A 115343-nucleotide genomic window follows, 5' to 3' on the forward strand; every position below is an offset into this window, starting at 1 on the left:
TTAGTTTTAACTTTTGGCATGAGTATATAAATTATGAAACAAATTACTTTTTAACAGGGGCTGCAACCTTTGGAGCAAGCATCAGGAACATTCTCTTTCCTTCCAGCTTTGGTAACTGCTCCACTTTAGCTACATCTTCCAGCGCTTGTGCAAACTTAAGCAAAAGAATCTCACCACGCTCTTTAAACACAATTGTTCTACCCACGAAGTGTACATAAGACTTAATCTTAAATCCACTTTCCAGGAAAGATTTTGCGTGCTTTAGCTTAAACTCGAAGTCGTGATCATCTGTGTTAGGACCGAAACGGATCTCCTTCACAACCACCTTCTGAGCCTTGGCCTTCATCTCACGGGTTTTCTTCTTCTGCTCGTACTTAAATTTCGAGTAATCGATAATACGGCATACCGGTGGGTTAGCAGTTGGCGATATCTCAACCAGGTCAAGATTTTGCTCATTTGCTATTCTCTGAGCATCCCTTGTCTGGAATACTCCCTGCTCTACATTGTCTCCAACCAATCTTACCTCGCGGGCAGTTATCTTATCATTGACTTTGTATGGCTCCTCCACCTTTCCTCGTGGGATGTAGCGCTTGTTTGGCGTAGCTATGGTTTTACCTCCTTAAATCTTTTAAATTCTACAATCAGGGTGCGAATATCGCAATTAATCTATCAAAAAAGAAAATTCTTTCCTTATTTGTTCAACATTTCGGCTATTTTACTCTGAAACAGGTCGATAAATGCATCAACCGGCATCGAGCCAAGGTCGCCTTCACCGTGTCTGCGAACCGAAACAGCATTTTCTTCCTGCTCCTTCTCGCCTACTATCAGCATGTATGGCACTTTACGAACTTCCGCATCGCGTATCTTACGACCGATCTTTTCATCACGGTTATCTACAAAGCCGCGGATGTCCATCTCCGCTAAACGGTCATACACCTGCTGGGCAAAGTCCTGGTACTTCTCAGAAATAGGAAGTATTGCAAACTGCTCAGGGCTTAACCAAAGCGGGAAATTACCGGCGCAATGCTCGATTAGTACAGCCACAAAACGCTCTAAAGAGCCAAATGGCGCACGGTGGATCATAACCGGGCGATGCTTGGCATTGTCAGCACCAATGTATTCCAGCTGGAACCTTTCTGGTAAGTTATAATCTACCTGAATAGTTCCCAGCTGCCACTTGCGGCCCAGCGCATCGCGTACCATAAAGTCCAGCTTAGGTCCGTAAAACGCAGCCTCACCCAATTCGGTTACAGTCGGCAGACCTTTCTCGGTAGCAGCTTCTATAATCGCATTCTCCGCTTTCTCCCAGGCTTCGTCGCTACCGATATACTTGGCCTTGTTCTCCGGGTCACGAAGCGATATCTGAGCAGTATAGTCTTCAAAACCAAGTGCCTGAAATACATAAAGTACCAGGTCGATAACCTTAATAAATTCTTCTTTTACCTGGTCCGGACGGCAGAAGATGTGGGCATCATCCTGGGTAAAGCCACGCACCCTGGTAAGGCCGTGCAGCTCACCACTTTGCTCGTAACGATAAACGGTACCAAACTCAGCCAAACGCACCGGTAGCTCCTTGTAAGAGCGCGGACGCGTCTTATAGATCTCGCAGTGGTGCGGGCAGTTCATCGGTTTGAGGAAGAACTCTTCCCCTTCGTTTGGCGTCCTGATCGGCTGGAACGAATCTGCTCCATACTTCTCATAATGGCCAGACGTAACATATAGCTCTTTACTGGCAATATGCGGCGTAACAACCGGCTGATAACCGGCACGCATCTGCGCCTTACGCATGAATTGCTCCAGGCGCTCGCGTAGCAAGGTACCTTTCGGTAACCAAAGCGGCAGGCCCATTCCTACTTTCTCAGAGAAAGCAAATAGCTCTAACTCTTTGCCCAGCTTACGGTGGTCACGTTTCTTGGCTTCTTCCAGGCGCTCCAGGTACTCGGTCAGTTCCTTTTGTTTCGGGAAGGTAATGCCATAGATACGGGTCAGCTGTTTTTTGCTTTCGTCGCCGCGCCAGTAAGCACCGGCCACATTCATTAACTTGGCAGCTTTTATAAAACCTGTGTTCGGGATATGTGGTCCACGGCAAAGGTCTGTGAAATTACCCTGCTCATAGAACGTTATTGTACCATCCTCCAGGTCCTTTATCAGGTCAAGCTTATACTCGTCGCCTTTTTGAGTAAAGTATGCCGTAGCTTCGGCTTTAGATACCTCACGGCGCTTGAATTCTTCTTTATTGCGTGCCAGTTCCAGCATTTTCTGCTCTACTTTGGCAAACTCATCCTGCGAGAAGGCACGGTCACCTAAATCTACATCATAGTAAAAACCGTTCTCTACCGGAGGGCCGATACCAAACTTCACGCCCGGGTATAGTTCTTCCAGCGCCTCTGCCAACAAGTGGGCTGAGGAGTGCCAGAAAGCATTCTTACCAAGGTCATCGTTCCAGGTCAGCAATTGCACCGTAGCGTCTTCCGTTATCGGGCGATTCGAATCCCATACGGTATCGTTTACTTTTGCCGCTAATACGTTTCTGGCAAGGCCTTCGCTAATGCTCGATGCAATCTCATGGCTTGTCACCCCTTTCGGATACTGGCGAACAGAGCCATCTGGTAATGTGATGTTGATCATGTATAGTTTTATTGACTCGTGATGTTATTATTTATTCCAATGTATCGGCGCTAACAGGTTCTGCCACATAAGTTGACACAGGCCGCATAAGCTTCGCTTTTAATCGAGCTATGCTATAGTTTGCTGCCGTATAACCAGGCTGTACTTCCAACAACCGCTGATACTGTTCCAATGCTTTAATATTCTCGCCGGTACGCTCGTAAGCGGAAGCCAGTGTTGCAATGTATTTTATGTTGTTACCATACTGCTTACCAGCTTTCTCTAAATGTGAGATTGCTCCGGTATAGTCATTTCGTGCAAATAAAAGCTGCCCCACCTGGTAATGTGTCTGTTGCAAGCTATCTGCAAAGGTAATTGCTTTATTGTAGCTCCAGATCGCACTATCTGCTTTTTGTACAGACTCGTACAGTTCACCCCTGTAATGCCACAGCAAACCATCCTTTGGGACTAACTTTAACGCTTTGTCCAGTTGTTGCCTTGCTTCCTCGTACTTTCTCTGACTGATCAGCGTTCCGGTAAGCTCCCGTCTTGCTTCTGCAAATTCCGGGGCCTCTTTTATAGCCAGTTTATAGTTCGCTGCAGCCTTTGCCGTATCGCCGGTTACTTCTGCTACCCGCCCGTTATAGTATAAAGCAAATTCGTTTTTCGGAGCAAGCGCCAGAGCTTTCTTTGTATAGATAGCTGCATTACCGGGCTGCTTTAACTGCAGATACAGGTCGCTGAGCAACACATACAAAGCTACACTCTGAAACGAATTACGCTCTGCCTTTAAGGCCAGCGGCAGCGCCCGGGCAATATCCCCTTTGGCACGCAGCACCTGCGCTTTCAGAAACAGGTTGGCCATGTCTGCTTTATTAAGCTTAATAGCCTCATCGATATCTGCGAGTGCCTTATCCAATTCTCCTTTTTTGAGGAAGATCTTGGCCCTGCGTTTGTAAAGGCTGCCATCCTGCTTATTCCGGCTAATGGCTTTATTTAAATTAGCCAGGTGTTCTTCCGGGTCGTCGGTTACTTTTTCGAGGTTAACCATCTGCTCACCTGTACCCTGGTTTAGATTGCAGCCAGCTATAGTTGCCAGTATAGTAACCAGCAAAACAGGAACTGTCTTTTTCCTAAGGTGTAATATATGTGTAACCAGGCCACGCATCAGAACGCTAAATTAGGTAATATTTATGTAATTATTGACCGTGACAACTATAGCTATAAAAGAAAAGCCTGCTACGTCAGGCAGCAGGCTTCTATAGTTTATAGTTAAGGATTTATTTTGAGTACTCCTGTAACATGATCTTACAGCGCCGGGCTAATTCCAGTTCATCCTTGGTTGTAACATCTAAAGCTATGGCCTGTTTCAGCGTTTCCGTGCAGGATTCCTTACTTTTCAGTTCTTTGTAAACCATAGCCAGATCGTAATAATACTGGATGTTTATGGGATTATACTTTATAGCGGTTTGTATCGCATTGGCGGCTTCTTCGTTTGTTGCTTCGCCACACACGCCACCAAAAAACATTTTAGAAGCTGCTGCTTCAGCAAAATTCAGATTCGCCATTTTAAAGTACCACCTGCCCAGCAAGTGCCATGCACCGGCATGCTCTTTATTACTTGCAAGCGCTGCATCCAGGAAAGACTTCATTTGGGTAATACCTGCCAAACGTTGTTTAGGTCCGGAAACCATGGCCATTGCGCCTAATGATACTGCCATCGCATAATTTGATTCTGCATCTTTAGGGTTAAGTTCATACGCACGGCTGGCATATTCTTTTCCTTTCAGATAAAAAGCGACCTTGGTTCCTTCATCGGTAACACGCTCACCTATTCTGCAATTCAGGTAGCTGGCTTTGCAAAGAGCTGTATAGTTATCCGGAGCAGCCTGGAGCACTTCCTCGTACATCGCAAGGGCTTCGCTGTCCCGGTAATTACCCATCAATTCTTCCGCCTTCTTCAGTAGCTGTTCTGTACTACCCTTACCTGCAACTGCAGCCATAGGCGCAGCCGCTAGTCCGAGCATCAAAAAGAACATCCACACCTGAAGTTTTCGCTTCATAAAAAGTTAAAAAGGAATTCATGAAACAAGAGGCACTAGCAATTGCACAAAGTTTAGAACAGATTTAATTGTTTCTTTTCTTTAAGCGCCTTTTTTGTACTATTCTCTTGTATAGTATCTTCTACGTCTACAATCGCATCTGGTTGAGTTCCGCTTACGCGGGCTGCCTCTTCTGCAAGTTCCTTAAGCTCAGTTGGTAATGTTACCGGCTCACGTTTTGCAGCTTTTTTAGCTTTAGGCTTATCATCTTCATACTCCACTACTTCCTGTTTCGGAACCGACACATCGAAGATCTTGAAGTAATTAAGCTTGTTACCCATGGCTTTCCAGCCCTTAATATCTATAAATTCGCTAAGCAGAATTTTTTCTGATTCCTTTTCGCCACGCAGGCTGCGCTTGAATTTGATATCTGCCAAAGGTTCCGGATGCGTTGATACCGCCTCGAGCCTTGAGTTCTTGCTTTCCGAAATGAAGGTGAATTTTTTACCAACTGTAGAAGTTTCAATCTTGAAACGCTTCACATAGTAGGTTTTATTGTCCCCTTCGTAATAAATCGTTGAAACAACCAGCTCCGGATCGAACTTCTGCAGCACCTTGATCTTCTCTACTGTATAGTGGTTACTTAGATCAAACGTAGTCTGCTCATAGGTTCCGTCTTCGTAAATCACCAGTATCGTGTCTTCAGTATTGAAAGAACCCAGGTAACGGCCACGAGCTTCCGTATTCAGACGACCAATCACTTCATCGTAGAAGATCTCACGTCCACCCAGTGTTGAATCGCCCAGGCTCTTCTGCACTACCTTCTTGATCGGGTACTTGGTTACAATGTTACCATTCGAGCCTTTACCTTTGATCATCAGATCAGCAAAATCAAAGTCAAACTGCTTGATACGGGCTGTGGACTGAGGTGCCAACGTGATATTTACCACTTCTGATTCCGAGTTCGGGTTAGCTGTCAGGTAATGTACCTTAGAGTTCTTCTCTCCTTTCGTCAGGTCGTATTCCTTATCTCTGGTAATAGACTTCACAGCAAAACGTTTTGCGAATGATATACCGGACTTGCCATCCACGTAGATCATGTTATACACCATGTGCTCGTCATTCTTGTTGTAAACGCCCGCCATGATGATGTCTTTCCCCACGAAGGTCTTATCTGCCACTTTGGTAACGGTGAACTTACCGTCCTTACGGAACACAATGATATCGTCCATATCAGAGCAGTCGCACACAAACTCGTCTTTGCGCAGTGTAGTACCTATGAAGCCGTCTTTGGCGTTCATGTACAGCTTCTGGTTTGCAATGGCAACTTTCTGAGCTGTAATTACATCAAACGTTTTAAGCTGCGTTTTACGATCACGACCCTGACCATACTTCTTCAGTAATCCCTCAAAGTACGCAATTGCATAACGGATCAGGTTTGCCAGGTTATCATCCACCTCAGCCATTTCCTCTTCCAGCTTGTTGATGTATTCATCTGCTTTGAAAGAGTCGAATTTAGAAATACGCTTGATCTTGATCTCTGTCAGACGAATGATATCTTCTTCTGTTACCTCGCGGCGCAGGAGTTTCTTGTAAGGGTCTAAGCCTTTATCAATTGCCTGTAGTACTGCTTCCCAGGTCTCGCACTCTTCAATATCGCGGTAAATGCGGTTCTCGATGAAGATCTTCTCCAGTGAAGAGTAGTGCCACTTGTCTTCCAGTTCGCCTTTGCGGATCTCTAGTTCACGCTTGAGTAGATCAACTGTTTTAAAAGTAGAGATACGCAGCAATTCATCCACACTCAGGAAGTGCGGTTTATCGTCAATGATCACACAGTTGTTCGGAGAGATAGACACTTCACAGTCCGTAAAGGCGTAAAGCGCATCCATCGTTAAGTCCGGGGAAACGCCAGGAGGTAACTGAACCTGTATCTCTACATTAGCAGCCGTGTTATCAATTACCTTTTTGATCTTGATCTTGTTGTTCTCGCTCGCTTTCACGATCGATTCCATCAGACCGGTAGTCGTAATACCATAAGGGACATCACGGATAATGAGCATGGTCTTATCCACCTTTTCTATAGTTGCTCGCACACGTAGTTTACCACCACGCATTCCGGAGTTATAGTTGGTCACGTCTACCATACCACCGTTCGGGAAGTCTGGAAGAAGCGTCGTGCTACGGCCTTTCAGCACATCAATAGAACCTTTGATCAGCTCCTTAAAGTTGTGCGGCATTATCTTGGTAGACAAACCTACCGCAATACCTTCAACGCCCTGCGCCAGCAACAGCGGGAATTTTACCGGCAATGTTACCGGCTCATTTTTACGGCCATCGTAACTCAGTTGCCATACAGTTGTCTGCGGATTGAATACTACATCTAACGCAAACTTGGAAAGACGCGCCTCAATATAACGTGGTGCTGCTGCACTGTCGCCGGTACGTACATCACCCCAGTTACCCTGTGTTTCTATTAAAAGATCTTTTTGGCCGAGGTTTACCATGGCATCGCCGATAGAAGCATCACCGTGCGGGTGATACTGCATCGTCTGACCGATCACGTTAGCCACTTTGTTAAAGCGACCATCGTCCATCTCTTTCATGGCGTGCATGATGCGGCGCTGTACTGGCTTCAGACCGTCCTCAATAGCAGGTACGGCACGCTCCAGAATTACATAAGAAGCATAATCGAGAAACCAGTTTTCATATAATCCGGAGACAGGCGTTATATTATGGATGACTTCTTCTTCGCCATCTGTAAACGCTACTTCCTGTTCTTCCTCTTCGTGTTGGTGCAATTCTTCGTTTATATCGTCGTTATGCATAAATCTCTTCAACTATATCTTTCTCAAACTTCAAATTTTCGATGATGAACTGCTGACGTTCCGGCGTGTTTTTGCCCATGTAGTAGCTCAGCATTTTCTGGATCGTGGTATCCTTCTGCAAGATCACCGGCTTCAGCTTAATGTTATCGCCAATAAACTTGCCAAACTCATCCGGTGAAATCTCGCCCAGACCTTTGAATCGCGTGATTTCAGGGCGCTTGCCCAGTTTCTGAATAGCTTCCTGCTTCTCAGATTCGTTGTAACAATAGATCGTTTCTTTTTTGTTTCGCACCCTAAAGAGCGGTGTTTCTAAGATGAAAACGTGTCCGTTACGCACCAGGTCCGGGAAGAACTGCAAGAAGAAGGTTAGCAGCAACAAGCGAATGTGCATACCATCCACGTCGGCATCGGTAGCAATAACTACGCGGTTGTAACGTAACCCTTCCAGGCCTTCTTCAATATTAAGTGCGTGCTGCAGCAGGTTAAACTCCTCGTTTTCGTACACTACTTTCTTTTTCAGGCCATAGCAGTTCAGCGGCTTACCACGCAAACTGAAAACCGCTTCTGTATCTACGTTCCTCGATTTTGTGATAGAACCACTTGCCGAGTCACCCTCTGTTATGAAGAGTGTAGAGTTAAGGGAATTCTCGTGCTTGTCTTCGTTAAAGTGCAGACGGCAGTCGCGCAGCTTACGATTGTGCAGGTTTGCTTTTTTAGCACGCTGGTTTGCCAGTTTCTTAACGCCGGCCATGTCCTTGCGCTCACGCTCACTCTGCTCAATTCGCTTCTTCAGGGCTTCAAAGGTTTCACTATTCTTTCTAAGATAGTTATCCAGGTGCTCTTTTATGAAGTCGTTGATGTAAGCGTTTACTGTTGGGCCATCAGGTCCCATATCTATAGAACCCAGCTTAGTTTTGGTCTGCGACTCAAACACAGGCTCTTGTACACGCAACGATATGGCACCTATAATAGAAGCACGAATATCAGCAGCATCGTAATCCTTTTTATAAACTTCTCGGATAGTCTTAACTATAGCTGTTCTGAACGCAGCCAGGTGTGTACCGCCCATAGTGGTGTACTGACCGTTCACGAAACTATAGTATTCTTCGCCATAGTCGTTGCCATGCGACAGCGCCATTTCAATATCCGGCCCTTTCAGGTGGATGATCGGGTAACGCATGCTTTCTTCATCGGACTTATTGCGAAGCAGGTCCAGGAGACCGTTTTCAGAATAAAACCTTTTGCCGTTGAAGTTTATAGTTAAGCCGGCATTCAGGTATACATAGTTCCAGATCTGGTTCTCTAAGTATTCCGGGTTAAACTGGTAGTTCTTAAAGATAGTATCGTCCGGCGTAAAAATGGTAAGCGTACCATTGCGCTGCGACGAATCCTGTATCTCTATATCTTCTGTTATGACGCCGCGCTCAAACTCGGCCGCTTTCACCTTACCATCGCGCACCGACTGAATACGGAAGTAGCTGGAAAGGGCGTTCACCGCTTTGGTACCTACCCCGTTCAGACCAACCGATTTCTGAAAAGCTTTGCTGTCGTATTTACCACCGGTATTGATCTTGCTAACGCAGTCGATCACTTTACCCAGCGGAATACCACGGCCATAGTCGCGCACCTGTACCTTGTGGTCTGAAATTTTGATGTCGATGGTCTTACCATAACCCATCACGTGTTCGTCAATGGAGTTATCGATTACCTCTTTCACCAGAATATAAATACCGTCATCGGCCGAAGAACCGTCTCCCAACTTGCCGATGTACATACCAGGTCGTAACCTGATGTGCTCGCGCGGCTCCAGCGAGCGAATGCTGTCTTCGTTATAATTGTGCTCTAACTCTGCCATTCTGTAAGCGTAAGTGTATTTGTTTCGATGGAATTACTCGGAAATATAGGAAATATAAGAGACAAGATGCAATATTAGTTCCTGCAATTGCCGATCCGCAAATTAATGAAAATAATTACTAAAATTTTTAGTTTTTACTTATTAGCATAAGTAGCTACTGCTTATACTATAGAATATACAACTATAAATCGGTGCTTACAGTTCATAAAAACAGAGGTTTTTAAAAGAATAATTTAACTAATATTTTTAGCATAAATATATACTAAAATTTGTATATTGGTAGCCTGCAAGAATACTAAATATGCTTGAGGCGTACTAGCTTTATAATCTGCTCCATGGAAATAAAATTACCTGACTATCTAAAGTATACCATCATCATCCTTGGTATCATCCTGCTCATCTGGCTTATGCAAATGTTTAAGTCGGTGCTGGTGCCTTTCGCGTTTGCGATGTTATTTGCCATGCTTTTGCTGCCACTAGTGCATGATCTGGAGAAAAAAGTAAAGATCCCACGCCCGCTCGCCATACTATTGAGTCTTGTGCTGGTAGTAGCAGTACTCGGTATGGTGGTCTGGTTTATTTCGGTGCAGGTGTTAAGCCTCACTTCCGAGCTTGACACAATAGGCAATAATGTCGGCGATCTGGTAGATAAGGTGCAGCTCTTTCTGTTCAATAAGTTTGGTATAGTACCCTCGAACAGAAGTGACCTGGTGCGTAATGCCATTGGTAGCCTGCAGGATATTGCCACTTCCTTTCTGGGAAATACCATTTCCATGACCACAGGCGCAATCGCAGCCTTTACTATTGTGCCAATCTTCGTTTTCTGCCTGCTTTACTACCGCGACCACCTGCAGCAGTTCATGTTCCAGTTTGTGGCAAAAGACCGCCGTAGCAGCGTTATTCAGACAGTAACCAATATACAGCAAGTGGTGCAAAGCTACATTTCAGGGTTGATGATCGTAATCGTGATCGTTTCGTTGCTGAACTCAGCCGGCCTGCTTTTTCTGGGTGTAAAATATGCTATCTTCTTCGGCATTTTCGCCTCCATCCTGACGATCATTCCTTATATCGGTATCCTGATCGGAGCTTTGTTGCCGGCACTATTTACACTGGCTGCTACAGGCCATCTTATCGATGCAGTGCTGGTGGTGTTTGTCTTTATGTTCGTTCAGTTCCTGGAAGGTAACTTCATAACCCCTCTTATAGTTGGCTCTAAAGTGAGCATTAACCCGTTTGCGGCTATAGTTGCTTTGCTTGTTGGCGGTGAGATCTGGGGTGCTGCCGGCATGATTCTGTCTATCCCGTTAATTGCGATACTGAAAGTTATGTTTGATGCCTATGAGCCTCTAAAGCCTTTCGGATTTCTGTTGGCGGATATTGACGATGTGGCTCCTAAAAAGCATGCAAAAGTCACCAACTGGTTTATGGAGATCTGGAACGGGTTAGGGCGTGGCAAACGCAAAGATGACGAAGACCAGAACAAGGCCGCTTAAGCAACTATAGTTGCGCCCTGTGCTAACCAAATTTGCAGACTTTATAGTTAGAAATACAATTTGAAACGGATTACTAAAAATATTGGTTTAAGAGAAGAGCTGCCTGCACCTGCCGGCACCACCAACGAAACAGACCTAAATCCGAGTCATTTGTACGCGATAATTGACATTGAGACAACAGGCGGACAGCCTGCTCAGGACAAGATAACAGAGATTGCAATTTTTATACATGACGGGCAGAAGGTCGTGGATAAATATAATACCCTAATAAATCCGCAGCGGCCTATCCCCTATTTTATAACCCAGCTTACCGGCATTTCGGACGAGATGGTGCAGGATGCGCCTAAGTTTTATGAAGTAGCCAAAGAGATTGTGGAGTTTACGGAAGGTAAAGTGTTTGTGGCGCATAACGTGCGTTTTGACTACTCCTTCATTAAAAAAGAATTTGCCGATCTGGGTTATACCTTTCAGCGCAAAACGCTTTGCACCGTGCGCCTGAGTCGTGCCCTGATTCCGGGCCTGCCATCCTATAGTTTGGGTAAACTCTGCAAAAGTATAGACATAGACCTGAAACAACGCCACCGTGCCATCGGAGATGCCGAAGCAACTGCAGTGCTTTTTGATAAGCTGATCAAGATCAACCGCCCGGTGGTGGATGGCAATATGCACATGGCTGCTGAAAACACGTCGCAGTTGCTGAAACAGGAAATAAAAACATCGTTGCTGCCACCTAACATCAGTAAAGAGCAGGTTGATAATCTGCCTATGGTTCCGGGGGTATATTATTTCCATAATGAGGCCGGCGAAGTGATCTATGTTGGCAAAAGCATCAATATCAAAAAGCGCATTATCCAGCACTTTAACATCGATTATAAGAGCCGCAAATCGTTAGATTTTAAGAACAACATTGCAGACATTACTTATGAGCTAATGGGTAATGAACTGGTGGCTTTGCTGTTTGAATCGGCGGAGATAAAGCGCATGAAACCTTTTTACAACCGTCAGCAACGCCGCAGTGTGTTTAATACCGGCATATTCGTTTACGAAGACGAAAAAGGCTACAAGCGACTGACATATGGCAGCATCAATAAGGCAGATAATATTAGCATGACGCCCCTTATTGCGTTATCAAACCATTATAAAGCAAAGGGTTTTCTGTACCATAAAGTGAGCAAATTTAACCTGTGCCAGAAACTTTGCGACCTTTATAAGACCACTGGCGCGTGCTTCGACTACCAGGTGCACCAATGCAACGGTGCTTGTATTGGCAAGGAAAAACCCGAAACCTATAACGTGCGCGTAAATGCAGCTATAGACTCCATCACCTACGAGCACAACAGCTTTGTAATTACAAGCAAAGGCCGTGAGCCTGGCGAGCGAACTATAGTCGTAGTAGAACACGGCACTTACCTGGGTTTCGGCTTTGTAGATGATACCTTCTCAGCCAGCTCCCTCGAAGATTTTAAAAGTGCCATTACCCGCTATAACGATAATAAAGATGTGCAGCAGATCATCCGCAACCACATGCGCACCAAACACAAAGACAAAGTGATAGTCTTTGATTAGTTTAAGAGTTTGGGAGTTAAAGAGTTAATGAAGTCCAATTCAAACGAATAAAAGGAAAAGCCTGTAACTATAAGCTTACAGGCTTTTCCTTTTAAACACAGCTTTATAAATCACCAGACTTTCTAACCTTCTAATTTTTTAACTTTCTAACTTCTCAACCTTCTAACTTTCTAACTCCTAAACTCTATAACTCGCAAACTCTCTAACTTCCTTGTTTGTTTCTTGCCTTTAATTTTCTTATTCTCGTTGATTAATGATTCAGAGTAAAAAATCCCTTTTAAATACTTAAAATTCATGGAAAAAAGATTCAGACCAGGTGTTTTGTTTGGCGATGAAGTGAACGAACTGTTCCGTTATGCCAACGAAAATAAGTTTGCCTTGCCGGCAGTTAACGTGATCGGTACAAATTCTGTAAACGCGGTACTGGAAACGGCCAAGGCAGTAAACTCGCCGGTTATTATACAATTCTCGCACGGTGGTGCCCAGTTCTTTGCCGGCAAAGGGTTAGATAACGAGAACCAGAAAGCCGCTATAGCTGGTGCTGTTTCGGGAGCGCAACACGTGCATCTGATGGCCGAAGCCTACGGTGTGCCGGTTATTTTACACACCGACCATGCCGCTAAAAAGCTACTTCCCTGGATAGACGGACTACTGGATGCAGGCGAAAAGTTTTATAAGCAGAATGGCAAGCCACTTTATAGTTCGCACATGCTCGATTTATCGGAAGAAGAGATAAAAGAGAACATCGAAACCTGCGCCAGCTACCTGCAGCGTATGGATAAAATAGGCATGACCGTAGAAATTGAGTTAGGCGTAACAGGTGGCGAAGAAGATGGCGTGGATAACACCGGCGTTGACAGCTCCCGTTTATACACCCAGCCCGAAGAAGTAGCCTATGCTTACGAAGAACTGAAAAAGATCAGCGAACGCTTTACGATAGCTGCTGCGTTTGGTAACGTGCATGGGGTTTACAAACCTGGTAACGTTGAGCTTCGCCCGGAGATCCTGAAAAACTCACAGGATTATATCCAGAAGAAATACAGCACAGGCGTTAACCCGGTAAACTTTGTTTTCCATGGTGGCTCCGGTTCCGAGAAAGCTAAGATTACGGAAGCTATTGGCTATGGCGCTATTAAAATGAACATCGATACAGATATGCAGTGGGCTTTCTGGGATGGGGTTAAAAATTACTACGAAGGCAAGAGAGACTATCTGCAGGCTCAGCTCGGTAACCCGGAAGGTGCAGACTCACCGAACAAGAAATATTACGACCCAAGAGTTTGGCTACGCAAAGGCGAAGAGAACTTTATTGCCCGTCTGAAAGAAGCGTTTGAAGACCTGAATTGCATGAACAGAAATGCATAACAACTATAAACTATAGTTACAGAAAAAGGTGAAGCTTCGGCTTCACCTTTTTTATTTGGACGGGAGTACCGCAACTATAAACTATAGTTGAGCTTCCCGATTACTTTTTGCTAAGTATGTCAGTTGCTGTAGAAAAGCCTTTACGTCTTCCACATCTTTTAAACTATAGCTGGCAGCAGTTTTATCATCGTGAGCTCCAACCAGTACTCCTACTCCCATTTCCTGCAGCGAGGCAAAAGCATCTTCGTCGGTAATATCGTCCCCGATGTAGATCGGTACCACGTCAGGTTTGTTCAGTTCCAATGCATCTAACAGCCATAAAACCGCCTTACCTTTATGCCAGTCCAGGTTGGGTTTTAATTCATATATCTTTTTGCCAAGCCCCTTTTTTAACTGCGGGAACCGGCTTAAAACGCTATCGACGGCCTTCTCAACTATAGCTACTTTTTCCTCGGCCACATTTCTGTAATGCACGGCTATGGCGTACCTTTTTCGCTCTACTATAGCACCCTGTATGTCTTTAAGTTCATCCTGGAGCAGCTTATCTACTTCATCCAGAATGGGTAAAGCTTCTGCTGCTCCTCCGGGTTCTGTGTGCATACCATCCGGACCTGAAATATCGAACCCATGAGACCCGGCATAATACAGGTTATCGAGTTGTACCAGTTGCTGCACATTTTGCCGGTCGCGCCCACTAACTATAGCAACCGGGCAAACCGCGGCCAGTTCTGCTAAAACGTCACGCATCTCAGGACTCAGCACAGCCATTTCAGGTTGCTTAACGATGGGCGTCAGGCAGCCGTCGTAATCCAGGAAAACGGCAGGTGTTTTATTTTCCAGTAGCTTGTTCAGATGGTTACTTACAGATGGCAGTTCAGATGCTTCGCGTTTCTGTATTTCGGTGCGGGAAAGATTTGTCATAATTTTTTCAGATGGAATAACCCGGATGATAAGGTCAGAACCTTGTAGTTTAAATACTTTGGTTTTAGTAGTCAAACTATAGTTAGGTCCAGCGCCAATTAAAGTGAAAGGTTCTCACATACTACCGTTTATTTTCCGGGCGGTTGCAGAATAGTTTTGGATTTATAGTTTCAGGTTTATCTTTCGTAGCGACTACTGTTGCCAAGTGGCCATAAAGATAAACCTGAAACTATAACTCCGGCTTCTCTTATGATCTGGTGCAAACTAGTGTTTAGTAAAATTTATTCTCTTAACTATAGTAAACTGCAAGAGCCACTGCACCTCAAGTTAAACTATAGTTTAGGGAATGCCTTCTGTGCGCTCATGTGGCGGAATATCAGGACCTTGCTCAGGTCTTGTATTACGATGGGCACCTCCAACGCCATGTGCTTTTGGTTGTGGCGGCAGGCGTTTCCCATCATCTTCCCGAAGGATCTGCTTCTTTCCAGCATTACTGGTCTTATCGTTTTTCTCGTCTTGTTTCATAGCTTTTCGGTTACTTGTTCTTAGTTTTATGCACTCACATTACTTGTCATATCTATTCTCATACGGTACTTTGCAACATCGGTAAACTATACGGCCTTGTTCTGTAAATTAAACCTTAGCTTTAATCGTAACTAATAATATCAAAACAGAGTAGTTGAGCCAAGTGTTTAACAGCTCACAAACACCTCATTTTCTATGCTTAAAAATATATCACCCGTTACTACAAATGCCTGGCAAAAACTGCAGGCGCACTACAGCCATATTAAACCTCAAACCCTGCGCGACCTGTTTGCAAACGATCCGGAACGTTACCAGAAATTATCGCTGCAGTTCGAGGACTTTTTGTTTGACCTTTCTAAAAACAGGATAACAGACGAAACGCTGGACCTACTGGTAAACCTGGCAGAAGAAATGGAGTTATCAGCTGCCATTGAGAGCATGTACCGAGGAGATAAGATAAACGTGACCGAAGACCGCGCGGTGCTGCATACAGCTTTACGAAACTTCAGTGATGCTGAGCTTCTGCTGGACGGTGAAAATATTCTGGAGGATGTGCGCCAGGTGCAGCAGCAAATGAAGACTTTCTGCAACAATATCCATAATGGTACACTGAAAGGCTTTACCGGCAAAAGATTCAGGCATATTGTGAACATTGGTATTGGCGGTTCGCACCTGGGACCTCAGATGGTTTGCGAAGCCCTAAAAAGCTACCAGCAGCCTGACCTGGAAGTACATTTTATTTCGAATGTAGATGGCACCGATGCAGCCGAAGTACTGAAAAGACTGGACCCGGAAACCACGCTTTTCATTATCGCCTCTAAGACATTTACCACCAAAGAAACTATAACCAACGCCCACACAGCCCGCAACTGGTTCCTGGAACATGCCAAAGACCAGGCACACGTGAGCAAGCACTTTGTGGCACTTTCTACCAACACGGCAGAGGTCGAAAAATTCGGGATCGCACCTGAAAACATTTTCCGTTTCTGGGATTGGGTAGGCGGACGGTTCTCGTTGTGGTCTGCCATTGGGTTATCTATTGCCTGTGCTGTTGGGTATAACCGTTTCGAGGAATTGCTGCGTGGTGCCGAAGCCATGGACAAACATTTCAGACAGGCTCCTTTACGACAGAATGTGCCTGTGTTGATGGCCATGCTGAGCATCTGGTATACTAACTTCTTTAATTGCCAGACACATGCCATTCTACCTTATGACCAGTACATGCGCCTGCTACCGGAGTTTTTGCAACAGCTTTTAATGGAAAGTAACGGCAAAAGCACTGACCGAAATGGCGAACAAGTAACTTATCAAACGCAGCCTGTCATATGGGGAGCAGCAGGTACCAATAGCCAGCATTCTTTCTTCCAGCTCATACACCAGGGAACCATACTTTTACCGTGTGATTTTATTGCAGCGGCGGTGAGCAACAACCCGGTTGGCGAGCATCAGGCATTACTCATGTCAAATTATTTTGCCCAGACAGAAGCGCTAATGCGCGGCAAAAACCAGAAAGAAGTAAGAGCAGAACTGGAGCAGAAAAATATGAATTCAGAAGACCAGGAGAACCTGTTGCCGCACAAACTTTTCGAGGGGAATAAACCAACGACAAGCATCATGCTACGCCAGTTAACACCGTATAACCTGGGAGCTTTATTAGCGATGTACGAGCATAAAACCTTTGTGCAGGGCGTTATCTGGAACATCTATAGCTTTGATCAGTGGGGTGTGGAACTGGGTAAACAACTGGCCACCAGCATAGAGAAAGAACTGCTCAGCGATAAGCAGGCAGAACACGACGCATCAACCACAAACCTGATACAATACTACAAACAGTACAGTAACTAAGCAGCAGGCATGCACCTCCGGATTAAGCAGCTGGCAAGTATAGTTTCGCTTGGTTTTTTACTGAGCGGATGCGCCGATGATGACTTTTTCCAGGAGGATGCACGCATTGCCAGGGATGCTCCTGCTGACAGTGTTTGGGTAACCGCAGGGCGGCATTATAAGCGTAGCTGGCTGCACCGTTTTTTCTGGGGCGACCATTACCGCGAACTTTGGTCGGAGCCAGTAAAAGTGCCTGTTTTTGATATGAAACAAATACAGGGCGGACTTACCTTTTCAGAGAAAGGTGGTGGCTACCAGAGTCTTAGTTTTGAGCTGGTAGATTCGCTGGGCAGGAAGTACGCGCTGCGCTCGATCGATAAAGATCCCGTGGAGGTGCTCTACGATTTCTGGAAATCGACTTTTGTCACCAACATACTCCGCGACCAGACTTCTGCTGCCAACCCGTATGGTGCCCTGATCATTCCTAAACTTGCCGAAGCAGCAGGTGTTTACCACACAAATCCTAAGCTATACTATGTAGCTAAAAACGACTCCAGTTTTGGGCAATACAGCCGCATGGCACAGGGCAAGCTTTTCCTGCTGGAAGAAAAATACAAATCAGTTGCAGACAGAAAACCACACATGCAACATGTGGCTGGGTTTGATGATTCGGAAGATGTACTAAAACTTCGCTTTAACACCAACACACACCACTTTAAACAGGAAGCTTTTGCACGCGCCCGCCTGCTGGATCTGTTAGTTGGTGACTGGGACCGGCACAAAGGACAATGGGACTGGGCTATAGTTAAGCAGGGACCTGAGATCTTTTTCGAGCCTATTCCGAAAGACCGTGACCAGGTTTTCCTGAAGATGGATGACGGTGTAGTACCCTTTATAGCGACCAGTAAATTTTTAGCCCGCAAATTGCAAACGTTCAACCATAAATTTACGGATGTAAAAGCGCTGACTATAAATGCCACATTTATAGACGAACGGCTTCTGAACGAACTTACTGCTGACGACTGGCAACGCATCGCCGGAGAAGTGCAACAGGATGTAACCGATAAAGTAATCGAAGATGCTGTGAAAGATCTGCCCCAACCTATCTACAAACTTATAGGAAAAGAAATAACTGATAAGCTGAAAAACCGGCGGGATATGCTACCTGAGGCAGCTCAGGAAATGTATGAAATTCTGGCCAGGGAAGTAACTATAGCCGGCTCTGATATGGAAGAAGAATTTATAGTAAAACGGCTGGATGATACCAGTACCGAAGTAACTATAAACCGGCCTCAGTCAACTATAGCACCGGCACGCCAACTGTACCAACGCGTATTCTATACCTCAGAAACTAAGCTCATCACATTACACGGACTTGCCGGTGAAGATACATTTATAGTGGAAGGCAATGTAAACGATGCGATTCCGGTAAAAATTTACGGCGGCCTTGGGGAAGATGAGATCACGGACAGATCTACTGTAAAAGGCAGAAAAAAAATGACAGAGATCTATGATACTGAACGCGGCAATGAAATAGATTTCGGAACGGAAGCCAAAGACCGCACCACCCGCGACGTACGGGTTCATGCCTACGACCGGGAAGGAAACTGATGCTGCGGAGCAGCAAGGTTGGAAGTTTAGGAGTTAGAGAGTTGATTTTCGCCCTCGCTCGCGTCCCGCGAGTGTGAGCTTTTAAGCGGACTCTGGCCGCGCCACCTTAAAGTTATAGTTCAGAAACAACGAACAGTTTTCACCGGTTGCTCTTTCGTACTTCTTAGTCCGAAAGCACTCTGCCGGGGATTTCCTAATCCCCATATTACGGGCAACGCGGATTAAGAAATCCGCTTCAGGTATAGTTCCGGACAAAGATGTCCTGAACAGCGAAAAAGAGCAAATGAAGAGAGCCTTTACCAAACTATAGGCTCTGTTCTTTTAAGCAAAGCCAGTTGCAAACTGGCCGCCAATCCTAACCACAAGTTACGCTAAAGCTAAACCTGCGGCATGAAACGTCAACTATAGCTTAACGCGGCCGGAGTCCGCATGATAACGCACACTCGCGGGACGCGAGCGAGGGCATTGGTTAGATATCAAAAAAATAAATTATAATTCCCTACTTCGCCTTCTGCAACATTTTAAGCACTAATTCTTCTGTACCAGACAAGTATTCATTTTTGGATTTGCTGGCATCGTGAGTACGCAGGTAGTTCAGTAATTTATCTTCTCTGAACAGGTTTACTACTTCGGGATGGATGTAATATTTGCTGCACACGCTGGGTGTGTTTCCCAAGCCTTTGGCTACATCTTTTACAGCTTCCTTTATAGCTTTTTCCTTTTCTAATTCCGGGTTTACTTCCAGCACGTTCTCCAGGCATTTAACCATGCTCACCGAGCCGCCCCAGGTACGAATGTCTTTGGCTGTAAATGGTTGGGCAGTGGCTTCACGCAGGTACTCATTCACGTCTCCGGATTCCAAAACCTGTCGTTCGCCATTCTCGTCGTAATACTGGAACAGATCATACCCAGGAATATCCTTGCACTTTTTTACAAGCTGTGCCAGCCGGCGGTCTTTCAGGTCAATGTCGTGCTCCACTCCTTTCTTGCCCCTGAATGTAAATTTCACCTGGCTTCCGTTTATCTTCACATGGCGGTCGCGCATCGTGGTAAGCCCATACGAGTCGTTAGATTTAGCGTACTGCCTGTTCCCTATCCGGATCATAGCGTTGTCCATAATAGCCAAAACCAGGGCCGTTACTTTTCTGCGATCCAGGTGTTTGGATTGTATATCTTTTTTGATTTGTTCGCGCAGTTTGGGCAACGCCTTTCCGAACGAAAGCATTCTGCCAAACTTGGTGTTGTTACGGGCTTTTTGCCACTCCGGGTGGTAGAGGTATTGTTTGCGCTTTTTGGCATCGCGGCCGGTCGCCTGCAAATGTCCTTTAGCCTGCGGGCAGATCCAGACATCGGTCCAGGCCGGTGGTATTACGAGTTTGTTAATACGCTCCAGTACCTTTTCATCGGTAATGCGCTCGCCTTTGGCGTTCAGGTACTGGTATCCTTTGCCTGTTTTTTTTCGGGTTATGCCCGATTTTTCATCGCTTGTATATCGCAATCCTGCTTTTTCTGCCGACTTGGCCGGGTCACCGTGCAGCTCGTGTATCTCGTTCTTCTTTGCCATCAATCGTTCATTACCTGCACTTCATACTACAGTTAAACCTAAAAGTTGTAGCAGATAACTATAGTTTATGCTATACTTTGCGCTACACCTGTTAATTTGCAGACGCTAACTATAATCTTTACCAACCATGCATAAAAATATATCTTACCTGTATGCTTTTTACGGTGCTTTCCTGATCGGGTGTGGTGCAGTAGCCGTTGACATTGCCGGGGAGCAAGCTAATACAGCGCTCATAACAGGGGGCATAGGCGGATTTATAGCCCTCACGGCGGGCCATTTTTTAAAGCGCGGCAAACGCTGGGCCTTTATAGTTGGTGCCTCCGAAGCTGGTTTACTGACCTTACTGCTGGGCTGGCGCGCAGGCACTTACTTTATCCGGTTACTGAATATGGTGCAGGAAAGCGGAAACGCAACTACCACAGAAACAGCAGGTATGGCCTTTTTGCTGACAACCGCCATGCTTATCATCTCACTTTTAACCCTCACGGTTTCCGTGATGTTTGCCAAACAGGTATTGGTCGATACAAAGTAGGCATTGGTCTAGTTTGCTGTAGCAGATTAAACCTGAAATACCTATATTAGTCAAAGCTAATAATCACAAATTAAACTAACTATATGCTACAGAAAATTGGCTTGAGCATTGTTCTGACAGCCAGCGTTATAGGCGCTGCCGATGCACAAACTAAGCTCGTAGAGAAAGTAACCAAAAAAGGCGACGAGCTGGTTATTCCTTACGAGAAGTATAAACTATCCAACGGTCTTACCCTGATCGTGCACGAAGACCACTCCGACCCTGTGGTACACGTGGATGTTACCTACCACGTTGGCTCGGCCCGCGAAGAAGTTGGCAAGTCTGGTTTCGCGCACTTTTTTGAGCATATGATGTTCCAGGGTTCCGATAACGTAGCCGATGAAGAACACTTCAAGATCGTTTCGGATGCAGGTGGTACGTTGAACGGTACAACCAACCGCGACAGAACAAACTATTTCGAAACAGTACCAAGCAACCAGTTAGAGACAGCGCTTTGGCTGGAAGCGGACCGTATGGGCTTTCTGCTGGATGCTGTTACACAAAAGAAATTTGAAGTACAGCGCGAAACTGTAAAGAACGAGCGTGGCCAGAACTACGATAACCGCCCGTACGGTTTAGTATACGAACTGACTTCTAAAAACCTTTACGATTACGGTCACCCTTATTCCTGGACAACGATAGGTTACCTGGAAGATCTGAACCGTGTAAACGTAAACGACCTAAAGAACTTCTTCCTTAGATGGTATGGCCCGAACAACGCAACTATAACTGTTGGTGGCGATGTAAAACCTGCCGATGTAGTAAAGCTGGTTGAGAAATATTTTGGTTCTATTCCTGCCGGCCCTGCAGTTGAGGACATGAAGCCAATGGTAGCTAAGCTGGAGAAAGACCGTTACATTTCTTACGAAGATAACGTGCGTTTCCCAATGCTGCGCATGACGTTCCCGACGCCTGAGTCAGGTCACAAAGATGAGGCTGCGCTAGATGTTTTAGCTGAGATCATCGGACAGGGCAAAAACTCTATCTTCTATAAAAACATGGTAAAAGAGCAGAAAGCGTTACAGGCCTCTGCTTCTAATTCTACCTCTGAGTTAGCCGGCGAGTTTGGTATTACCGTAATGGCATTCCCGAACAATAACCTGGCAGCTTCTGAAGCACTTGTTCGCAAGTCAATCGGTGAGTTCGAAACCCGTGGCGTTACAGAAGATGATCTGCAGCGTTACAAAGCCTCAGCAGAATCAAACCTCATCAACAGACTGGCAAGTGTGAGCGGAAAAGTTTCGCAGCTGGCGTCTTTCGAAACGTTTGAGAATAACCCGAACTATATCCAGGAAGCCCTGCGCCGCATACAGGCTGTTACCAAAGAAGATGTAAATCGTGTTTACAACCAATACATTAAAGGTAAGCCAGCTGTAATTCTAAGCGTAGTGCCTAAAGGCAAGTCTGACCTTATCGCAAAAGCTGACAACTATACTGTTGATACCAAAAAATCGGTAGCAATGGCCCAGGAGTACGGTAACCTGAAGTATACAAAAGCGGTTGACTCTTTCGACAGAAGCAAGCGCCCTACTGCAGGCCAGGCAACTGCCGTTACGGTTCCTAACTACTATACTACCAAGTTCAAGAACGGCCTGGAGATTATCGGTACTAAATCTGATGAGATTCCAACGGTAACGCTACAGTTAACGATACAGGGCGGTCACAGACTATCTGCTGCCAACCCTGGTAAAGCTGGTATCGCGTCGCTTACAGCTTCCATGCTGAACGAGGACACTGAGAACTATACCTCAGAAGAATTCAGCAGCGGACTGGACAAACTGGGTAGCTCTATCCGTATAGGTTCAGGTTCTGAAGATACTTACGTTATTGTTCAGTCCCTGAAGAAAAACCTGGATAAGACACTTGCGCTGTTAGAAGAGCGTATGTTCCGTCCGAAGTTTGCGCAGGATGATTTCGATCGTCTAAAGAAGCAGCAATTGGAAGGTATAGCTAACCAGTCTACACAGCCAACAGCAATTGCTAACAATGTATACTATAAACTGCTTTACGGCGAAGGTCACATCGAGGCTATCTCTACTTCTGGTACTGCTGAAACAGTAAACAGCATCACGCTGGACGATGTGAAGCAGTTCTACAAAGCAAGCTTCTCTCCTTCTGTTTCTAATTTGGTTGTGGTGGGCGATATATCAGAAAAAGATATACTTGGCAAACTTGACTTCCTTAAAAAGTGGGAAAAGAAAAAGGTAACTATGCCTGCTGATGTAAAAGCACCTGCTATTGCTAAAACAAGGTTATACTTTGTAGATAAGCCAGGCGCAGCACAATCTGAGATCCGTATTGGTTACGTAGCTATGCCTTACGATGCAACCGGCGAATACTATAAAACAAACCTGATGAACTTTGCTTTGGGTGGTGCATTTAACAGCCGCATCAACCTTAACCTGCGCGAAGATAAAGGGTATACGTATGGTGCTCGTTCAAATTATGCAGGCACCAAATATGCAGGTCCGTTCACTGCAATGGCAGGGGTGCGTGCCGACGCAACTGCCGCTTCAGTTGTTGAATTCATGAAGGAGATCAACGATTTCAGAACTAAAGGAATTACAGAAGCGGAGCTACAGTTCATGAAGAACTCTATCGGCCAGTCTGATGCCCGTAAGTATGAAACACCAGGTCAGAAAGCCGGCTTCCTAGGTCGTATCATTGAATATGATCTGAAGAAGGATTACGTGAACAAGCAGACTTCTATCCTGAACAATATTACCAAGAAAGAGATAGATGCTTTAGCATCAAAGCACCTGCCTGCCGACAATATGCACATTGTAGTTGTTGGTGACAAAAAAACAGTAATGGCAGAACTTCAGAAACTGAATTACGAAATAGTTGAGCTTGATGCCAATGGTAACCCGGTAGGGACATCATCCGTAAAATAAGCCATACTACACACTGGAAAGCCCCTGATAACCTCAGGGGCTTTTTTTGCACTATAGTTTAGGTGCCCTACTATATTTTTTTGCAACCTCTTACACCAGCGTATGCGTAAAGGGGCTACGTCTGCGTTTTTAAGGCACAGACTTTGTAGTGCGTTTGCACTATATACAACAAACATATTATACATGAAGCTTAAAAAATCTTTACTTACCCTTGGCCTGGCTATTGCCAGTACCTTTACCCTTTATAGTTGCGGCGACGATGGTGTTGTGCTGTTCTCGATTGAAGACGATGTGAACCTGGGTAACCAGGTGGCCCACCAGGTAGATTCTACTTACAAAGCGCAAGGAAAATTACTTGAACGCAATGCTGCTAACCAGCAGGCATATACCTACATGGACCGCATCGTGAACCGTGTGCTTAATTCCGGTGAAGTGCAGTACCGCCAGGAATTTACATGGGACGTGAAAATCATTAAAGATGATGAGCAACTAAACGCTTTTGCCACTCCGGGCGGACATATCTATGTATTTACAGGCCTGATAAAATACCTGAGCGAAGAAGACCATTTTGCCGGTGTAATCGCCCATGAAATTGCCCACGCTGATCATCGCCATAGCGTTAAGCAACTGCAGCGCCAGTATGGCATAAACCTGTTACTTTCAATCGCTCTTGGTAACAACCCTAGTGCTTTAAAAGAGATTGCAGGTCAGCTTTCGGGTACGCTGGCAGGCTTAAAATTTAGCCGCGATGCCGAAACAGAAGCAGATAATTATTCTGTAGAATACCTGGGTGGCACCAAGTATTATGCCTGCGACGGAGCAGCCGGCTTCTTTATAAAGATGAACGAAGAAGCAGCGCAGGGCACACCTCCGGAATTCCTAAGCACACACCCGAACCCAGAAAACCGCGTAGAGAACATTCAGCAGAAAGCAAAAGATGAAGGCTGCAGCGTAACTTCTGGTCCTGATAACGATTTTACAGCATTAAAAAATGCGCTGAGATAATAACCCGAAAGCCTGCAGACATCTGCAGGCTTTTTTATACTCCTGACTATGAAGAATCTGAAACAAACTGGCGCCAAAGCCATTCTGAAAGCAGAAGAAAAAGTTGATATGCTTACGTTTAAGCTGAAACGTAAGCTGAACATGATGCAGGAGCTGCAGATAGTACCTTACCGCAGCTACGGCACTCCAACCAGGCTGTATGTAAAAGGCCGCGTACTGAAAGATAAAGGAATCCGGCACTCCGAAGAGAATGATACGCTCTGGGAAAACCTGCTGAACATGTACCGCCGGTTCGAAACCGATGAAGTACCCAATGCACGCGTGCAGCTTTGCCTGAACAACCAGTTTCATGAGATTACCACGGATGCGGAAGGTTACTTTGTACTGAACCTGGAACCCAAAACACCACTCGAATTACAGGACATCTGGCACACCATAGAACTAAAGCTAATTGATGCACCTGTTGAACTGACAGAAGAAGTAAAAGCTACGGCGCATGTGCTGGTGCCTCCGCCTGATGCCGAATACGGTGTAATTTCTGATATAGACGATACGATCATGCGTACAGGCGCGACCAGCCTGCTCGAAAGCGGCCGAAATGTACTGTTGAATAATGCCCATACCCGCATTCCATTTCATGGGGTCTCGCAGTTCTACAAATCGTTGCAGTTAGGCCGGAATGGCAAGCGCAACAATCCGTTCTTTTATGTAAGCAGCAGCCCTTGGAACAATTACGATCTGCTGTACCATTTCCTGGAACTGAACGAAATACCCCAAGGCCCACTCCTGCTGCGCGACTTCGGGTTTGACGAAGATAAACTTGGTCACTCCGACCACATGAGCCATAAGTACAAGGAAATCGAGAACATCCTCATCACTTACCCAGAACTTGACTTTATACTTATTGGCGATAGCGGACAGCAGGATGCAGCCATTTACAGCGAAGTGGTGAAGAACCACCCGGGCCGTATCATGGCTATTTACATTCGTGACGTGAACATTGAGAAACACACCCGTAAGGTTGTAGGCATTGCTGATGAGCTTAAAAAAGGCGGTGGAGACGTTGAAATGCTATTGGTAAAAGAAACCGCTGAAGCTGCTAAACACGCTGCAGGCAAAGGCTTTATCTTTGTGGAAGAAGTAAAAGAAGTAGAGAAAGAAGTGAAAGTAGACGCTGCTGGAGATAAATAATTTTATTGTCTAAGCTTATAATGGGAAGCCGTGAAATTATAAAACTATAGTTTCACGGCTTTTGCTATAGTTAGCCTTCTTCCTAAATTTACAAGCAGGTATTTTAAAAAATATTGCAGGGAGTTTCGGACGCAAAAGTTCGACATTACTAAACTATAGTTGCGTTTGTACTCGCTACTTCTGCAGATCTCTCGCAAATACAGCATGCAATTGCCACAGCGTAACTATAGTTAGTGTGCTTTTGTTAGGTAACTGTACGCTGCCGTTTAGCATTATGGATACAGATCAGGAAATAGAAGTTCAGTTAAAATCAAGCGCCGATTTTCAGCAGCCTTACCAGACACCATTTTACCAGATCCTGTTGTTTAAAGGGAAAGGTAGTTTTATAGTTGACTTTACAGAGTACACATTTTCCGGCAACACCATTTTATTTCTTACGCCCTATCAGTGCTTTCAATGGAATAGCCCGGCAACTATAGAAATGGAATGCCTCCGGTTTCATGGGGACTTTTACTGCATTGAATACCATAAAAAAGAGGTGGCCTGCAACGGGCTGCTGTTTAATAATATCTATTTAGCCCCGCATATTACGATCAGCGATAGCATTTACAGCGAAATATCAGCTCTGCTCCTGAAAATCGAGGATGAAAAACAGGTTGGCAGTAATTTCTCTTCCGCTATCCTGAAAGCGTATCTGCAACTGATCCTGGCTTTATGCAGCAAAGAGAAAAGCATTTACCTGAACAATGGCGCCTTGAATGGCTCTTCTTTACCTGAGCTGGTTCATTTTCAGGAACTGCTGGAGCAAAATTTTATTCAGGAAAGAAGTCCTGCCTTTTACGCTTCTAAAACACACTTGACGCCGAATGCTTTCGGGAAGAACATCAAAAAGCAATTCGGGAAAACGCCAACCCAGCTCATACAGGAACGAGTAATTCTGGAAGCTAAAAAACTGCTGCACCTGACGCATAAATCAGTCAAAGAAATAGCAGCTGAACTCAACTTTGAAGACGAATTTTATTTCAGCCGTTATTTCAAAAAGAGCGTTGGACTATCTCCACTACATTACCGGGAAGATGTGGGAATATCTATAGTGGCGAAATAATCTATGGATAAACCTTTTCTGTCCATTTCTACCACCTGTGCTATAGTCTAAGTTTGTAGTAAAAAAACTGCAAATGGAAAAGCTCTTAAAGTTGCTGGTTGTAAATCAATCAAACTTCATACATTTCATCCGGATCTCCATCTTTATTGTAATGGCCTGGATTGGTGGTCTGAAAGCATTTCAGTACGAAGCTGATGGCATTGTTCCATTCGTAGCTAACAGCCCTTTCATGTCTTTCTTTTACAGCAAAGATGCGCCGGAGTACCAGGATTATAAAAACCCAGAAGGCAAAACTGTACAGAAAAACGTGGACTGGCATAAAGCAAATAACACCTACATTTTCTCTTATGCGTTAGGTACGGTAATCATAGTGATAGGAACCTTAACACTACTTGGAATCTGGTTTTCTAAAATTGGGGTGCTCGGTGGCCTCTTAACCTTCGGCATGTCACTGGTAACGCTATCATTTCTAGTCACTACGCCCGAAGTGTATGTGCCAAACCTTGTCGGCGATTTCCCGACACCACAATTCGGATTTCCTTACTTATCAGGTGCCGGGCGGTTGGTTTTGAAGGATATTATTATGATGGCAGCCGGACTTATAGTTGCGTCTGATTGTGCAGCAAGAATTTTAGCCAAACAGAAGAGTCCTGTTGAAGCGAGAGTTTTGGTATAGCGGTTGCAATTAAAGTAACAGAGAAGGCAAAAGACTGCCCTTATAAGGGTTACTTTATTACTAGTAATACAAACCAAAAGCCGGTAAACTATAGACTATAGTTTACCGGCTTTTGGTTTGTATATAGGTTTAGTTAAATTTAAATTTCATGCATTACATTCACTACCTGCAATAAACTTTTACTTTAGGAAATGCGCTACCTAGAAACCTCTCTAATTCTGTCTTTAATTCTCCTGGCTACAGTTACTTCTAATGCACAGGAAATAACCAGAAAGAGTACCAACAATTTAAATATTAGTGAGAAGTACTTTGTATTAAAAGCCGATAAACAAACCAAACATGGGCAATATCTCTCTTATTATAGTGATTACTTATTTGAAGACTATATAATTGAGTTTGGAGACTATGAAAACAATTTAAAAACAGGAAGATGGTTTTCTTTTTATCACAGAGATCCAAGCAACTTTCTGAAAGCAGCTGGTGAATATGTAGAAGGTAATAAGGAAGGCGCCTGGAGCTATTATTATATGGATGATTCCGTAACTCTTTTCACTTCTTTCGGAACACAAAAGACTACACGGATTATAAAACCCAAGAAGGCATCAGAAAGGTATCAATTTGAAATATCTCCGGAGAAATACAAAATGTCTTCAGCCGGAAAGTACAGTGAGAATGCTAAAATAGGTATTTGGGAATATTATTCATTATCAGGCAAACTAATGCATGTATATGACCATACTGCAAACAAGCTTCTTGAGAATAACCACAAACAGCCCGATTCGACAATGATATTTTTAGGCGGATTAGATCGTTTTTATAACTATTACCGTTCTGCGCAACATGATACGAAACTACAGAAGCCAATTGACATAACAGAGCCCACACAGGCTATTTATGAAATTGGTGAAGATGGAAATTACAAATTAGTTACTGGGTATGGAAATAAGGAGTTCTTGGAGCATGCAGACAAAATTATGCGAGCCGTTCCTCAGGAATGGATAAATCAGGATGGGGTAGCAAAAATGAATGTACAAATCACATACACAGCCAATTACCCGAAAAACGAAAAGAAAGCACCTTTTTATATCAACTTAAAGTTCGTTGAAATACGAAAGAAGTAAATTCCGCTATCTGCAAGATTTATGAATTAAGATTATTTAAGCGCTAACTCGAATGATCAGCTATAATTTTCCAGCCATTTGCAAAGCGCTGAAAGATAACCGAAAAATGGCCTTCTAAATTACCTTTGGCGGCTTCGCGTTGCAGGTGCCACTTGCCTACTACCAGTATATTATCTGCAGAAAGAGGGCGTACTTCCTTCAGGTCAAAAGTAAGCTTGCCCATTGCTGAAACATCCGGGTAGCCGCGTTTATAGTTGTCCAGCGTTTGTTGCCAGCCATAGGTCAAGCCGCTCTTGCCAACAAATAGTAACGAATCCGATTTCCAGTAGCCCTGCATATAGCCTTCCAGGTCACCGGCACTCCAATTCCCGGCTTGTTCGGCTAATACCTGTTTTACCTGCGCAATGGCTTGTTCTAGAACTATAGTTTGCTGCTGCGTTTCAGCAACTGGTTTTGCAGGCTGGCAACCTGCAACTATAAGTTGTAAACCAACTACAGTTAGTACTAAAAGGCTATTTTGTTTCTTCATATCCCGGAAGTATAGTTTTGATATATGTAGTACCACCTAACCGGCCCATAGCACGGGCAATTCGACCACGTTTTCGCAACACAAAGCCGCTCGGGTTTTTAGCACTGTATTTTATGGGGTTAGGCAATACCGCGGCCAGCAATGCTGCCTGTTGGCGGCCAATGTCTTTGGCGGATTTTTTAAAATATAGTTGGCTGGCAGCTTCTACTCCAAACACACCATCGCCCATTTCGGCAATGTTCAGGTACACTTCCATAATCCTTTCTTTGCCCCAGATCAGCTCAATTAAAACTGTAAAGTAAGCTTCCACGGCTTTACGAAGATAGCTGCGCCCGTGCCACAGAAAAACGTTTTTGGCTACCTGCTGGCTAATTGTACTCCCCCCACGTATGTTGCCGCCCTTCTGGTTGCGCTTAAAGGCATCCATAATAGCATCCATATCAAAACCGCTGTGTTGCAGAAACAACTGGTCTTCGGAAGCAACAACAGCAAGCGGTAACTGGTCAGACATCTCATCCAGCGAAACGGAGGTTTGCTTTATAGTTGGCTCGTTCTTGTCTGCCTTTCCGGCTTCGGCGCGGCGCTTAACCATGTGCAGCGTAGCAGGCGGGTCCACCCACTTATACAACAAAACCCAGGCAACACTCAGCAAAAAAAGGCTAAGTACCAACTTCACAAACAACAACTTTAGCTGGCGCAGGCCAATACGCTTTTTACTCATACAAGTACTTCCGGTTAAGGGCGCAAAGGTATAGTTTTCAGCGCATTTTTTTCAGCCAATTTTTGCACTGTATTTAACTGATTTATAGTTGCCGTACGTATGTTTTAATTTAAACGTGCTTAAGTTCTTTCGATAAAACAGATCAGCCGCTAATTATGTCAGAATACTTGCCCTTATTCCCGCTGAATATTGTAGTATACCCCGGCGAAAAGCTGAACCTGCACATTTTCGAGCCGAGGTACAAACAACTTGTCCTAGACTGTATCATGAACGAAAAGAACTTCGGTATCCCGACTTATATTCAAAATGGCGTAGGGCAATATGGCACTGAAGTAGAAATACTGGGGATAGAGAAGAAATACGAAAACGGAGAAATGGATATCCGCAGTAAAGGTATCCGGGTATTTAAAGTTATTAAATTTGAGCGTACGGCGCCGGGCAGGTTGTATGCCGGAGGCAAGGTAGAAGAGGTAGTTTACAAGAACGATGAGGATATCATTACCAAAACTAAGATAAGAGCATGTATGCAGCAACTATACGATGCGCTTGGTCTCAAAAGCCTTTCGTTAGACCTTAAAGAGGATTTTACAAGCTTCGAAATTGCACACCAACTGGGTTTGAATCTGGAACAGGAATATGCCTTGCTGCAAATGCAACGCGAAAGCGACCGGCAGGAGGCTATCTTGCAACACCTGGAAAACATACTTCCGATAGTTTTGGAAACCGAACGCCTGAAAGAACGCGTAAAGCTTAACGGCCATTTTAAATCGCTCACGCCACCCGAGTTTTAAGAATGGATAATCAGTAATGATTAATTATTCACTTTCTAACTTCAAAACTTTCTAACTTACCTAACTCCTAAACTTTATAAATGCTGCTTTACTTCCTGATCATAATACCAACCCTTTTTGCAATATTTCTGCTATTCAGTTACTGGCAGGAATGGAAGTATCGCCGCAAACCATACTATAAACTGGCAGACGTTGGCTGGAGAAAAACTTCACTCCCACCTGATGCTGAAAAAAGCTATTCGCTGGCTATGCTTGGAGATATAGGCGCTGTGGCCACTGATGGGTCAGACCCGGTATTAAAGATCTTTGAACGATGGCAGCAGGCTAATGCAGCAGCATGTACGGCCGTATTCCTGGGAGATAACCTATACCCTGTTGGTCTGCCGCCTGAGGGCCACCGCCACCGAGCCATGGCTGAAAACAGGCTGAAAACTATACTACAGCAATTACAGCACTATAAAACGCAGCCCATTTTCCTGAGCGGCAACCACGACTGGAACAAAGGACGTCCGGATGGCTACCAATACATGCTGCGCCAGCAAGCTTACATAACAGAAGCTTTACAGAATAAGGACACATACCTGCCGCAAAATGGCTGTCCGGGGCCTGTAGCCCTGCAACTGGCGGATGGCTTACTGCTGGTAGTGATTAATACGCAATGGTGGGTGCAGCGCGGCGAAAAACCGTTAGGCAGCAACTATAGTTGCCCCTATTCTGACATCGAAGAATTCTATATTGCGCTCAACAATTTACTCCGCAGGAACAGGCATCAGCAGATTATAGTTGCTGCTCATCACCCGTTATACAGCAATGCCCTACATGGTGGCAAATTTACTATAAAACAGCACCTGTTTCCGCTTACTGCTGCTCATAAACGCTTCCTGATACCGTTACCTATACTTGGGTCACTGTACCCATTCTACCGTAAGTATTTTGGCGCTTCAGAAGACATGTCGCATAAAAAGTACAAGCGCATGCGCAAAAGGCTGCTACAGATATTTAACCGATACCAGAATATTATCTACGTAGCCGGCCACGACCATAACCTACAGCATTTTGAGAAGCGTGGTAACCATTACCTGGTCAGTGGCTCAGGTAGCAAAACATCGTTCGTAAAAAAAGGGGGTAATGCAACATTTACCCTGGAGCAGCACGGCTTTGTAGTACTGAATTATTACCAGAACAGGGAAGTCTGGCTCGAAGTGCACGTAGCCCCTGTTACTGCTACAGATAATACTACCGACCTGGTTGTATTCCGTAAAAAGCTGGAAAGTATAGTTGTGCCGCAACAACAGCCGGTATAACCACTACGCAGATTCAGGAACCGGAAGAATTACTTTCAGGCTCTTTGGTTTTATAGTTACTCTAACCTCTTCGCCAAAGTTTACCGGCTCCCCATCAATATGCATTACTTCATGATTGGTGTTATGGATCACGGCTTTTCTACAGCTCAGTTTACGGGTATAAACAGATTCGTCAATGCTGTTCGTGTATAATTTGTAGAGTATGCCCAGGGCAGCCGCTTTCGGGAAGCGCTCGATCAGGCAAATCTCAAACCGCCCATCGTTTAAAATACCTGTGGGGTTAATGTTGGCATTGCTTCCGAAAGCATTTGCATTAGCTATAGTTACCATAAAAGCCTCCCCTTCAAAACGCTCATTGTCTGTTTCAATGGTGTAAAATTTGGGCTCATAACTCAGGAATTCCTGCATCGCAATCCAGGCATAAGCCCCAGGGCCACGCGTTTCTCCATCGCTGAAACGTTTTACAACCAACGCATTAAATCCCAGATCAGATAAATGAATGGAAGGCTGTCCGTTAATATCCAGGGTATCGATGTTTCGGATAACATGACGGTGAATCAGCTCCAGCGCTTCTTCCGTATCCTGCGGTATGTTCAGGTCTTTGGACAGGCCATTGCCTGAACCGAGTGGAATAATGCCCAGCGGTGTGTTCGTACCGATCAACAGGGCTCCTACATGGCTTACAGTCCCATCGCCTCCAACTGCAAATACAGCGTCGGGTTTGTTCTTTTCGATCAGGCTTTTAATTGCTTCGTCGTCCTTATCTCCCGTTGTTTTATAGAAAGTGTAGTTAATCCCGTGCTCCTCACAAATCACCGTTATCTCTTCTTCCAGGTCGGTTTTGTCTATATCGCCGGCAATAGGGTTTATGACAAAAAGGAGCTTTCCGGGTACTTCGTTTTCCTGCATAGAGCTAGCAATTGTTATTTTGCAATACCAATAATACGGTTTATAGTTAATTTAGTGAAGCACAAAAAAAACTAACCCGCAAACAGGTTAGCTTTTTCTGTAGGGCATGTTACAGCCCTCATTGGCAAAACTTATCTTCCAGACTTTGATCCTGAAGATCCTGAACCGGAAGAACCAGATCCTGAAGATCCAGAAGAACCGGATGATCCTGATTTAGAGGATGAGCCTGAAGTAGAAGATCCTGATGCGCCGCCTGAGCTTTTTGAAGTGGTAGACTTGTTTGCACCAGTTTTAGATGAACTTGACGAAGAAGATCCAGACTTAGAAGATCCCTTCGAGTTGTCGTTTTTAGTAGCCATTGTAATTTTAGCTTTCAGTTTAAGTTTGTTTTTGTAGCAGTTATTCCCATGGTTTGAGCCATGTAGCGAGAGTTAAAATGCAGAAATCTGCAATACATATATACAGCATGTTTTATGTAAGGTTGTACTTACAGCCAATTTCTTACTGTTTTTTATGGAGATATGCCAGCTAACAAGCCCAAAGGACCTCTTACTATATCGCCTCCAGTCTAAGTTGGCCCTGTAATTCAAGCGTAAAATCCGGATCCACACGCATGCCGCCGTGCCGTTCCCTACCGGAAAAATCGTTTTACTATATGTTACATCTATTCGAATCCCTCGATACTGTCGAGCTACGTTCGCTATTTATAAATCTAATTTCTTCTGACTGGTATTCGGTTCAAAATCCTATCTACTAAACGGTCATAGACCTAGGGTTATAGGCATAACTTTCTGTGAAATGCTTATTCGTAAGGTTGAAATTTGTTCAAAAACAGCTGTTATAGTTGGATAATCCTATTTTCAGGAAAAACTGCTATACTTAATTATAGAGTTATCGTATTACCATTTACAAAAGCAGCTACTGAAGCTGCTTACAGACTAAAAAAAGAATGTTATGAATATGAAAAGGACGTTTGGTGCCTTGTTAACTATATTAGGTATCATAGGCATCATTTGGGGAGCATACGCTTTCCTGATGGGTGGTGATGGTGTGGCAGTGGGCAAATTTTCTGCTGCTGTTCCGTTCGTTATCGGCTTGATCTTCTTCTTTTCAGGAATCAGCCTTGTGAAAACCACTAAAGACCAGACCTAGGTGTAACTTACTACAAAAAGAAAAGCCCCTGCTTTACTGGCAGGGGCTTTTCTTTTTGTAAACTATAGATAGCCGTAACTTTCTATAACACTAAATATTTTTCGCATAAACAGACAGATCAGAAGCAAAACTCTCTACTGCCAGAGCGGTATCCAAGTAGCTCGACTTGTAAGAGGCATCATTGCTGTGCACATAAAGTACCGTCTCATTCTTAATCGTTTCAATTACTTCTTTAGATATCTCCGTTGGAAGTGCAGGACAACCAAGACTGCGGCCCAGGCGGCCATATTGCTTCACAAAATCGGCAGTGGCGTAGTCGGCACCATGTATAACTATAGCACGCTCCCTGGCATTGGTATTAAAGCCCTCGTCCATCCCTTCCAGTTTTAAAGAAAGACCATGCTTGCCGTAATAAGTTTGATCTGTAATATAAAAGCCAAGGCTGCTCATGTAAGAGTTCGGCTTATTCGAGAATTTAACAGCTTTGTCATTGCCAGTATTACGGCCATGCGCTACCAGTGTATTAAACAACACCTTTTTAGCTTCCAGGTCTATTACCCACATACGTTTCTCGCGACTCGACTTTGTAAAATCAACTATAGTTAAAATTTCCTGTGCCGGAGAGATAGATGCGCGTTGCTTCAGATTAAGAAAACCGATAAAAGCTTGTTTAAATACAGGAAAAGATAAGCCCTTGTTTTTAAGGTTTGCCTCCTGGTATACCTGCTCCAGGTGCTGCGAAAAAGCCATTTGTTTCTCTTCGTAAGACATACCACCGGTGGTTGTGGTGGCAGTTTCTGTTGTTGCTGGAATAGCGGTTTCACCCATCGGGTTTGCTTCCGGAGAACTGAAAGATACAAGGCTTAATGCTAGTAGGAGGATAGCTGGTTTCAACATAGGTTTTTAAGGTTCTTAAGTACGGGATTCGTTTTGTAACAGGTAAAACCGTAAAAATTGTTCCATACGGGCAGAAAGAGCCTGGCAAATATCTTCTGAAAGTTAAAACCGGATCTGTTTATAGTTCAACGCTCAGCATGAAAGTAAAAGTATATTCTTCAGGATTAAAATTATAGTCAGGCTTTTATACAGTTAATTTAATCGTTTAACAGCCATTATGAGTTTATATATTTTATTTTTGTGCCATGAAGAAGATCAACTCCCTCCTTTATCTGTCTGTCATTGTTCTGGCTGTAGCCTGTGGCTCACCGGAAAGTATGAAAGACTTTGACAGCACTACCTGGAAAGCCGATAAAAATGCCTGCAAAGGCGACCGCGCAAAGCTCGCTCCTGAATTTGAAAAGATCAGGAAAGATATGGTCGGCAAAAAAGAATATATAGTTCGTAACGTATTGGGTAAACCTGATAAAGAAGAATTACTGGAGCGCAGCCAGCGCATCTACTATTATTACCTCGAATCGGGCGAACAATGCCAGAATACCAGCACATTATCAGAGGCAAGCCGCCTGGAAGTAAGAATTAACTCGTTGGGCAAAGTTTCGGAAGTAAACTATAATCAACCCCAAAAACTAAAGAAGCCCGAGTAATACCCGGGCTTATTTAGTTTTTCGATTTACCTAGTGGTTATCCAGTTCACTTAAGTGTTGTGCATGCTGCCTGCCTTCCAGCTCCAGGAAACGGCGAAGCTGCTCCGATGAAAGCACTTTTGTAAGTGCCTTATCATTTTGCAGGTGCACTTTCTGTATCATTTGATCGCTGCTAACGGCTGTCGCTGTTTTTTCAGTTTCCAGTAATTGCTGGTAGCGTAATTCGTTTAGCTGCTTTACTTCCTGCTGTTGCTGGGCTGTAAGCTGTAGTTCACGCTCCATTTCCAGGGTTAACAAGGCAGGTCCTGTAACCTGTACCTCCAAAACTTTCTTATCAAGGCCATCATCGCCTTTGGTAATGCGCTGTGTAAAACCAGCTGTTGTAATAAGGCCAAGCGCCAGTGTAAGTATATATGTCTTCATGAGTATCTGATTTAATGCCTGTAAACTACAGGATGTGTTACTAGCTACTTCAACGGAAAATCTCAGATCAGGTTATCCTGTTTTAGTATATTTTTAATAATGCTACACGAAGCAGATTTATACTGTTACAAACCTAAAATATTGTTTTTCCAACTTACACCAATATTGTATTAAGATTATGATCTGTAAAACGTGATAATGGTAACATAGCCTGCGCAAAATGGTATATAGGCTTATACTATACAATTTAGTATTTTAACAAGCAGTAATTATACCCCGCACCAGGCAGGTGACTTGATCCGAACATATGAGAACGCTACACTATAACCCCAGCACACTGGAAGTTGATTTTGCAAAAGCATTTCATGAGCTAAGCCCACAATTAGAAAATAAAATTGACAAGGCGCAGGTAATTGACATTAAAGCAGAACATAACATTGATAACCCACAACTTACTTTCCGGTTAAAAGACAAGGAAGGCGACATGCACGAAATAGTAGTACAAATAATTCAGCGACCTGATCACATGGTAAAATGAATTGTGTCGAAATCTACTATAACATAAAGGCCTCAGGAATTTTACTCCTGAGGCCTTTATGTTATAGTTCAGCTATAGTTGCTTAAGGGCTGTTGGGTACCGTGTGGTCCGGGCGTTTAAAGAATTGCATGGCTATAAAACCGATCATAGCGCCAGAAATAACACCTTCCAGCATCAGAACCATAAAAATGACCAGACCCGGCGTGCTGGAGACCCGCTCTCCTACCATGCTGTTATGTGATAGCACAGTAAGCAGAGAATCATCAAACGTTTTAATGTAGATGAGCATAAAGGCCGAAAAGATGATAGTAGCCACTACAGAAGTTAAAAAAGCAGCGCCTAAACCACTTAAATAACCAAAATGCTCTTTTTTTGCTCGTTTTAATCCCCGCAATGTCATCACAATCCCGATAGTGAGAATTACGGAGTTCAGGAAACGTAACTCCACAATATGCGACAGCCCTATTGCCTTCATGACAAAGAAATAGCCTATCAGGCCAATAGCCGTGAGCAAGCCATACTTCAGGGCAATCTTTTCCATAATGCAGGGGATAGCAGGGTTACAGGTTGATTATATTAAACACGTTCCGGCATAGAATGGTCTGCCCGCTTAAACCATTGCATAGCTATAAAAGCTATAAAAAAGCCAGGTATGGTGCCGTAAAATATAGTCAGTACAAATAGCCAGACCAGCGAGATACTTTCCGGGAAGAGCGAACTGGCCTGCAGATTTTCGAGATAAGTGGCACGGTAAAGCGAAATATACAACACCAGGAAGATAGCCAGCAGAACCGATGAAACCACGCCAACCGTAGCGCCTATTCCAAGTCCGCTGAAATACTCTACCATGTTGTTCATTCTTTTATACTTAGAGATGGCAACGATGATACCAATGACAAGGAATATACCACTTAAGAAGGAAAGTTCTACAACATCCTGTAGCCCGAATATACCCATGATCAGGAAGTAAATGATGTGCGCAACCCCTACCAGAATACCATATTTAATTGCTATCTTCTGGTAAGACACTTTTTCAATTGCCATGTTACGTAGGTTAATTAATATACAATACTTCTCTTATAATGAACAGTTTAGCTCTAAAAATGGTTACTACAGAACGCCGGAGGGCAATTCTAGCAATACCTTAGTACCGCTAACTGAATATTATTTAAACAATATACTATAGAAGTAAGGGTGGCGTTGTGATTTGATGCAAAAATTTTGTCCTGCTATGCCGAACTGTTTGTTTAAAAAACAGTTACCAAAAGCTGAATAAGAGCTTTTAGAAAAAGCCGGAACATACTTATTCATCAATCACGACATTTATTTCGTAGTTTTGCAACCGGAATCCATTTTAATTCTCTAACAGAAACACATGATCAGTACTAACAATGTAAGCTTGAGATATGGCAAGCGCACATTATTTGAAGATGTAACTATAAAATTTATACCTGGCAACTGCTATGGTTTGATCGGGGCCAACGGGGCAGGTAAATCTACTTTCCTGAAGATCCTTTCGGGTGAGATAGAAGCCAATACCGGTTCGGTAGAAATACCAGCCAAAGCCAGACTTGCCGTATTAAAGCAGAACCACTTTGCTTACGATGAGTACCCTGTATTGCAAACGGTGATAATGGGCCACAAGCGCCTGTTTGACATAATGCAGGAAAAAGACGCTATTTATGCCAAAGCTGACTTTACAGATGCAGATGGTGAGCGCGCAGCTGAACTGGAAGGCGAATTTGCCGATATGGAAGGCTGGAACGCAGAATATGAAGCTGCTGAATTACTGAGCGGCCTAGGCATTACCGAAAACCTGCACTACTCGTTAATGAAAGACCTGAGTGGTAGTGAAAAAGTACGTGTTTTATTAGCACAAGCGCTTTTCGGTAACCCGGATATCCTGTTACTCGATGAGCCTACCAACAACCTGGATGCCGAATCGATCATGTGGCTGGAGAACTTCCTGGGCAATTTTCAGAACACGGTTATAGTTGTATCACACGACCGCCACTTCCTGGATGCGGTTTGTACGCACGTAGCCGATATCGATTTTGGCAAAATAAAGATGTATGCCGGTAACTATAGTTTCTGGTACGAGTCGAGCCAGCTTGCCCTTAAGCAGCGCTCCGATTCAAATAAGAAAACAGAAGATAAGCGCAAGGAACTGGAAGAATTCATTCGTCGTTTCAGCGCCAATGCTTCCAAATCAAAGCAGGCTACTTCCCGTGCTAAATTACTGGAGAAACTTACTGTAGATGATATTCAGCCATCATCGCGCAAGTACCCATACATTGCCTTTAAACCGGAACGCGAAGCTGGTAACCAGTTACTGCAGGTAGAGAATCTGAGCAAATCTATTGAAGGTCAGCCGATCTTTACGGATGTAAGCTTTATGGTTGATAAAGGTGATAAGATCGCTATACTTGGCCGTAACGACGTTGCTGCTACTGTATTTTTTAAGATACTGGCAGGCGAAGTAAAGCCGGATACAGGTGATTTTAAGTGGGGTACAACTATAAATGCAGCGTTTTTTCCGAAAGACAATGCTGAGTTCTTCAATACTGACCTTAACTTGGTAGACTGGCTGCGCCAATACTCTGTAGAGAAAGACGAAAGCTTTATCCGTGGTTTCCTGGGCCGTATGCTGTTCTCTGGCGAAGAGTCTTTGAAGAAAGCTAACGTATTATCGGGTGGTGAGAAAGTGCGCTGTATGTTCTCTAAAATGATGCTGCAGTCTGGAAACTTCCTAGTAATGGACGATCCTACCAACCACCTGGACCTGGAGTCTATCACGGCGCTAAACAACTCGCTGAAAGAATTTGATGGCACTGTATTATTTGCGTCTCACGACTTACAGTTCGTAGATACAATCGCCAATCGTATTATCGAGCTAACACCAAACGGCATGATCGATAAGCGCATGACCTACGAAGAATACCTGCAGGACGATAACATCCGCGAACTGCGCAAAAAAATGTATCAAACAGCAACGGTATAACCTCAGTATGTCTGCAAAACTGAACACATATTATGCAAGGTGCCTGCTGGCACTTTGCATTTTTGCTTTTACAGGCCTTACAGCCATGGCACAGGTAGAGCCGGATACAGTAAAACGCAAACCAACTTTGCCAACAGGACGTCCAGGTACTGAACAACCGGTCTATACTCCTAAACCACAGCCGCAACCTCAACCTAAGGTACAGCAGCAGCCACCGGTAGTGCAGGAAGAGCCCGAAGAAGCAGAGAAGGAGAAACAGGAATTTATAGACAAGCTTTACTTTGGAGGTAGCTTCGGGTTACAATTCGGTTCTTATACCAACATTACCCTGTTGCCCATTATCGGTTACAAGGTTACAGATAAGTTCAGTGTAGGTACGGGGGTGGTCTATCATTTTATAAGCGACGGCGGCATATCGCTGAACAATTTTGGCGGCCGCGGCTTTACTCAAATGGAAGTGTTTGATATTATGGATGGCGCCTTGCTGGCACATGCTGAAGTAGAAGTACTGAGCCGCGAGTACCTGATGCTCGATAATTCAAATAGACCACTCTATAAATTACGGAAAACCATGACACTGCCTATGATAGGGATTGGTTACCGGCAACGCATCGGCGAAAAAGCGTCTTTGGACCTGTTGTTACTGTACAATGCCAACGACGATATTGTGAATCCTTATAGTAACCCAGTTATTCGGGCAGGTATAAATATCCCTTTCAGGAAATAAGTATACCAACTATAAAAACAAAAGGACTGCCTTACAGGGCAGTCCTTTTGTTTTTAAATATGATCAGTAGTGCTAACCTCGTATGAGTCGTAACAGCACCATGATAACGGCGATAACTAATAAAATGTGGATCAGTCCACCTACGGCATCAGGGAATCCCAGGAAGCCGATAAGCCAGAAGATCACAAGGATAACTGCTATAATATACAATAAATTTCCCATAGTTTTAATTGTTTAATGAAGTTGTACGTTGCTTGTTTAATTTCTATTAACGTGTAAACTAACTTGAGGTTAAACTCCCCGGATCAGGCGCAGCAGTACGGCAATTACAGCCAGTACAAGCAACACGTGAATAATACCACCAACGGCATCCGGAAATCCTAAGAAGCCGATCAGCCAGAAAATTATCAGCACAACGGCTATGATATACAATAAATTTCCCATAGTTAAGAGTCTTTAGTTTTATGACAACTACCTTTTTATATTCGGCTACACACCGGTAGAGAGAGTAGTTGTACTTTTTTGTTTAAGCTTTTACGCATATATATTACAAAGGATTTATTAAGATGCTCTTTTTTATGAAATAATCTGATGTTGCAACCTTTATTGCCATTGATCCCCCTGCCCTATTACCCGCTTTAACTGCTTTAGTAACAGGTAAGTTATAGTTGCCCTAACATGAGACACAGGTATACTGCTGCTTTATCTTTATTTTTTTTACAGTCATCGCTAAACAAACTATAAAAATAGCATCTGAAAAGGTTAAAAGTTGAAGTCTGCCAAGATGCCACTGATTACAACTATAGAATAAAAGATTTTCTTTTAGCTTTGCAGGCAATACCAAACTATATGTTTATAGAACCTATGAAAAAAGTAGCAGTTATTGGCTCAGGCACAATGGGCAACGGCATAGCCCACGTTTTTGCACAAAATGGTTTCCAGGTAGCACTGGTTGATATATCAGAGGAGGCATTAAATAAAGCACTGGGAACAATTACCAAAAACCTGGACCGCATAATAGCTAAAGGCAACCTTACCGAAGAGCAGAAAGAGCAGACGTTAGCTAACATCACTACTTACACTAATATGCAGGAAGGTGTGAAAGAAGCTGACCTGGTTGTGGAGGCTGCTACTGAAAACGTAGACCTGAAACTGAAAATCTTCCGTGACCTGAGCAGCTTTGCGAAGCCAGAAGCAATTCTTGCCAGCAACACCTCTTCTATTTCTATTACTAAAATTGCATCCGTTACCGATCGTCCGGATAAAGTAATTGGCATGCACTTCATGAACCCGGTTCCGGTAATGAAGCTGGTAGAGATCATCCGCGGTTATTCTACGTCTGATGAGGTGACAAAACAGGTAATGACCATGTCATTGCAGCTGGGTAAAGTACCTACCGAGTGTAACGATTACCCTGGCTTTGTCGCAAACCGCATCCTGATGCCCATGATCAACGAGGCGATCTATAGTTTATACGAAGGCGTAGCCGGCGTGGAAGAGATCGACACGATCATGAAACTTGGCATGGCACACCCGATGGGCCCGCTGCAACTGGCAGATTTCATTGGTTTGGATGTTTGCTTATCTATCCTGAACGTACTGTACGATGGCTTTGGCAACCCGAAATATGCTCCTTGCCCGTTATTGGTCAATATGGTGCAGGCAGGCCACAAAGGTGCCAAGTCAGGCCAGGGCTTTTATAACTGGACACACGGCACCAAAGAGCTTATAGTTTCAGACCGTTTTAAAAAGAAGTAATTGCTGATTGTTAAATGGTTGGATGGTTTAATTGTTGAATGTTAAACTAGCAACTACATAATCCTTTTCTATAGAATACTGAAGCCGCTGCTGGTACTACCTGCAGCGGCTTTTTGTTTGTCTGAATCAGGATTTAAGGATTGGCAGGATGATGTTTATTGACCTTTATTATAATCTCTTTAAACCAACTATAAAACAAAAGAGCCTTTACCTGAGTGGTAAAGGCTCTTTTGTTTTATAGTTGATTACGATTTCAGGTCAACAATTTAACCATTCAACAATCAAACAGTTTAAACTAAACCGCTACCGCATTATCACGCAGCGCGTCATTCAACGAAGTTTTCAGGTCAGTACTTTCTTTACGCTGACCGATGATCAGGGCGCAAGGCACCTGGAAATCGCCGGCAGGGAATTTCTTGGTATACGAACCCGGGATAACTACAGCACGAGGCGGCACATAGCCTTTGTATTCTTTCGGCTCGCTTCCTGTAACGTCTATGATCTTAGAGCTTCCAGTTATAGTTACACCAGCACCAATTACAGCTTCCTTACCAATACGGCAACCTTCTACCAGAATACTTCTTGATCCTATAAAGGCACCGTCTTCAATAATTACCGGAGCAGCCTGAACCGGCTCCAGCACACCACCAAGGCCAACCCCTCCGCTTAAGTGCACATTTTTACCAACCTGTGCGCAGCTACCAACAGTTGCCCAGGTATCCACCATCGTTCCTTCGCCTACCCATGCACCAATATTTACATAAGATGGCATCATGATCACTCCTTTCGAAAGGAAAGATCCATAACGCGCAATCGCATGAGGTACAACACGAACGCCCTGAGCTGCATAGTTTGTTTTCAGCGCAATCTTATCATGAAACTCAAAAGGCCCTACTTCAATCGTTTTCATGGCCTGAATTGGGAAATACATCAGCACAGCTTTCTTTACCCATTCGTTTACCTGCCAGTCGTCGCCTACCGGCTCTGCTACGCGTATTTTACCCTTGTCTAAATCTTCTATTACAGCACGTACCGCATCTACAGTAGCCTGTTCCTTCAAAAGGTCACGGTTTTCCCAGGCCTGCTCTATAATTGTCTGAAGCGTCATCTAAAATATAGTTGATATTGAATAATGCGTAAAAGTATTAAATTTAACCGATGTCTGAAAAGAGAATTCTACTTGCCTCGCTGCTAAAACCCGTAAACGATACCCGTATGTACGGCAAACTCGGGCTTTCGCTGTGTAAGCTGCCGAACACCCGGGTGCATATCGCCGGTTTTACAGCTCCTGCTCCTGCTGCATTACCAATAAACATGCAGCTGCATCCTATTTTCTCTTTTAAAAGACTAAGTTTGGGCAGACTTACTGCACAACAGAAATTCTGGAAACTACTGCAAACTATAAAACCAGACCTGCTTATAGTTTGCACCCATGAGCTTCTACTGCCTGCCTGTCTTTATGCCCGCAACTATAAATGCAGCGTAATTTATGATATCAGGGAGAACTATAGTTTAAACCTCACTGCCCAGGATGCCTATAACCCGATTCTGAAAAGAGTATTGGCTGCGGGTGTAAGAAATATCGAGAAACTGACTGCACCAACTATAGAGCACTTTTTTTTGGCTGAGCAGAGTTACGCGCAGGAGCTTACTTTTATAAGTAACCGCTACACTATTTTAGAGAACAAGTATAAACCTGCTGCAAACTATAGTTTACCAGCTACGCCAGTCAGGTTAAACCCTGAGAGATTAAAACTCCTTTACTCCGGTACCATTGCAGGTATTTACGGTGTATTTGAAGCAGTTGAGCTAGCAGAGCAGTTCCATCAGTTTAACCCGCAGGTAACCCTAAATATAATCGGCTACTGCGCCCATACTCCTACTTTGCAAAAGCTAAAACAAACTATAGCTGACAAACCATATATCACGTTAACAGGCGGAGAACAACTGGTACCACACCCGGAAATACTTCAGGCCATTGCTACGCATGATGTCGGGTTACTGCCCTATCAGCCAAACCCAAGTACGTTCCGTTGCATCCCTACAAAGCTATACGAGTATATGGGGTATGGTCTGCCGATACTCATGCAGCAAAACCCTATTTGGGATAACTTGTTAAATAAGGCAGAGGCAGGCTTAACAATTAACTTTAACAACTACAGCTTAAAAAGCTTATTACAAACCCTTTACCAATCATACTTCTATAAAACCGGGATACCCTCTGATATTTTCTGGCAATCTGAAGAAGAGAAGCTTTTACAGGTTGTGGGCAGTATTTTATAGACTAATAAAACAGAGAGATAAATAAATTTATTTTTAGACGAATCTAAATTTAAAAAATAACTGTATATTTAACAACGATAACAACTATAACTATGCGCAATTCAAAAATAGCTGGCGTTGGCCATTATGTACCTGAAACTATAGTTACCAACAAGGACCTGGAGAATATTATGGAGACCTCGGATGAGTGGATCCGTGAGCGAACCGGCATTGTTGAACGACGCTATTTTAAGGAAGGTACCGATACCACTGCCAACATGGGTGCCAATGCTGCCCGCATGGCGCTTAAAAATGCCGGACTCGAAGCTACTGATCTGGATATGATCGTGTTTGCTACACTTAGTCCTGACTATACCTTCCCGGGTTCTGGTGTGTTGTTGCAGCGCGAACTAGGTTTAAAGGAAATTCCGGCCCTGGATGTTCGCAACCAGTGCTCCGGCTTTATCTATGCCCTGTCTGTAGCTGATCAGTTCATTAAAACAGGCATGTACAACAAAGTGTTGGTGGTTGGCTCTGAGATTCACTCCAGCGGCCTGGATTTCTCAACCCGCGGTCGTGGTATTTCGGTAATCTTTGGAGATGGTGCCGGAGCTGTTGTACTGACCCCTTCTGAAAGTACAGACAAAGGTATACTAAGCACGCATCTGCATGCAGACGGCGAATTTGCTGAAGAACTGGCTGTGCTTGCTCCGGACTCAAATAAGAAAGAACGCCTGACGCATGAAATGATAGACAACGGCTCTATCTACCCTTACATGAACGGCAACATGGTGTTCAAGCATGCAGTTACACGCTTCCCGGAAGTAATTGAAGAAGCACTTAACAAGAACGGCTATAAAGCATCTGATATAGACATGCTTGTGCCGCACCAGGCTAACCTGAGAATCACTTCTTACATACAGCAGAAGATGGGCTTGCCTGCCGAAAAAGTAATGAGCAACATCCATAAATACGGTAATACAACCGCCGCCTCTGTGCCAATTGCGCTGAGCGAAGCCGTACAGGAACACCGCATCAAAGAAGGCGACCTGGTTTGCCTTGCAGCCTTCGGAAGCGGCTTCACGTGGGCATCGGCGCTTATCCGTTGGTAGTTTACAATTTTGAATAATTGAATAACTGATTGTGTGAATAAAGGGAAATCTATAGTTCTGAAATTCACCTTTAAAATTCAGTTATTCAATTATTCACTCATTCAAAATCAAAAATGAGCCACAGCTTTACAGAAGAGAACTATATAAAAGCGATCTATAAGCTATCTGATGGCAGAGATGGCGTTAACACCAATGCCATTGCTGATGCGTTGGATACCAAGGCTGCTTCAGTAACCGATATGCTGCGTAAACTCAGCGCCAAAGGCCTGGTAGATTATGTGAAGTATAAAGGCGTGTCATTGACGGAGGCAGGCGAACGTGTGGCATTGAGTGTGATCCGTAAGCACAGGCTTTGGGAGGTTTTTCTGGTTGATAAGCTTAAATTTAACTGGGACGAAGTGCACGAGGTAGCTGAAGAGCTAGAGCACATCAGTTCTGAGTTACTTACCAAACGGCTGGATGAGTTCCTTGGCCACCCGCAATTCGACCCGCACGGCGACCCGATACCATCTGAGAATGGCGAACTAAAAGTAAAGCCGCAGAAGCTGCTAGCTGAAATGGAAATACAGGATAATGGTATAGTTGTGGGTGTAAATGATTCGCAACCCCTGTTCCTGCAGTACCTAGATAAGATGGGGATTTTTCTGGGAGCTAAAATTAAAGTACTGGATAAGATACCCTACGATAGTTCCCTGGAGATCAACATAGAAAACAAAAAGAATCTCGTGGTTTCCAGTGAAGTGGCGCGCAATATTTTTCTGTCCGCTTAAACCTATGCAACACTATCGTGCTCCTCTCCTGCTGCTTGTATTGTGCCTTTTCTCCTGGGGTTGTAAGCAAACTATAGACAAAGGCCCCATGCCTGAAGGCAGGAAAATGTATGTAGTTACAACAACGGGTATTCTGGCTGATGCGGTAAAGAATATAGTTGGCGATGCTGCTACAGTAGAGGCTATCATGGGCAGTGGCGTAGACCCACACCTTTACAAAGCCACCCAGGGCGACCTGCAAAAGTTAACCGATGCAGATCTTATAATTTACAACGGCCTGCACCTGGAAGGTAAAATGGGGGAAGTACTTTCTAAGCTCAACCGCTTTAAATCTGTAGTGGCAGCAGCAGAGAACTTGCACGAAGACCAGTTAATACAATCAAACCAGTTTGCCAGCAGCCACGACCCCCATGTATGGTTTGACGTGTCGTTATGGCAAAAAGTAGTAGGGCATATAGCAGAGGTCTTGCAACAAAAAGACCCGAAGAATGCTGAACTATACAAACGCAATGCTGAAGCCTACCTCCAGCAACTAACTCAGCTGCACAACTATACCAGGCAGGCTATCGCATCCATACCCGAGCAACAACGCATCTTAATAACTGCCCATGACGCTTTTGGCTATTTTGGAAGAGCCTATGGTATCAAGGTACGTGGGTTGCAGGGCATTTCAACAGTTTCGGAATTTGGTTTGCAGGATGTGTCAGTGCTGGTAAACTTTATAGTTGATAACCGCATTAAAGCCGTGTTTGTAGAGTCATCGGTTTCCCCGAAAGCCATTGAGGCAGTAGTAATAGGAAGCAGGAAAAAAGGGCATAAAGTACAGATCGGCGGCACACTGTTTTCGGATGCCTTGGGTAAGGCAGGCACACCGGAAGGAACTTATATCGGCATGGTTCGGCACAATGTAGATCAAATAGTAAAGGCTTTAAAATAAACAGTTTATACCATGATACTTCATGTAGATAATCCGGTGGTGGAAGTGCACGACTTAACGGTAAGTTATGATCGTAAACCCGTGCTCTGGGGTGTGGATCTGACGTTGCCAGCCGGTTCGTTGGTGGGTGTGATCGGCCCGAACGGTGCCGGTAAATCTACGCTCATAAAAGCCATCATGGATCTGTTGCCGGCAAGCAGCGGCTATGTGCGCATTTTTGATGAACCGATAAAGCAGGTGCGCAACCGCATCTCGTATGTGCCGCAGCGCGAGTCTGTAGACTGGGATTTCCCGGCTTCGGTTTTTGATGTGGTACTGATGGGCAGGTATGGTAACCTGGGCTTATTTAACCGGCCACGCAAAGCAGATAAAGATGCTGCCATGCAGGCCCTCGAAAAAGTAGGGATGCAAAGTTTTGCCAACCGCCAGATCTCCCAGCTATCCGGCGGGCAGCAGCAACGCGTGTTTTTAGCAAGAGCCTTAGCCCAGAATGCTGACATCTACTTTATGGACGAACCTTTTGCTGGAGTAGATATCGCCACTGAAACTGCCATTATAGAACTACTCCGAACCATGCGCGCCCAAGGCAAAACGGTTATAGTTGTGCACCACGACCTGCAATCGGCCGGAGAGTATTTTGACTGGACCGTGTTACTGAACATGCGCCTGGTAGCTTCGGGGCCTACAGAACAGGTACTGACACAGGAATTGTTGGAACAAACCTACGGTGGTAAACTGACAGTGCTCAGCAAAGTAGGCGACCTGCTACGCAAACAGGAATTCCCGACAAGAGAGAGGAAAAGTTAGAGAGTTAATGAAGTTAGAAGTTGGGAAGTATATAACTCGGGAAGTGTAGAGATGCAATACCTTGTGCCTTGTTTGAGAAGGAACTATAGTTCAACTACAACGCAATGTAGGATTTTCAAAACACTTAACAATTTAACCTATAGCCATTTAACCACTAACAATCCAACAATTAACCAAGCAGCCATTTAACAATTAAAATGAAGGAGTTTTTAGAGTTCTTTTCGTTTGCCGATGCCAACATACGTTATGTGACAATTGGCTCGGTGCTGCTGGCCAGTAGTTCGGCGGTGGTGGGCTGCTTTACGCTGCTTCGTAAAAGAGCATTGGTTGGTGATGCGGTGGCCCATTCTGTATTACCGGGTGTTTGTCTTGCCTTTATAGTTTCAGGCACAAAAAATCCGCTTATCTTACTTTTTGGCGCATTTGTTACCGGCTGGCTTTCCCTGATTCTGATAGATTATATCACTTCCCGGTCCCGCATAAAAGAAGATACTGCCATTGGCCTGGTGCTTTCTGTTTTCTTCGGAATAGGTATTTTATTGCTTACATCCATTCAACATTCCGGCAACGCAGCACAAAGCGGGCTCGACAAATTTTTGTTCGGGAAGGCGGCATCACTTGTAGGCGAAGACCTTATTGTTTTTGGAGCGGTGGCCGTGCTCCTGCTCATCACCACTATTCTTTTTTATAAAGAACTGAAGCTGCTTTGTTTTGATGTGACCTTTGCCAAAAGTATTGGTTTCCCGGTGCGGTCGCTGGAGTTGCTGCTGACTACCCTTACTGTTTTTGCGGTGGTAGTGGGTATACAGGCTGTTGGTGTGGTGCTAATGGCGGCCATGCTGATTACGCCTGCTGCTGCTGCCCGCTTCTGGACCGAAAGGCTGGGTGTAATGCTTGCACTTGCTGCTGTGATAGGTGCTTTCTCCGGTATTTCAGGTGCTTTTGTATCGTACACTGCTCCGGCCATGCCAACCGGCCCCTGGATCGTGCTTATCGTTTCGATGGTAGCGATCCTGTCGTTTGCATTTGCCCCTAAACGCGGATGGGTTGCCCGCATGTTGCGCCGTCGTCACAACAAGATTCAGATACTGGAAGAAAACCTGTTGAAGTTATTTTACCAGCTTGGCGAACAGCACGAAGACTATTTCAGCAACAGAACACTTGATAACATACTTACCCGTCGCAATATACCTAAGACGCAGGCATTAAACGGACTGTCCAAACTTAAACGGCAAGGCTATATACAACGCCACCCCGATGGCTGGGCCTTAACCCGGGAAGGTGAAATAAGAGGTAAGCGCGTAGTTCGCCTGCACCGCCTCTGGGAACTATACCTAACCCAGTATTTACAACTAGCTTCCGACCACGTGCACGAAGATGCCGAAACAATAGAACACATTATTACCCCGGAACTGGAGCAGAAACTGATGGAAGAACTCAACTACCCTGCCCTGGACCCGCATCACACGAAGATACCTTAGGAAGTTTGGGAGTTTGGGAGTTTAGGAGTTAGAAAGTGAAGGAAATGTAGAATTGAAATGCTTCGCATCTTTTCAGCTACGGAGCTATAGTTTTAATACTGCATTTCAGGACTAAGATTAGTGTTAAACTTTTAACAATTTAGCCTTCATCAATAAACAATTAAAAATAAAAGCGTGAACGCATTCTGGATAATACTTACCGGATCTTTGGTAGCTACCTGCTGTAGTTTGCTGGGGTGCTACCTCATACTCAGAAGGATGGCTATGGTTGGCGATGCTATCTCGCATGCCGTATTGCCAGGTATAGTTATCGCATTCCTGTTCACAGGTTCACGGGATTCTATTCCGATGATCATAGGGGCAGGTTTACTGGGTGTTTTAACCACTTTCCTGATCGAGTTCTTTCACCGTTATGCCCGTGTACAAGCCGACGCATCTATAGGTATTACTTTTACCTGGCTTTTTGCAATAGGCATCATCCTTATCTCCGTTTTTGCCGGACAGGTTGACCTTGATCAGGATTGCGTGTTGTATGGGGAGATTGCGTACGTGCCCCTGGATCTCTGGCTTACGGAAAATGGGCTCAGTTTCGGGCCACAAACTATCTGGACATTAGGCTTTGTAACTATACTGATCATAGCGTTTATCACGTTTGGGTATAAAGAGTTGTTCCTGACTGCTTTTGACCCCGGTTATGCGGCTGTTATCGGCATCTCTACCACCCTTTGGTATTACCTGCTCATGACGGCTGTTTCACTCACAACGGTGGCCTCGTTTGAGTCGGTAGGTGCTATCCTGGTAGTAGCTTTTTTAGTTGGTCCGCCGGCAACGGCTTACCTGCTTACCGATAACTTTAAAACAATGCTGGTGCTGTCCGTGATTATCGGAATTATAGCATCTATAGTTGGGTATTACCTGGCATACTGGCTCGACGGTTCAATTGCTGGCGCCATTGCTACAGTGACGGGTTTACAGTTTGCTTTGGCTTTCCTGTTCTCCCCAACACATGGGCAGCTGTTTAAAAGAAAAAGAACTATAGCTGTTTAAACCTGTTACATGAAACTGTTTCGGGCTATAGTTTGTGTTATGCGTAAGATCAATACTGATATGAGAAAAGGCCTTTACACATTGCTTTCATTACTGATACTTCTGGCAGGTATTTCTTCATTTAAGATGATTACAGATCAGGGTAATGGTAATAAATCCAAATCCGGTAAAGCTGAAACTATAAAATGGCTCACCATGGAAGAGGCAGAAGCCAAAATCAAGAAGGAGCCACGTAAGATATTTGTTGATGTGTATACGGACTGGTGTGGCTGGTGCAAAAAGATGGATAAAGATACGTTCTCAGATCCTGAAATAGCCGCCTATGTAAACAAGCATTACTACGCTGTAAAACTGGATGCTGAAGGCAAAAAACCTATCACTGTAAGAGGTCATACCTACACGTTTAAACCGGAATACAAATCGCATGAGCTGGCACTCGCGCTTTTGAATGGGCAGATGAGCTACCCCACTACCGTTTACCTCGATGAACAGATGAACATGCTTTCCCCTGTTCCGGGCTACCTCGACAAAGCGATGTTCACAAAAATCATCCGTTACTTCGGCGACAACCACCACAAAACTATGACGTGGAAAGAGTATGAGAAGAAGAAGTAAGGTTTAGAGTTTAGTTCACCCCTTCCAAGCTTTCCCTAAGAACAGGGGGAAAAGCCCGGCTATCGTACTATAGTTCCTCTTTTGTCATTTCAACGTTAGCAGAAATCTATTCAAGCTTGTATCTGAAGCTTCTCATATTTTGAACCAAGCCTTTCTTTCATAGCTCACTTTAATCCTGGGAGCTCTACTAACCTATCGTTTCAATTCAGCTTTGGTGCCCTCACGGCCGGGAGGCCCCGTCTTTGGGCACCGCGCGGTGTACATTCCTTTTTCTCGTTCCTCGAAATACCTTCGGTACCAGAAATCTACAAGGCGCTCCACCCGAAGACTGAGATCTTTCGCATAGTTACCCGTATCCATAGTTTGTTCCGGTAAGCTTCGAGATTTGTCGTGGTTGTAGTTTCGTAGGGACAGGTAAACCTGTCCTGTCTTTGGGCTGTAACTATAGAACTATAGTTTGTGAGTTGGTAAAGAAAGAAAAGTCCCCCTTTGAAGGGGGCAGGGGGATGACAAACGCAGACTATAAAACTATAGCTAACCATAACTACAGCCGAAATTCCCCTCTTGGGAGGGGCAGGGGTGGGTTAAAACTCCAGCTATAAAACCATAACTATAAAACTATAGCAAAGGCCGCAAAAGCTCCCCGACTTAGACAAGGAGGGGCTGGGGGTGGTTGGACCAACGTTAACTATGAACTATAGTCCAAGCACACTGTCAGGTCTTCTGATACATCCCGCCTATTCCAGAACCCCATCAATCCTGCACAAAAAAAATCCAACATACAGAACTATAACTCTATTCCACATAGCATCAGATAAGTTCGTAAATTTGTGATCTTACAAAAAGCGATACCTTGAACTCGAATATACTGACCACCGATACCATCGTAGCCGTAGCGACCGCTCCAGGAACCGGCGCCATTGCCGTTATCCGCTTGTCGGGTCCAGAAGCTATAACTATAACCAACTCCGTTTTTAAAGGAAAAGACCTGATAAAACAGGCCAGCCACACTCTACATTTCGGAACGATACGTGATGGCGAAAAGATCATTGACGAGGTACTGGTATCGTTGTTTGTAGCGCCTCACTCCTACACTAAAGAGAACGTGGTGGAGATATCGTGCCATGGCTCCGACTTTATTGTGCAGCAGATCATGCAACTGCTGCTTAAAAAAGGAGCCCGACTGGCAAATGCCGGCGAGTTTACAAAGCGCGCCTTCCTGAACGGGCAGTTTGACCTGGCTCAGGCAGAAGCCGTTGCCGATCTGATCGCTTCCGACTCGGCCCTCTCGCATGAAGTGGCTATGAAACAGATGCGCGGTGGTTTTTCGCAGGAAATAAAGCGTCTTCGTGGCGAACTGGTGCACTTTGCCTCAATGATAGAGCTGGAACTGGACTTCGGCGAAGAAGATGTGGAATTTGCTGACCGTGAACAGCTGCGTAGCCTTATTAATAACATTCAAACTATAATCCGGGAGTTGTTGAAGTCGTTTGAGCTGGGCAACGTGATAAAGAATGGTGTGCCCACGGTTATAGTTGGTAAGCCCAATGCTGGCAAATCTACATTGCTGAACAAGCTTTTGAACGAGGAAAAAGCCATTGTATCAGATGTGCCCGGCACAACGCGCGACTTTATTGAAGACGAGATTAACATCGGGGGCATTACCTTCCGATTTATAGATACGGCTGGACTTCGCGAAACCACTGATAAGGTAGAGGCTATTGGCGTGGAGCGCACCCACCAGAAACTGAGCCAATCAGCACTTATTATTTACCTGTTTGATATCACCGAAAGCACCCCGGAAGAAGTTCAGGACGAAATCGCCAAGCTGAACCCTAAAAACCTGCCCCTACTGCCCGTAGCTAACAAAATCGACCAGGCAACCCCTGAAAAACTGGCAAGCTTTGCCGGCATGGACAGTTTGGTACAGATCTCAGCTGCTGAAGGTGCCAACCTCGAAGTCCTGAAGCAGGCCCTGACTGACAAAGTGAACCTGCGCAAGCTAAACACCCAGCAGCAAACTATAGTTACCAACCTTCGCCACGTAGACAGCCTAAACAAAACCTACGAAGCCCTCGACGATGTACTAAACGGCCTGGCAATAGGCATCAGCAATGACCTGGTAGCTGCCGACATTCGCCGTGCCCTCTATAGTTTAGGCCAGATCACCGGAGAGATCACAACAGATGATCTGCTGGACAATATTTTTACTAAGTTTTGCATCGGAAAGTAGGCTGAATGTAAAATCACTACCTGGCACGTCAACGAAGTTTTCAAAGGTGGCTACCGCGATCTATAGTTTATAGTTCCTAACTTGCGCCGTACAAAATTACAACTATACCATGTCAAAGCAGCCACAATATACCACCGTCGCCAGCCAGGTTTTTAGCCAGTACCTTGATAACGAAATTGACCTGGAAACACTGGTTGGAAGACTGCGCGAAATAGAATTGCAGCTTATGTCTGATGAAGAAGAGGAAGATGACGAGGTAAGCAACAAAAAAGTATGGTTCCGCTTTTTTGAAGGTGACCCGATGCAAACAACTATCTCCGACATTGAAAACGAACTAGGTAACACCTCTCACCCAAGCAGCAAGATTCTTTTGCGCGGAATTGCTTTCGGCCTTGCCAATAACGAGTTGGAAGTTCATTACAAGTAGCCCGCCTTACTCCAGTACACGCCGCAGGTAATTGATCTGCCCCAGGTGGTATGATAAGTGTGCCGTAAGGTGTACCAGAAAGAAACCTGTCGTCATGGGTTTGCCCAGCACTTGCTCCGGGTAGTCTTTCTCCAGGTCAGCTGGTTGCAGCTGTTGCAACGTTTGCGCTACCATCTCCCGGGTTAGTACTACCTGCTTTAGTAGCTCTGCTTTGGGTACATTCTTGCTGCTGAACTCTGACGGCCTGTCGCGCACGTAGCCACTGTTGCCAAGCGTAGCGCCAATATATGTGTTCAGGTTGCCGCACAGGTGCAGGCATAGGTTACCCGCTGAGTTAGTAATATTTCCTGTTGTTTTCCAGATATTTGCTTCGGAAGTAAATGCATCTATTTCATTGTAGAGCTTCTCCAGGTCGCGGGTAAGTATAGTTGTCAGGTCTTGCAGCATCATTAGAAGTAAGAGTTAGTTGGTTTTGCTTATTCTAGTCAGTTATTCGAAATTAAGTTATTAAAATTAAAAGATCCTTTCGGCTCTGGAAATACCCTTACAGTGTTTTTACCTTCACGAATAAACTCAGACAATTTGAACTGTAGCTAAGCCGACGCAAGTTTAAAACTATAAAATTCTATTAACAACGATACATTCATACATGCCATATAACCAAAAAGCCGCCCCCGAAATCAGGAGCGGCTTTTCTGTTGTTTAAAACTAAATTATTTCGTGATCATGATGCGGTGTGTTTCAGAATACGTACCGGCTGTTACCTTAAAGAGGTAAATACCTGGTGTCAGTTTCTGCACATCCAGCACCATTCCTTTCCTGGCTTTGTCTGCCTGCACCTGCGTTTCCATCACTTCCTTGCCATACACATCCACAACCTGTATAGCTATAGTTCCGGTCAGGCTTTCCGCTAACTGCAGGTTAAGTTTGCCCTGTGTCGGGTTCGGGAACAGTATGGTTTTGGTTGGTTTGGCCACTGCATTTGATATCAGCGTCTGGCTTAGGGTTCCTGCCTTCAGTACCAGCGTTTCTACATTGGCAGTAGCATCGCCGCCAAAGCGCGACGTTACGCTGGCTGTGTTTGCTATAGTTACCGGGTTCGATACGATGTCCACGTTATCTACATACCAGCCTGTAGCAGCGGTAAGCACATCAGATGCCATTTTAAAGCGGATCAGCGCTTTTTGCCCTTTGTAAGATGCCAGGTCAACTATAGTTTGTACGTAACCGTTGCTGTTACCTGTAAATGCCGGACCACTTATAGTAGCTGCATTTTCCAGCGGTATCGCACTGTTATAGCCGTTCTGTATCATTTTGCTGCCCAGGTTAGTCCAGGTAAGGCCATTATTCGTGCTGATCTCAACAATACCACCATCGAAACCTTCTTCCGTTGCATAGCTGTGCCAGAAACGCATCAGCGCATTCTCACCTATAGTTACAGGTGCAGAAAGTGTCAGATACTGGTCGCTGTAGTTATCCGGATCTGCTGCAAACCACGAGTTTTTGCCGCTATAAGGATTTTTGGTACTTAGCTTCCAGTTGTTGAGTAACAGCGTACTGCTGGTCTTCCATTTGGTAGTACCATTCTCCATATCATCCTGGAAGTACACCGTAGTACCATCTCCTTTATTCACCTTCACTTTAAAGTTGCGGGTTATAGTTTCGCCCTGTGCCATCTTCACAGACTTAAAGGTTACGGAATTGCCGCTCACTTTCACATCCTTGTTTCCTTCTGATACAAAAGCCGTGCTGGCTGGTACGGTACTGGTTACAGTTACTCCATTCACAGCGCCAGCCGTGTTGTTGGTCACAGTAATGTTATAGGTAAGCTCTTGTCCGTCGGTAACCGGTGAAGGGTTGGCACTTAGGTTAATGGCGAATTTAGGTGCACAGGAAGGTGGCATATCAAATGCTTCCACGCCATCTGTCAGGTCATCATTGCTGCCCTGCTGTGCGCTGTAGCCCAGGCCACGCTTGGCAAATGCTGCCCAGATATAGCACTGGTTTGTACCACCGTTATTTATCCTGTCTGCTGCAAGAATCGCATCGCGCGCATCAATAAAGCCCGGACTGCAAGGCTGTAGTTTCAGGCCATCTATAACTAGCTGCAGTGCAATGTTGTTTCCACCTTTTCCATTATAAATATCAGGATCATACCCATACTGCTCAATCAGGTTCCAGGTCATATCCCAAAGCATAGTTGCCCAGATAAAACCAACACCGTGCGGCACAGAGATCTCAGGATTAGATACATCGCCGTATGTGTAAGAGTTTACAGCCATGTCGGTGCTGTATGGTGCCGGACGTATACCGCCCCCGTCTGTTGGTTGCGACTGTACATAGGTACCAATACCACGACGCTGCGGACCGGTATCGCCTGCTTTCATGGTCATATATAAACCAAAGAAATCGCTCCAGCCTTCGCCACCCTGCTCTGCACCGGATAAGCATTGGGTACTTGGGCCACCTGTTAAGCGTGTCGAAATGCCATGTCCATACTCGTGGGCGATGATGCCATTGTCCAGGTCACCGTCTTTCAGCGGAGGCACGCCACCTTCACGACGCAAGCTACCAGCAAGGCCACCACTTAGCGCGGCAACCAGTTTCTCACCATCAGCTTTACTGATCATGATAGCAGGTATCAACACGGCAGCACCAGTTTCATCACCTCCCATTGAGAGCGGATCGCCGTCTATGTTATTGATAACGATAACCCCTGTTGCCCCGGAAGCCTGTGCATTTAATGCCTTAGAAATAAAAGAGCAATCGCCGCGGTAAACCAGGGCAATATTACCGGTAATGGCCGCCTGGTTATTAAATGGAAGCGGTACAGAACCGGCTGGCAGTTCAGGTGCTGCATTACATCCATTTGCAGGATCAGCCAACACGATCTTGCCAGTTACACCAGTCTCGTTAATTTCAGGGCCATAAGCTGCCTGAACCGCCGTGTAAGAACCTGCTACAGTAGATGGAGCGGTAATATGAAGCAGTTTAGCAGGCAAAGAAGATGTCCAGAGATACATTTGCATGCGGCCCGGCACCCCATCCTGCAGGGTCAGGAAGTTGGCATTATTGGTACCACCGCCATCTTGCGCTTCAGCCATCACACCGTCCAGGCCGGCACCTTGTCCTGTAAAGTTTGTCTGCTGAAAGTTTCCGCTTACTTCATCAAAACCGAACTGGTAAAAAACATCATGCATCAGGTTGTTCCAATAAAACAGATTTGTTGTAGCAGCCTGTATATAAGTATCCGGTTCTTTTGTAAGATCAAGCGGGAAATCGAATACCAGGTTTAACCCACCATCGGGGCTAAGACCTGCATTTGCTCCAGCCTTGTCTTCATAGGCATGCACGTTGTTACCTTTTGTAATGGTATAGGTTAACACACCGTCGTTATGCCAGCCCATAGGCGAGGCCGTTTCATTCTCTTTGCCAGTAACCAAGGTTCTGTCGCCGTGGCTTGGTGTCTCGAAAGGCACATCGTACACACGGTAGGTCCCACTCGTGGCAAGAGCGGCAGCACTGCTTATAGTTGCGGTTTCCGGCGCAACCATCTGCGTATAAAGCAGTTTATTTACTTTACGCTGAGCCGTTTTTCGGGCACTGGCAGCCTTTGGAGAACTATAATTGGCACGGGCATCCAGTTCAGGATCATCTGTTACTACCGGTGGATTCCAGTTATCATGTATCACCAGATCCTGCTGCTTCAGTACCTTTCCTGATGCTGCATCGACACTCATACTCCAGTAGTGCTGCGCATCCAGGTTATAGATCTCAACCTCCCAGGCAAGACGCACTGTACCATCTTCCATTGGCTGGTAAACTAGCTTTGCAGGAATAGGGCTTAAAGAAATACCACCATCTGTAAGCACTACAGCTTTAGCGGCAGCGGCTATTTTTTCGGTAGGTTTTCTCCGCTCCTTAATTTGCAGTGGTTTTTTAACGGCAAGCTTTAAATGGCGTGCAGCCGCGTTGGCAGCCTGTGGCGCTGAAAGTGCAGCCGTATTGTTCCGGATGGCACCCCGTAAATTAGGGATAAAACGGCTGCCCATATTTATCACATTGCCATCTCTATCAATATTAATGTTAAGGTTGGCACCTACCACTTCAATTCCCTGAAAGCGCTGTCGCAGGTAAATATGGGTAACACCATTGTTTTTGCTTGTATACTGGTCTGTTACTACATAATCAGCCAGATCGGCGGAGGTAAGTTTATGTTCTGCTTTTGTCTGCTGGATGTGCTGTATCGCTTTGTCCAATGCTGACTGGGAATTTGCGGTAAGCGGTACCAGGAAGAGGCATAACCCCCACAAGCACAGCAACTGCTTTGTAATCCGGTGTTTCATTTTAGTTTAGTTAAAGGTGTTACATATAGTATTTTAAAAGGTAATGATAGGGTAAGCAGGCAACTGACAATTGTAACTAAAGCAGTTACACATAAATCAATACGCTGTAAATCAAACTGATAATTATACCATACAGCACTTTAACTTATTGTACTGGATAGTATAATTACTGATAATGAATCAATTACGAGGATGTGGGAACATTAGGTTTACATGCCGGTTAACCTTTATACAGGGATATTGCATTCTGTTAAGAATAACAGATAGTATGCATGAATACGACCTGTAAAACTATCATTAATGCTTGTTACAACATCAGTTTGTTCAGGTCAAAACTTAGTTAACCTAACAAATCGTCCTATACACAAATTTTCACTATTTTAATTTGAATCTGTAGTAAAGAGAAGGGCAATACCAAGTGATTGTGAAAAAAATAGTAAATTATACAATTGATTAAATATAACAAATAATATAACTTTACAAATACAGAAACATTCTAGTGAATTATACTTTACCATGTAAAAAAAATCAACATCTGGTAAGTCTCTGGTTCGGATATACTTACAAGAGAGGAAATGAGTGATAAAGGCAGAAGTATATGCTCATTTCCATATATCCACGTATATTTGAAGTAGCAAGCCTGCTTTAAACTGACTAACACAACACCCACAACAATACATCTATACATGAGCAAATTAACTATTCAGAGCCTGGCCGAGCTTACCCAATACGAAGGCAAAGAAATGGGCGTATCGGAATGGCACACTATTACACAAGAGCAGATAACCAAATTTGCTGAAGCCACCCTGGATTACCAATGGATACATTTGGATGCCGAACGTGCTAAGACAGAATCACCTTTTGGCAGTACTATTGCACATGGTTACCTTACGGTATCGCTTCTACCCTACCTCTGGAACCAGATAGCCTCTATCGAGAACCTGAAAATGCAGGTAAACTATGAGATTGAAAGCCTTCGGTTTAACCAGGCCGTGACCGTAAACAGCGATGTACGTCTGCTAGCCAAACTGCTTACCGTAAAAGATCTGCGCGGTATTGCTAAGGCACGGCTTGAAGTAACACTCGAGATTAAAGACAGCAAGAAACCAGCATTTACCGGCATCATTACGTTCCTGTATCACTTTAATAATTAGTGATTTTTACCTGCACTTAAGGCAGCAGCTTAGCAGTGCATTCCGATTCCGGTAGCAAACTGTTAGAAACAAAGGCAAGTATACCTACACTATGGATAGTAAAGACCTTGAGGATTGGGATGAAGCGCGTTACCTGGAACTGAACTCCTATTTCCGGGTGCGGATACAGATACTTTTAGATGCAGACCCGCATATAAAGCAACTGATGGAAGAGCAGCAAAGCCTGCAGCTGAGCGACCTTATTAACCAGTTATCAGTAGAGGACCAACAGTTATGGCATGAGTTTCTGCAACTCGATAGCATAAAGTTGCATATTGATATGCGTAATCACCTGGAAGGCAAGGGTACGCCGTATAATCCGCGCGATGGTTTTGCAAGTTCAGACGATGAAGATGAAGACCGTCCGCATGTGTGGTAAATTCTAAACTGTAGTTGCTGATTACTTAACAAAACGATAAAACCACACACACTTTTTTAACCGAAATAAGTATAGTTAGGTATTATGCTGAATTTTTCGGTAGCTTTAACCAAACGTAACGATACGAATCATGGCAAAATCGCAAGACGCAAAAAAAGAAGTAAAGAAAAAGCCTGCTAAAACCACCAAGGAGAAAAAAGCAGAAAAACTGGATAAGAAGAAAAACAAGTCTTCTATGTAATTTATAGTTCAGGTATTTACCTGGAATACGCTAAATACAAAAGCCACTCATTTCGGGTGGCTTTTGTATTTAGTGCAGCTCTGATTACAAATGCTTTTAGCTGAATACTGCCAGTACGTATTTACCCCGAACAAATGTATTACTGACTTGTTATAAAATTAACTATACACTAAGCTAATTCTGCATAGCTTAAATCACTGACCATAAACATTATAAAACGAAGAAAGCCTTATCATAACTATCGAAAATAAACTATAAATTACAGGTGATTTTACCGGCCTATTTCTATTCCGAACTATAGAAGGAGAACTATCCCAATACATATTCCAGTAGCTTAGTAGCTGACCTTTTATAGTTGCCGGAAAAACATAACCTGAAATATAGGACAGATACAACTTTTTTGTTCGTAGCCGTTAATAGGGTTAACTATAACTGGAATTCTGCTACATTGTAAATATTAGATATTTAAAGCAATCCAGATTTCATTTTATTACATTTTTGCATAATTTCGCCTTTATCAAAAGAGACACAACTACGGACATAAACAAATAAAACCAATGTCAGATTTCGCTGAAATTATTTTAGAAGGTAAATCCTACAAAATGCCAATTGTAGTAGGTACCGAAGATGAAAAAGCAATCGATATCAATAACCTGCGTTCCGAGAGCGGCTACATTACACTCGACTCAGGCTATAAAAATACAGGCGCTACTGAAAGTGCTATAACATTTCTGGATGGCGAAGAAGGCATTCTGCGTTACAGAGGTTACCCGATCGAGCAGCTTGCTGAGCAATCGAGCTTCATCGAAGTTGCTTACCTGCTGATCTATGGCAAACTTCCGACTGTGGAAGAACTTGAAGTTTTCACGAACGAGATCAAAATTCACACGCTGGTAAATGAGGATATGCGCAAAATATTAGATGGTTTCCCATCTACAGCGCACCCAATGGGTATCCTGTCTGCTTTGATCAGTTCTTTAACTGCTTTCTACCCTGAGTCGCTTAACCCGAACCAGAGCAAGGAAGAAGCTAACCTGACGATCATTCGTTTGATGGCTAAACTGCCAACTATAGCAGCATGGTCTTATAAGAACTCTATCGGTCATCCGGTAAATTATCCAAAAAACAAGCTGGACTATTGCTCGAACTTCCTGCACATGATGTTCGCATACCCAACTGAGGATTACCAGATTGACCCTGTAGTTGTAAAAGCACTTAACAAACTGCTTATCCTGCACGCAGACCACGAGCAGAACTGCTCTACCTCTACTGTGCGTCTAGTTGGTTCTGCCAACGCGAGCTTATACTCCTCTGTTTCTGCAGGTATCTCAGCGCTTTGGGGCCCGCTGCATGGTGGTGCAAACCAGGCTGTGATCGAGATGCTGGAGCAGATAAAAGCTGACGGTGGCGACTCTAAGAAATTCATAGCGAAAGCAAAAGATAAAGACGATCCTTTCAGACTGATGGGCTTTGGTCACAGAGTTTACAAAAACTTCGACCCTCGAGCTACCATCATTAAAAAGGCTGCTGACGAAGTGTTAACTGCACTGGGTGTTAAAGACCCTATCCTGGACATCGCGAAGGAACTGGAAGAAGCTGCACTTACAGATCAGTATTTCGTAGATCGTAAACTTTACCCTAACGTAGACTTTTACTCAGGTATCATCTACCGCGCACTTGGCATCCCGACAGATATGTTCACAGTAATGTTTGCATTAGGTCGTCTGCCAGGTTGGATCGCACAGTGGAAAGAAATGCGTGAGCAGAAAGAGCCAATCGGTCGTCCGCGTCAGGTTTACGTTGGCGAAAAAGAGCGTAACTATATTCCAATGAACGAGAGATAGAATTATCTTTTGAGATAAAGAAAAAGGCTGGTCACGAGATCAGCCTTTTTTGTTTGCCCCACTATAGATTAAACAGGAATAGAGGGATTTTAAAAGTGGGATTCTTTTAATTTATAGTTACTGATTCCCCTACCCCTCACGAGAGGAATTTCAGCTATAAGTTGTAGTTAAGGTTATCGTTTTATAAGTTTATAAAGCTGCCGCGAGCATCCTCGCTCTTGACTTGCTATGGTGTTGAGTCTCCTGACTCAACTGGCCCGACAGGGACAGACATTGTCTGAATCAGGATTTACAGGATTAAAGAATTGTCAGGATTGGGGTTATTGGTATAGTTGGAGGTATAGTTTTATAGTTGGCGTGGTCCAACCACCCCTTTATCCCCTCCTTGTCTAAGGCGGGGAGCTTTTTTTGCCTTAGACAAGAAGGGGCTGTAGTTTTATAGCTGTGGTTTTAACCCACCCCAGCCCCTCCCGAGAGGGGAATTCCTGCCTTTGCTATAGTTTAAGGTGTAGTTTTATAGTTACGGTTAGCCATCCCCCTGCCCCTTCAAAGGGGGACTTTTTGTAACTGCTCTAATTTCAGTTATAGTTCTATAGTTACTTACCACGAGCAGGACAGGTTTACCTGTTCTTACGAAATTACCAACACGATAAAGCTAGTTGCAATAAGGCCTAAATTAACTATAGCTTGAGCTATCGAGCTTGATCACAGTCTTTGGGTTGAGCGCCTTGTAGATTTGCGGTGCTGAAAGCATTGCGAGGAACGAGCAAAGCAAATGTACACCGCGCGATGCCCGAAGACGGGGCCTCCCGGCCGTGAGGGCACCAAAGTAAACTATAGAAAGATAGGCAAGTAGAGCTCCCAGGAGTAGAGGAGATTTGAAAGAAAAGGCTTGGTTCGGATTAGAGAGATCTCAACTAAGCTGAAATAGATTTCTCCTAACGTAGAAATGACAAAATAGAGGAACTATAGGACAGCCTAACACTTAGGATATCCAAAGAGAAACTTAAGAAGTTATTTTTAAAACTGTACTTAACATAATCCTCTCACTACAAAACCTGCATTTCAATCCTTCTGTTGAGCTGGCGATTCTCTTCAGAAGTATTGGGCTTAACTGGCTTAGTTTCTCCATAGCCTTTGTGGCGAATGCGGGAACCACTAATACCGTGTGAAGTCAGATAATCAACTACAGCTTTGGCGCGCTTTTCAGAAAGGATCAGGTTAGCTGCATCAGAACCCACATCATCGGTATGGCCAGTTATCTCTATCTTAATTTCCTTGTTCTGGCGCATGAAGTTGATGAGCTTGTTTAGCTCTGTTTGTGATCTTTTCTCCAGATCATATTTGGCAGATGGGAAGAAAAGGTTAGTGAGGACGGCTACAGATCCAGCTTTTATCGGCTTAAGATACACATCTAAAGCGACCGGAGTCAGGTTTTTTCGGGAGGTATAATCGAAGTTGAGACTGTTCATCATAAACTGTGGCGCACTTACAAACAAAGCGTATTGCTTGCCTTCTGTCAGTACAACCGTATACTCTCCACTCAGTTTGTCGGACTGGACCTGCTGTACCAGCGAATCTAGTTCTATATCGTATAGTTGCACGGTTGCTCCCAGAGGTTTCTTCGTATCAGCATGATAGACTCGACCTTGCGCGTAAGTGCTTTTAGATTTTGACTGCCACACTTCCGGCACATCCAGCGAGTAAAGCTGTACCGTTGAAGCTCCGGATTCAGTGTTCATGCTACGTGCATAAAATCCCAGCTTGTTATCCGGAGTAATGTAAAGTGAGCTTTCGTCGGCATGGGTGTTTAAAGGGTAGCCCAGATTTTTCGGAGTTTCCCACTTATGCTTTGCGGCCATGTCGGTCATAAACACATCCAGCCCGCCTAAGCCTTTATGGCCATCGCTAACAAAATACAACGTTGATCCGCTAACATGAATAAATGGTGCCAGGTCACGACCTTTTGAGTTCACCGGTTCGCCCATATTACTAGGCTTTTGCCACGAGCCATCTTCGTTCAAGCTTGTTACCCAGATATCCTCTTTGCCTACGCCTCCACCTCGCATAGAACTGAAGTATAACGTACGGCCATCGGCAGAAAGACTTGGCTGCGAATCCCAGGCTTTTGAGTTTACCGTAGTACCCATATTTTTAGGCTTGCTCCACTCATTGCCCGTCCGGACAGAAATATACAGATCGCAATCCCCAAAACTATCAGGCCGGCTGCAGGAAGTAAATACAAGTGTTTTACCATCGCCGGAAATAGTGGCGGCTCCTTCGTTGGCGGCGGTATTTATAGTTTCAGAAATAGAGACTGGCGCAAGCCAGTTCCCATCCTTCAGCTCGCTGATATAAATGTTTTCGTCGTGATCAGGTTGGCTTCCCATGCGGGCAGTAAAAATAAGGTAACGCTGGTCAGCAGTTGTAGATGGAAAGTACTGTAGCGGGTACCGGTTTATAGTGGATGGTAGTTGCACCGTATTGAACTTAACCGGCGACTTCATTGCTTCCAAGGCATAATCTACAGTCTCTACCTGGTTCTGTACATAAGCAATGTAACGCGAGTTTTTGGTATTGGCTTTTAGATAAGCGTCATAGTTGGTTTTGGCAGCTTCGTAATCGCCCCTGTCAAAATGAAGCTCTGCCAGATCGAGATAGTAGTTTGCGAACGATGGGGTGTAAGGCATAAGCTTAAGGCCTTGCTGCAGCTGTTCGAAAGCAGCAGTTTTATTACCCATCATCTTATTCAGGTTTGCCGCCTTCAGGTAAGCTTCTGCAAAATTGGGGTCTTTCTCCACTGCTTCGCCCAACAGTTCCAGCGCCTTCGTAAAATCCCGCGAACGGGCATAGGTATCCGCTTTCAGGTACAGGCTTTCAGCTTTTTTGTTGGTTGTATTCAGCGTTTGTTTCTGAGCAAAACCGGTGATAGTCAGGAAAAAGCTCAGGAGAAAAACAAGCAGTTGCTTCGGCATAAGAATTTAAGGAATATCCATGTACTTGTGCGTTTGTAACGACACACGCCACTTCGGATTTGATTTCACGTATTCTACTATAAAGGGCATCAATTGGTTTGCCTTACTCCACTCCGGCTGCAGGTATAGTTTTGTATGCTCCCCAACTCTGGCAGCATGTTCCTCGGCCCACTTAAAATCACTTTTATTAAAGATAATTACTTTAAGCTCATCCGCAAATGGATACACCGAAGCATCGGGCGCTTTAAATTTCTTCGGCGATAAACACACCCAGTCCCAGTTGCCACTCAATGGGTAAGCACCAGAAGTTTCGATCATTGTACGGATGCCATTTTCCTGAAGCTTCGAGGTAAGTGGAATCAGGTTATAAAGCAGCGGTTCGCCACCGGTTACCACCACCGTTTTACCCGGAAAAGGACTGGCCATTTCCACGATCTCTTCTATAGTTGTAAGCGGGTGCAGTTCGGCATCCCAACTCTCTTTTACGTCGCACCAATGGCAGCCCACATCGCAGCCACCCAACCTGATAAAGTAAGCAGCGGTACCGGTGTTGCCACCTTCGCCCTGTATCGTATAGAAAGCCTCCATCAACGGCAAGCGGCTGCCATCTTTGGGCACCTGATGAATAGAAGCTGTTTTAATTATTTTTATAGACTCCAAAATACTGTTCCTCGCGCACTGGTTGTAAGTCAGTGCTTTTACCTGCTATCTTCTTTTCTGTCTGACTTATTAAAAAGTCTGCAGAACTTGCAAAGGTAGCTAAAATTGCAACAAGGTTTATAATGTGTCTGTTCCGTTAAACCCAGCGAATAAAATTATAGTTGGGTTAGTGGTTTATAGTTCTATAGTTACAATCTATAGTTTGCCTTCCAAAGACATAGTTCGTCTAAACTATAGATCATAAAAAAGCTCCTGCTGATAAATACAACAGGAGCTTTTATAGTTTAAATTATCAGTAATTATGCATAAATCTCGCGCTTGGCGGCACGGAGCGTGTTTTTAAGAAGCATGGCTATAGTTAACGGACCAACACCTCCCGGTACAGGTGTGATGTAACTGCATTTCGGAGCCACATTCTCGAAATCAACATCGCCGCGCAACCTGTAACCAGATTTACGACTGTCATCCGGGACGCGGGTTGTGCCTACATCTATCACCACAGCACCTTCTTTTACCATGTCAGCCGTTAATAATCCTGGTATACCCACTGCAGAAATAATGATATCAGCCTGACGTGTATGGTAAGCCAGATCAACAGTATTGCGGTGACAAAGCGTAACGGTAGAGTTACCCGGGTAAGCTGCTTTAGCCATGAGGATACTCATAGGTGAACCTACTATATTGCTGCGCCCGATAACCACACAATGCTTACCACTTGTTTCTATGTTATAGCGCTCCAAGAGTTGCAGAATTCCAAAAGGCGTAGCCGGTAAAAAGCTGGTAAGTCCGGCAACCATCCGCCCTACATTCGCCGGATGAAAACCATCCACGTCTTTTCTTGGGTCAACGGCTTCCAGTACTTTCTGGGTATTAATGTGTCTTGGCAACGGTAACTGAACTATAAATCCATCTATTTCATCATTGGCATTCAGTTCCTGTATCTTAACCAATAATTCTTCTTCAGTAACATCGTCTTCGTACCGAATAAGCGTAGAGCCGAAGCCAACTTTCTCGCAGGCCAGCACTTTGTTGGTTACATAGGTTACAGAGCCTCCATCGTTACCAACCAGTACAGCCGCAAGATGGGGTATTTTACCGCCGTGTGCTTTAATTTCAGCTACTTCAGCAGCTATCTCTTGTTGTATTGCTTCGGATGTTCTTTTGCCGTCGAGCAGAATCATAGTTTGTATAGTTAATGTATTAATTACAAGTCAATGTAAGAGTCATGTACAAGATCTTCATCGTCTATCTGTAACAACTCTTTATAGTAGCTGCATTGTTGTTTCAGTGTTTTTGTCCCTACTGAACCGTCCAGGTCAATGGCTTCAATTTCAAAAAATTGTCCGTGCCCCTCTACCTGATCAATATGGAACTTCACGTTATCTATAAAGTAGAACTTGCGCAGTTTTCTGAGTTCTGAGATAACTTCCAGACCGCCGCAAACTGCTTCTATAGTTGCACTTCCCGGGTTCTTCAGGTACATCATCACTTCGGTTTGCTTTGCTTCTCCTGCCCAAATCCTGTTATAGTGAATCAGTACATTTTCAATGGTTCCCTGCCTTAACTTCAACTTACCATAGTCAACTCCATAAAAAGTATCTTTCTGCGCATCAAGGCCTTTATACTCGGCATTATGTTGCAACAGTATACTTTCAACTTCTGCAGGATGATGGCAATGGGCTTTTATAGTTATATCGGCGTACAAGATTCAGTTTTCTAACTTGACAAAAGATTTTGTGACAAAGGACAATAGAAAGTTGTTTGCATGGTAAGTCATTTCTCTTTTGTCAAACAGTCTAATGTCAAAAGATTATAAGCGACAAGCCCCGGCGCGCAGGCAGCACGTCGGGGCTTGTTATGTTTAGTCGAGTTTAAGCACAGCTAAGAAGGCCTCTTGCGGAATTTCCACGTTGCCTACCTGGCGCATGCGTTTCTTACCTTTCTTCTGTTTCTCAAGTAGCTTTCGCTTTCTCGAGATGTCACCACCATAACACTTGGCCAGTACGTTTTTACGCAACGCCTTTACAGTTTCACGGGCGATGATCTTCTGCCCGATAGCTGCTTGAATCGCGATCTCGAACATCTGGCGCGGCAGTAATTCACGTAATTTCTCACATAAACGCTTGCCCCAGTCATACGCTTTGTCGCGGTGAACTATAGCAGACAAAGCATCCACAGGCTCAGCGTTCAGCATCACATCCAGCTTCACCATGTTCGACTGGCGGAAACCGATCAGTTCATAGTCAAGGGAGGCATAACCGCGCGATATGGTTTTCAGCTTGTCAAAGAAGTCAAATACGATCTCGGCAAGCGGCATTTCAAATGTCAGTTCTACACGGTCGCTGGTCAGGTACGTCTGGTTCTTTAAGATACCACGCTTATCCATACACAGCGTAATGATCGGGCCCACAAACTCAGACTTTGAAATGATCTGCGCTTTTATGAACGGCTCTTCTACGTGATCGATATAGTTTGGCTCCGGCATTTCAGAAGGCGCACTTACTTTCAGCAATGCACCTTTTGTAGTATGCACATGGAACTGCACCGATGGCACCGTCGTGATAACGGTCATGTCGAATTCACGCTCCAGGCGTTCCTGCACAATTTCCATGTGCAGCATACCCAGAAACCCGCAACGGAAACCAAAACCAAGTGCCGCAGAAGTTTCAGGCTCCCAAACCAGAGAAGCATCATTCAATTGCAGCTTCTCCATAGAAGCGCGCAGTTCTTCATACTCACTGGTCTCTACCGGATAAATACCGGCAAAAACCATCGGCTTCACATCCTCAAATCCCTGAATGCCTGCAGCCGGACGATCCACGTGCGTGATCGTATCACCAACTTTTACCTCTTTCGCATTTTTAATACCAGAGATCAGGTAGCCCACATTACCGGCACCCATTACCTGTCGCGCTTCCTGGTTCAGTTTCAGCACGCCAATTTCGTCGGCTTCGTAGGTTTTTCCTGTGTTTATAAACTTTACCTTCTCTCCTTTTTTTAGCGTACCGTTAAAAATACGGAAATACACTTCTATACCTCTGTAAGAGTTAAATACAGAGTCAAAGATCAAAGCCTGTAACGGTGCTTCCGGGTCACCTTTCGGTGCCGGAATACGATCACAGATAGCATTCAGAATGTCTTCTATACCAATACCTGTTTTACCGGAAGCATGCAGGATATCTTCTCTTTCGCAACCAATCAGTTCTATGATCTGGTCTGATACCTCTTCAGGCATGGCGTGTGGCAGGTCAATTTTATTTAGAACCGGGATTATTTCCAGGTCGTTGCCTATTGCCAGGTATAGGTTTGAGATAGTCTGTGCTTCAATACCCTGCGATGAGTCCACTATCAGAAGTGCGCCTTCGCAGGCGGCAATAGAGCGGGATACCTCATACGAAAAGTCGACGTGACCAGGTGTATCGATCAGGTTCAGTACATACTCTTCGCCTTTGTAATTATAGTTCATCTGGATGGCGTGGCTCTTGATAGTAATGCCGCGCTCGCGCTCCAGGTCCATGTTATCGAGCAGTTGGTTTTGCATCTCACGCTCCGCTACTGTAGAGGTAAATTCTAACAGGCGATCGGCCAGTGTACTCTTACCATGGTCGATGTGGGCAATGATGCAGAAATTGCGAATGTTCTTCATAAATATCTATACGAAGAACAAAGTTAAGAAGAAAGTGCGTTTGTTGCTGCTTCTGCGGTAAAATGATTTCAGGGTAATGCTATAGTTTTAAAATTAAAGCACAATTTAACACAGGTTGCAGGACACCAAGTACTTTTGCAAATACAATTAAATCTGTATATTTAAGCATTTATATGATCCTATTTCACGCACCAATGTCTGAAACACAAACTACCCCTCCTACCCCTGAAAGGATAGCTGAACTTGAGCAGCAATTGCTTGAGCTACAGCAAAAATGCGATTTCCTGGAAAAAGTCATACACGAAGTACCAGCTAATATATACATCTCCGATCTGGAAAAAGGCCTCACCTGGTGCAATAAAACCAACGAGGAAAGTTTAGGCTATACCTTAGAGGAGATACGGGAAATGGGTGGTCTTGAATACATGTATAAAATAGTGCACCCCGAGGACCATAACATTCCGGACGATAGCATCACGCACTACCAGAACTTTGAGGGAGCAGAATATGGCGGTGTGTTCAGGGCGAAGCATAAAGATGAAAAGGAATACAAGTGGTTTATAGGCTGGGCCAAAGCGTTCAGCAAGAAAGGTCCAGATGAGGTAAAGGAACTGCTATGTGTGGATGTGGATATGAGCCCGCGCATGAATACCGACACCCAGTTAGTGCAGGCGCTCCGCGATAACCTGAAGCAAAAAAACAAGCTCCTTATAAAATGCCTCCGCAAACGGGAAATTGAAGTACTCGACCTGGTATGTAAAGGATTTAACTCGAAAGAGATTGCTGATAAATTATTTATCAGCCCTAATACGGTCAGCACGCACCGCAAACATATTCAGCAAAAATTAGGAACTGCCAACGTAGCCGACCTGGTATCGTTAGGTAAAGAAGCTGGTCTAGGTTAAACCCCTTCACTAGCATGGCGCTTTAAACTGAGAAATTGGCTTAACACTTTCTGCACTTCTATCAAGAAAACTGGTTGAAGAGAGGTTAAGCCTATACTTTCAAAACTGAGATCCTTTCAGGATATAAAAAGGATAATGTACCTGCCCTGCCTTCACTAGTATGTTCACTATAATCGATAGTAAACTATAAGTAATTACTGAAAACGTTTCCACCTCGCATTCTCTAACCCGGATTGAGAATTAACTGTACTTGATGGAGCTACATCTCGTACTATAGCCTAATTGTGCTCATCCTTTAATCTTATTAATCTTAATCCTATCTTCGCATCATATTTGAATAAAACGTATTACTAAAGTATGTCATTTACTACAGTAGAACCATATAAGCCTGTCAATCATATTCGTATCGTGACAGCAGCTTCTTTATTCGACGGTCACGACGCTGCTATTAACATCATGCGTCGTATTATCCAGGCGTCGGGCGCGGAAGTGATACATTTAGGTCACAACCGTTCGGTGCAGGAGATCGTGGATTGTGCTATTCAGGAAGATGCCCAGGCCATTGCGATCACGTCTTACCAGGGCGGTCACATCGAGTATTTCAAGTACATGTACGACCTGCTGAATGAGCGTGGCTGTGGCCATATACGTTTGTTCGGTGGTGGCGGAGGCGTTATCCTTCCTTCTGAGATCGAAGAACTACATGAATACGGTATTGCCCGTATTTATTCTCCGGATGATGGTCGTGCCATGGGTTTGCAGGGTATGATCAACGATATGCTGCAGAAATGCGACTTCCCGACAGGCCAGAACCTGAACGGTGAAGCAAAGCATCTGAAAGATAAAGATCCTAAATCGATTGCCCGCCTGATATCAGCTGCTGAGAACTTCCCGGAAGAAGCAAGAGCTATACTGGACAAAGTAAAAGAACAAGCCAAAGAAGTTAAAACGCCTGTGCTGGGTATTACAGGTACTGGTGGTGCTGGTAAATCGTCTCTAGTAGATGAACTGGTTCGCCGCTTCCTGCTGGACTTCCCTAACAAGAAAATAGCTATCATCTCCGTAGACCCATCGAAACGCAAAACTGGTGGCGCTTTATTAGGTGACAGGATCCGTATGAACTCCATCTCCAACGACAGAGTTTACATGCGCTCGCTGGCAACCCGCCAAAGCAACCTCGCACTGAGCAAATATGTGCAGGATGCTGTAGACATCGTAAAAGCCGCTGACTTTGATTTGATCATCCTGGAGACTTCTGGTATTGGTCAGTCTGACACCGAGATCATCGAGCACTCTGACATGAGTTTGTATGTGATGACGCCGGAGTATGGTGCCGCTACGCAGCTCGAGAAGATCGACATGCTGGATTTTGCTGATGTAATTGCTCTGAACAAATTCGATAAACGTGGCGCACTGGATGCAATACGTGATGTGAAGAAGCAGTACAAGCGCAACCACCAACTATGGGATGTGAATGACGATGCTATTCCGGTTTTCGGAACTATAGCTTCGCAGTTCAACGATCCGGGCATGAACCGCCTATACCGCGCGGTGATGGCTAAGATCCAGGAGAAGACCGGTGTGGAGTTCAACTCTAACCTTCATACCTCGCAGGAAATGTCGGAGAAAGTTTACATCATCCCTCCTGCCCGCACTCGTTACCTTTCTGAAATTTCGGAGACTATCCGCAACTATGATAAGTGGAGCAAAGACCAGGCAGAAGTAGCGCAGAAACTATACGGCATCAAAAAGTCTATCGAAGCAGTTCAAACTATAGAAATTGCTGATAAAGACAGGTTGGTAAAACAACTGGAAGATGCTTATGCGGAAGTATCGCTTAGCCTTGACGGACAGAACAAGAAAATCCTGGAAAACTGGAAAGACAAAGTTCAGGCCTACAAGAATGAGTTCTATGTTTTCAAGGTTCGCGATAAAGAGCTTAAGATAAAAACACATACTGAGTCACTTTCTCATTTACAGATACCTAAAGTTGCTACTCCTCGCTACGAAGCATGGGGTGATTTACTGAAGTGGAACCTTCAGGAGAATGTACCAGGTGAATTCCCTTATACAGCGGGTGTGTTCCCGTTCAAGCGTGAAGGCGAAGACCCTACCCGTATGTTTGCCGGGGAAGGTGGTCCGGAGCGAACGAACCGTCGCTTCCACTACGTAAGTTTAGGCATGCCAGCGAAGCGCCTTTCTACGGCCTTTGACTCGGTAACACTTTACGGTGAAGACCCTGATTTCAGACCGGATATCTATGGGAAGATCGGTAACTCCGGCGTTAGCATTTGCTGCCTCGATGATGCCAAGAAACTATACTCCGGCTTTAACCTGGCCGATCCGATGACCTCGGTTTCGATGACTATCAATGGTCCGGCTGCTATCCTGACCGGCTTCTTCATGAATGCCGCCATTGACCAGCAGTGCGAACTATACATCAAAGAAAACGGACTGGAAGATGAGATCAACCAAAAGATCGAAACTATCTACAAAGAGAAAGGTGTAGAGCGTCCTCGCTACCAGGGCGAATTGCCAAAAGGTAACGATGGCTTAGGCTTGATGCTGTTAGGCGTAACAGGCGACCAGGTATTGCCTGCTGAAGTGTATGAGCCGATCAAGACGCGCACCTTAGCAGCTGTTCGTGGTACCGTACAGGCCGATATCCTGAAAGAAGACCAGGCACAGAACACCTGTATCTTCTCCACAGAGTTCTCGCTTCGTTTAATGGGTGATGTGCAGCAGTACTTCATCGACAAGAACGTACGGAACTTCTACTCGGTGTCTATCTCCGGTTACCACATTGCGGAAGCAGGCGCCAACCCTATTTCGCAGCTGGCCTTTACGCTGGCAAACGGCTTTACCTTTGTAGAATATTATGTGAGTCGCGGCATGGACATCAACAAGTTTGCGCCGAACCTTAGCTTCTTCTTCTCCAACGGTATCGATCCGGAGTATGCGGTAATTGGTCGTGTGGCCCGCCGTATCTGGGCAAAATCGATGAAGCATAAGTATAACGCGGATGCCCGTTCGCAGATGTTGAAATACCACATCCAGACGTCTGGCCGTTCGCTGCACGCTCAGGAGATTGACTTCAACGATATCCGTACGACGCTGCAGGCACTATACGCGATCTACGACAACTGTAACTCACTACACACCAACGCATACGATGAGGCGATTACGACGCCAACAGAAGCATCTGTTCGTCGTGCCATGGCGATTCAGTTGATCATCAACCGTGAACTTGGTCTGGCTAAAAATGAAAATCCGCTGCAAGGCTCGTTTATCATCGAAGAACTAACTGATCTGGTAGAAGAAGCAGTATTGCTAGAGTTTGACCGTATAACAGAGCGTGGCGGTGTGTTGGGTGCAATGGAAACCATGTACCAGCGCGGTAAAATTCAGGAAGAGAGTTTATACTATGAGACCCTAAAGCATACCGGCGAGTATCCGATCATTGGCGTAAATACGTTCCTATCCTCTACGGGCTCTCCTACGGTGTTGCCAACAGAAGTTATCCGTGCTACGGAAGAAGAGAAACAGTACCAGATCGCCATGTTGCAGTCGCTGCAAAAGGGCAACGAGGATACGTCTTCTGCAATGCTGAAACGCATACAAGAGGTAGCCATTAACAACGGCAACATCTTCGAAGAGATGATGGAAACGGTAAAGTTCTGCTCTCTCGGCCAGATCACGAATGCCCTGTTTGAAGTAGGTGGTCAGTACCGAAGAAATATGTAAGCTAATAGTTTAAACTATAAGGCAAAAGGTAAAGGAGTCGGTGAAAGCTGGCTCCTTTTTTGTTTTAAATACGACGCAATAAATACATAACATTAACATAAGAATATAATAATACAAAGAAGTAACCCTGCTGCGTTTAACGCGTTATAGCAACTATATAACCCTTTACCATCCCAATCACATGACACGAATTTCAACTATATCTTCGTTGTTGCTTATTGGCACAACATTCGGCTTTCTGATGAAAAGCTGGCTGACTCCACATGATCTGCATATTGACCTTTCTGAAGAGAATGTACATATGTACTTATAATTTGAATACGTTTTAAAAAGTGAGAGCGGACCTTATAGTTCGCTTTTGCCATTTATAAGAGATTAGGTTAAAACCGCTATAACCGGTACTTTTACACTTTCTTTCATATAGCAACAAAACATGACATTACAAGAAAAAATCAGCTACATCATTGGCCGCGACATGGCAGGCAACCTTAAAAAACAAGGAATAGACGTTAACCCGGATGCATTTATCAAGGGCATGAAAGAAGCCATTGAAGGTAAGCCATCTGCTTTGTCGCAGGCTGAAGTGCAGGAAGCCATGATGCAGCTACAGCAGGAAATGGGTGCAAAACAAGGCGCGGCAGGTGAAGAAAACCAGAAAGCCGGCGAAGCATTCTTAGCTGAAAATAAAAACAAGGAAGGTGTTAAAACGCTGCCTAGCGGCCTGCAATACGAAGTTCTGAATGAAGGCACTGGTAAATCTCCTTCTGCTTCCGACAAGGTAACAACACACTACCATGGCACACTAATAGATGGAACTGTATTTGATTCATCTTACGAGCGCGGCCAGCCTGCTACTTTCCCGGTTAACGGTGTAATTGCCGGCTGGACAGAAGCCCTACAGTTAATGAAAGAAGGTGCTAAATGGAGATTATACATTCCATCTGCACTAGCATATGGCTCACAAGGCGCCGGCGATGTAATCGGACCAAACGCTGCACTTATTTTTGATGTAGAGCTTATATCGGTTAACTAAGCGTATACAAACTATAAACACAAAGGCCAGTCTATAAGTAGCCTGGCCTTTGTGTTTAGTAAACTATAGTTCTCAGCTTATATCAGCTACCTGAACTTCAGCGAGCCAGCGCAGGCATTCTTCGTAATACAGGAAATGATTCATGATAAGGAGATTGTCGTTATCGATAAAATCATCCCCATCAATATTATGGATGAGACTTTCGTAAAGCGGAACCGGTAGAATTACCGCAATAAACACATCCTGTTTCAGCATCCGCAATATCTGCGGGAAAATATTCTTGAATACCCAGTGCTGATCTTCTTTATTAAGTAGCTCCCTGTTTTTAAGGTCCAGTATCCATTTAGATGGCTTGTGCACTCTCACCATACGAAGGATGTGCGAGTACCCTTCCCTGAACTCTTTTGAACCTACCTCCCCGAACCACTTGACATGTAATATTTCGGTAGAAGTACTGTAAATCACCTGCAGGTTTTCTGTTAGATATTCATCGCTGGGGTCAGAGAAACCCGAAGCAATCTCTTTACTGTAAGCCTGAATCATAGTTTGGTTTAACATACTTTGGCTAAGTGTTTTAACTGACTGGTTAGGTATTTTTTTAGCGGGTATTACAATCGTAGTAAGGCAATAATAGGGTATTTATAGTTACAAAACAAGATAATATTAACTTATACTTATAAATATCATAGTTAATACACAATTTAATCCCATCCTGTAAGCACAACTTCTCCTTCATGATCTTATCAAAATCCGGTAGGTAACTATAGCTCAGAAGTAAAACCGAACAAAACATTTGCTGCATCGTTCTAAAACCAGTTAAATGCGAATCTTAAAATTATTATAAGCATGGCAGAAAATCAGAATGAAGGATCCAAGTTCCTGAACAGTGTACACAGATATTTTGATAATGCAGCCCAGTATTCCAGCCTCTCTCCGGGAATACTTGCCCAGATAAAGGTCTGCAATAGTGTATATAAAGTTTCCTTCCCGATAGAGGTAGACGGAAAGATTGAAGTCGTGGAGGGAATACGCGTGCAGCACAGCCACCACAAGCTGCCATCTAAAGGAGGCATAAGATTTAGTATGCAGGTAGATGAAGATGAGGTAAAAGCATTGGCTACCCTCATGACCTTTAAATGCGCTGTAGTGGATGTACCGTTTGGAGGCGCAAAAGGTGGTGTAAAAATAAATCCGCGTACCAGCTCTGTAAAAACGCTTGAAAAAGTTACCCGCCGTTACGCTGCCGAGCTTATCAAGAAAAACCTTATTGGCCCCGGAATGGATGTTCCGGCACCAGACTATGGCACAGGTAGCCGCGAAATGGCTTGGATAGCCGACACCTATCAGGCTTTAAAATATGGCGAGACCAATGCCTTAGGTTGCGTTACCGGTAAACCCGTTGGGCAGGGCGGCATACGTGGCCGCGCAGAAGCTACAGGGCTTGGTGTTTACTTCGGGATTAGAGAAGCGCTGGCCGATGCTGAATTGTTACAGGGCAAAGGCCTGGAAGGCGGCACCATGGAAGGTAAGCGAATTATTGTGCAGGGACTGGGCAATGTGGGATATCATGCAGCCTGGTTCTGCCAGAAAGATGGCGCCCTTATTACGGGCATAGCAGAGCGCGAAGGTGGCATCTATAACCCGGATGGCATTGATGTGGAAGAGGCTTTCAAACACCGCAACCAAACCGGTTCTATCCTCAACTTTAAGAACTGTAAGAACTTCGAGAATACGTTCGACCTGCTGGAAATGGAATGCGATATCCTGCTGCCGGCAGCGCTCGAAAACCAGATACACATTGGCAATGCTGCTAACATAAAGGCGAAAATTGTTGCAGAGGGAGCAAACGGGCCGGTCACGCAGGAGGCGGAAGAGATACTTCTAAAGAACAACATCGTGATACTGCCGGATCTGTACCTGAACGCAGGTGGCGTAACCGTATCGTATTTTGAGTGGCTTAAGAACCTATCGAATGTGCGTTTCGGACGAATGGGTAAGCGTGCAGAAGAAGCCAGCTATAAGCGCCTGGTAAATGCCATTGAGTCTACGTCGGGTAAAAACATGACTGCCCAGGAAAAAGCAATATTAACCAAAGGCTCTGATGAAGTAAATCTGGTACGCTCAGGTTTAGAGGATACCATGATAAATGCCTATCATGAGATCAGGGATACGATGCGGCAGAAGAATATCCCGGACATGAGAACAGCAGCCTTCCTGACGGCTATCGAAAAGATTGGGGTGAGTTATGAGGCGCTGGGTATTTTCCCGTAAACCGTAAGGCTAACGTTATAGTTTGGAAGAGGTCGGGAGCAATATGGTATCCTGACCTTTTTTTACGGTCTCCAGCCAGTGAATAGCCTCTTCCCTGTCAGTAAAATAATTGAAAACTATAAAATCGTGTGAGGTGGCAGATTTAGTGGCTGTATAGTTGGTTATGATCGCTTTAAAGTGCTCTTCGTTAAATACTACGGCCACACAAACATCAGCATTTAAAGTAGACTGCAGTTTACTATAGTACACGTTATTAAGCCATGCTTCCTGCTCGCGCTCCAGCGGGCCGATCAAAGTAAGATCTGTGCAGTAAAACATAACAGGTCTTCCTTCCTGTACAAAGTCAAGCCCTCGCAGGTACGTGTCTATAAAAGCGCTATCCGTAGGTTTTGCTTTCCAGATCACCTGCAATATTTCCAATTCACTGTTAAAAATGATGTCAGAATATTCTGTAGAATGTACTACCATGCCATCACAACTAATATATTCGGTATTTTGCACGAAATATATACTTTTAAAACAACACTTCAAAATATTGAATTGTATTGATTAAAGAATACCAAAAGCAATATATCCAGTACCAAATGCTACTCTCAAAATATAAAGATTCTTAAAAGCAGGCAGGTAATTTCAACTATAGATTTAATGTAGGAACATCTGCTAATAGTATAACTAAAAGCCATACAGGGCGCAACAAGCTATTTAGATAAAGCTGCAGTATATAGTGCCGACGAACCAGGGATAGCTGCTTTATGAATATCGGGGCAGCTTTTAAACAAAAAAGAGAAGCATGGCTGTACATCGCCATGCTTCTCTTTTTTAATTTTATAGTACAATAAGAGGTTTAAGAATTACCCATCCCAAGCCATTTATTGTATATTTTTATCTGCTCCGGAGTGGCATTTGCTACTTTCTCAAATTTAAATCTGGCGCGGTCGTCTTTCAGAACTTTCACCTGCACTACCTGCATAATACCATCACGGGCAATAAGCACTTCCAGTTCTTCACCAGGTTTCAGTCCCGTCACATAACGATCCAGGTCGCTGCCTACCCGGAAGCCATTTACTGCTACAATCTCATCTTTCACATTAAGCCCGGCCTCATACGCGCTACTGCCATTTACTACCGATGCTATAGTTACGCGACCATCGTTGTAAGTGGTATTGGCACCCCAGCTTCCTGTGTTAGCGTTCTCATTCACGTTAACTACTTTCAGGCCGGCAGCATTAAAATATGCGGAGTAATCCGGAGACTTGGTTCCGTTCACATAATCTCTGAAGAAGGCATCCATGTTTTTGCCTGCTACACGCTCAATCTCGGCTTTAAATTCAGCTTCCGTAAAACCACGGTCGAGTTGCTTGTAATAGCGGCTGTACATGTTGCGCATAACATCATCCAGGTCTTTGGCACCGTTCGTGCTTTTCAGGATTTCCATGTTAAGCAGCTGCCCCAGTACTCCTCCCTTAGTATAATAAGAGACTTCAGCGTTATTTGAATTCTCGTTCTGGCGGTAATATTTTATCCAGGCATCGAAACTTGATTCGCTAACTGCCTGCACTTTATTACCGGGTGTGTTCTCTACATTGCTAATGCTTCCGGCAACCACATCCAGGTAACGCTGCTCTGGCATTAACCCAGCTCTGCGCACGATCAGATCATCGTAGTAACTGGTAATTCCTTCCGACACCCAAAGTAGTTTTGTATAGTTCTCCTCGTTATAGTTGAACGGGCCAAGCGGCGCAGGACGCAAGCGCTTTACATTCCATAGGTGAAAATATTCGTGTGCTACAAGGCTAAGAAAACCGGTATAACCACTCTCTGAACTATAGCTAAAGCGGCTGGTTTGTAAGGTAGTGGAGTTCAGGTGCTCCAGGCCGCCGCCGCCACGCTGCATGTTATGCACTATGAATACATAACGGTCAACAGGCAGTTCTCCGAAAATAGAGATAGCCTCTTCCGTAACACGCTTCATGTCGGCCATTAAACGCTCCGGCTCATAGTTGCCTTCACCATACATCGCTACTTCGTGAGTTACTCCGCCAGCTTCGTATGTATAAACTTCATGGTTACCGATCTCCAACGGTGAGTCAGCCAGCACATCGTAATTCGGGAAAGAGTAGGTAAACTTAGATGTAGATTTTAAGCCTGTTGATACTTTGCTGAAACTGCTGTGCGGTTTTACCACCAGCGTTCCGTCTTCTTTTTCATACCCTTCAGGGTACATAAAGATACTGGTACCATTTACGTAACCATGCGAGGCATCCAAAAAGCTGGTGCGTACAGTAAGTTCAAACGCATAAACCTTATAGTTCACTTTTACTTCCGAAGCACGGTTGCTGTATACGCGCCAGGTATTTTTGTCTATCTTTTCTGCACGGAGTGCTTTTCCGTTTCCATCGGTAGCAGTAAAGCCCTCAACGTTCTTAGGAAATTCGCGCACCAGGTACGAACCTGGAGCCCAGACAGGCATGGTAAAATCGATGTGTTTTTTCTTTGCTCCTTTTAGCTCAGCCGTAACCTCGAAATAATGGGTATGCGGTTCTGGCATTTCAAGGGTGTACCGAATCTCGGCAGCAAATGCCGGCGAAATAAAGCTTGCCAGCGACAACAGGAATACTAAGAGATAAAGTTTAGGTTGGTTAATAGTGTGAAACATGTTTCAGGTTTAGATTTGTTCAACCAGCATTTTACAATAATTATGCTTGTTTTCAAAATCTGAAGCCTTTCACCTGCTACCCTACAGTGTTTCGCTGACGGTCGCGTAGCCATAGTTCGGCATCGCTGACTTTACTGAACGTATCAATAATAATAAACGAATTATAGCTTTTAAGCCCGTAGGCGCCCACTTCCTGCAGCATCCGGTAATAGCAGCCTTCTGAAACCACAAGGGCGATATAATTCTCCTGCCCCAGCATCATGAGTTGCGGAAAAAACTGAACCTGGCACCAGGTCTCTTCTTCCTCGCTAAGGGCATCTATAGATCTTAGATCAAAAAGCCAGCAATTGGCAGGATGATTCTTAATGTGTTCCAGCGCTATCATCAAACCAGACTTGAAGTCTTCGAAATCCGGCATAGCTTTACAGTCTATATACACCCACCCCTTGCCTTCTGGCAATTCCACCGAAAAAATATCTGACTTATAAAGCACCATTGCAGGAACTGTTAAATTAATTATAGCAAAAATATAATAATAAAATTTATAAAACCCAAATAAACCTAATTTTTGTTCTAAATAAATTCTTAAAGTGGCCAAACCTGAACTTTTAGCGGTTAAACAGGCTTATCAGAGAGTAAAGGCTCCGAATATTAAAGTAAACCTGTTGACTAGCGTGATAAGTACTCTTTGGCATGGTATTGGGAAGCTTTACAGAAACCTAACCCACTGACTATGAAAAAGAACTTAATGTTAATTATTGCCCCGGTAGTATTGCTGCTTTTAATGGTATCGTTTGGTTATAACCTTGCCAATGAAACGCCCGCAGTTAAAACAACTATAGTTCAGGTTAATGAAAAGCATGAGGCTACCGCTAAAACGGAGGATAAGTGGGTGAGCATGCAGCGAACAACCCGTTCAGGAGGTGACTATAGCACTGCAGAATCGCAGGAGATTATAGATTATGCCATGACACTGCTTGGGTCTCCATATGAGTTTGCCGGCATCACTCCTTCCGGGTTTGACTGTTCAGGTTTTGTAACACACGTTTTTGATAACTATAATATTGCTGTGCCTCATTCATCGGCATTGCAGGCAAAAGAAGGTGTAGCTGTGGCTAAAGAAGAAGCTGCTCCAGGCGACCTGGTCATATTCACCGGCACCAACGAAAACGAAAGAACTCCCGGCCATGTGGGCATTGTTATTTCCGAACCCGGTGATACGATCTCTTTTGTTCACTCGTCTTCTAACGGTGGTGTAAAGATCAGTAAAGTGCAGGGCACCCGTTACGATGTTCGCTTCCTGGAAGTACGCCGCGTATTATAAGCATACATTTATCACAACATACAGGGTTTTTCTCGTACAATGCAATGTACCAGAAAGACCCTTTTTTATGTGGCATCCCTACGTTATAAACTCGATAAATGCAGTTGTGCTTATAATTGCCGGGCTTATAGTTTACTTTATCCAGCCCAGTAAACCGGTGCTGGCCCTGGTAGCTCCGGGATTGGGTATTATGCTGCTGGCCTGCACCTATCATCTACGCAAACATAACCAGTTTGTAACGCACACAGTAACCACGCTAACCTTACTGGCTGCTATAGTTGTGATTATGCGTTTAAATGCTGCAGGCGAGCAATGGGATACCAGACACATCCTGCTGTTTGTGATGGGAATAAGTTGCCTGGTGGCGGCAGGTGTTTTTATCGGCACTTTTATAAAAGAACGCAGGCTGCGTAACAACTCTATTTATAAAGACGACCTGTAACTGTAGGTGGCTATAAAAGCGAAACACCTGATGTAGCCCGTCAAGTTACACCAGGTGTTTCAGAATCCTAAAAAGTCTTAACAAGCGGCTTCCTGTTGTTCAGGTTACCATCCGAAGACCTCCAGTAAAATCAAGCTGTGCAAACAGCATAAATCCCGTTTACGAAGCCGACTCACAGATTACGTGAATACAATTACTTAGGCTCGTTAAAACTTGTTTGGGATTAGACATTTGTACCTCCTTTCTCTATAGTCCAACATAAACCCTGAGCCTTCGACCAAATAATAAGGCTGTTAGACCAGAGCGCGTAGCACTCGCTACTTTAACTTATTACTAAAGGTAAATTAACGCCATTAAGTTCACAAGGGTTGTGCATATTTTTTTTAAATCTGCCGGATACAAAATTGGAAACTATAGTTTAAAAACCTTTGCAGAAACTATAGAAAGCAGGTTTTTAAAGTAACGTTCTGATTACCACCCAACTAAATAATGGTACTCTTCCGGTTAGCTGCATCAGTTCTGAAATTCAGGACCCAAATTTGCATTAGTCAGTTACAAGGGGGCAGCTGTACTATAGCTGATAAGATAAAAGTGATATGGCAACTCCTGAATACTATATTAAATGAATTATTTTCACTATTTTTCGTTGCTTAAATCAAACAACTAACTGATCATGAAAAAACATCTGCTTGCTCTTATGGCTCTTATGCTGTTCAGCACCTTTGCATGGGCCCAGTCCTTATCCCCTATTGGCATCTGGACAAACGAAGAAGGAAAAGCCCGCTTCGAAATCTATAAATGCGGTGATAAACTTTGCGGTAAACTTGTGACTCTGAAAGAGCCTTTGCGCAACGGTAAACCAAAAGTGGATGAAAACAACCCTGAAAAGAAACTACAGAATCGTCCGTTATTAGGCCTGGAGTTTATGAAAGGCTTTGAATATGATGGCTCCAACAAGTGGGATGATGGTACAATCTATGACCCTGAAAGCGGCAAAACATATTCCTGCTACATGAAAATGACTGGCAAGGATAAGATGGAAGTGAAAGGGTACATCGGCATTTCGCTGATCGGAAGAACCCAGAACTGGACAAGAGTAAAATAGCATCAACTATAGATGATAAAAAAAGAAAGGCCGGCGCAATGCCGGCCTTTCTTTTTAACCCTTTACCATCCTTTTTACTAGTTTCAGACTTATAAGGTTATAGTTTGGTTTAAATAACGTGTTCTATCTTATATTTCTGGTCGCGGAATTCAAACGTTTCTCCGGCAGTTTTACCAGCCATCGCCTTAAATACCGGCGACATACCTGAAATGGCAAAGAATGTTTCTCCCTCCACTTCTATCTGCCCAAGACTAACCCCAATAAAGTAATTCTGCAGGTTGGTGTGCACTACGGCCCCAAAAGCAACATCCTTATTCTCTTTGGTAGCATTAATCCGCTTCAGCACACTCATGGTCGTTATAAGTTCATCCAGCTGGCGGGCATACATGTCGCGCTGTATCTGGCAGGCCTCCCTGAACGATTCGAACTTATCTTCTATAGCACCCTGGTGCTCGTTGGCGCTTTCCTGGGCATCGTCCATTGCGTCTTTGGCAGCTTTAATCTGAGTATTCAGTATTTTTGTGCATTCCTGCAACAGCCGCTTTTTTAGTTCTAATTCTTGTGCAACCATTTTCTTCTAAGTATAAGTTTAAACTATACCCTCGCTTACAGGTTATAGTACCTGAGCGCTTAGAGGGAATAGCAATTGAAACATCAAATTCTGAGTGATAAACTTATTAACTGCAAATAATACCCGAAGCGTGTAAGATACTAAACTATTCAGGGTAACGGATGTTTTTGCTTTAAATTACTAAATGTCGTTAAACGGATTTTTGAAACGATTGTTGGGGCTGTTTTACAATAAGCCACTATGCCGTAAACTGGAACGTTCTGCACGTTATGGTGCTCGGTTTGGTGCATGGGTTAATAATCCTGAGTGCAAAGCACTTACAACTGCATTCCATAAAGCCTACCACTATAAAAAAGCGGGGATGCAATGTAATTACCGTGTACAACTGGTACAGGAAGACAACCGCCAGGGTGTTATCTTTTTTCACGATCCTGCCATTTCACAACAGACATTCTCCTACTTATTCGATCATCTCAAAGATCAGACACTGTTACTTGGCTACCGGTTAAAAAGCGCGGATAAACGCAAAATTGTACACGAGCGCTACACTCAGAAAACTGAAGCCTATTACCTGACTCCTTTGCCAAAAGATGTGCCGGACAGCAGCCTCTGCAACCAACTATACGGCAACATTTTAATAGAGCTAACCCTCGTTAACAATCATCCCGGTTTTATAAGGCTTATAGCTAATAAGATCACGGATCCCTTCTTCAGCGAGCCTCTTCCTTTTGTTGAGTTTCTTGAGCGCATCATGCAGCCAACAGAAAAACTTCAAAACCGTAATTAATCCTACCTACCGTTTTATTGGTAAGATCCTGCTATAGTTTTGCATAAGTTTTATATTGTTTGTATACTTATACAGGTTTTAAGGGCGTATAAATTACTGTTGCATGAAGCATTGTTTACTCTTATTACTTGTTGTATTGCTGTGTTCGGTTTCTTCAAAGGCTACCCATATAGTGGGTGGAGAATTTGCCCTGGACCACCGAAGCGGGAACGCCTACCTCTTAACCCTGAATCTGTATTTTGACGATATAAACGGTGATCCCGGCGCACTGGACCCATCCATTACGGTTAATATATTTGAGAAAGGCACCAACAGATGGATAGCGGCCAGAACACTTCCTTTCAGGTCTAGAACAGCCGTACCTTACACCAATATCGAATGTACCGTTGGGGAACTGCGCACTAGTAAGATCGTTTACTCTGAAACCCTTAATCTTGACCCTGCCATTTTCTTTCACGCACCCGGCTACTATGTAACCTGGGAACGCTGCTGCAGAAACTCAACTATAGATAATATTATAGCCCCATACGATGCTGCCCAAACCTTTTACATGGAGTTTCCGGCTGTTGTTCAAAACGGTGTTACCTTCAGAAATTCATCCCCTACTCTTTTTCCGCCCCTCAGCGACTACGCCTGTGTAAATGAACTTTTCTATTTTGATTTCAGTGGTTCTGATAAAGATGGCGACTCGCTGGCGTATGATATGATCACGCCACTCAACGGGTATACCACGCCCCGCATGCCGTACTATGGTATACCTGGGTTTGAAAGCGTAAAACCAGGCACTGCCCCTTATCCTGAAATTAAATGGGGAAAAGGGTTTAGCGGCACTGCCCAGATAAATGGGAGTCCCCCTATCAACATCGACAATAAAACAGGAAGGCTAACTATGCGCCCAAGCCGTACAGGTTTATATGTCTTTGGCATTCGGGTTCAGGAGTTCAGGAACAAGAAGAAGATTGGTGAAGTGCGCCGCGACTTCCAGGTGCTGGTGCTGGATTGCCCTACCAACGAAACACCTAAGATCGTAGCCCGCGACAGGGGTAAAAAGGAATTTTATAAAGAAACGGAGATCCTTGAGCTAACACCTAACAGCAACCGTTGCGTTGATATTTACTTCACCGATCCTGACATTTCAGAGTTTGTAACTATAAAAGCGGTGCCCGTTAATTTCTCAGCATCAAACTTCACTTTGTCGGGCACGCTGCAGGGTATTGTAAACCGCGGTGGCACACAGGACTCGTTAAAAGCCACGCTTTGCTTTGCTGATTGCTTTGATACACCCGGCAAAATATATCAACTGGACCTGGTAGTTCAGGATGATGGCTGCAGTCTGCCCCGCCAAGACACAGTGCGTGTGAGTTTCAGGATGCAGGTTGTGAATAATGTGCCAACTATAGCCACTACGCCTAACGAGAAAATCATAACCTTAGACCGTGGCCAGGCTTTTGAGATGGATGTTTTTGGCAAAGACATAGATCTGGATGGCCTCACGCTCAGTGCAGCCGGCGAAGGCTTTGATATGAATGCGGCAGGCATGCAATTTAACAGCACCGGCGGCGAAGGAACAGCTAAAGGTAAATTCACCTGGCTTGTAGCGTGTAACAATGAGGAACAGTCGGTAAGGCGCGTAACTTTTACGCTTAAAGAAGATGCCTGCGCTGCCTCTCCGGACCAAAAACTAACAATAGAATTCAGGATAAAAGCACCTAACAATGCGCCAACGTTAACCTCAGACAAGGCTCCTACACTTTACGAACTCGACCTGAACCAGCCATTCGAGGCAAACCTTTTCGGAGACGACAAAGACCTGGACCCTTTAACTTTAACTGCTGTTGGCGAAGGTTTTAATCTGTCTGATCTGGGTATGACATTTAGTGCTACGCAGGGTAACGGTGAAGCACGGGGCAAGTTTAACCTTACCTCTACCTGCCAGATGGCCGAAATGGGAACCCTGCGCGTTAATTTTATACTGGACGAAGAAACATGTAACCCCGCACCAGAGCCTGTGCTAACGATGGAGTTTAAAGTGCGTGTACCGCAGTTGCAAAGTTTTATACCTGCCAACATATTTACACCAAACGGCGACGGGCTGAACGATTTCTTCGAGATACCGGATATGCCATCCGACTTCTGCAATGCACAGTTTGCCAGTATAAAAGTGTTTAACCGCTGGGGAAAGGAAGTATACTATAGCACTCAGAATACCTTTAAATGGGATGGCAAAGATGTGAACGACGGCGTTTACTTTTACCTGATAGACTTTGGGAGTACGCAATACAGAGGCAGTGTTACGATTGTACGCTGACCTTAGAACATGAACAGGAAAACCAGGTACAGCCCAAGCCACATAAAATCCAGGAAATGCCAGTAACCTGCCAGCATCGATAATTGCAACTGGCGATATGGGTCCCGAATAAAGATCAGACTTCTAACACTATCGGCGGCTACGTGCGCTGTTTTAAGGAACAGGAAAAACAGGAAGATCACCCCTCCTACCAGATGCAGTATGTGCAGCGCCGAGATCAGATACAGGTAAGTGCCGGACGCTTTACCTGTGAAAGTGATGCCAGCTGCAGTCATTTCGCGCCAGCCCAAAAGCTGAGCGCCCACAAATAGTAAACTAAGTACCAACGTACCTCCCAGGTAACGCGTCATTTTATGCAGTTTATCTTTTTTGTAGATGCTGGGTATGCGGCTCATGGTATAACTACTCAGCAGCAGCAATATGGTGCCTACACTGAAGAACTTTGGTAGCTGCACGTCCTCTGTTCTAAATCCACCGGTACGCATAAAAGCAATCAGTAAGATCAGGAACAAAACTCCTATGCCTACCATGCTCAGGTAAAGCAGCATCCTGATGGGGTGCATCCGCTCTATTTGCTTAAAAGCAGAGAGTTGCCTGGAGCCTACTTTATTTTTTTTATCTGAGTCCATTTACATTATACTACAACCGGCAGTTTACCAGCAGAAAAGGTCAACAATACACTTCACGTTTATATACCTATACGCAAACAGCTTCGTTTTGCATACCAACTGATAAATATAGTTTTGTGAGAGCCGGTTTCTAATCAGCCTAAAAAGCTATAGTTTGATCACATTAAAAAATTATAGTTGGCTATACCTACCTTACACAACCGGCATCCGTTAAAAAGAGTAATTTAACCCGGAGGTATTATGCAGCATAAAAATCTACCCCTTTCTATATTTTGCCTGCTTGTGATAATGATTTTCTCAGTAGTGGAGGCACGCGCGCAAACCCGCACAAACTATACGGCCAATAACTATATAACTGTCGTGCTCGAGAGTCCTAATGGCCGTTATGAGTTCAAATCGCCATCGTTGCTGGTACGATACAACCGGCTTACCGACCAACTGGAATGCAGCGTGCTTATAAATTCGTTATTACCTACCAGCGACACCATTCCTCCAACTATGGCTTATGAAGTTTTGTACGGCGCCAAGTTCCCGGAGCTTACCTTTGAGATCGATGTACCGGAAGATATCATCAGCAGCGAACGCCCCAATGCTGAACCAATGAACCAACGCACATACATTACCTTGCAAGGCATTACCAACCAAATCCGTGTACCCATTGTTTTTGCACCAGACAGGAACAGGATCAGCTTCGGTACTAATTTCGATTTAATGCTTGCCAATTTTGAAGCAAGTATCCCTACGCGGTACATGTCCATTCTAACGGGCCGCCTGCTCATTAACATCAGCAATGCCCGCTGGGTAGATCAATACTGACTTTAAAGTTGCAACTTCAGAACTATAGTACTAACTGAGTATGAGGAGAGTAGGATATACATAGTTGTTTGCTATATTTACAGAACAACAACACAACACCGCACATGATCAAGACCTTACTTCCTGCTTTACTGTTATGTATTTTGCTTTTCAGCTGCCAGCAACAGACTACAAACGATGTTACCGAAAAGCCAGCTACAACATCTGAAGCCAAAGTATATGGATCAGATTTTACGGAACAAAACATGCTCTCAGTTACACAACTTGAGGATGCCATAAGCGAGCAGGATTCGGTAAAGGCTACCGTGAACGGCGTGATTGTAGAAAGCTGCCAGTCCAAAGGTTGCTGGATGGATGTAAAACTTGCCGATAACAGCACCATGAAAGTTACTTTCCGGGATTATGGATTCTTTTTGCCGGTAGAGGACCTGGAAGGTAAAACAGTGGTATTTACGGGAACCGCTAAAAAGGAAGTAATCTCAGTAGAGGGCCAACGTCACTATGCCGAAGATGCAGGTAAATCTGCTGCCGAGATCAGTGCTATCACTTCCCCTAAAGAAGAACTCCGCTTTGTAGCTGATGGCGTGAAGATCAAATAGAACTATAGTTTATAGTTTTTAAAGCCACCTTCGGGTGATTTTTTGTTTCAGGTTCTGGGGCGTTAGTTATTTTAGCCCTTCCCAAAATTCACTTAGAAACAGGAAGGAGTTTTGTCTGAATCAGGATTTACAGGATTAAAGGATTGGCAGGATGGGACTTTTGCTATAGTTAGAGTTGTAGTACTATAGTTGTTCTTTTTGCTGGTGCGGGTTTGCAACCCGTGCCTACCTATGGTGTTGCGTTTGTAACTCAACTGGCCCGGAAGGGACAGGCATAGTAATAGCGTTGACTATTTTCTATAGTTGGCGAGTTCCCCCCCCCTTTATCCCCTCCTTGTCTAAGGCGGGGAGATTTTAGGTTACTGCTATAGTTTTATCGTTATGGTTTTAACCCACCCCTACCCCTCCCAAGAGGGGAATTTCTGCTACTGCTTATCTAATTGTCATTTCGACGGAAGGAGAAATCCTAATTAGCTGTAGCACGAACAGGACAGGTTTACCTGTCCCTTTGGAATTATAACCATGATAAAAGTCGAAGCGAGAAGTTTCAAACTATAGAAGAACTATAGCTATCGAACTAATCACAGTCTTTGGGTTGAGCGCCTTTGATTTATTGCGGTGCCGTCAGGCAGCCCGAGGTAACGAGGGAAGCAAGAAAGCAGCAGCGCGATGCCCAAAGACGGGGCCTTCCGGCCGTGAGGGCACCAAAGCTAAAGATGAAACAATAGGTTAATTAAGCTCCCAGGATTAAAGAAAGTTTGAAACGAAGGCTTGGTTCTTAGAATAGAGTCTCAAACTATAGCATTGTAACTTCTCGGACTATAAGCTGAGATAGATTTCTCGCTACACTTCAAATGACAATAGGGTAACTATAAAACGCTTAACGCTCGGGAAACCTACAGAGAAACATTATCTAAAGAACCCAAATCACTTCCACTAACAGAACTGACTATAGAAAAAAAGGCAGATAAGATTCATTTGATACAGCTCGAAAAGCAAACAAAGCAGGACAATAAACTTTAACAATCAACTTCTAATCCCTTTGCTACCTACCGCGGTTTTAGATATTTTTACGTGAAGTAAAAACCCGAACTATGGCAACACCTCACGACGTAGCTACTGAAGTTAAGCAGCTGACCGAACGCATAAACTACCTCAATTACCAATATTACCAGAATAGCATCTCTGAAGTACCAGACTTTGAGTTTGATATGATGCTCAAGCGCCTGCAGGAACTGGAAGACCAGCATCCGGAACTGCGCCAGCCTACCTCACCAACCCAGCGCGTGGGCGGAACGATAACCAAAAACTTTAAGACCGTTTTCCACCGATACCCGATGCTGTCTTTAAGCAATACCTACTCCGAAGAAGACCTGCGTGAGTTTGATAACCGTGTGCAAAAGGCCATCGGGCATGAAGTGGAATATGTATGCGAGCAGAAGTTTGACGGTGTGGCTATCAGTCTCACTTACGAGAACGGCATACTGGTACAAGGAGCAACCCGTGGCGATGGAACCCGTGGCGATGATATAACCAACAACGTGCGTACGATTCGTGATATTCCATTGCAGGCACATGGTCAGGGTTTTCCGGAGCTGTTTGAGGTACGGGGGGAAGTATTTCTGCCCTTGCAGGTATTTGAACAGCTAAACCAGGATCGTGAGGAAAATGGCGAACAATTACTTGCAAATCCTCGAAACGCCGCATCCGGTACATTAAAGCAGCAGGACTCTGGTATAGTTGCCAGCCGTAAACTGGGCTGCTTTTCCTATAGTTTTCATAGTTCGCGCCTCCCCTTCGACTCGCACTCTGAGAGCCTGGAAGCCATACAGAAATGGGGCTTTAAAGTGTCCGATACCTGGCGCAAGTGCAGCTCTATAGATAAAGTGCTGGAGTATATTAACGAGTGGGAAGAGAAGCGCCACGAACTGCCTATTGCTACCGATGGCGTGGTGGTAAAAGTAAACAGTTATGCGCTGCAGGAAGAACTGGGCTTTACTGCCAAGAGTCCTCGCTGGGCAATTGCTTATAAATACCCGGCCATGAGCGCTGCTACCAAACTACAGGGCATACAATACCAAGTTGGCAGAACGGGCGCCGTTACGCCGGTTGCTTTGCTGGAGCCTGTTCTGCTGGCAGGTACTGTCGTCAAACGTGCCTCGGTACATAATGCCAACGAAATTCTGCGCCTGGACCTGCGCCTGGGTGATATTGTTTTTGTAGAGAAAGGTGGTGAGATCATTCCTAAAATTACCGGTGTAGACCTGACAAAACGCACTGCAGAGAACACGCCTATCGTTTACCCGACCGAGTGCCCTGCCTGCCATACGCCGCTGGTACGTGTAGAGGGTGAAGCACAATTTTACTGCCCTAACGAGAAAGGCTGTGAACCACAGATACTGGCTAAGCTGGAGCACTTTATCAGCCGCAAAGCGATGAACGTGGATGAACTGGGACCAAGAACGCTGGAGCAACTATACAAAGCTGGTTTTGTACGCAACGTAGCCGACTTGTATGATATTCAGTTTGAGCAACTGGTAAACCTGGAGCGCATGGGCGAGAAATCGGCGAACAACATTCTAAACAGCCTTGCTAAGTCTAAAGAAACACCTTTTGAGCGCGTGCTTTTTGCGCTGGGTATTCGCTTTGTAGGCAGTACGGTTGCAAAAAAACTGGCTGAACATTTTACGGACCTGGCTGCGTTGCGAGGTGCCACATACGAAGAACTTATTGCCGTTAACGAGATCGGTGGTCGTATTGCAAATTCAATTATAGAGTACTTTGCAGAACCGGATCATATAGTATTGCTGGAAAGATTACAGGTAGCGGGACTTAAATTTAAGTCAGATAGTATAAAACCCGAAATGCAGAGCGATAAGCTGGAAGGTAAAACTTTTGTGATTTCAGGTGTATTTGAAACAATAAGCCGCGACGAACTACAGCAGCTTATCATTAGTCATGGTGGTAAGGTGGTCAGCTCTATATCAGCCAAACTAACCTACCTGGTAGCCGGCGACAAAATGGGTCCGGCTAAACTCGAGAAAGCTACTAAACTAGGCATCACCATTTTGTCCGAAGATCAGTTTCTGGGTATGATACAGTAAACCATAAAAAATAGCGCCACCTGTTCTACAAGTGGCGCTATTTGCAAAAACAAACAACAAACGAATATTATTGAGCATCAGGTACCGGCAAACACTGCAGCATGCTTCCCTGCAACTGATTTAATACAAAGAAAGCATCCGGGAATTCCTATCAAAATACATTATACCAACCGCCAAAAACTATAGACAAACTATAGAAAGCAGCCGAGTAATAATTAATCTGATTGATTTAACAGTTGGCAGATAAAATATCTTAACTCTTAAGGTAAAGAGCTGGGTAGAAAGAGGCAGTTCATCACCCAAGGAATCAGCTTGGTAGTAATTTACCTTGCGTTGGCAGAGTGCCCGGGCAAATATAGTTATACCTGCATTTATTTTATTTATCTTTATCCTGAAGAGTTTAACAGGCTTTTGTAAGAGCTTCTGTAGTTTCCATCATTAACACGTTTTTAGCTTGAGCGCATTACCCTTTGTGTTCCCTGAAGTTACTATGAAAAAGCGATTCCAGATCGTGTTGCATGTTCTTGTATGGCTTACTTTCGGGGCCTGGGTGCTGTATTATATTAATGGTAACAAAGCGCTTACACCGCATCGTGTGCTGGATGTAGTGGTGGGTCTGGCTTTCTGGCTACTCATTTTTTATGTAAACTGGTCGTACCTGATACCAAAATACCTGGCCCGGAACAAGCTGATGCTGTACATAGCTAATGTTCTGGCCCTGCTCCTGCTATATGGTCTGGTAAAATCGCCGCTCGACTTTTATATCTTCAGAGAGTTTAACCCTAACATGAAGGCTGTATTTACCTCGGAGCGCTTACTGCAATACGGTTTAGGCGGCCTGGTATTGGTTTTTATTAGCTCGGGCCTGAAAGTAACGGGCAACTATATCCGCAACGAGCGGCGTAACAAAGAACTAGAAAACCAGAAACTGGTGGCAGAACTGGCCTTTTTGAAATCGCAGGTTAACCCCCACTTCCTGTTTAATACGCTCAACAATATTTACTCGCTGGCCTACAAGCAATCGCCTGAAACGCCCGATGCCATTATGAAGCTTTCGCTGCTGATGCGCTACATGCTGTATGAGAGCAACGATACATTGGTAAGCCTGCAAAAGGAAGTAGAGCACATTAATAACTTTATTGACCTGCAAAAGCTCCGACTGCGCGAACATACAAGTCTGCAGTTTAATGTTGAAGGCGATATCGAAAGCAAACAAATTGCCCCGATGCTGATGATGACCCTGGTTGAAAATGCCTTTAAGCATGGCCTGGTGAGTAAGAACGAGATCGGGATACTAATCAACCTCAAGGCTTCAGATAACGAACTGCATTTCAGCACAGTAAACAACATCAGCACGCATAAGAAACGTGAATTTGGCGGCATAGGACTCGAGAATTTACGGCAGCGTCTGAAACTTCTTTACCCTAACCGGCATAAGTTAACTTTTGAAGAAAAGGATGGTGTATTTTACGCCTCCATGAAACTATACTTCCATTCCACACACCTAAACACACTAAAACTATGATCATCCGCTGCATTGCCGTAGACGACGAACCTCTTGCCCTTGACATACTCGAAAGCTACATCAGTAAGCTTCCATTTTTACAGTTGGTAAAAACCTGCTCCAGCGCCACCGAAGCCATGCAGGTACTGCAGGAAGAACAGGTAGACCTCATGTTCCTGGATATTGAAATGCCTGAGCTGACCGGTATACAGTTCCTGAACATACTGAAAAACCAACCGCTGGTTATTTTTACCACCGCCTACCCCGAGTACGCCATGGAAGGTTTTAACCACGATGCCGTCGATTACCTGCTCAAGCCTATCCCCTTCGACCGATTCCTGAAGGCTGTAACCAAAGCGCAGGAACGAATGCAGCAGCGTCATCCGAAGCAGACCGAACAAACTATAATTCCGCAGGCCTCCCCGGCCCACGAGCAGGAGTTCATGTTTGTGAAGGCTGACTACAAAACCATTCGCGTTGATTTTAAAGATATACTCTGGATCGAGGGCCTGAAGGATTACGTGATCATACAGACCAAAGACCAGAAGATCATTACGTTGCTATCCATGAACAAGATGATGGAGAAGCTTCCTGATTCTAAGTTCCTGCGCGTACACCGCTCGTTTATAGTTTCGCTGCCGAAAATAGATAGTATCGAGAAAAGCCGCATCCGCATAGGCCAGAAAGAAATCCCGATTGGCGAAGTTTACAAAGACCAGTTCCTGAAGTGGGTGGAAGAGAATAATATAATGTAGGTGGAAGGTAGAATGTGTAATGATTAATTACGGATGAGTACTAAGTAATGTGTAGTTAATTGTAAGTTCTTCATCACCATTGCTGTGTTATCACCACAAAGTGATCAGGCGGAAGTACAGTTGTTGGTGAAAAGACCAACAACGGCGGAAAAACATATATCACTATGTATACATTAACTACTTATTACAGGTCTAGCCAGCAAAATGGCGTAAAAGCAAGATTTGGCTATTACGTACATAGTGCAGATAAGCGTATGTTGTCGTATATACAGTAGTTGTATGCTATTGAGATTATGAAATCAATAAATTTTGGAATAAGCCTTCTAAGGATACTCCATAAGAATGAATAGAAAATTTATAGGAGTAATTTTTGTTTTTATAGCGTTTCAGCTGATTGCTATAGCAATAGGTGGTTCTCATGGACATTACCGGCCGAATCCATATAAAATTGAAGATTGGCTGTTTTGTGGGGCAGTTGCAACATTAACCTATGTGGGGCTAAGATTGCTGTTTTCGAAAAGAGTAAAGAAGAATTAAGTAAAACAACCGAATCTAACAGGTTGACATCTAAACAGAAATAAGACTAAAAGTATGGTATATAAGTTAATTAGAAAGAACAGAATAATTCTACCACTCATACTGCTAGCAACGGTCAGTCAGATTTTCATCTTTGGGTTCGGAATAAGGGTACTTATAAACATACTGTTTCAGTTAATAGTATCTTATATCCTAAGCTATGTCTTGACAACTCTTAAGCATAAAAGCTTTCAAGAAGATTTACAGCTAAAGTTGTGGAATATCATATTTGCTTTCATGGCAACAATGTTATTTATAGCCAATTTTGTTTTTCCTGAATTTGAAGGCTTCAAATAAGTAAATTCAACTCACGGTGAAGTATAAAAACATTGCAGTACTATTTGCAGCCATACCTTAGAAGAAAACAACACCATACAACAAGGTTCATAGTATAGGCTGCGGTTTTACCTTGCCCACACTATGCACGAGCACGTTAGCTTTAATATTAAATATGAAAACAATCTTTCAAGCCATTCTGATTGTTCTTGCATTAAGCTCATGCGATGCTGACGTAAAAACTGAAACTATTAGTCAAACGGCAGTTGATAATTCAAACGCTCAATCAGAACACTTCGCTCAGGCACCGGGAAAAAGCGAGACTATACAACACAAGAGTAGCAGCTTGATAGGTAAAACGACTGTTGAAATTGAAAGTATGGGGTGGTTTAGTTGCGCTAGCACTCTACTAGATTCTGAACAAAGCGAGAGCAAGTACGCTGTTTCCCAACTTGCTAAATCACAAAAGGAATGTAGAAACGGAAAAGGAAAGATTCTGCTTGAAAGGTTTGTTAGCAGAAATGGTAATAAAGCAGTGTTTGAGGTCATAGATGAAATCAACATACAGTCAAACTATCCTGAAAAAGAATATAGTTGGACAACCTGTAAAATGACGGGGGCTGACGGTGAAGAATTCTATGTGATACACTTCAAGGACCAGCGGCAGGCTGAGCTTACAAAAATCTATGACTTGTGGACTGTAAACCGTATAGCTGGTAAGTTTGAAAAGGTGAAGAATTCAGAGGGTGTCACTTGCGTTAATCTTGACTACTCTGACAGATTATAAATTCTTATGCTAACCACACCTTTACGGTAGCTGTTCCACCGCAAAGCTAAGTGCCGTTAGCAATAACCTAAATGCAGGAATTTTAATCAGAATGAAGAAAGGCATCATAATTCTAGGCAGTTCTAATAGTAATGGGACTACCAGTCAAATAGCTTCTTTTATTGTCGCAAGAACTGATTTCCCAATCATAGATCTGAATACCAAAATAATTGGAAAATTTGACTATGAATTTAATAACAGAGATGACGATTTTCTCCCTCTGATCAGGCATATAGTAGAATCCTATCAAATCATCGTTTTTGCCACCCCGGTCTATTGGTATTCCATGAGCGGGACCATGAAAATTTTCTTTGACCGTCTCTCAGATTGTTTGAAAACAGAAAAAGAAACAGGCAGAAAATTACGAGGAATGGAGATGGCTGTTGTTTGCTGTGGTTGTGACCAGGAATTAAAAGAAGGGTTTTATATGCCCTTTATTGAAACAGCGAAGTATTTAGGCATGACCTATCAGGGAGATATGTATTGTGTGGAAGAGAATGGCCTTCCTGTAATCAATGAAGCTGAAGTGGAGGTTTTTTTAAAGGGTGTAAAGGATGAATATTCAATTATATCTTGATAGGATAAATTACAAAAGCCAAATTTCTGTAAGCAAAGAAGTGCTTTTTGAGCTTCAGGCGGCTCATTTGTTGAGTATACCTTTCGAGAATTTAGACATTCACTATAACAAAAAGATAAAGTTAGACATAGACTCCATTTACAAAAAGGTAGTCCTCAACCGCAGAGGTGGGTTTTGTTATGAATTAAATGGCTTGTTTTACCACCTACTCAAGAATATAGGGTTTGACGTAAAAATGGTTTCAGGCAGGGTTTATTCCAAAGACGAGACTTATGGAGCGGAATACGACCACTTGGCTATTGTGGCTAAAATAAATGGGGAGAACTATCTGGTAGATGTAGGCTTTGGAAAGTTTTCTTACCAACCACTTAAAATATTACTTGATCTTAACTTGAGCGATGAGTTTGGATTATTCAGGTTTGACAAGGCCCATGGTGATTACCTGAGGATAAACTTAGTTGAAGAAAATGGAAATTTGGTTCCGCAGTATTTATTTAAAGTAAATGAAAGGGAATTCTGGGAGTTTGAAGGAATGTGCGAATTCCATCAAACTAGCAAGGAATCGCACTTCACAAGCAAAAAGGTAATTTCCATACTTACCAAAAACGGGCGAAAAACGCTTAACAACACGCAAATAAAGATCACCGATGGCGATACCGAGAGCATAATAGATTTTGATGAAGAACTATTCGAATTCTACCTCAAGGAACATTTCAATATTGAAATAAAAGGTAATTGCTAACAAGGTGCAAACACAAGCCTCGGCCAATTCCTTCGCTGTCGTTTAATCAAGTACGAATGCGGTTATTGCACACGTAGCCCACTACCCACTGACGCAAAATGAAAACAAATAAAATTCATTACATATCAGGCCTGGTAATTATAACTTTTGTTGGCATTCATTTATTTAATCACATTTTGAGCATTTGGGGTGCTGCCAGGCATATTGAGATGATGAATGCTTTGCGGCTCTTTTACCGGAACATTTTTATAGAGTCAATTTTACTATTTGCCGTTTTTGTGCAGATCATTTCAGGGCTCAAACTCTTTAAAGAAAACAGAAAAACAGCAGTTTCTCATTTCGACAAACTACAAATTTGGACAGGTCTATATTTGGCGATCTTTTTCATAATTCATTTAAGCGCAGTTTTAAGTGGAAGGCTTCTTCTGCAACTGGATACAAACTTTTATTTTGGAGTGGCAGGATTAAATTCGTTTCCTTTCAACTTGTTTTTTATACCCTATTACGGACTTGCTATAGTTTCATTTTTCGGCCACATGGCTTCAATTCATAATAAAAAAATGAAACAGAATGCTTTTGGTTTGTCACCAAACAGACAATCAATCGCAATCATAGCTTCCGGATTTATTCTGACCATTGTAATATTTTACGGGCTTACGAATCATTTTAACGGAGTAACTATACCAAAAGAATACAAAGTTTTAATTGGGAAATGAAACGCGAACCGCTAACAAGCCATTGCTCAAAATAGGGCGTGCTGGTTTAACAGCTCCTGCTTAACAGAGCTTTAATTCAACGTAAGGCTAAAAAACTACACTCTCAACAATACTTAACCCTTAACGGTCCTTTAAAACGACTAAAACGACCTGACTTACCAAACAGAAAGACTATGAAAAGCAATGGCACCTCCTGCAAAATTCCTGACAAATCAATATTAAAGAAAGACAGCCAGCTGTTTGACTATAGTGACAGTTACCAGGGTTCTTTCTCTGACGATGAAGGGACCATTGACTCAACAAGAGTTGGGATTTTGTTTTTTTCAGGCAAGTCAAAAGTAACGGGTCTTCTATTCGCCATAAGAAACAAAATTGTGGGATTGTTTGGGCTGAAAACATCCGGGCAGATGAGCGACAGACAGAAGCTGCTTAATCATTTTAAATGCGAACCAGGAGAACAGCGTGGGCTTTTCAGAGTGTTTGAAAAGACAGAGAATGAGGTTGTATTAGGTGAGGACGACAAACATTTAAATTTTAGAGTTTCCTTATTCCTCGACAGAATTTCTGACGACACAGGCAAAAAAAGCCTGACGATAACAACGACAGTGAAATACAACAACCTCCTCGGTCGGGTTTATTTTATATTTGTAAGGCCTTTCCATAAACTGATTGTTCCGGCGATGTTAAAAGGAATGATTAAACGAATCGAAAGCGAAAAATCAGCGAAGTTCTGACAAATGGGTTAGGGTAATGACAGGGTACATGCACTCAGTTCTTCTACTTTATGATTAATCTTATACTGGGCGAGTCAGAAAAATGCTAACAATCAGGCACAACTCAAACCTGCAAACGTTATAAAAAACAAAAAATTTGCACAAACCAATACATAATCAGAACTTCGTAGTTCATATTTTATAGAATGATTCAGGAAAGATTAAAAGGAACGGGCGTGGCATTGGTAACGCCTTTTACAAAAGACCTGGCTGTAGATTATAACGGCCTTAAAAAGCTACTGGACTTTGTGCTGGATGGCGGTGTAGATTACCTGGTAATTAATGGCACCACTGCCGAGTCGGTTACCACCACAGCCGAAGAGAAAAAGCAGATACTGCAAACTATAAAAGAACATGTTAACGGGCGCGTGCCATTGGTTTACGGCCTTGGTGGCAACAACACCCAGGAACTGCTAAACAGCTTCGCTACTACTGACCTGAATGGTATTGATGCCATCCTTTCGGTTAGCCCATACTATAACAAACCGTCGCAGCAGGGCATTTATCAGCATTATGTTGCTATTGCAGATGCATCGCCGGTGCCGGTTATACTATACAACGTGCCGGGTCGTACAGGCAGCAACATGACTGCTGAAACAACTTTAAAACTTGCTTCGCACCCAAACATCGTAGCTATAAAAGAAGCATCCGGTAACCTGGAACAATGCATGGCCATTGCCAAACACAAGCCAGCCGACTTTCTGCTGATTTCAGGCGACGATGTTCTAACCTTGCCAATGATCTCGATTGGGGCAGTTGGAGTTATTTCGGTGCTGGCAAACGCTTTCCCGGAGAAGTTCAGCACCATGATCCGCCACGGCTTAAACTATGATTTTGCCAAAGCTTCTGAACTGCTGTACGACTTTGTAGACATAAACCCGCTGATGTACGAAGAAGGCAACCCGGTTGGTGTGAAAGCCCTGCTGGAGCGTTTCGGCGTTTGCGAACCTGCCGTTCGTATGCCTTTGGTTGAAGCCTCTGCCGGTCTCCGCGACAGGTTATATAAACTGATCTAAACTATAGTTTAACTATAAAACAGAAAAGCCAGGTGATGAACCTGGCTTTTCTGTTTTCTGAGGAGTTGTAAGTAGAGCATTGCCCTCGTCCGCTTCCAGTGAGCACAGGCAAGTACAGCTAACTATAGTTAATGTCCGTGCCCTGCGTGCGAGTCCTGCTGCGGTGCTTGTTTCGCTTCCAGGATCTGCTTCATGTTATTCAGGCCACGCTCAAAATCGGCACCTACATATTTATCCAGAAAAAGCAGTCCAAAATACTTGTTAACCGGATTCATGCCCAATTCGGACTCCATTGCCCAGGTAATTTTGGTACCTTTTGCGGTTTCTTCAAAAACATAGTTAGTGGTAGCTTTATTGCTGGGGCCAAACTGCATTTCAGCATCTATCTTTTTGTAAGGCTCCGTGTTGATGATCTTGAATTCGCCATCGCCAACATCCGGGTGTTTACTGAACCAATTGTAGCTTGAGCCAGGTCCGCCGTCCGGGCCGCTGTACGTTAGCAGCATGTGTGGGTCAATTTTGTGCCACGGCGACCATTGCTCCCAGTTACGAAGCGTGTTTACCTGCTCAAAAACAGCATCGGCAGGCGCCGCAACTTCAATAGAGCGTTCAACCTTTAATTTAGAGGAGATAAGTAACGAACCGGCAACCAGCAGTAAGACCAGTGCGAGCAGCCCGAATCCGATTCTCTTTAATAATTTCATGTAAAGCGAGTTTAGTTGTATAGTCAAATATATTTATAGTTATCTGTATATACAACAAGCTGCTTGCAACAATAAAAAAGCCGCAGCAAATGCCGCGGCCTTTTCTCAGATGGAAATTTAATACTAATGTACTTTCACTTATACGTGAAGGTTTCAGTTTGGTGCGTTAATACCGGTCGTAATCGTTGTACCGATCATCTGAAGGGCGGTTTGTATAGTCCTGGCTTCCGTAGTGATCGTTACCAAAATCCCTGAATTCATCTTCGGTGCCATACGAGGCATCGTGGCGGTAGCCATGGTTGCCCCGGCTGTCGAAGTTTCGGTACATGTCACCTTCTTCCGGGTTATCGAAGTTAGGATTATAGCCTAAGCTATAGTTGTAATGCCGGTGCCGGTTATAAGGTCCTTCCTGCAAAGGCATTGGTTTCATATTCATCAGTTCATCTTCAGGGCCATGCGGCAAACCGTATTCTTCGTCGCGCGGCATACCGGAGTAATTGGCGATATCGTACATCTGGTTGTAATAGTCTTCGCGGCTTGGCTGGTAATCTCCTCCCCTCCTGTTATCACGGTTTTGTGGCGAACGATACTGCTCACCAGGCTCGTGGTAGTTACCACGCTGCTGGCTATAGTTCTGGCTGTAGCGGTTATTATCGCGTTCCCGGTTATAGTTATCCTCAAAATTACCGTAATTCATATCGTTGTTTCGTCTCATAGCTTTATAGTTTAGTTGGTTGCACAAACACATTCACTGTATTTGTACAACCAATTATTTGATCAGATTATTAATGTTTCCGTCTTGCACGGCCACTTCTTTGCTGCTGGTTCTGGGCTTGTTCGCCTCTCCAGCGGTCCAGGTTGCTATAGTAGCTGCCTTCGCCATAGTGGGTCTCGCCTTCGGAGTAATTACGCCCGGCAAAACCACCGCTGTAGTCGTTATCATAACGAGGGTCAAAGTGCTCATATCTTCTGTATGATTCGTAATCACCCATTGAAGAATGGCCCAGAAATTTACCTCTGTTGCTACGGCTTACATCATGCCCGAAACGCTCGTCCCGTTCCCGGCTCAGGTCTCTTGGTTCATTATTTCTGCGCAGGTCGCTATAGTCCGAATTTTTATAGCTGGTGCGCGGGTCGTAGTGGCGTCCGGAGTTATACCCATCATCTTGTGTGTAGGTCATACCATACATATTATCAGATCCTCTGCGGCGGCGCTGGTTTGTAAAATCCTCGCCGGCATATTGGGCACCTCCCGGCTGAAAACGGCCATCCGGATTGTTATAATTCTGCTCGGCATTGGAATTAAAAGAGGCATTATCGAGATAATCTTCATCGTATTCCCCTCGTCCGCGGTTAAAATGAGAGTCAATTCTATAGTTTCCTCTGTCTGAATTGTTACCGTGATTGCCGTGCAGCCAGCGTGGTTCTACATCACTGCGGTTATCACGCTGGTCATTTTCTCGTCTGTTTCTCATAGTTGTTGGTTAATTTGTTCGCTTAGTTTTACGGCAGGTCAGCGTGTTTAGATTAATTAACCGTACAGCTATAGTTATATAAATACGTTAACCATAGGCGTTTTCAGCCGTTATAAATAGTATCACTAATGAATTAAATGCTATGGAAGGAAACGATTGGTATAATACAGGATACACCGACTACAGGAACCATTACCGCGGCGACGACCGCCCTATAGACCAGAGCGTGTTCAGAGGATCTTATCGCTTCGATAACGACAGCCCTCACCACAACGAGACAACTTACAACGGTTTCAGAGAACGCGACGAACGCCGCGAAAGCTCCCGACCATATGAGCAAAGAGCTGAATTTGAGAATAGGGAGCAGAATTTAAACAACTACACTACACGTGCACCACGCCGTGACCGCAACCAGGGACGAGTACCTTACAACTATGGCAACCGGAACGCACAGGGCTACTGGCAGGACGAAGAAACCCAGCAACCTGAAAGCATGTACCGCTCCAGAAGTGTATTCGGCAACTTCGAAGGAAACTATGACCCTGATCGTTACAGAACACGCAGCAACGACGAAAACTATGGCAACATGGCTGGTTCGCTGAGTGTAGGGTACGATGGCGACTGGAATGCAAACTGGGAGGAGCACCGTTATTACAACCCTCTTACCGGACACAGACGCAGCTATCGTGGCAACTATACCAGCCGCCATCCTGAGCAGGGTAACGAGCGCCGGCAGAATAATGACAGGAACAACCGCGATGACTATGATCGCTATTAATAACGGGCACTTTTGCCTTAACTATAACTGAAAACAACAAATACTATGAACGATAAAAATAAAGACAAACTGAAAAACGAAGACCTGAACAAGACGGTAAACAAGGGCAATAAAGTGCCGAATATCAACCCGACAGGTCAGAAGGAAAATGTGAACAACGACAGCATAATGAAAGGCAAAGTTGGCGGTGCGCCATCGCAGAAAAGCGGTAGCCGTGGCGGTTCTGATGTGCAGGACGGTGGCACCGATATTGGCAGCAGCGCCGGCAGTCATTAAGCCTGAACTATAAACAGAGGGCCGGGACATTGTTCCGGCCTTTTTTGTTCTGTTATCTTAAGGAAAACAATAGCTTACCCCTGCCTGTTTGAGTTTCTTCTCTCGATCCTCCGCATGCTTAAATCAATTTAGTTTATATTTGATCTGCTCCGGAAACGTTATAACTATAAGTACAGCCTATTTTTAACCTGAGCCGGAAGTAAGACACATGCAGCACGACAAACATGTAGTAGTGATTGGGAATGGGATAGCCGGCATTACGCTGGCGCAGAAACTGCGTACCCGCTCCGATTGCCGTATTACAGTTATTTCTGCTGAATCCCCTACTCACTTTTCCCGCCCTGCGCTGATGTATGTATACATGGGCCACATGCGTTACCAGGACATTGTTCCATATCCTGACTGGTACTATAAAGAGCAGAAGATCGAGCAGGTACATGCTTTTGTAGAAACTATAGATTTCGAAACAAGAACGCTTAAGCTACAGCAATCAGAACCATTAACATACGATAAACTCGTGCTGGCTACAGGATCCTCGGGGGTGTATTATAACTGGCCGGGTATGCAGCTAAAAGGCGTACAGGGGTTAATAACGTTACAGGACCTGGAGCTAATGCAGCAGCAGACAAAAGACATAAAGCAGGCAGTTATAGTTGGCGGCGGACTGATAGGAATTGAAATGGCAGAAATGCTGCAAAGCAAAGGCATACAGGTAACCATGCTGGTCCGTGAAAAACAGTACTGGCAAAGCAACCTGCCCGAGGAGGAAGCCAGCCTGGTTACACAACACATCCGGGCTTGTGGCATAGAATTGAAACTTCAGGATGAATTAGCTGAGATATTGGGTGATGAAACCAGTAAGGTTAATGCCGTTAAAACAAAAAACGGAGAAGTTATTCCCTGCCAGTTTGTGGGCATCGCCACCGGTGTAAAGCCATCTATAGAATTTCTAAAAACATCTGGTATTGAACTTGATAAAGGCATTCTTATAAACCATTTCTTTGAGACCAGTATAAAGGAGGTGTATGCCATCGGGGACTGTGCCCAGTTTAAGGATCCTGCCCGCGGAGAACCGGCACTGGAACAACTCTGGTATACAGGCCGGCAACACGGCGAAGCACTGGCAGCAGTACTTAACGGCGATCGAAAACCTTATGCCCGTGGCCCCTGGTTTAACTCCGCCAAGTTCCTGAACATTGAGTACCAGACCTACGGCTTTGTTCCCAGCGCCTGGGATGAGCAAAAGTATAGTTCGCTTTACTGGGAGCATCCGGGTCAAAGTAAAGCCATGCGTTTCTTTTATGAGCGCGAAAGCGGCAGACTGAAAGGTGTGAATCTGCTGGGCATCCGTTTCCGGCACGACCTGTGCCATTACTGGATACAAGAGAACTATACGATACACCAGGTAATGGAGCAGCTCACCGCCGTTAACTTCGATTCAGAGTTTTTTCAGCGGTACGAGCCAGAACTTCTTAGGCAATATTACCAGCAGCACCCGGACAGGCAAGCACCCGCCAAGCAACAAAGTTGGTGGAAACTACGCCAGCGCTTCTCCCTCTTTGCAGAAACACCCGATAACAGTTAAGGCATGTACATAACTTCTGACAACACTTTGTATAGTTACTTTAAACACATCGGCTTTACACTACTGGCCATCAGCTTACTATGCTTGCTTATTACCTTAACAGGAGGAGGTAATATCAATGCTGTTACCTGGGGATTAAGCGGAATAAGTTTGCTGACCATTGGCAGTTTACTGGTTATAATTAGCTCCCGGTTGCCAAAGCATGTGTCGCATCAAAATAACGGAATCTGGCAAAAAGACGCCACTACACGGGGTATTTCAGCCTGGGTTTTAGGCATCGTTTTAACCGGTTTTTATATCCTGCTTTACTGGTTCCCGGATACGCTTCATGGACTTATAGCTGCGCTGGAGCCGCTAAGCCAGTGGCTGCGGAACAAGCCTTCGGACCAGTGGTTTCTGTATGGTTTTTTCTATACACTGGCAGTTATAGTGATGGGTGTACATGCGCTCCTCAAGTACCGGAATAATCCCTATCATCTTATCCGAACCTGTTCTGTCATTTTCTTTCAGTTAGGGTTCGCCTTTTTGCTGCCCGGCCTGCTGCTGGCATTTAACCAGCCCGAGTTTTACTTCAGTTATTTCTGGCCACTTAAATACGATTACCTTTTCCCGGGTACTGTCGGCTATCTGATAGACAATGGACAGGCCCTGGGGGTATTTATGGTTTTCTGGGGAGCTGTATTATCTTTCCTGGCAACGCCTGTGCTTACCTATTTTTATGGCAAGCGCTGGTACTGTTCGTGGGTGTGTGGCTGCGGCGGTCTTGCCGAAACTGCCGGCGACCCCTACCGTCACCTCTCCGACAAAAGCAAAAAAGCCTGGCAGTGGGAAGTAGCCATCATCTATCCTATCCTCGGGTTTGTGATCATCACCACCCTACTGCTCTGGATCAATTCCTGGTCTGGCGGTAGTTTGCTTGGTGATTTATCCGGTGGTTTTTCCAGGAGCTATGGTTTCTTTATCGGTTCTATTTTTTCGGGTGTAGTGGGTGTTGGCTTTTACCCTATTCTGGGCAACCGTGTATGGTGTCGCTTTGGGTGCCCGATGGCAGCGTACCTGGGACTTCTGCAGAAGCATCTTTCCCGTTTCAGAATTACAACCAACGGCGGGCAATGTATTTCCTGCGGCAACTGCTCCACCTACTGCGAAATGGGTATTGATGTGCGCTGGTACGCACAACAGGGAAAACCGATCATCCGGTCGTCTTGTGTGGGTTGTGGTATCTGCGCGCATGTTTGTCCAAGGGGTGTTTTAAAACTGGAGAATGGTCCTGTTGATGGCAGGTATAATGGTTCTTCGCTTATTCAAAGTGATTCTTTAAAGATATTATCTTGATTTAGCTGGTATCGCCTTTAACTTGAATTCTAAACTAGAGATAAGTTGAAATTTTATTGTTTTACAGGATTAAGACCTAGCAGCGTGCGAAGCTCCTGCTAGCGTCTGGGCTATAGTTCCCTCTTTGTCATTTCGAACAAAGTGAGAAATCTATCTCAGCTTTTAGATAGCTATAGTTGCAGCTGGAACTAAGCTTTCCTTTTATAGCTGCTTCCAATCCTGGGAGCTCTACAAATCTATCGTTTCAATTTAACTTTGGTGCCCTCACGGCCGGGAGGCCTCGTCTTCGGGCATCGCGCTGCTGCTTTCTTGCTACCCTCGTTCCTCGGGTTGCCTCACGGCACCGCAACAAAGCAAAGGCGCTCAACCCAAAGACTGAGATTAGTTCGATTGCTGAAGCTATAGTTTATTTGACTAGCTCTATTTGCATCTCTTTATCGTGGTCATAGTTTCAAAGAGACAGGTAAACCTGTCCTGTATGTGGACAGTAAATATAAACTATAGCTTAGAAATTGGCAGCGGCAGCAATTGTCCCCTTGAGGGGACTACAGGGGTGTTAAAACTGCAACTATGGAATGATAACCTAAACTATAGCTGTAGCAGTAAAAACTCCCCGCCTTAGACAAGGAGGGGATAAAGGGGTGGTTGGAACACGCTTAGTATAAAACTATACCTACAACTATAGCAGTAGCTTAATCCTGCCAATCCTTTAATCCTGTAAATCCTGATTCAGACAATCCCTGTCCCTGCCGCTGAAAACAACTATTAAAATCCAACTCAAGCCATAGAAAAACTAAAGCACAAAAAAAGCGACAGCTTTTAGAGGCTGTCGCTTTGAGGTCTTTCATAAAACTAACTTGTAGAACTAGATAAGTACAGGCTAATTATAAGCTTTTGTTATTGTAACTCTTCCTGCTCCATGTATTCCCACATGGCATCTTCGTTAGCACCTGTCTTTGCTGCATAGATCAGCATGGTCGTGTAAACACCTATCAGCAAAAAGCTCAGAGGTATAGAAAATACAAAAGACACTACCAGGGTTTTAACCGGATCTGCTTTGGATTTCATTTTGGTAGAGGCATACCAGAAGAACAGAACGTTAAAAACACCAGAGAGGGCAACAAAATTCAGAAGGTCTAACATTGGCTAAAAGTTAAGTTTATACTGATTGAACCAAGAAGCATGCCAGTCTAAACCCATCTTTTGCAAGTATAATTCCAACATAGCGAAACTTCTTTCAGGCCTTAAAATCACTTTAAATAATTTAATTTTTTTCCGAAGATGTACTGCAATTTAAAAGGAGGTATTTAAAAATGCAAGTATTCATATTAAAATAATTACAAACATTAGCAACTAACTATATTCAAAAATATCTATATCACAAGCGCTTACAATCCTTACATATAGCCTTATAAAGAAATAATACATAAAAGCTTTCAAACCTGAAAACCAACTATAAAATGTTCATCGTATAGTTTACTGCAGGCATTTAGATTTAAATTTGCCAGTAATAACAGGCATAAGATTTTATCCCATGAAGAAAAAACTGGTTGTACTTACAGGGGCAGGTATTAGTGCCGAAAGCGGAATTGCAACGTTCAGAGATGCCGACGGGCTATGGGAAGGATATGATGTAATGGAAGTTGCCACGCCCAAGGGCTGGCGCAAAAACCCGGAGCTGGTACTGGAGTTTTATAACCAACGCCGTAAAAATGCCCATACTGTTAAACCCAACCAGGGCCACACCATACTCGCCGATCTTGAGAAACAGTTTGATGTACACATTATAACCCAGAACGTGGATGACCTGCATGAACGGGCAGGCTCTACCAATGTGCTTCACCTGCATGGCAAACTGTTTGAAAGCCGGAGCACCTTAGACGAAAAGCTGGTGTATAAAATAGAAGGCTGGGAACTGAAGAAAGGCGATAAATGCGAACGCGGATCTCAGTTACGGCCGAACATAGTCTGGTTTGGCGAGCCTGTACCCATGATGGAAAATGCAGTGGAAGAAACCCTGCAGGCCGATATTTTCCTGGTAGTAGGTACCTCGCTGGTGGTGTACCCGGCTGCGGGTTTGGTAGACCTTGTGCCGGAGGATGTGCCGGTTATAGTAGTAGATCCCAAACTGCCATTAGTAAGAAAACGCCCCAACCTGCACCTGATAGAAGACAAAGCCAGCACCGGCATGGAAAAAGTTAAGCAGCTGCTTCTCGAAAAATACTTATAGTTCCGGGTGCTGCTATAGCTGACCCCACTCCTGCTTTTCGCGGTACCAGAGCTTGCCCTGTTCAATCTGTAATGGCGAGGCGATGTTGTTGTGGTATAATTGACCGGTTCCCAGGCCTTGTGGCATCGTAAGGCTATAGTTCGCCGTAAACTGGCTTATGGCATTCAACCCGATATTTGATTCCAGTGCCGAGGTCATCCACCATCCTATAGATCGTTTTTCAGCGAGTTCTATCCAATCGGCGCTTGCCTTCAGGCCACCAACCAGCGTCGGTTTTAAAATGATATATTGCGGGTTTATAGTTTCCAGCAGCTCTGCTTGTTTATCCGGTGCCTGCACCCCGATCAGTTCTTCATCAAGCGCAATAGGTACGGGTGTATAAGCGCATAATTCCTCCATGGCTTTCCACTGACCCTGTTTTATAGGCTGCTCTATACTATGAATGTTGTATTTAGCCAGTCGTTCCAGTTTCTTAAAAGCTTCGTCGGGCGCAAAAGCACCATTGGCATCTACACGTATGGTTAATTCCTTTTCAGAGGCGGTTTCGCGTATGCTTTGCAGTATTTCCAGTTCGGTAGTAAAATCGAGTCCGCCAATTTTGAGTTTAAGGCAACTATAGCCTTGGGCAAGTTTCTGGGAAATCTGCTGTTGCATAAAATCCTTATCGCCCATCCAGACCAATCCGTTTATCGGTATGCCAGTTTCCCCGTTGCTGAATGCATTTTTATAGATCTGTCGATTTCCTCCGTTTTGCAGGTCGAGCAAGGCGGTTTCCAGCGCGAAACCGATGGCGGGCCATTCCTGTAACTCCAGTTTATCCGGGTTTATAGTTTCAGCCTTCCCTGCATTTATAGTCTGGCATACATTTTCCAGTTTCTGCAACAGATCAGGCCGATAATCAATACTTAAGCCAGCAAGCGGTGCGCATTCGCCCAGGCCAACTATAGTTGGGTCAGGAGCGTGCCATAGTTTTATAAAATACACCTGATGCTGCGAAATTAAGCCTCTTGATGTGCGGGCATCAAACTTAAAATCAAGCGTATAAGGAATAAAGGCGGTTTGTAATGCCATCCGTTTAGAGCTGAATTGAATGTAAATTAAATCAAAGGTTTCGGAATAAACGTAAGCAGCTGCATAACAATAAGAGATTGCGCCGGTTTTCTTACAGATTACCTTCTGCCAATCAAACAAATAATTCACCTATGAAAACCTTCGCTACCAGCTTAACAGATACAGTAACACGGCTTCAGAAGATACGATCCCAGACAGAGCATATCTGTAAACCGCTGGAACCCGAAGATACCGTTGTGCAGCCAATGATCGATGTTAGTCCTCCGAAGTGGCACATGGCGCATACGACCTGGTTTTTCGAGGAATTTGTTTTAAAACCGTACCTTCCAAACTTTAAGGTTTTTCATGCCAGCTATAGTTATCTCTTTAACTCATACTATAACTCGGTTGGTAACCGGGTGCAGCGCGCCGAGCGGAGCACTTTAACGCGCCCGCCCCTGCGCGATATTTATAGTTACCGCAGCTATGTAAACGAACACCTGGCAAAACTCCTGGAGAACCCCGATGATCGAAATCTGAACGAAATGATGCCGGTACTGGAGCTGGGTTTGCAGCACGAACAGCAACACCAGGAGCTACTCCTAACCGATATAAAATACATCCTCAGCACAAACCCTTTATTGCCGATTTACACGCCTGCTAAAACTTCTGAAAAGGCTGACCATGTGCCGGCAACTTTTCTTGATGTACCCGGCGGGATTTATAAAATAGGCTACCAGGGGGATGGCTTTTGTTTCGACAATGAACTGGGTGTGCACGAGGTTCTGATCCACGATTTTCAGGTAATGAACAGACTTGTTACCAACGGTGAGTACCTGGAATTCATGGAAAGCGGTAGCTATACCGATTTCAGATTCTGGTTAGACGAAGGCTTTAGCTTAGTTAAAACATTAAACTGGGAATCACCACTTTACTGGATAAAACAGGAAGACAAATGGCACCGCTATAGTTTGCATGGCCTGGAGGAACTTGACCCGAACAAACCGGTAACACACATCAGCTTTTACGAAGCCAATGCTTACGCTAACTGGGCCGGGAAACGGCTGTTAACAGAGTTTGAATGGGAAGCTGCTTCACAGGCTTATCCTCCGCAGCAGGGCAACTTTTCGGACTCCAATTTACTTGAACCTGCTGCCGCTAAAATAGGGCAACACGGGCTGGTGCAACTATACGGCGATGCCTGGGAATGGACCTATAGTGCCTACCACCCGTATCCGGGCTTCTCCACGGCCCCGGGTGCTTTAGGGGAGTATAATGGCAAATTTATGATAAACCAGATGGTGCTGCGCGGCGGTTCCTGTGCCACACCTTCAGACCACATTCGTACTACATACCGCAACTTTTTTCACCCCGACAAACGCTGGCAATTCAACGGCATCAGGCTGGCAAACAAATAAAACTACATGAGAAACAACCTCACCACTTTGCAGATCACCGATCTGAGCACACCTGAGTCCGGTACCGGCGCCAAAGCACAATTTGCAGAAGACGTAAAAAACGGACTAGGCCAGGAAGCTAAAAAACTATCATCCCGGTATTTTTATGATGGCGAAGGCAGCCGGCTTTTTCAGAAGATCATGCACCTTCCTGAATATTACCTGACCCGGAGCGAACACGAAGTTTTTACAACACAGCAGCAAACTATAGCTCAAAAGCTGGCAGCTCAGGGATATTTCCACCTGATAGACCTTGGCGCTGGCGATGCCACTAAAACCAGGATCCTGCTGAAACAACTGCTGCAGCAAAACGCCGATTTTGATTATGTGCCGGTTGATATTTCGGGGGATGCCATCACAGAACTATACCAGGAATTACCAACTGAACTCCCAAGCTTGCAGACACAGGCGGTAGTAGGGGATTATTTTAATGCACTGGACTGGCTGGATGAACACAAACCCGGTCGGAAAGTCCTTTTATTCCTGGGATCAAACATAGGCAACTTTAACCCGGACGAGCGCCAGGAGTTTATGCAGAAAGTACGCAAACATATGCAACCCGGCGATATGCTGCTGAAGGGCATGGACCTGTGCAAAGAACCGGAAACCATCCTTCGGGCCTATAACGATGCTGCCGGAGTTACAGCTGCCTTTAACCTGAACCTGCTGCACCGGATTAACCGCGAACTGGGTGGTGACTTCATAGTTGATCAGTTCAAACATTTCCCGATATACGATCCGCAGCACGGTGTTATGAAAAGCTTCCTCATCAGCCAACAGGACCAGCAGGTAACTATAAAAGCTACCGGGCAAACCTTCCACTTCAAAGCCTGGGAAGCCATCCATACCGAAAGTTCCTACAAATTTACCCTGGAGCTTGCGGAAACTATAGGCCACGAAAACGATTTTAAAATTCAACAGATCTTTCAGGATAAAAACCATTATTTTGCCGACGTTTTATACATCGTAACCTGATATGACCGAACTGAACCTGTCTTCCGGCGCAAGCTATTTCCGAAGCCCTGACGTTGCTGTAACCGCTGCCATTAAAGCTTTAAACGCAGGGCAAACCTATTATGGCCCCGCCGAAGGTACTGCGGAACTTAGGCAGGCTATAGTTGAGCGCTATCAGCAGTACGGGATAACTATACGGCCGGGACAGGTACTGGTAACGCCGGGCACGAAGCAGGCGCTTTTCAACTTGTTTTCGGTGTTGCTGCGCGATGGAGACGAAGTAGTGATACCGATTCCGGCCTGGTTTGGATTTAACGAACTCCTGAAATACAGCAAAGGCAACCTGGTAACTGTACCAACCGCGTTAGAAGCTAACTATAGTTTAGATATGGGGGCGGTGCGAAGCAAGCTCACAGCTAAAAGCCGTATTCTGCTGTTAACCAACCCTGCCAACCCAACCGGCCGTATCTATAGCAAGCAGGAACTAGAAACTATAGTTGCGCTGCTACATGATTTTCCGGATTTATACCTGATCAGCGATGAGATTTATGACCTTGATACTTACGGCGAGCCTGTTACTTCTGCCCTTGGCTGCAAAGGGCCACAAGAAAGAATAATTGTTGTTAACGGCTTCTCTAAAAACTTTGCCATGTCGGGCTGGCGCATCGGGTACATGGTAGCTCCAAAGGAGATCATCGAACAAAGCACTGATTTCCAGTCCAGTACCTTTTCTGGGGTGAGCATGTTTATACAGGAAGCTGCGCTGGCAACAATAACCCACAAAACCGAATCGCTGGAGCCCATGCTGCACGTGCTGCAGGAACATCTCCGGGTAATGCAGCAGGGCCTGGAGGCAATACCACATGTTTCGTTCTTTGTGCCGGATGGCGCCTATTACTTCTTCCCATACCTGGGCCATTACATCGGCACTGTAACCACAAGCGGTGCAACTATAAACTCCACAGAAGACCTTTGTAAGTATCTCCAAAACGAGCATAAGCTTATCGTGGTGAACGGTGATAAATTTGGCGGCTCAGGGCATGTACGTATGTCGTTTGCAGTGGAAAGGCCTATTTTAGACCAGGCCATGAGCAGACTGAAAGAAGCACTTTTGCAGCTTAAACCAGCCACGGCAACTATAGGCAAACTATAAGATCGCATAATGTAAAGCTTACCGTAAAAAGCGCTAATTTTGCAGGCCTTTCCAGTTTAGCTATGCATATCAGTACCTATAAAGAACATTTCTCTAAAAACTTCTCGCTTGCTTACCCGGTGGTGCTCAGCCAGTTGGGCCACATTATGGTCAGCGTCTTCGATAGTCTGATGGTTGGCCAGATTGGTACAGTACAGTTAGCGGCGGCTTCGCTGGCTGGCAGTATCTTTATGATCGTGATGGTGTTCGGGATGGGTGTTTCGTTTAGTATTACGCCGCTTATTGCCGCTGCCGAAGGCCGTAAAAACTATACCCGCATCTCACTTCTGCTGCTAAACGGCCTAATATCCAACCTAATACTAGGGGTACTGCTGTTTATAGCCGGCTACTTTTTATCTCCCTACATCACACACCTGAACCAACCTGAGGAAGTGGTTGCACTGGCCGTTCCGTTTATAAATGTGCTGTTTTTGTCGATGGTGCCGCTCATGCTTTTCCAGGCATTCAAGCAGTTTGCCGAAGGCTTATCATTCACTAAGCAGTCGATGTACATTACTATAGTTGCTAATTTACTAAACATAGCACTTAACTATGTTCTGATCTGGGGTAAACTGGGCTTCCCGGAGATGGGTATGATCGGTGCGGCGTGGGCTACTTTAATTTCAAGGGTTGTTATGGCGATTGCGATGGCGGGATGGGTATTATATGCCAAACGTTTTGAGATCTTCCGTCACTTCCTGAAGTTACGCCACCTGTCGTTCATCCACATGTTCCGCATCTTTAAGTTAGGTATCCCAATTTCTGCACAGATGGTTTTTGAGATGGGTGCATTCAGTTTCTCTGCCATTATGATCGGGTGGCTTGGTACAAAACAACTGGCAGCACACCAGATTGCAATAAGCGTGGCTTCGGTAACGTACATGATGGCCAGTGGCATTGCAGCAGCAGCAACTATACGGGTAGGCAACCTGAAAGGCCTGGGCAACTACAGAAGCATGCAAATGGCAGGTAATAGCAGCTTTGCCATGGGAGTAATGTTTATGATTGCAAGTGGCCTGCTGATGATAGCCGGAAACAAGCTGATACCAATGCTTTACATCGATGACCCGGAAGTAATACAAATTGCTTCTACCCTGCTAATGATTGCGGCGCTGTTCCAGATTTCGGATGGCGTGCAGGTGGTTGGGCTGGGTGCTCTGCGCGGTTTGGAGGATGTAAGGGTACCGGGTGTGATTTCACTGATCGCGTATTGGGTAATCGGATTGCCGGTTGGTTATGTGCTTGGCTTTAAATTAGGATTTGGAGTAAACGGAGTTTGGCTAGGATTGCTTGCAGGTTTGTCTGTTGCTGCTTTATTGCTATTTGTACGCTTCAAAAAACTTAGCAATCAGTTAGTTACAACATAAAGTGCAATTAAGGGCACTATTTTAGCCAAACATGTTGTTAAGCGGTAAATATAAATCTTTTAGCCAAGATGAATTTTCTTACCTTTTTCCTGTCGCTGGTAACAGGTTACCTGGCGCCAGCTCCTGCCGTAGCTACGCCTGTTCCGGTAGATAAGAACACAGTTTCAGGAATGATTTCCTGGTCTGCAGACCGTCGTTTGTCCTGGGACGATTTCAGGGCTGCCCCCGACACTTTGAACCCGCACCACGCTGTTACTGCTGCCAACCTTGCCGTAGATGCAAACTGTTCCTCCAGCAAATTTAATTATACCGTAAAGTGTATGTTTATAGCTACCGAGTCGTGGTCTAAAAACAAAAAGTCAGAAAAGCTACTGCACCACGAGCAACTGCACTTCGATTTGACCGAAGTACATGCCCGTATGCTACGCAAAAAGCTGCAAAGCCTTGGCACCTCCTGCCCTTCAGCCAACGCCAGACTCACTGAAACGGTAAATAAAGCCTTCGCCGACTGGAAAACTGAGCAGGATAAATTTGACGAAGTATCACGCCATGGCCTGGATGCCACAGTAACAGCCACCTGGGAAGCCAGCATCAATAAGCGCCTGAAGCAACTGGAGAAGTTTAAGAGTTAATGAGTTTGGGAGTTTAAGAATTGAGAAGTTAGAAAGTTAATGATTGTTAAAAACAGAAAGAGCAACTATAGAACGTTTATCTATAGTTGCTCTTTTTTTATCATTAAGATTCAAAAGTTTAGGTTTAAAGAAACCCTTAAATTCCCAAACTCATTAAATCACAAACTCTCTAACTCCTAAACTATTTCGGCGCTTCCAGGTCCCTGGTGGCTGGGCCGGTAATTACTTTTCCGAACGGGTCGAAACGGGAACCATGGCATGGGCAATCCCAGGAACTTTCTACATTGTTCCAGCTTACCACGCAACCCAGGTGCGTACAAATAGCTGAACATTCGTGCCGTACGCCATCCTGATCGCAGTAAACCGCAACTTTCGTAGTACCTTTTCGCATGATCTTACCAGTGCCCGGCATTACTTCCGACGGATCACTTACTTCACCACCCGTCAGGTAATCCTTGTATTGCGCAGCTACATTCATGTTTTCCTTCAGGAACTCACCCGAAGTTTTAAGACTTACCCGTGCCGGATCATATAGCTTCTCCCAGTCATTTCTGCGGCCCATGATCAGGTCCGTTAGCAGTATTCCGGCTATAGTTCCGTGGGTCATACCGTGGCCTGAATCGCCGGTGGCAATGTACACATTCTCTACATCTCCGGGGTTTCTACCAATAAAAGCAAGGCTATCTACCGGTTCCATCACCTGCCCTGACCAACGATAAACAACTTCACCTGCCATCGGAAACTTCATACGCATCCAGTGCTCCAGGTTCTGCAAGCGAAGCGCCGGATGATCGTCCTGCCCTGTTTTATGGTCTTCGCCGCCAACTATAAGCAAGTCATCCGCACCTTCGCCGGCATCCTTATCTGCCTCCTGAATTCGCACATAATGGTAAGGGTCTTTCATATCCCAGTAGAGCGCATCAGGCACAGCCCCTCTAGGAATTCGTGCCCCGACAACATACGTGCGGTAGGGTGCCTGCTTAGTATGCATCGTGACCATATCGTTTACCGGCGTGTTGGTAGTTACAACCAGTTGGTTAGCAGATACGGAATTGCCATTTTCGGTAACGACGGTAGCAATGGCACCTGTCCTGAATTCTAAAGCTTTACTGGAGGTATA

105 protein-coding genes (2 of these 105 cut by a window edge) are annotated in these 115343 nt (G+C 44.5%); 65 read left to right on the plus strand and 40 right to left on the minus strand.

Features of this window, described 5'->3' with window-relative positions:
• From rpmI to KYK27_RS07115, 7 genes are all read right to left on the minus strand, one after another.
• Positions 1-20: the beginning of a 50S ribosomal protein L35 gene (gene rpmI, locus KYK27_RS07085; protein WP_199109352.1), read on the minus strand. 175 nt of this gene lie to the left of the window's left edge; 20 of the gene's 195 nt are visible here — the first part of the coding sequence; its start codon is at positions 18-20; the stop codon falls past the left edge of the window.
• A gap of 23 nt (positions 21-43) precedes the next feature.
• Positions 44-568, minus strand: coding sequence for a translation initiation factor IF-3 (infC, locus tag KYK27_RS07090; protein WP_187029804.1), 525 nt, complete (start codon positions 566-568; stop codon positions 44-46).
• 122 nt (positions 569-690) lie between these two features.
• Positions 691-2628, minus strand: coding sequence for a threonine--tRNA ligase (gene thrS / locus KYK27_RS07095; protein ID WP_199109353.1), 1938 nt, complete (start codon positions 2626-2628; stop codon positions 691-693).
• Positions 2629-2659: 31 nt separating this feature from the next.
• Positions 2660-3721 carry a tetratricopeptide repeat protein gene (locus KYK27_RS07100; RefSeq protein ID WP_199109354.1) on the minus strand — a complete coding sequence of 354 codons (1062 nt, stop codon included), beginning with the start codon at positions 3719-3721 and terminating at the stop codon, positions 2660-2662.
• Between the two features lie 166 nt (positions 3722-3887).
• Entirely contained in the window at positions 3888-4670 is a 783-nt protein-coding gene (locus KYK27_RS07105) for a tetratricopeptide repeat protein (RefSeq protein ID WP_233150326.1), read from the minus strand.
• 53 nt (positions 4671-4723) lie between these two features.
• Entirely contained in the window at positions 4724-7474 is a 2751-nt protein-coding gene (locus tag KYK27_RS07110) for a DNA gyrase/topoisomerase IV subunit A (RefSeq protein WP_199109355.1), read from the minus strand.
• On the minus strand, positions 7467-9329 hold the full coding sequence (locus KYK27_RS07115) for a DNA topoisomerase IV subunit B (RefSeq protein ID WP_199109356.1): 1863 nt from the start codon (positions 9327-9329) through the stop codon (positions 7467-7469). The genes KYK27_RS07110 and KYK27_RS07115 overlap by 8 nt, the downstream gene beginning before the upstream one ends.
• Before the next feature lie 335 nt (positions 9330-9664).
• Here KYK27_RS07115 and KYK27_RS07120 point away from each other — a divergent pair, with 335 nt between their 5' ends.
• From KYK27_RS07120 to fbaA, 3 genes are all read left to right on the plus strand, one after another.
• Positions 9665-10822, plus strand: a complete 1158-nt coding sequence (locus KYK27_RS07120) for an AI-2E family transporter (protein ID WP_199109357.1) — start codon at positions 9665-9667, stop codon at positions 10820-10822.
• A gap of 60 nt (positions 10823-10882) precedes the next feature.
• A complete protein-coding gene (locus tag KYK27_RS07125; protein ID WP_233150327.1) occupies positions 10883-12388 on the plus strand; it encodes an exonuclease domain-containing protein in 1506 nt (501 codons plus the stop codon).
• A gap of 294 nt (positions 12389-12682) precedes the next feature.
• A complete protein-coding gene (gene fbaA, locus KYK27_RS07130) occupies positions 12683-13753 on the plus strand; it encodes a class II fructose-bisphosphate aldolase (protein ID WP_199109358.1) in 1071 nt (356 codons plus the stop codon).
• Between the two features lie 81 nt (positions 13754-13834).
• Here the strand turns inward: fbaA and otsB are convergent, their stop codons facing one another.
• Positions 13835-14749 carry a trehalose-phosphatase gene (otsB, locus tag KYK27_RS07135; RefSeq protein ID WP_233150328.1) on the minus strand — a complete coding sequence of 305 codons (915 nt, stop codon included), beginning with the start codon at positions 14747-14749 and terminating at the stop codon, positions 13835-13837.
• 264 nt (positions 14750-15013) lie between these two features.
• Entirely contained in the window at positions 15014-15199 is a 186-nt protein-coding gene (locus tag KYK27_RS07140; RefSeq protein ID WP_199109359.1) for a hypothetical protein, read from the minus strand.
• Positions 15200-15394: 195 nt separating this feature from the next.
• Here KYK27_RS07140 and pgi point away from each other — a divergent pair, with 195 nt between their 5' ends.
• On the plus strand, positions 15395-17044 hold the full coding sequence (pgi, locus tag KYK27_RS07145) for a glucose-6-phosphate isomerase (protein ID WP_199109360.1): 1650 nt from the start codon (positions 15395-15397) through the stop codon (positions 17042-17044).
• A 9-nt stretch (positions 17045-17053) separates the two neighbouring features.
• Positions 17054-18634 carry a hypothetical protein gene (locus tag KYK27_RS07150; protein WP_199109361.1) on the plus strand — a complete coding sequence of 527 codons (1581 nt, stop codon included), beginning with the start codon at positions 17054-17056 and terminating at the stop codon, positions 18632-18634.
• Positions 18635-19133: 499 nt separating this feature from the next.
• Here the strand turns inward: KYK27_RS07150 and KYK27_RS07155 are convergent, their stop codons facing one another.
• On the minus strand, positions 19134-20198 hold the full coding sequence (locus KYK27_RS07155; protein WP_199109362.1) for a DNA topoisomerase IB: 1065 nt from the start codon (positions 20196-20198) through the stop codon (positions 19134-19136).
• Between the two features lie 127 nt (positions 20199-20325).
• Here KYK27_RS07155 and KYK27_RS07160 point away from each other — a divergent pair, with 127 nt between their 5' ends.
• The 7 genes from KYK27_RS07160 to KYK27_RS07190 all read left to right on the plus strand — a co-directional run bounded on the left by KYK27_RS07160 (position 20326) and on the right by KYK27_RS07190 (position 28761).
• Positions 20326-20730 carry a hypothetical protein gene (locus KYK27_RS07160; RefSeq protein WP_199109363.1) on the plus strand — a complete coding sequence of 135 codons (405 nt, stop codon included), beginning with the start codon at positions 20326-20328 and terminating at the stop codon, positions 20728-20730.
• A gap of 83 nt (positions 20731-20813) precedes the next feature.
• Positions 20814-23663, plus strand: coding sequence for a M16 family metallopeptidase (locus tag KYK27_RS07165; protein WP_199109364.1), 2850 nt, complete (start codon positions 20814-20816; stop codon positions 23661-23663).
• Positions 23664-23846: 183 nt separating this feature from the next.
• A complete protein-coding gene (locus tag KYK27_RS07170; RefSeq protein WP_199109365.1) occupies positions 23847-24668 on the plus strand; it encodes a M48 family metalloprotease in 822 nt (273 codons plus the stop codon).
• 48 nt (positions 24669-24716) lie between these two features.
• On the plus strand, positions 24717-25859 hold the full coding sequence (locus tag KYK27_RS07175) for an App1 family protein (RefSeq protein WP_199109366.1): 1143 nt from the start codon (positions 24717-24719) through the stop codon (positions 25857-25859).
• A gap of 274 nt (positions 25860-26133) precedes the next feature.
• Positions 26134-26964, plus strand: coding sequence for a helix-turn-helix domain-containing protein (locus KYK27_RS07180; RefSeq protein WP_199109367.1), 831 nt, complete (start codon positions 26134-26136; stop codon positions 26962-26964).
• 73 nt (positions 26965-27037) lie between these two features.
• Positions 27038-27640, plus strand: a complete 603-nt coding sequence (locus KYK27_RS07185; protein WP_199109368.1) for a DUF417 family protein — start codon at positions 27038-27040, stop codon at positions 27638-27640.
• Between the two features lie 191 nt (positions 27641-27831).
• A complete protein-coding gene (locus KYK27_RS07190) occupies positions 27832-28761 on the plus strand; it encodes a hypothetical protein (RefSeq protein ID WP_199109369.1) in 930 nt (309 codons plus the stop codon).
• A gap of 43 nt (positions 28762-28804) precedes the next feature.
• On the opposite strand, the gene KYK27_RS07195 is transcribed toward KYK27_RS07190, so the two are convergent.
• Positions 28805-29290 (minus strand): YybH family protein, encoded by a 486-nt coding sequence (locus tag KYK27_RS07195; protein WP_199109370.1) that lies wholly within the window; start codon positions 29288-29290, stop codon positions 28805-28807.
• Positions 29274-30011 (minus strand): monofunctional biosynthetic peptidoglycan transglycosylase, encoded by a 738-nt coding sequence (mtgA, locus tag KYK27_RS07200; RefSeq protein ID WP_199109371.1) that lies wholly within the window; start codon positions 30009-30011, stop codon positions 29274-29276. The genes KYK27_RS07195 and mtgA overlap by 17 nt, the downstream gene beginning before the upstream one ends.
• A gap of 155 nt (positions 30012-30166) precedes the next feature.
• On the opposite strand from mtgA, the gene KYK27_RS07205 reads away from it, so the two are divergent.
• Both KYK27_RS07205 and KYK27_RS07210 read left to right on the plus strand, forming a co-directional pair.
• On the plus strand, positions 30167-30802 hold the full coding sequence (locus KYK27_RS07205) for an LON peptidase substrate-binding domain-containing protein (RefSeq protein WP_199109372.1): 636 nt from the start codon (positions 30167-30169) through the stop codon (positions 30800-30802).
• A gap of 80 nt (positions 30803-30882) precedes the next feature.
• Entirely contained in the window at positions 30883-32106 is a 1224-nt protein-coding gene (locus KYK27_RS07210) for a metallophosphoesterase (protein ID WP_199109373.1), read from the plus strand.
• Positions 32107-32109: 3 nt separating this feature from the next.
• Here KYK27_RS07210 and KYK27_RS07215 read toward each other — a convergent pair whose 3' ends face one another.
• Positions 32110-33015, minus strand: a complete 906-nt coding sequence (locus KYK27_RS07215; protein WP_199109374.1) for a diacylglycerol/lipid kinase family protein — start codon at positions 33013-33015, stop codon at positions 32110-32112.
• 954 nt (positions 33016-33969) lie between these two features.
• Between KYK27_RS07215 and KYK27_RS07220 the strand changes: the two genes are divergently transcribed.
• The gene (locus KYK27_RS07220; protein ID WP_162426227.1) at positions 33970-34167 is read left to right on the plus strand and encodes a hypothetical protein; all 198 of its coding nucleotides are present in this window, start codon (positions 33970-33972) and stop codon (positions 34165-34167) included.
• A gap of 90 nt (positions 34168-34257) precedes the next feature.
• On the opposite strand, the gene KYK27_RS07225 is transcribed toward KYK27_RS07220, so the two are convergent.
• Entirely contained in the window at positions 34258-35064 is an 807-nt protein-coding gene (locus KYK27_RS07225) for a murein L,D-transpeptidase catalytic domain family protein (protein WP_199109375.1), read from the minus strand.
• Positions 35065-35309: 245 nt separating this feature from the next.
• Between KYK27_RS07225 and KYK27_RS07230 the strand changes: the two genes are divergently transcribed.
• Positions 35310-35711, plus strand: coding sequence for a hypothetical protein (locus tag KYK27_RS07230; protein WP_199109376.1), 402 nt, complete (start codon positions 35310-35312; stop codon positions 35709-35711).
• A 30-nt stretch (positions 35712-35741) separates the two neighbouring features.
• Here the strand turns inward: KYK27_RS07230 and KYK27_RS07235 are convergent, their stop codons facing one another.
• Entirely contained in the window at positions 35742-36134 is a 393-nt protein-coding gene (locus tag KYK27_RS07235) for a hypothetical protein (protein WP_199109377.1), read from the minus strand.
• 307 nt (positions 36135-36441) lie between these two features.
• Here KYK27_RS07235 and KYK27_RS07240 point away from each other — a divergent pair, with 307 nt between their 5' ends.
• Positions 36442-36672 (plus strand): hypothetical protein, encoded by a 231-nt coding sequence (locus tag KYK27_RS07240; protein WP_199109378.1) that lies wholly within the window; start codon positions 36442-36444, stop codon positions 36670-36672.
• An 82-nt stretch (positions 36673-36754) separates the two neighbouring features.
• Here the strand turns inward: KYK27_RS07240 and KYK27_RS07245 are convergent, their stop codons facing one another.
• Positions 36755-37213: a DUF4199 domain-containing protein gene (locus KYK27_RS07245; protein ID WP_199109379.1), complete on the minus strand. Its 459-nt coding sequence runs from the start codon at positions 37211-37213 to the stop codon at positions 36755-36757.
• Between the two features lie 35 nt (positions 37214-37248).
• Positions 37249-37716: a DUF4199 domain-containing protein gene (locus KYK27_RS07250; protein WP_199109380.1), complete on the minus strand. Its 468-nt coding sequence runs from the start codon at positions 37714-37716 to the stop codon at positions 37249-37251.
• A gap of 331 nt (positions 37717-38047) precedes the next feature.
• On the opposite strand from KYK27_RS07250, the gene KYK27_RS07255 reads away from it, so the two are divergent.
• Both KYK27_RS07255 and KYK27_RS07260 read left to right on the plus strand, forming a co-directional pair.
• Complete coding sequence (locus KYK27_RS07255; RefSeq protein WP_199109381.1) at positions 38048-39673, plus strand: ABC-F family ATP-binding cassette domain-containing protein; 1626 nt, start codon at positions 38048-38050, stop codon at positions 39671-39673.
• A gap of 7 nt (positions 39674-39680) precedes the next feature.
• On the plus strand, positions 39681-40400 hold the full coding sequence (locus tag KYK27_RS07260; RefSeq protein ID WP_233150329.1) for a hypothetical protein: 720 nt from the start codon (positions 39681-39683) through the stop codon (positions 40398-40400).
• Between the two features lie 72 nt (positions 40401-40472).
• Here KYK27_RS07260 and KYK27_RS07265 read toward each other — a convergent pair whose 3' ends face one another.
• Both KYK27_RS07265 and KYK27_RS07270 read right to left on the minus strand, forming a co-directional pair.
• On the minus strand, positions 40473-40622 hold the full coding sequence (locus tag KYK27_RS07265; protein ID WP_162345496.1) for a lmo0937 family membrane protein: 150 nt from the start codon (positions 40620-40622) through the stop codon (positions 40473-40475).
• A gap of 69 nt (positions 40623-40691) precedes the next feature.
• Positions 40692-40844, minus strand: coding sequence for a lmo0937 family membrane protein (locus KYK27_RS07270; RefSeq protein ID WP_162426218.1), 153 nt, complete (start codon positions 40842-40844; stop codon positions 40692-40694).
• Between the two features lie 420 nt (positions 40845-41264).
• On the opposite strand from KYK27_RS07270, the gene KYK27_RS07275 reads away from it, so the two are divergent.
• A complete protein-coding gene (locus KYK27_RS07275; RefSeq protein ID WP_199109382.1) occupies positions 41265-42158 on the plus strand; it encodes a 3-hydroxybutyryl-CoA dehydrogenase in 894 nt (297 codons plus the stop codon).
• A 295-nt stretch (positions 42159-42453) separates the two neighbouring features.
• On the opposite strand, the gene KYK27_RS07280 is transcribed toward KYK27_RS07275, so the two are convergent.
• Positions 42454-43266, minus strand: a complete 813-nt coding sequence (locus KYK27_RS07280; protein ID WP_199109383.1) for a 2,3,4,5-tetrahydropyridine-2,6-dicarboxylate N-succinyltransferase — start codon at positions 43264-43266, stop codon at positions 42454-42456.
• A 50-nt stretch (positions 43267-43316) separates the two neighbouring features.
• Here KYK27_RS07280 and KYK27_RS07285 point away from each other — a divergent pair, with 50 nt between their 5' ends.
• The 10 genes from KYK27_RS07285 to KYK27_RS07330 all read left to right on the plus strand — a co-directional run bounded on the left by KYK27_RS07285 (position 43317) and on the right by KYK27_RS07330 (position 53849).
• Complete coding sequence (locus KYK27_RS07285; protein ID WP_199109384.1) at positions 43317-44441, plus strand: glycosyltransferase; 1125 nt, start codon at positions 43317-43319, stop codon at positions 44439-44441.
• 92 nt (positions 44442-44533) lie between these two features.
• Complete coding sequence (locus KYK27_RS07290; RefSeq protein WP_199109385.1) at positions 44534-45532, plus strand: 3-oxoacyl-ACP synthase III family protein; 999 nt, start codon at positions 44534-44536, stop codon at positions 45530-45532.
• Between the two features lie 113 nt (positions 45533-45645).
• The gene (locus tag KYK27_RS07295) at positions 45646-46302 is read left to right on the plus strand and encodes a metal-dependent transcriptional regulator (RefSeq protein ID WP_199109386.1); all 657 of its coding nucleotides are present in this window, start codon (positions 45646-45648) and stop codon (positions 46300-46302) included.
• Positions 46303-46306: 4 nt separating this feature from the next.
• Positions 46307-47239, plus strand: a complete 933-nt coding sequence (locus tag KYK27_RS07300) for a metal ABC transporter solute-binding protein, Zn/Mn family (RefSeq protein WP_199109387.1) — start codon at positions 46307-46309, stop codon at positions 47237-47239.
• Positions 47240-47251: 12 nt separating this feature from the next.
• Positions 47252-48046, plus strand: coding sequence for a metal ABC transporter ATP-binding protein (locus KYK27_RS07305; RefSeq protein ID WP_199109388.1), 795 nt, complete (start codon positions 47252-47254; stop codon positions 48044-48046).
• Between the two features lie 197 nt (positions 48047-48243).
• Positions 48244-49527, plus strand: a complete 1284-nt coding sequence (locus tag KYK27_RS07310) for an iron chelate uptake ABC transporter family permease subunit (protein ID WP_199109389.1) — start codon at positions 48244-48246, stop codon at positions 49525-49527.
• 174 nt (positions 49528-49701) lie between these two features.
• Positions 49702-50574, plus strand: coding sequence for a metal ABC transporter permease (locus KYK27_RS07315; RefSeq protein ID WP_199109390.1), 873 nt, complete (start codon positions 49702-49704; stop codon positions 50572-50574).
• Between the two features lie 9 nt (positions 50575-50583).
• Positions 50584-51189, plus strand: coding sequence for a thioredoxin family protein (locus KYK27_RS07320; RefSeq protein WP_233150330.1), 606 nt, complete (start codon positions 50584-50586; stop codon positions 51187-51189).
• Between the two features lie 853 nt (positions 51190-52042).
• Positions 52043-53422, plus strand: coding sequence for a tRNA uridine-5-carboxymethylaminomethyl(34) synthesis GTPase MnmE (mnmE, locus tag KYK27_RS07325; protein ID WP_199109391.1), 1380 nt, complete (start codon positions 52043-52045; stop codon positions 53420-53422).
• A gap of 109 nt (positions 53423-53531) precedes the next feature.
• Positions 53532-53849, plus strand: a complete 318-nt coding sequence (locus KYK27_RS07330; RefSeq protein WP_199109392.1) for a hypothetical protein — start codon at positions 53532-53534, stop codon at positions 53847-53849.
• Between the two features lie 6 nt (positions 53850-53855).
• On the opposite strand, the gene KYK27_RS07335 is transcribed toward KYK27_RS07330, so the two are convergent.
• A complete protein-coding gene (locus tag KYK27_RS07335) occupies positions 53856-54299 on the minus strand; it encodes a DinB family protein (protein ID WP_199109393.1) in 444 nt (147 codons plus the stop codon).
• Between the two features lie 263 nt (positions 54300-54562).
• Positions 54563-58195, minus strand: coding sequence for a T9SS-dependent M36 family metallopeptidase (locus KYK27_RS07340; RefSeq protein ID WP_199109394.1), 3633 nt, complete (start codon positions 58193-58195; stop codon positions 54563-54565).
• 686 nt (positions 58196-58881) lie between these two features.
• On the opposite strand from KYK27_RS07340, the gene KYK27_RS07345 reads away from it, so the two are divergent.
• The 3 genes from KYK27_RS07345 (at position 58882) to KYK27_RS07355 (ending at position 61852) form a co-directional block, all read left to right on the plus strand.
• A complete protein-coding gene (locus KYK27_RS07345) occupies positions 58882-59349 on the plus strand; it encodes a MaoC family dehydratase (protein WP_199109395.1) in 468 nt (155 codons plus the stop codon).
• Positions 59350-59440: 91 nt separating this feature from the next.
• Positions 59441-59767 carry a hypothetical protein gene (locus KYK27_RS07350; protein WP_199109396.1) on the plus strand — a complete coding sequence of 109 codons (327 nt, stop codon included), beginning with the start codon at positions 59441-59443 and terminating at the stop codon, positions 59765-59767.
• Positions 59768-60565: 798 nt separating this feature from the next.
• On the plus strand, positions 60566-61852 hold the full coding sequence (locus KYK27_RS07355; RefSeq protein WP_199109397.1) for a citrate synthase: 1287 nt from the start codon (positions 60566-60568) through the stop codon (positions 61850-61852).
• A gap of 1049 nt (positions 61853-62901) precedes the next feature.
• On the opposite strand, the gene KYK27_RS07360 is transcribed toward KYK27_RS07355, so the two are convergent.
• The 5 genes from KYK27_RS07360 to lepA form a co-directional block, all read right to left on the minus strand.
• Positions 62902-64827 carry an OmpA family protein gene (locus tag KYK27_RS07360; RefSeq protein WP_199109398.1) on the minus strand — a complete coding sequence of 642 codons (1926 nt, stop codon included), beginning with the start codon at positions 64825-64827 and terminating at the stop codon, positions 62902-62904.
• A gap of 6 nt (positions 64828-64833) precedes the next feature.
• Positions 64834-65415 carry a 7-carboxy-7-deazaguanine synthase QueE gene (locus KYK27_RS07365; protein ID WP_370583647.1) on the minus strand — a complete coding sequence of 194 codons (582 nt, stop codon included), beginning with the start codon at positions 65413-65415 and terminating at the stop codon, positions 64834-64836.
• A 371-nt stretch (positions 65416-65786) separates the two neighbouring features.
• Positions 65787-66668, minus strand: a complete 882-nt coding sequence (locus tag KYK27_RS07370; protein ID WP_199109400.1) for a bifunctional 5,10-methylenetetrahydrofolate dehydrogenase/5,10-methenyltetrahydrofolate cyclohydrolase — start codon at positions 66666-66668, stop codon at positions 65787-65789.
• Between the two features lie 23 nt (positions 66669-66691).
• Positions 66692-67192 (minus strand): CYTH domain-containing protein, encoded by a 501-nt coding sequence (locus KYK27_RS07375; RefSeq protein ID WP_199109401.1) that lies wholly within the window; start codon positions 67190-67192, stop codon positions 66692-66694.
• A gap of 156 nt (positions 67193-67348) precedes the next feature.
• Positions 67349-69133 carry a translation elongation factor 4 gene (lepA, locus tag KYK27_RS07380; protein WP_199109402.1) on the minus strand — a complete coding sequence of 595 codons (1785 nt, stop codon included), beginning with the start codon at positions 69131-69133 and terminating at the stop codon, positions 67349-67351.
• Between the two features lie 173 nt (positions 69134-69306).
• Here lepA and KYK27_RS07385 point away from each other — a divergent pair, with 173 nt between their 5' ends.
• From KYK27_RS07385 to KYK27_RS07395, 4 genes are all read left to right on the plus strand, one after another.
• Positions 69307-70038 carry a LuxR C-terminal-related transcriptional regulator gene (locus tag KYK27_RS07385; RefSeq protein ID WP_233150331.1) on the plus strand — a complete coding sequence of 244 codons (732 nt, stop codon included), beginning with the start codon at positions 69307-69309 and terminating at the stop codon, positions 70036-70038.
• Positions 70039-70395: 357 nt separating this feature from the next.
• Complete coding sequence (locus tag KYK27_RS07390; RefSeq protein WP_199109403.1) at positions 70396-73782, plus strand: methylmalonyl-CoA mutase family protein; 3387 nt, start codon at positions 70396-70398, stop codon at positions 73780-73782.
• Between the two features lie 181 nt (positions 73783-73963).
• Positions 73964-74095, plus strand: a complete 132-nt coding sequence (locus KYK27_RS18405; RefSeq protein ID WP_255532018.1) for a hypothetical protein — start codon at positions 73964-73966, stop codon at positions 74093-74095.
• 120 nt (positions 74096-74215) lie between these two features.
• A complete protein-coding gene (locus KYK27_RS07395; protein WP_199109404.1) occupies positions 74216-74815 on the plus strand; it encodes an FKBP-type peptidyl-prolyl cis-trans isomerase in 600 nt (199 codons plus the stop codon).
• A 72-nt stretch (positions 74816-74887) separates the two neighbouring features.
• Here the strand turns inward: KYK27_RS07395 and KYK27_RS07400 are convergent, their stop codons facing one another.
• Positions 74888-75358, minus strand: coding sequence for a hypothetical protein (locus KYK27_RS07400; RefSeq protein WP_199109405.1), 471 nt, complete (start codon positions 75356-75358; stop codon positions 74888-74890).
• 303 nt (positions 75359-75661) lie between these two features.
• Between KYK27_RS07400 and KYK27_RS07405 the strand changes: the two genes are divergently transcribed.
• Entirely contained in the window at positions 75662-77086 is a 1425-nt protein-coding gene (locus KYK27_RS07405; RefSeq protein WP_199109406.1) for a Glu/Leu/Phe/Val family dehydrogenase, read from the plus strand.
• A 15-nt stretch (positions 77087-77101) separates the two neighbouring features.
• Here the strand turns inward: KYK27_RS07405 and KYK27_RS07410 are convergent, their stop codons facing one another.
• From KYK27_RS07410 to KYK27_RS07420, 3 genes are all read right to left on the minus strand, one after another.
• Positions 77102-77587 (minus strand): hypothetical protein, encoded by a 486-nt coding sequence (locus tag KYK27_RS07410; RefSeq protein ID WP_199109407.1) that lies wholly within the window; start codon positions 77585-77587, stop codon positions 77102-77104.
• A gap of 343 nt (positions 77588-77930) precedes the next feature.
• The gene (locus KYK27_RS07415) at positions 77931-79742 is read right to left on the minus strand and encodes a M61 family metallopeptidase (RefSeq protein ID WP_199109408.1); all 1812 of its coding nucleotides are present in this window, start codon (positions 79740-79742) and stop codon (positions 77931-77933) included.
• Positions 79743-79818: 76 nt separating this feature from the next.
• Positions 79819-80160 carry a hypothetical protein gene (locus tag KYK27_RS07420; RefSeq protein ID WP_233150332.1) on the minus strand — a complete coding sequence of 114 codons (342 nt, stop codon included), beginning with the start codon at positions 80158-80160 and terminating at the stop codon, positions 79819-79821.
• A 315-nt stretch (positions 80161-80475) separates the two neighbouring features.
• Between KYK27_RS07420 and KYK27_RS07425 the strand changes: the two genes are divergently transcribed.
• The 3 genes from KYK27_RS07425 to KYK27_RS07435 all read left to right on the plus strand — a co-directional run bounded on the left by KYK27_RS07425 (position 80476) and on the right by KYK27_RS07435 (position 82613).
• The gene (locus KYK27_RS07425; protein ID WP_199109410.1) at positions 80476-81066 is read left to right on the plus strand and encodes a C40 family peptidase; all 591 of its coding nucleotides are present in this window, start codon (positions 80476-80478) and stop codon (positions 81064-81066) included.
• 67 nt (positions 81067-81133) lie between these two features.
• Positions 81134-81508 carry a hypothetical protein gene (locus KYK27_RS07430; RefSeq protein WP_199109411.1) on the plus strand — a complete coding sequence of 125 codons (375 nt, stop codon included), beginning with the start codon at positions 81134-81136 and terminating at the stop codon, positions 81506-81508.
• A 673-nt stretch (positions 81509-82181) separates the two neighbouring features.
• Positions 82182-82613, plus strand: coding sequence for a DUF2147 domain-containing protein (locus tag KYK27_RS07435; protein WP_233150333.1), 432 nt, complete (start codon positions 82182-82184; stop codon positions 82611-82613).
• Positions 82614-82722: 109 nt separating this feature from the next.
• Here the strand turns inward: KYK27_RS07435 and KYK27_RS07440 are convergent, their stop codons facing one another.
• Complete coding sequence (locus KYK27_RS07440) at positions 82723-83184, minus strand: hypothetical protein (protein WP_162426186.1); 462 nt, start codon at positions 83182-83184, stop codon at positions 82723-82725.
• A 202-nt stretch (positions 83185-83386) separates the two neighbouring features.
• On the opposite strand from KYK27_RS07440, the gene KYK27_RS07445 reads away from it, so the two are divergent.
• Positions 83387-83971, plus strand: coding sequence for a hypothetical protein (locus tag KYK27_RS07445; protein WP_199109412.1), 585 nt, complete (start codon positions 83387-83389; stop codon positions 83969-83971).
• A gap of 103 nt (positions 83972-84074) precedes the next feature.
• Complete coding sequence (locus KYK27_RS07450; protein ID WP_199109413.1) at positions 84075-86279, plus strand: gliding motility-associated C-terminal domain-containing protein; 2205 nt, start codon at positions 84075-84077, stop codon at positions 86277-86279.
• Positions 86280-86281: 2 nt separating this feature from the next.
• Here KYK27_RS07450 and KYK27_RS07455 read toward each other — a convergent pair whose 3' ends face one another.
• Positions 86282-86908 (minus strand): heme-copper oxidase subunit III, encoded by a 627-nt coding sequence (locus KYK27_RS07455; protein ID WP_199109414.1) that lies wholly within the window; start codon positions 86906-86908, stop codon positions 86282-86284.
• A gap of 288 nt (positions 86909-87196) precedes the next feature.
• On the opposite strand from KYK27_RS07455, the gene KYK27_RS07460 reads away from it, so the two are divergent.
• The 12 genes from KYK27_RS07460 to dapA all read left to right on the plus strand — a co-directional run bounded on the left by KYK27_RS07460 (position 87197) and on the right by dapA (position 99188).
• Positions 87197-87724, plus strand: a complete 528-nt coding sequence (locus tag KYK27_RS07460) for a hypothetical protein (RefSeq protein WP_199109415.1) — start codon at positions 87197-87199, stop codon at positions 87722-87724.
• A gap of 104 nt (positions 87725-87828) precedes the next feature.
• Entirely contained in the window at positions 87829-88323 is a 495-nt protein-coding gene (locus KYK27_RS07465) for a DUF4920 domain-containing protein (protein WP_233150334.1), read from the plus strand.
• 1094 nt (positions 88324-89417) lie between these two features.
• The gene (ligA, locus tag KYK27_RS07470; protein WP_199109416.1) at positions 89418-91427 is read left to right on the plus strand and encodes an NAD-dependent DNA ligase LigA; all 2010 of its coding nucleotides are present in this window, start codon (positions 89418-89420) and stop codon (positions 91425-91427) included.
• Positions 91428-91917: 490 nt separating this feature from the next.
• The gene (locus KYK27_RS07475; protein WP_199109417.1) at positions 91918-92952 is read left to right on the plus strand and encodes a sensor histidine kinase; all 1035 of its coding nucleotides are present in this window, start codon (positions 91918-91920) and stop codon (positions 92950-92952) included.
• Entirely contained in the window at positions 92949-93686 is a 738-nt protein-coding gene (locus KYK27_RS07480) for a LytR/AlgR family response regulator transcription factor (protein ID WP_199109418.1), read from the plus strand. The genes KYK27_RS07475 and KYK27_RS07480 overlap by 4 nt, the downstream gene beginning before the upstream one ends.
• 342 nt (positions 93687-94028) lie before the next feature.
• A complete protein-coding gene (locus KYK27_RS07485; protein ID WP_199109419.1) occupies positions 94029-94223 on the plus strand; it encodes a hypothetical protein in 195 nt (64 codons plus the stop codon).
• 490 nt (positions 94224-94713) lie between these two features.
• Positions 94714-95325 (plus strand): hypothetical protein, encoded by a 612-nt coding sequence (locus tag KYK27_RS07490; protein ID WP_199109420.1) that lies wholly within the window; start codon positions 94714-94716, stop codon positions 95323-95325.
• A 91-nt stretch (positions 95326-95416) separates the two neighbouring features.
• Positions 95417-95941, plus strand: a complete 525-nt coding sequence (locus KYK27_RS07495) for a flavodoxin family protein (RefSeq protein ID WP_199109421.1) — start codon at positions 95417-95419, stop codon at positions 95939-95941.
• Positions 95919-96683, plus strand: a complete 765-nt coding sequence (locus KYK27_RS07500) for an arylamine N-acetyltransferase family protein (protein ID WP_199109422.1) — start codon at positions 95919-95921, stop codon at positions 96681-96683. Before KYK27_RS07495 ends, KYK27_RS07500 begins: the two co-directional genes overlap by 23 nt.
• A gap of 98 nt (positions 96684-96781) precedes the next feature.
• Positions 96782-97399 (plus strand): hypothetical protein, encoded by a 618-nt coding sequence (locus KYK27_RS07505; protein ID WP_199109423.1) that lies wholly within the window; start codon positions 96782-96784, stop codon positions 97397-97399.
• A gap of 173 nt (positions 97400-97572) precedes the next feature.
• Entirely contained in the window at positions 97573-98133 is a 561-nt protein-coding gene (locus tag KYK27_RS07510; protein WP_199109424.1) for a DUF2867 domain-containing protein, read from the plus strand.
• A gap of 185 nt (positions 98134-98318) precedes the next feature.
• On the plus strand, positions 98319-99188 hold the full coding sequence (dapA, locus tag KYK27_RS07515) for a 4-hydroxy-tetrahydrodipicolinate synthase (RefSeq protein WP_199109425.1): 870 nt from the start codon (positions 98319-98321) through the stop codon (positions 99186-99188).
• 128 nt (positions 99189-99316) lie between these two features.
• On the opposite strand, the gene KYK27_RS07520 is transcribed toward dapA, so the two are convergent.
• From KYK27_RS07520 to KYK27_RS07530, 3 genes are all read right to left on the minus strand, one after another.
• A complete protein-coding gene (locus KYK27_RS07520) occupies positions 99317-99892 on the minus strand; it encodes an SRPBCC family protein (protein ID WP_199109426.1) in 576 nt (191 codons plus the stop codon).
• 166 nt (positions 99893-100058) lie between these two features.
• Complete coding sequence (locus tag KYK27_RS07525; RefSeq protein ID WP_199109427.1) at positions 100059-100607, minus strand: hypothetical protein; 549 nt, start codon at positions 100605-100607, stop codon at positions 100059-100061.
• A 70-nt stretch (positions 100608-100677) separates the two neighbouring features.
• On the minus strand, positions 100678-101367 hold the full coding sequence (locus KYK27_RS07530) for a hypothetical protein (protein ID WP_199109428.1): 690 nt from the start codon (positions 101365-101367) through the stop codon (positions 100678-100680).
• Between the two features lie 142 nt (positions 101368-101509).
• On the opposite strand from KYK27_RS07530, the gene KYK27_RS07535 reads away from it, so the two are divergent.
• The 4 genes from KYK27_RS07535 to KYK27_RS07550 all read left to right on the plus strand — a co-directional run bounded on the left by KYK27_RS07535 (position 101510) and on the right by KYK27_RS07550 (position 105341).
• Positions 101510-102145, plus strand: coding sequence for a hypothetical protein (locus tag KYK27_RS07535; protein ID WP_199109429.1), 636 nt, complete (start codon positions 101510-101512; stop codon positions 102143-102145).
• A 45-nt stretch (positions 102146-102190) separates the two neighbouring features.
• Entirely contained in the window at positions 102191-102421 is a 231-nt protein-coding gene (locus KYK27_RS07540) for a hypothetical protein (protein ID WP_199109430.1), read from the plus strand.
• Positions 102422-102629: 208 nt separating this feature from the next.
• The gene (locus KYK27_RS07545; protein ID WP_199109431.1) at positions 102630-104006 is read left to right on the plus strand and encodes an NAD(P)/FAD-dependent oxidoreductase; all 1377 of its coding nucleotides are present in this window, start codon (positions 102630-102632) and stop codon (positions 104004-104006) included.
• Positions 104007-104009: 3 nt separating this feature from the next.
• Positions 104010-105341 carry a 4Fe-4S binding protein gene (locus KYK27_RS07550; protein WP_199109432.1) on the plus strand — a complete coding sequence of 444 codons (1332 nt, stop codon included), beginning with the start codon at positions 104010-104012 and terminating at the stop codon, positions 105339-105341.
• A 692-nt stretch (positions 105342-106033) separates the two neighbouring features.
• On the opposite strand, the gene KYK27_RS07555 is transcribed toward KYK27_RS07550, so the two are convergent.
• Complete coding sequence (locus KYK27_RS07555; protein WP_199109433.1) at positions 106034-106189, minus strand: hypothetical protein; 156 nt, start codon at positions 106187-106189, stop codon at positions 106034-106036.
• Between the two features lie 49 nt (positions 106190-106238).
• Positions 106239-106484, minus strand: a complete 246-nt coding sequence (locus KYK27_RS07560) for a hypothetical protein (protein WP_162426169.1) — start codon at positions 106482-106484, stop codon at positions 106239-106241.
• 391 nt (positions 106485-106875) lie between these two features.
• Between KYK27_RS07560 and KYK27_RS07565 the strand changes: the two genes are divergently transcribed.
• Positions 106876-107571, plus strand: a complete 696-nt coding sequence (locus KYK27_RS07565; protein WP_199109434.1) for an SIR2 family NAD-dependent protein deacylase — start codon at positions 106876-106878, stop codon at positions 107569-107571.
• Between the two features lie 12 nt (positions 107572-107583).
• Here KYK27_RS07565 and KYK27_RS07570 read toward each other — a convergent pair whose 3' ends face one another.
• Positions 107584-108642 (minus strand): o-succinylbenzoate synthase, encoded by a 1059-nt coding sequence (locus tag KYK27_RS07570; RefSeq protein WP_199109435.1) that lies wholly within the window; start codon positions 108640-108642, stop codon positions 107584-107586.
• Between the two features lie 131 nt (positions 108643-108773).
• Here KYK27_RS07570 and egtB point away from each other — a divergent pair, with 131 nt between their 5' ends.
• The 5 genes from egtB to KYK27_RS07595 all read left to right on the plus strand — a co-directional run bounded on the left by egtB (position 108774) and on the right by KYK27_RS07595 (position 114223).
• Positions 108774-110039, plus strand: a complete 1266-nt coding sequence (gene egtB / locus KYK27_RS07575) for an ergothioneine biosynthesis protein EgtB (protein WP_199109436.1) — start codon at positions 108774-108776, stop codon at positions 110037-110039.
• A 6-nt stretch (positions 110040-110045) separates the two neighbouring features.
• On the plus strand, positions 110046-111053 hold the full coding sequence (gene egtD, locus KYK27_RS07580; protein ID WP_199109437.1) for an L-histidine N(alpha)-methyltransferase: 1008 nt from the start codon (positions 110046-110048) through the stop codon (positions 111051-111053).
• A gap of 1 nt (position 111054) precedes the next feature.
• Positions 111055-112185, plus strand: a complete 1131-nt coding sequence (locus KYK27_RS07585) for a pyridoxal phosphate-dependent aminotransferase (protein ID WP_199109438.1) — start codon at positions 111055-111057, stop codon at positions 112183-112185.
• A 62-nt stretch (positions 112186-112247) separates the two neighbouring features.
• The gene (locus KYK27_RS07590; protein ID WP_199109439.1) at positions 112248-113591 is read left to right on the plus strand and encodes an MATE family efflux transporter; all 1344 of its coding nucleotides are present in this window, start codon (positions 112248-112250) and stop codon (positions 113589-113591) included.
• 68 nt (positions 113592-113659) lie between these two features.
• Entirely contained in the window at positions 113660-114223 is a 564-nt protein-coding gene (locus KYK27_RS07595; protein ID WP_199109440.1) for a DUF922 domain-containing protein, read from the plus strand.
• Positions 114224-114404: 181 nt separating this feature from the next.
• On the opposite strand, the gene KYK27_RS07600 is transcribed toward KYK27_RS07595, so the two are convergent.
• A protein-coding gene (locus KYK27_RS07600; protein ID WP_199109441.1) for an FAD-dependent oxidoreductase crosses the window boundary here: on the minus strand, positions 114405-115343 show its 3' portion. 603 nt of this gene lie beyond the right edge of the window; only the last 939 of its 1542 coding nucleotides appear in the window; the start codon falls outside the window, past its right edge; it ends in the stop codon at positions 114405-114407.

The sequence above is a fragment of the Pontibacter populi genome, assembly GCF_019336435.1.
In the GTDB taxonomy this organism is placed as follows: Bacteria; Bacteroidota; Bacteroidia; order Cytophagales; family Hymenobacteraceae; genus Pontibacter; species Pontibacter humidus.

Coding starts and splice junctions, on each gene's coding strand:
- KYK27_RS07350 (WP_199109396.1), top strand. CDS start 59,441: ATGGATAGTAAAGACCTTGAGGATTGGGATGAAGCGCGTTACCTGGAA.
- KYK27_RS07505 (WP_199109423.1), top strand. CDS start 96,782: ATGAAAACAAATAAAATTCATTACATATCAGGCCTGGTAATTATAACT.
- KYK27_RS07175 (WP_199109366.1), top strand. CDS start 24,717: ATGAAGAATCTGAAACAAACTGGCGCCAAAGCCATTCTGAAAGCAGAA.
- KYK27_RS07270 (WP_162426218.1), bottom strand. CDS start 40,844: ATGGGAAATTTATTGTATATCATAGCCGTTGTGCTGATAATTTTCTGG.
- KYK27_RS07435 (WP_233150333.1), top strand. CDS start 82,182: ATGAAAAAACATCTGCTTGCTCTTATGGCTCTTATGCTGTTCAGCACC.
- KYK27_RS07525 (WP_199109427.1), bottom strand. CDS start 100,607: ATGAGACGAAACAACGATATGAATTACGGTAATTTTGAGGATAACTAT.
- KYK27_RS07345 (WP_199109395.1), top strand. CDS start 58,882: ATGAGCAAATTAACTATTCAGAGCCTGGCCGAGCTTACCCAATACGAA.
- KYK27_RS07455 (WP_199109414.1), bottom strand. CDS start 86,908: ATGGACTCAGATAAAAAAAATAAAGTAGGCTCCAGGCAACTCTCTGCT.
- KYK27_RS07295 (WP_199109386.1), top strand. CDS start 45,646: ATGAGCCACAGCTTTACAGAAGAGAACTATATAAAAGCGATCTATAAG.
- KYK27_RS07385 (WP_233150331.1), top strand. CDS start 69,307: ATGATCCTATTTCACGCACCAATGTCTGAAACACAAACTACCCCTCCT.
- thrS (WP_199109353.1), bottom strand. CDS start 2,628: ATGATCAACATCACATTACCAGATGGCTCTGTTCGCCAGTATCCGAAA.
- KYK27_RS07395 (WP_199109404.1), top strand. CDS start 74,216: ATGACATTACAAGAAAAAATCAGCTACATCATTGGCCGCGACATGGCA.
- KYK27_RS07215 (WP_199109374.1), bottom strand. CDS start 33,015: ATGCAGGAAAACGAAGTACCCGGAAAGCTCCTTTTTGTCATAAACCCT.
- KYK27_RS07120 (WP_199109357.1), top strand. CDS start 9,665: ATGGAAATAAAATTACCTGACTATCTAAAGTATACCATCATCATCCTT.
- KYK27_RS07490 (WP_199109420.1), top strand. CDS start 94,714: ATGAAAACAATCTTTCAAGCCATTCTGATTGTTCTTGCATTAAGCTCA.
- KYK27_RS07555 (WP_199109433.1), bottom strand. CDS start 106,189: ATGAAAGACCTCAAAGCGACAGCCTCTAAAAGCTGTCGCTTTTTTTGT.
- mtgA (WP_199109371.1), bottom strand. CDS start 30,011: ATGAGTAAAAAGCGTATTGGCCTGCGCCAGCTAAAGTTGTTGTTTGTG.
- KYK27_RS07465 (WP_233150334.1), top strand. CDS start 87,829: ATGATCAAGACCTTACTTCCTGCTTTACTGTTATGTATTTTGCTTTTC.
- KYK27_RS07480 (WP_199109418.1), top strand. CDS start 92,949: ATGATCATCCGCTGCATTGCCGTAGACGACGAACCTCTTGCCCTTGAC.
- KYK27_RS07510 (WP_199109424.1), top strand. CDS start 97,573: ATGAAAAGCAATGGCACCTCCTGCAAAATTCCTGACAAATCAATATTA.
- KYK27_RS07205 (WP_199109372.1), top strand. CDS start 30,167: ATGTCAGAATACTTGCCCTTATTCCCGCTGAATATTGTAGTATACCCC.
- KYK27_RS07290 (WP_199109385.1), top strand. CDS start 44,534: ATGCGCAATTCAAAAATAGCTGGCGTTGGCCATTATGTACCTGAAACT.
- KYK27_RS07195 (WP_199109370.1), bottom strand. CDS start 29,290: ATGAAGAAACAAAATAGCCTTTTAGTACTAACTGTAGTTGGTTTACAA.
- KYK27_RS07300 (WP_199109387.1), top strand. CDS start 46,307: ATGCAACACTATCGTGCTCCTCTCCTGCTGCTTGTATTGTGCCTTTTC.
- KYK27_RS07330 (WP_199109392.1), top strand. CDS start 53,532: ATGTCAAAGCAGCCACAATATACCACCGTCGCCAGCCAGGTTTTTAGC.
- KYK27_RS07230 (WP_199109376.1), top strand. CDS start 35,310: ATGAAGAAGATCAACTCCCTCCTTTATCTGTCTGTCATTGTTCTGGCT.
- KYK27_RS07255 (WP_199109381.1), top strand. CDS start 38,048: ATGATCAGTACTAACAATGTAAGCTTGAGATATGGCAAGCGCACATTA.
- KYK27_RS07340 (WP_199109394.1), bottom strand. CDS start 58,195: ATGAAACACCGGATTACAAAGCAGTTGCTGTGCTTGTGGGGGTTATGC.
- KYK27_RS07260 (WP_233150329.1), top strand. CDS start 39,681: ATGTCTGCAAAACTGAACACATATTATGCAAGGTGCCTGCTGGCACTT.
- KYK27_RS07390 (WP_199109403.1), top strand. CDS start 70,396: ATGTCATTTACTACAGTAGAACCATATAAGCCTGTCAATCATATTCGT.
- KYK27_RS07220 (WP_162426227.1), top strand. CDS start 33,970: ATGAATATGAAAAGGACGTTTGGTGCCTTGTTAACTATATTAGGTATC.
- KYK27_RS07495 (WP_199109421.1), top strand. CDS start 95,417: ATGAAGAAAGGCATCATAATTCTAGGCAGTTCTAATAGTAATGGGACT.
- KYK27_RS07180 (WP_199109367.1), top strand. CDS start 26,134: ATGGATACAGATCAGGAAATAGAAGTTCAGTTAAAATCAAGCGCCGAT.
- KYK27_RS07370 (WP_199109400.1), bottom strand. CDS start 66,668: ATGATTCTGCTCGACGGCAAAAGAACATCCGAAGCAATACAACAAGAG.
- fbaA (WP_199109358.1), top strand. CDS start 12,683: ATGGAAAAAAGATTCAGACCAGGTGTTTTGTTTGGCGATGAAGTGAAC.
- KYK27_RS07560 (WP_162426169.1), bottom strand. CDS start 106,484: ATGTTAGACCTTCTGAATTTTGTTGCCCTCTCTGGTGTTTTTAACGTT.
- KYK27_RS07565 (WP_199109434.1), top strand. CDS start 106,876: ATGAAGAAAAAACTGGTTGTACTTACAGGGGCAGGTATTAGTGCCGAA.
- KYK27_RS07365 (WP_370583647.1), bottom strand. CDS start 65,415: ATGGAGGCTTTCTATACGATACAGGGCGAAGGTGGCAACACCGGTACC.
- KYK27_RS07590 (WP_199109439.1), top strand. CDS start 112,248: ATGCATATCAGTACCTATAAAGAACATTTCTCTAAAAACTTCTCGCTT.
- KYK27_RS07105 (WP_233150326.1), bottom strand. CDS start 4,670: ATGAAGCGAAAACTTCAGGTGTGGATGTTCTTTTTGATGCTCGGACTA.
- KYK27_RS07240 (WP_199109378.1), top strand. CDS start 36,442: ATGAGAACGCTACACTATAACCCCAGCACACTGGAAGTTGATTTTGCA.
- KYK27_RS07280 (WP_199109383.1), bottom strand. CDS start 43,266: ATGACGCTTCAGACAATTATAGAGCAGGCCTGGGAAAACCGTGACCTT.
- KYK27_RS07355 (WP_199109397.1), top strand. CDS start 60,566: ATGTCAGATTTCGCTGAAATTATTTTAGAAGGTAAATCCTACAAAATG.
- KYK27_RS07265 (WP_162345496.1), bottom strand. CDS start 40,622: ATGGGAAATTTATTGTATATTATAGCAGTTATCCTTGTGATCTTCTGG.
- KYK27_RS07430 (WP_199109411.1), top strand. CDS start 81,134: ATGTGGCATCCCTACGTTATAAACTCGATAAATGCAGTTGTGCTTATA.
- KYK27_RS07595 (WP_199109440.1), top strand. CDS start 113,660: ATGAATTTTCTTACCTTTTTCCTGTCGCTGGTAACAGGTTACCTGGCG.
- KYK27_RS07545 (WP_199109431.1), top strand. CDS start 102,630: ATGCAGCACGACAAACATGTAGTAGTGATTGGGAATGGGATAGCCGGC.
- ligA (WP_199109416.1), top strand. CDS start 89,418: ATGGCAACACCTCACGACGTAGCTACTGAAGTTAAGCAGCTGACCGAA.
- KYK27_RS07285 (WP_199109384.1), top strand. CDS start 43,317: ATGTCTGAAAAGAGAATTCTACTTGCCTCGCTGCTAAAACCCGTAAAC.
- KYK27_RS07440 (WP_162426186.1), bottom strand. CDS start 83,184: ATGGTTGCACAAGAATTAGAACTAAAAAAGCGGCTGTTGCAGGAATGC.
- KYK27_RS07335 (WP_199109393.1), bottom strand. CDS start 54,299: ATGATGCTGCAAGACCTGACAACTATACTTACCCGCGACCTGGAGAAG.
- KYK27_RS07570 (WP_199109435.1), bottom strand. CDS start 108,642: ATGGCATTACAAACCGCCTTTATTCCTTATACGCTTGATTTTAAGTTT.
- KYK27_RS07485 (WP_199109419.1), top strand. CDS start 94,029: ATGAATAGAAAATTTATAGGAGTAATTTTTGTTTTTATAGCGTTTCAG.
- KYK27_RS07535 (WP_199109429.1), top strand. CDS start 101,510: ATGGAAGGAAACGATTGGTATAATACAGGATACACCGACTACAGGAAC.
- egtB (WP_199109436.1), top strand. CDS start 108,774: ATGAAAACCTTCGCTACCAGCTTAACAGATACAGTAACACGGCTTCAG.
- KYK27_RS07225 (WP_199109375.1), bottom strand. CDS start 35,064: ATGTTGAAACCAGCTATCCTCCTACTAGCATTAAGCCTTGTATCTTTC.
- KYK27_RS07540 (WP_199109430.1), top strand. CDS start 102,191: ATGAACGATAAAAATAAAGACAAACTGAAAAACGAAGACCTGAACAAG.
- KYK27_RS07170 (WP_199109365.1), top strand. CDS start 23,847: ATGAAGCTTAAAAAATCTTTACTTACCCTTGGCCTGGCTATTGCCAGT.
- KYK27_RS07110 (WP_199109355.1), bottom strand. CDS start 7,474: ATGCATAACGACGATATAAACGAAGAATTGCACCAACACGAAGAGGAA.
- KYK27_RS07550 (WP_199109432.1), top strand. CDS start 104,010: ATGTACATAACTTCTGACAACACTTTGTATAGTTACTTTAAACACATC.
- KYK27_RS07140 (WP_199109359.1), bottom strand. CDS start 15,199: ATGAAACAAGACGAGAAAAACGATAAGACCAGTAATGCTGGAAAGAAG.
- KYK27_RS07425 (WP_199109410.1), top strand. CDS start 80,476: ATGAAAAAGAACTTAATGTTAATTATTGCCCCGGTAGTATTGCTGCTT.
- KYK27_RS07115 (WP_199109356.1), bottom strand. CDS start 9,329: ATGGCAGAGTTAGAGCACAATTATAACGAAGACAGCATTCGCTCGCTG.
- KYK27_RS18405 (WP_255532018.1), top strand. CDS start 73,964: ATGACACGAATTTCAACTATATCTTCGTTGTTGCTTATTGGCACAACA.
- KYK27_RS07275 (WP_199109382.1), top strand. CDS start 41,265: ATGAAAAAAGTAGCAGTTATTGGCTCAGGCACAATGGGCAACGGCATA.
- KYK27_RS07165 (WP_199109364.1), top strand. CDS start 20,814: ATGCTACAGAAAATTGGCTTGAGCATTGTTCTGACAGCCAGCGTTATA.
- KYK27_RS07420 (WP_233150332.1), bottom strand. CDS start 80,160: ATGCCGGATTTCGAAGACTTCAAGTCTGGTTTGATGATAGCGCTGGAA.
- KYK27_RS07160 (WP_199109363.1), top strand. CDS start 20,326: ATGCATAAAAATATATCTTACCTGTATGCTTTTTACGGTGCTTTCCTG.
- KYK27_RS07530 (WP_199109428.1), bottom strand. CDS start 101,367: ATGAGAAACAGACGAGAAAATGACCAGCGTGATAACCGCAGTGATGTA.
- KYK27_RS07585 (WP_199109438.1), top strand. CDS start 111,055: ATGACCGAACTGAACCTGTCTTCCGGCGCAAGCTATTTCCGAAGCCCT.
- KYK27_RS07520 (WP_199109426.1), bottom strand. CDS start 99,892: ATGAAATTATTAAAGAGAATCGGATTCGGGCTGCTCGCACTGGTCTTA.
- KYK27_RS07155 (WP_199109362.1), bottom strand. CDS start 20,198: ATGGCAAAGAAGAACGAGATACACGAGCTGCACGGTGACCCGGCCAAG.
- KYK27_RS07320 (WP_233150330.1), top strand. CDS start 50,584: ATGAAACTGTTTCGGGCTATAGTTTGTGTTATGCGTAAGATCAATACT.
- KYK27_RS07500 (WP_199109422.1), top strand. CDS start 95,919: ATGAATATTCAATTATATCTTGATAGGATAAATTACAAAAGCCAAATT.
- KYK27_RS07185 (WP_199109368.1), top strand. CDS start 27,038: ATGGAAAAGCTCTTAAAGTTGCTGGTTGTAAATCAATCAAACTTCATA.
- lepA (WP_199109402.1), bottom strand. CDS start 69,133: ATGAAGAACATTCGCAATTTCTGCATCATTGCCCACATCGACCATGGT.
- KYK27_RS07210 (WP_199109373.1), top strand. CDS start 30,883: ATGCTGCTTTACTTCCTGATCATAATACCAACCCTTTTTGCAATATTT.
- KYK27_RS07245 (WP_199109379.1), bottom strand. CDS start 37,213: ATGGAAAAGATTGCCCTGAAGTATGGCTTGCTCACGGCTATTGGCCTG.
- KYK27_RS07415 (WP_199109408.1), bottom strand. CDS start 79,742: ATGTTTCACACTATTAACCAACCTAAACTTTATCTCTTAGTATTCCTG.
- KYK27_RS07190 (WP_199109369.1), top strand. CDS start 27,832: ATGCGCTACCTAGAAACCTCTCTAATTCTGTCTTTAATTCTCCTGGCT.
- KYK27_RS07450 (WP_199109413.1), top strand. CDS start 84,075: ATGAAGCATTGTTTACTCTTATTACTTGTTGTATTGCTGTGTTCGGTT.
- KYK27_RS07150 (WP_199109361.1), top strand. CDS start 17,054: ATGCACCTCCGGATTAAGCAGCTGGCAAGTATAGTTTCGCTTGGTTTT.
- pgi (WP_199109360.1), top strand. CDS start 15,395: ATGCTTAAAAATATATCACCCGTTACTACAAATGCCTGGCAAAAACTG.
- KYK27_RS07305 (WP_199109388.1), top strand. CDS start 47,252: ATGATACTTCATGTAGATAATCCGGTGGTGGAAGTGCACGACTTAACG.
- KYK27_RS07400 (WP_199109405.1), bottom strand. CDS start 75,358: ATGATTCAGGCTTACAGTAAAGAGATTGCTTCGGGTTTCTCTGACCCC.
- dapA (WP_199109425.1), top strand. CDS start 98,319: ATGATTCAGGAAAGATTAAAAGGAACGGGCGTGGCATTGGTAACGCCT.
- KYK27_RS07475 (WP_199109417.1), top strand. CDS start 91,918: ATGAAAAAGCGATTCCAGATCGTGTTGCATGTTCTTGTATGGCTTACT.
- KYK27_RS07405 (WP_199109406.1), top strand. CDS start 75,662: ATGGCAGAAAATCAGAATGAAGGATCCAAGTTCCTGAACAGTGTACAC.
- KYK27_RS07235 (WP_199109377.1), bottom strand. CDS start 36,134: ATGAAGACATATATACTTACACTGGCGCTTGGCCTTATTACAACAGCT.
- KYK27_RS07310 (WP_199109389.1), top strand. CDS start 48,244: ATGAAGGAGTTTTTAGAGTTCTTTTCGTTTGCCGATGCCAACATACGT.
- KYK27_RS07250 (WP_199109380.1), bottom strand. CDS start 37,716: ATGGCAATTGAAAAAGTGTCTTACCAGAAGATAGCAATTAAATATGGT.
- KYK27_RS07360 (WP_199109398.1), bottom strand. CDS start 64,827: ATGCCGAAGCAACTGCTTGTTTTTCTCCTGAGCTTTTTCCTGACTATC.
- egtD (WP_199109437.1), top strand. CDS start 110,046: ATGAGAAACAACCTCACCACTTTGCAGATCACCGATCTGAGCACACCT.
- KYK27_RS07460 (WP_199109415.1), top strand. CDS start 87,197: ATGATTTTCTCAGTAGTGGAGGCACGCGCGCAAACCCGCACAAACTAT.